The sequence below is a fragment of the Faecalibacillus faecis genome (genome assembly GCF_003024675.1).
Classification (GTDB): Bacteria; Bacillota_I; Bacilli_A; order Erysipelotrichales; family Coprobacillaceae; genus Faecalibacillus; species Faecalibacillus faecis.
This window is the reverse complement of sequence record NZ_PYLP01000006.1, coordinates 1-112,980: the sequence shown is the minus strand read 5'-3', so window position 1 is coordinate 112,980 and position 112,980 is coordinate 1. Positions and strand designations below refer to the sequence as shown.

132 protein-coding genes, 1 rRNA gene and 4 pseudogenes are annotated in these 112,980 nt (G+C 30.4%); 11 read left to right on the top strand and 126 right to left on the bottom strand.

All coding sequences use genetic code 11. The features are described from left to right. A pseudogene (locus C7U55_RS13675) lies at window positions 1-321 on the top strand (IS1634 family transposase); the annotation flags it as partial. Window positions 322-585: 264 nt separating this feature from the next. Here the strand turns inward: C7U55_RS13675 and C7U55_RS06905 are convergent. The 8 genes from C7U55_RS06905 to C7U55_RS06870 form a co-directional block, all read right to left on the bottom strand. Continuing rightward, window positions 586-2,040, bottom strand: a complete 1,455-nt coding sequence (locus tag C7U55_RS06905) for an LCP family protein (RefSeq protein ID WP_106987934.1) — start codon at window positions 2,038-2,040, stop codon at window positions 586-588. Window positions 2,041-2,146: 106 nt separating this feature from the next. After that, complete coding sequence (locus C7U55_RS06900) at window positions 2,147-2,932, bottom strand: hypothetical protein (protein WP_106987933.1); 786 nt, start codon at window positions 2,930-2,932, stop codon at window positions 2,147-2,149. Between the two features lie 31 nt (window positions 2,933-2,963). Further along, window positions 2,964-3,836 carry a toll/interleukin-1 receptor domain-containing protein gene (locus C7U55_RS06895; protein ID WP_106987932.1) on the bottom strand — a complete coding sequence of 291 codons (873 nt, stop codon included), beginning with the start codon at window positions 3,834-3,836 and terminating at the stop codon, window positions 2,964-2,966. Window positions 3,837-3,947: 111 nt separating this feature from the next. Continuing rightward, the gene (locus C7U55_RS06890; RefSeq protein WP_106987931.1) at window positions 3,948-4,643 is read right to left on the bottom strand and encodes a hypothetical protein; all 696 of its coding nucleotides are present in this window, start codon (window positions 4,641-4,643) and stop codon (window positions 3,948-3,950) included. A gap of 189 nt (window positions 4,644-4,832) precedes the next feature. Further along, window positions 4,833-5,504: a beta/alpha barrel domain-containing protein gene (locus C7U55_RS06885; RefSeq protein ID WP_106987930.1), complete on the bottom strand. Its 672-nt coding sequence runs from the start codon at window positions 5,502-5,504 to the stop codon at window positions 4,833-4,835. A gap of 9 nt (window positions 5,505-5,513) precedes the next feature. Further along, window positions 5,514-6,401 carry an ROK family protein gene (locus C7U55_RS06880; RefSeq protein ID WP_106987929.1) on the bottom strand — a complete coding sequence of 296 codons (888 nt, stop codon included), beginning with the start codon at window positions 6,399-6,401 and terminating at the stop codon, window positions 5,514-5,516. A 53-nt stretch (window positions 6,402-6,454) separates the two neighbouring features. Next, window positions 6,455-6,997: a type III toxin-antitoxin system ToxN/AbiQ family toxin gene (locus C7U55_RS06875; protein WP_106987928.1), complete on the bottom strand. Its 543-nt coding sequence runs from the start codon at window positions 6,995-6,997 to the stop codon at window positions 6,455-6,457. A gap of 327 nt (window positions 6,998-7,324) precedes the next feature. Next, a complete protein-coding gene (locus tag C7U55_RS06870) occupies window positions 7,325-7,822 on the bottom strand; it encodes a hypothetical protein (protein WP_106987927.1) in 498 nt (165 codons plus the stop codon). Window positions 7,823-8,021: 199 nt separating this feature from the next. Between C7U55_RS06870 and C7U55_RS06865 the strand changes: the two genes are divergently transcribed. Next, a complete protein-coding gene (locus C7U55_RS06865) occupies window positions 8,022-9,269 on the top strand; it encodes an ATP-binding protein (protein WP_106987926.1) in 1,248 nt (415 codons plus the stop codon). Between the two features lie 37 nt (window positions 9,270-9,306). Here the strand turns inward: C7U55_RS06865 and C7U55_RS06860 are convergent, their stop codons facing one another. The 8 genes from C7U55_RS06860 to C7U55_RS06825 form a co-directional block, all read right to left on the bottom strand. Further along, window positions 9,307-10,371 (bottom strand): GGDEF domain-containing protein, encoded by a 1,065-nt coding sequence (locus C7U55_RS06860; RefSeq protein ID WP_106987925.1) that lies wholly within the window; start codon window positions 10,369-10,371, stop codon window positions 9,307-9,309. A 551-nt stretch (window positions 10,372-10,922) separates the two neighbouring features. Continuing rightward, window positions 10,923-11,741, bottom strand: a complete 819-nt coding sequence (locus C7U55_RS06855; RefSeq protein WP_106987924.1) for an RluA family pseudouridine synthase — start codon at window positions 11,739-11,741, stop codon at window positions 10,923-10,925. Window positions 11,742-11,779: 38 nt separating this feature from the next. Further along, complete coding sequence (locus C7U55_RS06850; RefSeq protein ID WP_106987923.1) at window positions 11,780-13,717, bottom strand: P-type ATPase; 1,938 nt, start codon at window positions 13,715-13,717, stop codon at window positions 11,780-11,782. A 68-nt stretch (window positions 13,718-13,785) separates the two neighbouring features. After that, window positions 13,786-13,977 carry a hypothetical protein gene (locus tag C7U55_RS06845; RefSeq protein WP_239985180.1) on the bottom strand — a complete coding sequence of 64 codons (192 nt, stop codon included), beginning with the start codon at window positions 13,975-13,977 and terminating at the stop codon, window positions 13,786-13,788. Window positions 13,978-14,236: 259 nt separating this feature from the next. Further along, window positions 14,237-15,823 (bottom strand): peptide chain release factor 3, encoded by a 1,587-nt coding sequence (locus tag C7U55_RS06840; protein WP_106987921.1) that lies wholly within the window; start codon window positions 15,821-15,823, stop codon window positions 14,237-14,239. A 140-nt stretch (window positions 15,824-15,963) separates the two neighbouring features. Beyond that, entirely contained in the window at window positions 15,964-17,199 is a 1,236-nt protein-coding gene (locus tag C7U55_RS06835; RefSeq protein ID WP_106987920.1) for an aminopeptidase, read from the bottom strand. Continuing rightward, window positions 17,196-19,172 carry a tetratricopeptide repeat protein gene (locus C7U55_RS06830; protein WP_106987919.1) on the bottom strand — a complete coding sequence of 659 codons (1,977 nt, stop codon included), beginning with the start codon at window positions 19,170-19,172 and terminating at the stop codon, window positions 17,196-17,198. Before C7U55_RS06830 ends, C7U55_RS06835 begins: the two co-directional genes overlap by 4 nt. 21 nt (window positions 19,173-19,193) lie before the next feature. Then, window positions 19,194-19,541, bottom strand: a complete 348-nt coding sequence (locus C7U55_RS06825; RefSeq protein WP_106987918.1) for a hypothetical protein — start codon at window positions 19,539-19,541, stop codon at window positions 19,194-19,196. 74 nt (window positions 19,542-19,615) lie between these two features. Between C7U55_RS06825 and C7U55_RS06820 the strand changes: the two genes are divergently transcribed. After that, window positions 19,616-20,809 (top strand): FtsW/RodA/SpoVE family cell cycle protein, encoded by a 1,194-nt coding sequence (locus C7U55_RS06820; RefSeq protein WP_106987917.1) that lies wholly within the window; start codon window positions 19,616-19,618, stop codon window positions 20,807-20,809. 40 nt (window positions 20,810-20,849) lie between these two features. On the opposite strand, the gene C7U55_RS06815 is transcribed toward C7U55_RS06820, so the two are convergent. The 102 genes and pseudogenes from C7U55_RS06815 to C7U55_RS06305 form a co-directional block, all read right to left on the bottom strand. Beyond that, complete coding sequence (locus tag C7U55_RS06815; protein ID WP_106987916.1) at window positions 20,850-22,265, bottom strand: EAL domain-containing protein; 1,416 nt, start codon at window positions 22,263-22,265, stop codon at window positions 20,850-20,852. A gap of 1 nt (window position 22,266) precedes the next feature. Then, the gene (locus tag C7U55_RS06810) at window positions 22,267-22,527 is read right to left on the bottom strand and encodes a hypothetical protein (protein WP_106987915.1); all 261 of its coding nucleotides are present in this window, start codon (window positions 22,525-22,527) and stop codon (window positions 22,267-22,269) included. A 441-nt stretch (window positions 22,528-22,968) separates the two neighbouring features. Continuing rightward, window positions 22,969-23,403, bottom strand: a complete 435-nt coding sequence (locus C7U55_RS06805) for a hypothetical protein (protein ID WP_048925200.1) — start codon at window positions 23,401-23,403, stop codon at window positions 22,969-22,971. An 86-nt stretch (window positions 23,404-23,489) separates the two neighbouring features. Next, on the bottom strand, window positions 23,490-25,373 hold the full coding sequence (locus C7U55_RS06800; protein WP_106987914.1) for a PTS fructose transporter subunit IIABC: 1,884 nt from the start codon (window positions 25,371-25,373) through the stop codon (window positions 23,490-23,492). Beyond that, window positions 25,374-26,291, bottom strand: a complete 918-nt coding sequence (pfkB, locus tag C7U55_RS06795) for a 1-phosphofructokinase (protein ID WP_106987913.1) — start codon at window positions 26,289-26,291, stop codon at window positions 25,374-25,376. Continuing rightward, window positions 26,291-27,034: a DeoR/GlpR family DNA-binding transcription regulator gene (locus C7U55_RS06790; protein WP_106987912.1), complete on the bottom strand. Its 744-nt coding sequence runs from the start codon at window positions 27,032-27,034 to the stop codon at window positions 26,291-26,293. The genes pfkB and C7U55_RS06790 overlap by 1 nt, the downstream gene beginning before the upstream one ends. A 139-nt stretch (window positions 27,035-27,173) precedes the next feature. Continuing rightward, window positions 27,174-27,464 (bottom strand): Dabb family protein, encoded by a 291-nt coding sequence (locus tag C7U55_RS06785; RefSeq protein ID WP_162297426.1) that lies wholly within the window; start codon window positions 27,462-27,464, stop codon window positions 27,174-27,176. A gap of 13 nt (window positions 27,465-27,477) precedes the next feature. Next, window positions 27,478-28,248, bottom strand: coding sequence for an SDR family NAD(P)-dependent oxidoreductase (locus C7U55_RS06780; RefSeq protein WP_106987910.1), 771 nt, complete (start codon window positions 28,246-28,248; stop codon window positions 27,478-27,480). Continuing rightward, window positions 28,238-29,626 carry a DHA2 family efflux MFS transporter permease subunit gene (locus C7U55_RS06775; protein WP_106987909.1) on the bottom strand — a complete coding sequence of 463 codons (1,389 nt, stop codon included), beginning with the start codon at window positions 29,624-29,626 and terminating at the stop codon, window positions 28,238-28,240. Before C7U55_RS06775 ends, C7U55_RS06780 begins: the two co-directional genes overlap by 11 nt. 96 nt (window positions 29,627-29,722) lie before the next feature. Then, window positions 29,723-30,478: a MurR/RpiR family transcriptional regulator gene (locus C7U55_RS06770; RefSeq protein WP_106987908.1), complete on the bottom strand. Its 756-nt coding sequence runs from the start codon at window positions 30,476-30,478 to the stop codon at window positions 29,723-29,725. Between the two features lie 55 nt (window positions 30,479-30,533). Then, the gene (locus tag C7U55_RS06765) at window positions 30,534-30,818 is read right to left on the bottom strand and encodes a hypothetical protein (RefSeq protein ID WP_032090712.1); all 285 of its coding nucleotides are present in this window, start codon (window positions 30,816-30,818) and stop codon (window positions 30,534-30,536) included. Between the two features lie 14 nt (window positions 30,819-30,832). Then, the gene (locus C7U55_RS06760; protein ID WP_106987907.1) at window positions 30,833-31,669 is read right to left on the bottom strand and encodes a PTS system mannose/fructose/sorbose family transporter subunit IID; all 837 of its coding nucleotides are present in this window, start codon (window positions 31,667-31,669) and stop codon (window positions 30,833-30,835) included. Window position 31,670: 1 nt separating this feature from the next. After that, window positions 31,671-32,516, bottom strand: coding sequence for a PTS mannose/fructose/sorbose/N-acetylgalactosamine transporter subunit IIC (locus C7U55_RS06755; protein ID WP_106987906.1), 846 nt, complete (start codon window positions 32,514-32,516; stop codon window positions 31,671-31,673). 30 nt (window positions 32,517-32,546) lie between these two features. Next, window positions 32,547-33,038: a PTS system mannose/fructose/N-acetylgalactosamine-transporter subunit IIB gene (locus C7U55_RS06750; RefSeq protein ID WP_106987905.1), complete on the bottom strand. Its 492-nt coding sequence runs from the start codon at window positions 33,036-33,038 to the stop codon at window positions 32,547-32,549. Window positions 33,039-33,050: 12 nt separating this feature from the next. Next, the gene (locus C7U55_RS06745; protein ID WP_022001602.1) at window positions 33,051-33,473 is read right to left on the bottom strand and encodes a PTS sugar transporter subunit IIA; all 423 of its coding nucleotides are present in this window, start codon (window positions 33,471-33,473) and stop codon (window positions 33,051-33,053) included. Between the two features lie 156 nt (window positions 33,474-33,629). Next, window positions 33,630-34,916 carry an ABC transporter substrate-binding protein gene (locus tag C7U55_RS06740; protein ID WP_106987904.1) on the bottom strand — a complete coding sequence of 429 codons (1,287 nt, stop codon included), beginning with the start codon at window positions 34,914-34,916 and terminating at the stop codon, window positions 33,630-33,632. After that, window positions 34,909-35,589: a response regulator transcription factor gene (locus C7U55_RS06735; RefSeq protein ID WP_106987903.1), complete on the bottom strand. Its 681-nt coding sequence runs from the start codon at window positions 35,587-35,589 to the stop codon at window positions 34,909-34,911. The genes C7U55_RS06740 and C7U55_RS06735 overlap by 8 nt, the downstream gene beginning before the upstream one ends. Continuing rightward, on the bottom strand, window positions 35,582-36,883 hold the full coding sequence (locus C7U55_RS06730) for a sensor histidine kinase (RefSeq protein ID WP_106987902.1): 1,302 nt from the start codon (window positions 36,881-36,883) through the stop codon (window positions 35,582-35,584). Before C7U55_RS06730 ends, C7U55_RS06735 begins: the two co-directional genes overlap by 8 nt. Next, window positions 36,883-37,836, bottom strand: coding sequence for a sugar ABC transporter substrate-binding protein (locus C7U55_RS06725; protein WP_106987901.1), 954 nt, complete (start codon window positions 37,834-37,836; stop codon window positions 36,883-36,885). Before C7U55_RS06725 ends, C7U55_RS06730 begins: the two co-directional genes overlap by 1 nt. Window positions 37,837-38,034: 198 nt before the next feature. Next, entirely contained in the window at window positions 38,035-43,680 is a 5,646-nt protein-coding gene (locus tag C7U55_RS06720; RefSeq protein WP_106987900.1) for a beta-N-acetylglucosaminidase domain-containing protein, read from the bottom strand. A gap of 368 nt (window positions 43,681-44,048) precedes the next feature. Continuing rightward, the gene (locus C7U55_RS14115; protein WP_275666253.1) at window positions 44,049-44,171 is read right to left on the bottom strand and encodes a hypothetical protein; all 123 of its coding nucleotides are present in this window, start codon (window positions 44,169-44,171) and stop codon (window positions 44,049-44,051) included. A gap of 643 nt (window positions 44,172-44,814) precedes the next feature. Further along, on the bottom strand, window positions 44,815-45,027 hold the full coding sequence (locus tag C7U55_RS06710; RefSeq protein WP_106987898.1) for a hypothetical protein: 213 nt from the start codon (window positions 45,025-45,027) through the stop codon (window positions 44,815-44,817). After that, a complete protein-coding gene (locus C7U55_RS06705) occupies window positions 45,024-45,293 on the bottom strand; it encodes a hypothetical protein (RefSeq protein WP_106987897.1) in 270 nt (89 codons plus the stop codon). Before C7U55_RS06705 ends, C7U55_RS06710 begins: the two co-directional genes overlap by 4 nt. Before the next feature lie 9 nt (window positions 45,294-45,302). After that, complete coding sequence (locus C7U55_RS06700; RefSeq protein ID WP_106987896.1) at window positions 45,303-45,539, bottom strand: hypothetical protein; 237 nt, start codon at window positions 45,537-45,539, stop codon at window positions 45,303-45,305. Window positions 45,540-45,832: 293 nt separating this feature from the next. Beyond that, the gene (locus C7U55_RS06695) at window positions 45,833-46,663 is read right to left on the bottom strand and encodes a PRD domain-containing protein (protein WP_106987895.1); all 831 of its coding nucleotides are present in this window, start codon (window positions 46,661-46,663) and stop codon (window positions 45,833-45,835) included. Between the two features lie 12 nt (window positions 46,664-46,675). Beyond that, window positions 46,676-48,109 (bottom strand): N-acetylglucosamine-specific PTS transporter subunit IIBC, encoded by a 1,434-nt coding sequence (nagE, locus tag C7U55_RS06690; RefSeq protein WP_106987894.1) that lies wholly within the window; start codon window positions 48,107-48,109, stop codon window positions 46,676-46,678. 218 nt (window positions 48,110-48,327) lie between these two features. Continuing rightward, the gene (locus tag C7U55_RS06685; protein ID WP_106987893.1) at window positions 48,328-48,606 is read right to left on the bottom strand and encodes a PTS sugar transporter subunit IIB; all 279 of its coding nucleotides are present in this window, start codon (window positions 48,604-48,606) and stop codon (window positions 48,328-48,330) included. 597 nt (window positions 48,607-49,203) lie between these two features. Next, entirely contained in the window at window positions 49,204-49,377 is a 174-nt protein-coding gene (locus C7U55_RS13540; RefSeq protein ID WP_155522380.1) for a hypothetical protein, read from the bottom strand. 197 nt (window positions 49,378-49,574) lie between these two features. Beyond that, on the bottom strand, window positions 49,575-49,715 hold the full coding sequence (locus C7U55_RS06680; protein ID WP_162297425.1) for a DpnD/PcfM family protein: 141 nt from the start codon (window positions 49,713-49,715) through the stop codon (window positions 49,575-49,577). Window positions 49,716-49,736: 21 nt separating this feature from the next. Then, window positions 49,737-49,919 (bottom strand): hypothetical protein, encoded by a 183-nt coding sequence (locus C7U55_RS06675; RefSeq protein ID WP_227279425.1) that lies wholly within the window; start codon window positions 49,917-49,919, stop codon window positions 49,737-49,739. A 76-nt stretch (window positions 49,920-49,995) separates the two neighbouring features. After that, the gene (gene darG / locus C7U55_RS06670) at window positions 49,996-51,096 is read right to left on the bottom strand and encodes a type II toxin-antitoxin system antitoxin DNA ADP-ribosyl glycohydrolase DarG (protein ID WP_106987891.1); all 1,101 of its coding nucleotides are present in this window, start codon (window positions 51,094-51,096) and stop codon (window positions 49,996-49,998) included. 15 nt (window positions 51,097-51,111) lie between these two features. Next, the gene (locus C7U55_RS06665; RefSeq protein ID WP_106987890.1) at window positions 51,112-51,729 is read right to left on the bottom strand and encodes a DUF4433 domain-containing protein; all 618 of its coding nucleotides are present in this window, start codon (window positions 51,727-51,729) and stop codon (window positions 51,112-51,114) included. A 510-nt stretch (window positions 51,730-52,239) separates the two neighbouring features. Then, complete coding sequence (locus C7U55_RS06655; RefSeq protein ID WP_106987888.1) at window positions 52,240-52,530, bottom strand: transposase; 291 nt, start codon at window positions 52,528-52,530, stop codon at window positions 52,240-52,242. A gap of 290 nt (window positions 52,531-52,820) precedes the next feature. Beyond that, window positions 52,821-53,594 (bottom strand): sulfite exporter TauE/SafE family protein, encoded by a 774-nt coding sequence (locus C7U55_RS06650; protein WP_239985179.1) that lies wholly within the window; start codon window positions 53,592-53,594, stop codon window positions 52,821-52,823. A gap of 1 nt (window position 53,595) precedes the next feature. Next, entirely contained in the window at window positions 53,596-54,021 is a 426-nt protein-coding gene (locus C7U55_RS06645) for a MarR family winged helix-turn-helix transcriptional regulator (protein ID WP_106987887.1), read from the bottom strand. Window positions 54,022-54,135: 114 nt separating this feature from the next. Then, window positions 54,136-55,353, bottom strand: coding sequence for a ubiquitin-like protein (locus C7U55_RS13670; RefSeq protein WP_162297424.1), 1,218 nt, complete (start codon window positions 55,351-55,353; stop codon window positions 54,136-54,138). Window positions 55,354-55,454: 101 nt separating this feature from the next. After that, window positions 55,455-55,934, bottom strand: coding sequence for a response regulator transcription factor (locus C7U55_RS13790; RefSeq protein WP_204638408.1), 480 nt, complete (start codon window positions 55,932-55,934; stop codon window positions 55,455-55,457). Between the two features lie 122 nt (window positions 55,935-56,056). Further along, window positions 56,057-56,464, bottom strand: a complete 408-nt coding sequence (locus C7U55_RS13785) for a hypothetical protein (RefSeq protein WP_204638407.1) — start codon at window positions 56,462-56,464, stop codon at window positions 56,057-56,059. Window positions 56,465-56,553: 89 nt separating this feature from the next. Next, window positions 56,554-56,994 carry an Hsp20/alpha crystallin family protein gene (locus C7U55_RS06630; RefSeq protein WP_106987886.1) on the bottom strand — a complete coding sequence of 147 codons (441 nt, stop codon included), beginning with the start codon at window positions 56,992-56,994 and terminating at the stop codon, window positions 56,554-56,556. A 275-nt stretch (window positions 56,995-57,269) separates the two neighbouring features. Next, the gene (locus C7U55_RS06625; protein WP_275666255.1) at window positions 57,270-57,479 is read right to left on the bottom strand and encodes a tyrosine-type recombinase/integrase; all 210 of its coding nucleotides are present in this window, start codon (window positions 57,477-57,479) and stop codon (window positions 57,270-57,272) included. 134 nt (window positions 57,480-57,613) lie between these two features. Continuing rightward, window positions 57,614-57,877, bottom strand: a pseudogene (locus tag C7U55_RS06620) (antirestriction protein ArdA); the annotation flags it as partial. Continuing rightward, window positions 57,796-58,092 carry a conjugal transfer protein gene (locus C7U55_RS06615; RefSeq protein WP_106987885.1) on the bottom strand — a complete coding sequence of 99 codons (297 nt, stop codon included), beginning with the start codon at window positions 58,090-58,092 and terminating at the stop codon, window positions 57,796-57,798. The pseudogene C7U55_RS06620 and the gene C7U55_RS06615, both read right to left, overlap by 82 nt. 66 nt (window positions 58,093-58,158) lie before the next feature. Continuing rightward, window positions 58,159-58,701 (bottom strand): DUF6037 family protein, encoded by a 543-nt coding sequence (locus C7U55_RS06610; RefSeq protein ID WP_106987884.1) that lies wholly within the window; start codon window positions 58,699-58,701, stop codon window positions 58,159-58,161. A gap of 63 nt (window positions 58,702-58,764) precedes the next feature. Further along, window positions 58,765-58,986 carry a hypothetical protein gene (locus C7U55_RS06605; protein WP_106987883.1) on the bottom strand — a complete coding sequence of 74 codons (222 nt, stop codon included), beginning with the start codon at window positions 58,984-58,986 and terminating at the stop codon, window positions 58,765-58,767. 268 nt (window positions 58,987-59,254) lie between these two features. Beyond that, entirely contained in the window at window positions 59,255-59,560 is a 306-nt protein-coding gene (locus C7U55_RS06595; RefSeq protein ID WP_106987882.1) for an AzlD domain-containing protein, read from the bottom strand. Next, window positions 59,553-60,248 (bottom strand): AzlC family ABC transporter permease, encoded by a 696-nt coding sequence (locus tag C7U55_RS06590; RefSeq protein ID WP_106987881.1) that lies wholly within the window; start codon window positions 60,246-60,248, stop codon window positions 59,553-59,555. Before C7U55_RS06590 ends, C7U55_RS06595 begins: the two co-directional genes overlap by 8 nt. 56 nt (window positions 60,249-60,304) lie before the next feature. Continuing rightward, window positions 60,305-60,952, bottom strand: coding sequence for a YczE/YyaS/YitT family protein (locus C7U55_RS06585; protein ID WP_106987880.1), 648 nt, complete (start codon window positions 60,950-60,952; stop codon window positions 60,305-60,307). Between the two features lie 328 nt (window positions 60,953-61,280). Further along, on the bottom strand, window positions 61,281-62,267 hold the full coding sequence (locus C7U55_RS06580) for a peptidoglycan recognition protein family protein (RefSeq protein WP_106987879.1): 987 nt from the start codon (window positions 62,265-62,267) through the stop codon (window positions 61,281-61,283). Window positions 62,268-62,269: 2 nt separating this feature from the next. Beyond that, entirely contained in the window at window positions 62,270-62,536 is a 267-nt protein-coding gene (locus C7U55_RS06575; RefSeq protein WP_106987878.1) for a DUF6275 family protein, read from the bottom strand. Window positions 62,537-62,568: 32 nt separating this feature from the next. Further along, window positions 62,569-62,877, bottom strand: a complete 309-nt coding sequence (locus C7U55_RS06570) for a hypothetical protein (protein WP_106987877.1) — start codon at window positions 62,875-62,877, stop codon at window positions 62,569-62,571. Between the two features lie 10 nt (window positions 62,878-62,887). After that, the gene (locus tag C7U55_RS06565) at window positions 62,888-63,151 is read right to left on the bottom strand and encodes a phage holin family protein (protein WP_106987876.1); all 264 of its coding nucleotides are present in this window, start codon (window positions 63,149-63,151) and stop codon (window positions 62,888-62,890) included. A gap of 17 nt (window positions 63,152-63,168) precedes the next feature. Continuing rightward, entirely contained in the window at window positions 63,169-63,537 is a 369-nt protein-coding gene (locus tag C7U55_RS06560; protein ID WP_146139614.1) for a hypothetical protein, read from the bottom strand. Window positions 63,538-63,578: 41 nt separating this feature from the next. Beyond that, a complete protein-coding gene (locus tag C7U55_RS06555) occupies window positions 63,579-64,385 on the bottom strand; it encodes a hypothetical protein (RefSeq protein ID WP_106987874.1) in 807 nt (268 codons plus the stop codon). Between the two features lie 137 nt (window positions 64,386-64,522). Next, a complete protein-coding gene (locus tag C7U55_RS06550; protein ID WP_106987873.1) occupies window positions 64,523-64,972 on the bottom strand; it encodes a hypothetical protein in 450 nt (149 codons plus the stop codon). Next, window positions 64,973-65,323, bottom strand: coding sequence for a hypothetical protein (locus C7U55_RS06545; RefSeq protein ID WP_106987872.1), 351 nt, complete (start codon window positions 65,321-65,323; stop codon window positions 64,973-64,975). Then, window positions 65,307-65,603, bottom strand: a complete 297-nt coding sequence (locus tag C7U55_RS06540; RefSeq protein WP_106987871.1) for a hypothetical protein — start codon at window positions 65,601-65,603, stop codon at window positions 65,307-65,309. The genes C7U55_RS06545 and C7U55_RS06540 overlap by 17 nt, the downstream gene beginning before the upstream one ends. Window positions 65,604-65,623: 20 nt before the next feature. Next, window positions 65,624-67,936: a hypothetical protein gene (locus C7U55_RS06535; RefSeq protein ID WP_106987870.1), complete on the bottom strand. Its 2,313-nt coding sequence runs from the start codon at window positions 67,934-67,936 to the stop codon at window positions 65,624-65,626. An 8-nt stretch (window positions 67,937-67,944) separates the two neighbouring features. After that, on the bottom strand, window positions 67,945-68,322 hold the full coding sequence (locus C7U55_RS06530; protein WP_106987869.1) for a hypothetical protein: 378 nt from the start codon (window positions 68,320-68,322) through the stop codon (window positions 67,945-67,947). 11 nt (window positions 68,323-68,333) lie between these two features. Next, window positions 68,334-71,138: a hypothetical protein gene (locus C7U55_RS06525; RefSeq protein ID WP_106987868.1), complete on the bottom strand. Its 2,805-nt coding sequence runs from the start codon at window positions 71,136-71,138 to the stop codon at window positions 68,334-68,336. 23 nt (window positions 71,139-71,161) lie between these two features. Then, window positions 71,162-71,710, bottom strand: coding sequence for a Gp15 family bacteriophage protein (locus tag C7U55_RS06520; protein ID WP_239985178.1), 549 nt, complete (start codon window positions 71,708-71,710; stop codon window positions 71,162-71,164). Continuing rightward, complete coding sequence (locus C7U55_RS06515) at window positions 71,707-72,165, bottom strand: DUF6673 family protein (protein ID WP_106987867.1); 459 nt, start codon at window positions 72,163-72,165, stop codon at window positions 71,707-71,709. Before C7U55_RS06515 ends, C7U55_RS06520 begins: the two co-directional genes overlap by 4 nt. Window positions 72,166-72,269: 104 nt before the next feature. Further along, complete coding sequence (locus C7U55_RS06510) at window positions 72,270-72,773, bottom strand: phage tail tube protein (RefSeq protein ID WP_106987866.1); 504 nt, start codon at window positions 72,771-72,773, stop codon at window positions 72,270-72,272. A 1-nt stretch (window position 72,774) separates the two neighbouring features. After that, window positions 72,775-73,209, bottom strand: a complete 435-nt coding sequence (locus C7U55_RS06505) for a chloramphenicol resistance protein (protein WP_106987865.1) — start codon at window positions 73,207-73,209, stop codon at window positions 72,775-72,777. Continuing rightward, window positions 73,206-73,643 carry a minor capsid protein gene (locus C7U55_RS06500; protein ID WP_106987864.1) on the bottom strand — a complete coding sequence of 146 codons (438 nt, stop codon included), beginning with the start codon at window positions 73,641-73,643 and terminating at the stop codon, window positions 73,206-73,208. Before C7U55_RS06500 ends, C7U55_RS06505 begins: the two co-directional genes overlap by 4 nt. Beyond that, the gene (locus tag C7U55_RS06495; RefSeq protein ID WP_106987863.1) at window positions 73,640-74,020 is read right to left on the bottom strand and encodes a DUF6751 family protein; all 381 of its coding nucleotides are present in this window, start codon (window positions 74,018-74,020) and stop codon (window positions 73,640-73,642) included. The genes C7U55_RS06500 and C7U55_RS06495 overlap by 4 nt, the downstream gene beginning before the upstream one ends. Then, on the bottom strand, window positions 74,013-74,429 hold the full coding sequence (locus C7U55_RS06490; RefSeq protein WP_106987862.1) for a head-tail connector protein: 417 nt from the start codon (window positions 74,427-74,429) through the stop codon (window positions 74,013-74,015). Before C7U55_RS06490 ends, C7U55_RS06495 begins: the two co-directional genes overlap by 8 nt. Before the next feature lie 17 nt (window positions 74,430-74,446). Next, a complete protein-coding gene (locus C7U55_RS06485; RefSeq protein WP_106987861.1) occupies window positions 74,447-75,544 on the bottom strand; it encodes a major capsid protein in 1,098 nt (365 codons plus the stop codon). Between the two features lie 13 nt (window positions 75,545-75,557). After that, window positions 75,558-76,097 (bottom strand): phage scaffolding protein, encoded by a 540-nt coding sequence (locus C7U55_RS06480; protein ID WP_106987860.1) that lies wholly within the window; start codon window positions 76,095-76,097, stop codon window positions 75,558-75,560. An 89-nt stretch (window positions 76,098-76,186) separates the two neighbouring features. Continuing rightward, window positions 76,187-76,405 (bottom strand): hypothetical protein, encoded by a 219-nt coding sequence (locus tag C7U55_RS06475; protein WP_106987859.1) that lies wholly within the window; start codon window positions 76,403-76,405, stop codon window positions 76,187-76,189. Between the two features lie 16 nt (window positions 76,406-76,421). Continuing rightward, the gene (locus C7U55_RS06470; protein ID WP_106987858.1) at window positions 76,422-76,607 is read right to left on the bottom strand and encodes a hypothetical protein; all 186 of its coding nucleotides are present in this window, start codon (window positions 76,605-76,607) and stop codon (window positions 76,422-76,424) included. Window positions 76,608-76,696: 89 nt separating this feature from the next. Next, window positions 76,697-76,921 (bottom strand): hypothetical protein, encoded by a 225-nt coding sequence (locus C7U55_RS06465; protein WP_146139613.1) that lies wholly within the window; start codon window positions 76,919-76,921, stop codon window positions 76,697-76,699. Window positions 76,922-76,941: 20 nt separating this feature from the next. Further along, window positions 76,942-77,220: a hypothetical protein gene (locus tag C7U55_RS06460; RefSeq protein WP_106987856.1), complete on the bottom strand. Its 279-nt coding sequence runs from the start codon at window positions 77,218-77,220 to the stop codon at window positions 76,942-76,944. After that, a complete protein-coding gene (locus C7U55_RS06455) occupies window positions 77,220-78,329 on the bottom strand; it encodes a phage minor capsid protein (protein WP_106987855.1) in 1,110 nt (369 codons plus the stop codon). The genes C7U55_RS06460 and C7U55_RS06455 overlap by 1 nt, the downstream gene beginning before the upstream one ends. Before the next feature lie 4 nt (window positions 78,330-78,333). Further along, window positions 78,334-79,725: a phage portal protein gene (locus C7U55_RS06450; RefSeq protein WP_106987854.1), complete on the bottom strand. Its 1,392-nt coding sequence runs from the start codon at window positions 79,723-79,725 to the stop codon at window positions 78,334-78,336. Between the two features lies 1 nt (window position 79,726). After that, complete coding sequence (locus C7U55_RS06445) at window positions 79,727-81,067, bottom strand: PBSX family phage terminase large subunit (RefSeq protein WP_106987853.1); 1,341 nt, start codon at window positions 81,065-81,067, stop codon at window positions 79,727-79,729. Next, a complete protein-coding gene (locus tag C7U55_RS06440) occupies window positions 81,036-81,695 on the bottom strand; it encodes a terminase small subunit (protein WP_106987852.1) in 660 nt (219 codons plus the stop codon). The genes C7U55_RS06445 and C7U55_RS06440 overlap by 32 nt, the downstream gene beginning before the upstream one ends. A gap of 59 nt (window positions 81,696-81,754) precedes the next feature. Continuing rightward, entirely contained in the window at window positions 81,755-82,273 is a 519-nt protein-coding gene (locus C7U55_RS06435) for a DUF2335 domain-containing protein (RefSeq protein WP_106987851.1), read from the bottom strand. Continuing rightward, window positions 82,230-82,457, bottom strand: coding sequence for a hypothetical protein (locus C7U55_RS06430; RefSeq protein ID WP_106987850.1), 228 nt, complete (start codon window positions 82,455-82,457; stop codon window positions 82,230-82,232). The genes C7U55_RS06435 and C7U55_RS06430 overlap by 44 nt, the downstream gene beginning before the upstream one ends. Window positions 82,458-82,763: 306 nt before the next feature. Then, window positions 82,764-83,264, bottom strand: coding sequence for a hypothetical protein (locus C7U55_RS06425; RefSeq protein ID WP_106987849.1), 501 nt, complete (start codon window positions 83,262-83,264; stop codon window positions 82,764-82,766). 24 nt (window positions 83,265-83,288) lie between these two features. Continuing rightward, window positions 83,289-84,023: a hypothetical protein gene (locus C7U55_RS06420; RefSeq protein ID WP_106987848.1), complete on the bottom strand. Its 735-nt coding sequence runs from the start codon at window positions 84,021-84,023 to the stop codon at window positions 83,289-83,291. Between the two features lie 65 nt (window positions 84,024-84,088). Continuing rightward, window positions 84,089-84,637 (bottom strand): LemA family protein, encoded by a 549-nt coding sequence (locus tag C7U55_RS06415; RefSeq protein WP_106987847.1) that lies wholly within the window; start codon window positions 84,635-84,637, stop codon window positions 84,089-84,091. A 188-nt stretch (window positions 84,638-84,825) separates the two neighbouring features. Continuing rightward, the gene (locus tag C7U55_RS06405; RefSeq protein WP_106987845.1) at window positions 84,826-85,164 is read right to left on the bottom strand and encodes a hypothetical protein; all 339 of its coding nucleotides are present in this window, start codon (window positions 85,162-85,164) and stop codon (window positions 84,826-84,828) included. Continuing rightward, window positions 85,157-85,498, bottom strand: coding sequence for a hypothetical protein (locus C7U55_RS06400; protein ID WP_106987844.1), 342 nt, complete (start codon window positions 85,496-85,498; stop codon window positions 85,157-85,159). The genes C7U55_RS06405 and C7U55_RS06400 overlap by 8 nt, the downstream gene beginning before the upstream one ends. Window positions 85,499-85,724: 226 nt before the next feature. Then, window positions 85,725-85,994 carry a hypothetical protein gene (locus tag C7U55_RS06390; RefSeq protein WP_106987842.1) on the bottom strand — a complete coding sequence of 90 codons (270 nt, stop codon included), beginning with the start codon at window positions 85,992-85,994 and terminating at the stop codon, window positions 85,725-85,727. After that, entirely contained in the window at window positions 85,991-86,248 is a 258-nt protein-coding gene (locus C7U55_RS06385) for a hypothetical protein (RefSeq protein WP_106987841.1), read from the bottom strand. Before C7U55_RS06385 ends, C7U55_RS06390 begins: the two co-directional genes overlap by 4 nt. A gap of 16 nt (window positions 86,249-86,264) precedes the next feature. After that, the gene (locus tag C7U55_RS13665) at window positions 86,265-86,495 is read right to left on the bottom strand and encodes a hypothetical protein (protein ID WP_162297423.1); all 231 of its coding nucleotides are present in this window, start codon (window positions 86,493-86,495) and stop codon (window positions 86,265-86,267) included. 3 nt (window positions 86,496-86,498) lie between these two features. Beyond that, window positions 86,499-86,993 (bottom strand): HNH endonuclease, encoded by a 495-nt coding sequence (locus C7U55_RS06375; RefSeq protein WP_239985177.1) that lies wholly within the window; start codon window positions 86,991-86,993, stop codon window positions 86,499-86,501. 2 nt (window positions 86,994-86,995) lie between these two features. Then, window positions 86,996-87,139 carry a hypothetical protein gene (locus C7U55_RS13535; protein WP_155522379.1) on the bottom strand — a complete coding sequence of 48 codons (144 nt, stop codon included), beginning with the start codon at window positions 87,137-87,139 and terminating at the stop codon, window positions 86,996-86,998. Further along, window positions 87,136-87,558, bottom strand: a complete 423-nt coding sequence (locus C7U55_RS06370; protein ID WP_106987839.1) for a hypothetical protein — start codon at window positions 87,556-87,558, stop codon at window positions 87,136-87,138. Before C7U55_RS06370 ends, C7U55_RS13535 begins: the two co-directional genes overlap by 4 nt. Beyond that, window positions 87,545-87,967 (bottom strand): RusA family crossover junction endodeoxyribonuclease, encoded by a 423-nt coding sequence (locus C7U55_RS06365; RefSeq protein WP_106987838.1) that lies wholly within the window; start codon window positions 87,965-87,967, stop codon window positions 87,545-87,547. The genes C7U55_RS06370 and C7U55_RS06365 overlap by 14 nt, the downstream gene beginning before the upstream one ends. Before the next feature lie 189 nt (window positions 87,968-88,156). Continuing rightward, complete coding sequence (locus C7U55_RS06360) at window positions 88,157-90,415, bottom strand: AAA family ATPase (protein ID WP_106987837.1); 2,259 nt, start codon at window positions 90,413-90,415, stop codon at window positions 88,157-88,159. 2 nt (window positions 90,416-90,417) lie between these two features. Further along, window positions 90,418-92,028: a DEAD/DEAH box helicase gene (locus C7U55_RS06355; protein ID WP_106987836.1), complete on the bottom strand. Its 1,611-nt coding sequence runs from the start codon at window positions 92,026-92,028 to the stop codon at window positions 90,418-90,420. Beyond that, entirely contained in the window at window positions 92,028-92,510 is a 483-nt protein-coding gene (locus C7U55_RS06350) for a DUF669 domain-containing protein (protein ID WP_233543720.1), read from the bottom strand. The genes C7U55_RS06355 and C7U55_RS06350 overlap by 1 nt, the downstream gene beginning before the upstream one ends. A 12-nt stretch (window positions 92,511-92,522) precedes the next feature. Continuing rightward, window positions 92,523-93,644, bottom strand: coding sequence for an ATP-binding protein (locus C7U55_RS06345; RefSeq protein WP_106987835.1), 1,122 nt, complete (start codon window positions 93,642-93,644; stop codon window positions 92,523-92,525). Then, complete coding sequence (locus tag C7U55_RS06340) at window positions 93,644-94,948, bottom strand: AAA family ATPase (protein ID WP_106987834.1); 1,305 nt, start codon at window positions 94,946-94,948, stop codon at window positions 93,644-93,646. The genes C7U55_RS06345 and C7U55_RS06340 overlap by 1 nt, the downstream gene beginning before the upstream one ends. Further along, window positions 94,932-95,300: a hypothetical protein gene (locus tag C7U55_RS06335; protein WP_106987833.1), complete on the bottom strand. Its 369-nt coding sequence runs from the start codon at window positions 95,298-95,300 to the stop codon at window positions 94,932-94,934. Before C7U55_RS06335 ends, C7U55_RS06340 begins: the two co-directional genes overlap by 17 nt. Before the next feature lie 2 nt (window positions 95,301-95,302). Beyond that, window positions 95,303-95,476: a 3D domain-containing protein gene (locus C7U55_RS13955; protein ID WP_275666254.1), complete on the bottom strand. Its 174-nt coding sequence runs from the start codon at window positions 95,474-95,476 to the stop codon at window positions 95,303-95,305. A 99-nt stretch (window positions 95,477-95,575) separates the two neighbouring features. Next, complete coding sequence (locus C7U55_RS06325; RefSeq protein WP_106987831.1) at window positions 95,576-95,836, bottom strand: hypothetical protein; 261 nt, start codon at window positions 95,834-95,836, stop codon at window positions 95,576-95,578. A 24-nt stretch (window positions 95,837-95,860) separates the two neighbouring features. After that, a complete protein-coding gene (locus C7U55_RS06320; RefSeq protein WP_106987830.1) occupies window positions 95,861-96,136 on the bottom strand; it encodes a helix-turn-helix domain-containing protein in 276 nt (91 codons plus the stop codon). A 3-nt stretch (window positions 96,137-96,139) separates the two neighbouring features. Continuing rightward, entirely contained in the window at window positions 96,140-96,364 is a 225-nt protein-coding gene (locus C7U55_RS06315; RefSeq protein ID WP_106987829.1) for a helix-turn-helix transcriptional regulator, read from the bottom strand. A gap of 17 nt (window positions 96,365-96,381) precedes the next feature. Further along, entirely contained in the window at window positions 96,382-96,666 is a 285-nt protein-coding gene (locus tag C7U55_RS06310) for a hypothetical protein (protein WP_106987828.1), read from the bottom strand. 189 nt (window positions 96,667-96,855) lie between these two features. Further along, a complete protein-coding gene (locus C7U55_RS06305; protein ID WP_239985175.1) occupies window positions 96,856-97,074 on the bottom strand; it encodes a helix-turn-helix transcriptional regulator in 219 nt (72 codons plus the stop codon). Window positions 97,075-97,220: 146 nt separating this feature from the next. On the opposite strand from C7U55_RS06305, the gene C7U55_RS06300 reads away from it, so the two are divergent. From C7U55_RS06300 to C7U55_RS06280, 5 genes are all read left to right on the top strand, one after another. Further along, on the top strand, window positions 97,221-97,859 hold the full coding sequence (locus tag C7U55_RS06300; RefSeq protein ID WP_106987827.1) for a LexA family protein: 639 nt from the start codon (window positions 97,221-97,223) through the stop codon (window positions 97,857-97,859). 3 nt (window positions 97,860-97,862) lie between these two features. After that, window positions 97,863-98,696 (top strand): hypothetical protein, encoded by an 834-nt coding sequence (locus tag C7U55_RS06295; RefSeq protein WP_106987826.1) that lies wholly within the window; start codon window positions 97,863-97,865, stop codon window positions 98,694-98,696. An 89-nt stretch (window positions 98,697-98,785) separates the two neighbouring features. Next, a complete protein-coding gene (locus C7U55_RS06290) occupies window positions 98,786-99,709 on the top strand; it encodes a restriction endonuclease (RefSeq protein WP_106987825.1) in 924 nt (307 codons plus the stop codon). Between the two features lie 18 nt (window positions 99,710-99,727). Further along, a complete protein-coding gene (locus C7U55_RS06285) occupies window positions 99,728-100,519 on the top strand; it encodes a hypothetical protein (RefSeq protein ID WP_106987824.1) in 792 nt (263 codons plus the stop codon). 165 nt (window positions 100,520-100,684) lie between these two features. Beyond that, window positions 100,685-101,818 carry a tyrosine-type recombinase/integrase gene (locus tag C7U55_RS06280; protein ID WP_106987823.1) on the top strand — a complete coding sequence of 378 codons (1,134 nt, stop codon included), beginning with the start codon at window positions 100,685-100,687 and terminating at the stop codon, window positions 101,816-101,818. A gap of 207 nt (window positions 101,819-102,025) precedes the next feature. On the opposite strand, the gene C7U55_RS13950 is transcribed toward C7U55_RS06280, so the two are convergent. Beyond that, a complete protein-coding gene (locus tag C7U55_RS13950) occupies window positions 102,026-104,227 on the bottom strand; it encodes a sensor histidine kinase (protein ID WP_106987822.1) in 2,202 nt (733 codons plus the stop codon). Window positions 104,228-104,238: 11 nt separating this feature from the next. Beyond that, on the bottom strand, window positions 104,239-104,937 hold the full coding sequence (locus tag C7U55_RS06270; RefSeq protein WP_106987821.1) for a response regulator transcription factor: 699 nt from the start codon (window positions 104,935-104,937) through the stop codon (window positions 104,239-104,241). A 328-nt stretch (window positions 104,938-105,265) separates the two neighbouring features. On the opposite strand from C7U55_RS06270, the gene C7U55_RS06265 reads away from it, so the two are divergent. Together C7U55_RS06265 and C7U55_RS06260 are read left to right on the top strand one after the other, a co-directional pair. Then, window positions 105,266-106,105: a MerR family transcriptional regulator gene (locus tag C7U55_RS06265; RefSeq protein WP_106987820.1), complete on the top strand. Its 840-nt coding sequence runs from the start codon at window positions 105,266-105,268 to the stop codon at window positions 106,103-106,105. Between the two features lie 60 nt (window positions 106,106-106,165). Continuing rightward, a complete protein-coding gene (locus C7U55_RS06260) occupies window positions 106,166-107,191 on the top strand; it encodes an NAD(P)H-dependent amine dehydrogenase family protein (protein ID WP_106987819.1) in 1,026 nt (341 codons plus the stop codon). A gap of 14 nt (window positions 107,192-107,205) precedes the next feature. Here C7U55_RS06260 and C7U55_RS06255 read toward each other — a convergent pair. From C7U55_RS06255 to pdxS, 5 genes and pseudogenes are all read right to left on the bottom strand, one after another. Then, window positions 107,206-108,861 (bottom strand): annotated as a pseudogene (locus C7U55_RS06255) (glycoside hydrolase family 13 protein). A 71-nt stretch (window positions 108,862-108,932) separates the two neighbouring features. Continuing rightward, a pseudogene (locus C7U55_RS14235) lies at window positions 108,933-109,169 on the bottom strand (helix-turn-helix transcriptional regulator); the annotation flags it as partial. A 36-nt stretch (window positions 109,170-109,205) separates the two neighbouring features. Continuing rightward, window positions 109,206-109,712, bottom strand: coding sequence for a cupin domain-containing protein (locus C7U55_RS06245; RefSeq protein ID WP_106987817.1), 507 nt, complete (start codon window positions 109,710-109,712; stop codon window positions 109,206-109,208). Between the two features lie 39 nt (window positions 109,713-109,751). Then, on the bottom strand, window positions 109,752-110,327 hold the full coding sequence (gene pdxT, locus C7U55_RS06240) for a pyridoxal 5'-phosphate synthase glutaminase subunit PdxT (RefSeq protein ID WP_106987816.1): 576 nt from the start codon (window positions 110,325-110,327) through the stop codon (window positions 109,752-109,754). Further along, window positions 110,327-111,202 (bottom strand): pyridoxal 5'-phosphate synthase lyase subunit PdxS, encoded by an 876-nt coding sequence (gene pdxS / locus C7U55_RS06235; protein ID WP_106987815.1) that lies wholly within the window; start codon window positions 111,200-111,202, stop codon window positions 110,327-110,329. Before pdxS ends, pdxT begins: the two co-directional genes overlap by 1 nt. Window positions 111,203-111,315: 113 nt before the next feature. Here pdxS and pdxR point away from each other — a divergent pair, with 113 nt between their 5' ends. Next, window positions 111,316-112,704, top strand: a complete 1,389-nt coding sequence (pdxR, locus tag C7U55_RS06230) for a MocR-like pyridoxine biosynthesis transcription factor PdxR (RefSeq protein WP_106987814.1) — start codon at window positions 111,316-111,318, stop codon at window positions 112,702-112,704. A 56-nt stretch (window positions 112,705-112,760) separates the two neighbouring features. Here the strand turns inward: pdxR and rrf are convergent. Next, window positions 112,761-112,869, bottom strand: a 5S ribosomal RNA gene (gene rrf / locus C7U55_RS06225). Between the last annotated feature and the right edge of the window lie 111 nt (window positions 112,870-112,980).

Sequence of the window (112,980 nt, the reverse complement as noted above, 5' to 3'; positions counted from 1 at the left end):
AGAATAATGAAGTCTGATTTAGATGCACGCCCTGTATTTCTTCAAAAAGAAAACAGCATAAAGGGACACTTCCTGATCTGTTATCTTGCCGTACTGTTAGAAAGAATATTCCAGTTTAAGATATTGGATAATCAATACAGCACACATCAAATCATGAAATTCATTAGAAGCTTTAAGGTGGTCAAAGGTGAAAGTAAATATATCAATGTAACGGCATCAAGTGAATTTATAAAAGAATTCGAAAATATTACAAATCTTCCACTTACAAATTACTATTTGACAGAGCGGCAAATTAGACAGATATTCAATTATAAGATTTAAACGAAAAAGCAATAGAGATTCTATCTTGAATTCCTACTGCTTTTTTACTATCACTATATTTTAATGCTGGATACCAAAGTCAGGTACCATATTTGCCACTTTATGTCAAATTTTTACTACAAAAAAGCTATGAAACTTTTAAATAAATTTCATAGCTTTTTTGTGGAATATTGAAAGTCAAAAAGAGTGTAGAAAACTACGCTTGCTTACTTGCTATACGCATTTTCTGCAACTCTTTCTTTCATGTCAATACCTCTTTTAAATTTATTCTACTGTTTGTCCATTTAATACCGCTTTAATTGCAGCAATATTTTCAGATACACTACTGTCATCAGGAATCATATAATATAATTTAGTATTAGGCATATAAGCTCCACCTGTTTGCATTACTCCGTGTCCTGTAAATTGTTTTTGTGTAAATGTCCATTGTGCCATATCATTGACTTGCATTTGGATTAAATCAGTAATGTTATCTGATGACATATTTGTTTCAAAACATCCAGCAATCGAATTTAAAACACCTGTATAATTTGTAATAATAGCCGGTGACATCATTTTTTTCAACATAGACATTAATACATCTTGTTGATGTTTAACACGCATATTATCTCCTCCACCAAAGGCATGTCTTTCTCTGGCAAAAGCTAGTGCTTTTTTTCCATTTACATGTTGAACACCTTTTCTAAACGAATCACCACTTGCTGCCGTAAATGAACTATCAGAATCTAAATCAATTCCACCTAAAGCATCAACCATAGTAATTAATGAAGTAAAGTTAACACGTGCATAATAGTTAATATCAATACCTAAGAAATTATCCATTGTTTTAACTGTATTTTCAGGTCCAGCTAATCCTGAGTGCGTTAATTTATCTTTTTTACCTTTATTAGCTAATGTAACATAGTAATCTCTAGGAATTGATGACATTAAGATTTGTTTTGTTTTAGGATTTACTGTTACGATCATATTAACATCTGATCTTGAAACAGTAGATACTTTACCATATGTATCAATACCTGAAATATAGATTGTAAATGGTTTTGATGTTACATCTACATCTTTAGCAAAGCTTTTTACTTCTGTATCAACTTCATAACTCCAAATTTCTTTTGTTTCATTTGCAAAGTTTTCATGTGTTTCTTCAAACATACCGTTATATGCTGTATTTACTAAGATGGCATGTACGGTATTGTTATAAAGATCATCAGCAAGTTTAGAATAATCATCATTTGTTTCATCATATGAAATACTTGATTGTTCTTGTTTTGCTTTAGCGATGATTTGATTCATATCTTTTTTATCATCATATTGTAAGTTGTATTCGATAGATTCATTTTTGATATCTGATAAACTATTAATTTTACTATCTTTTAATACTAAAATAGCATAATGTACTGTTTTTGTATCAGCACCAGAAATTTTATTTAATGTAGAACTTCCTTTAGCTACATAAACAGAACCAATTAATAAAACAATACTTAATACTAATGAAATAATCTTTCCAATAGACTGTCTTGCATTGACTGCATGTTTTCCTTTTGCTGGTTTCATAAAGAAATACATGAGTAATGCAAGTACAGCTAATGCTGCAACTAAAATAATCATGTATTTAGTTGGGACTACTCCCAACTTAAATAATAAGAATAACAAAGCTACTGAAGATAAAACTTGAATAGTTAAAACTACAGGCCATGATATTACCTTTTTTAATACTTTCATATCAATTTCCCTCATTTCTTTCTTCAAAAGAATAGCACATTTAACATATTATTTCAATTTTTTACAAAATAATATCCTATATCCTATAACCTAAAATACTTATAATTTATTCTTTACAACTAGGAGGTAATTTATCTAAAGCAAACCTTAATGCATAAAAATATTTATCAATTATTTTATATTCTGTGTTTTCCTCAATTTGTTCTTCGCAAAAATTTATAAATTCTTTAATAAATTCTTCTCCTGAAGAATAGCAATTATTATAAAGCAAATTAAATTGCGGCATATGTAAATAATTAAAAATAAATTTATTATCAACATCCTGTTCTACTAGTCCATGTCCAAATAATGGAATCATTTCACTTAAGGGAATTTCACACGTGTTATTTTTTTCAATAGCTTGATTCATTTGAAAAGAAACATTTCTCAAAAGTTCTTCAGCCACATAGTTATCAACAACAATTCGAGGGTGAATTGCTACATTAGATTCTAACTGATATGCCCTTACTGCTTTCCCAAAAAACATACTTTTTGAAGGATCAACATAAGCATCACCGTAAGATATTCCACCCCTAAACATTATTTTTTCTTTAATAAAACGTAAAAATATTGGTTCACAATTGCATAATGCTGTTGTAAATAATTTTCCCTCGTCTCTTTTTTCTTCTGGAACATTTTCTTTAAAACCATAGAAAATATAAGAGCAATCAGAAAAAGTATATATTTTTCTAAAATATACCGTGTGTGGTAAATCGTTTTTGTTATTCTTTTCTAATTCTTCATGAAAAATAGAATTAATTTTATAAGCTTTCTCAAAATCATCTCTATTTTGGCTTCCTAATATGTCAATAAATATAACTAAATATTTTGAATAACTTTTATCATTTTCCATTCTTTTTACCTTTCATTTTCTAAATAATTTATTATTGATCACCGTTAATATTTTCTAAAAAATATTGCATTTTTTCTGCAATTTCTTTTGAAGTTAGTGAAGAAGTATTCATTGCAAGTTTTCCAGCAATTGTTGGACTAAAATCCATTACTTCTTTTTTTGTAAGCTTATGCCAAATAGGTAACAATTTCTTTCCATTAATACTTTCCAATTGAAATAATCCATCTAGTTCTGCCTTTGTCCAATACTTTCCTTCTGCAATATAATTCGGAGAAAGTATAACGATACCAAAACGAGATTTCTTAAGTCCTTCATCTATTTTCTTCCGCATTGAATCTCCCCATAGAATTTGACTTTTATCATACCATGTTGTTACACCTAAACTATTTAAATCTTTTACAAAATCATCCACAAAATCTTCCTTATCTTCCCATGCATGAGATATAAAAACATCATACTCTTGTTTTTCATTTTCTTCATTCATCGTATCTGTCACAGCTAGTTGCTTTTCATTAAAAGAAAGCACTTTAGAAGTAAGCTCTTCTATTTGTTTTTCATAGTCGCTTTGCATATTGACTATAAGATTATTTTGCCTTTTTATTTCAAGATGTTGTTTCTTTTGAAGCTTTGAATAAGCGTCATTTCGCTTTTTTCTCTTATCTGCGATTTTCTTCATTAAATTTGCACTTTGTTCTTTTGCCTTATTGCTTTCTTTACTATACCTTTCAATTTGTCTTTTCTTACTGTTTATCATAGAGGCAGAAGCATTTTTACTAATTGAAACACCTGCTGCCTTTTTTTCTTGATCTGCTGCCTTCTTATCGAATGAAGCCTTCTTTTGTTCCAAAGTGGCTATTTCTTTATCTAAATTATTTACTGTTCTTTGATATTGTTCAATACTCATATTACTTCCTCCAATTAGATATATTTATATCTTTATTGTAAAGTAAATATCATTTATTTTATAGTTAGAGATTTAATATAAAATAATAAATACATTTTAAATGATGATCAATTATTCTATTTTATGATATATTTTCTTCTCCAATTTCTTTTTTTTAAATAGTAAAAATAGAATGAATAATTCTCCAATACTACATCCATAAATAATAGCAACGATTTGAGTACTATAGTTGAAGTTTAGAAATACAAAAAGTATGAATATTATAATAGTAAGTATTGTGGATTTTACTCCTTTGATAATTGATGTAACATTTGGGATAAGTTGTTTGAGTGGAACATTATTTAATAAAGAATCTAACGATGTACAGTATCCTATTATAATCGAAAGTGAAATTGAAAAAATAGCATTTAATTCATACATTTTTCCAACTATGGATACTAAAATTAAAGTTTCAAAAGTAATACATTTTTTTAATTCTACAGATAATTCGTTTTTGGGAATCATTAAATTAAAAGATGTATTTATGATGTATGGGAAAATTAATAGCATTATTGAATCAAAAATAGCACTGTAATCAGAAAAACTTGTTGTTGAAATTGCAAAATTAATAATAATAAATAAAAAAAAACAAAGTGTAGAAATAAAATAGTAAACTATCATTTTGCAAGTTTCATTAAATTTTGTTTTTAGATTAGGGTTAATAGGTAGTTTTTTATTATTAAATTTAAATATATAAAAATACAAAAATATGACCGAAAAAATTGAGCTTATTATAAAAAACAACCAAAAAATAGAGTTTTTAAACATAATTTTAACCTACTGTATACATGAAATAATCATTACAATATACACATACCTTTCCCTAAATGTTTAAAATGATTAATTTTATTTTATACATATATTATATAGAAATAATTGTATAATAGGTGTAATTTTTTGAGAACATCTATTTTTAATAAACACTATACTATAAAAGTTCCTCAAGCGAGGAACTTTTTAATCATATCTATGTCTATATTCTTCCATCATACCTTTGAAGATTTCACCATTAGTAGGAGGTGTAAAGGTAACGGCATTAGCACCTGCTTGAATCACTTCTCTTACTGTTTCTTCAGTTGGTCCACCTGTAGCAATAATTGGGAAATCAGGACTGATTTCTCTTAATTTTTTAACAATCTTTACAGTATCTTTTCCTCCAGAAACGTTAATGATATTAGCTCCTGTATGTAACATTCTTTGTTCTAAATCTTCATTTAATGAAACAATCGTTAAAACAACTGGAATATCAATATCTTGTGCTAGATTTTGAACGAATTTTGTGGTCGTTGGCGCATTTAAAACCACGGCTGTAGCGCCATGAAGTTCAGCATCTAAGGCAATCGACTCTACTCGTTTACCTGCCGTTGTTCCGCCACCAACACCCACAAAGACAGGTCTTTGTGCGACTGAAATAATAGCTTGAGTAATTTGAATAGTTGGTGTAAAAGGATAAACAGCAATGACTGCATCAGCATTACAGTTGGCAATAACTGCCACATCTGTAGAAAACACCAATGATTTGATACGTTTTCCATTGATTAAAACACCTGTTGCTTCACGATAAACTTCTGGTACTAAAATAGTATGGCTTCTAAGTTGTGTATTTATTTTAGGTATTCCTTTATTCATAATAGCCTCCTATCCATGTCTTTGAATATAATGATAGGTTGCTCCTATAAGATTTGCATCGTTGCCAAACTTACATACTTTAATGTTTGGTCTTACATGAGCGTGTGTTAGTTGACCAAAGATGATATCTAATTGTTCATTGACTTTATCTAATAGTTCTTCTCTTGTTGAAATAGCTCCTCCAATAACGATCATACTTGGATCATAAGCGTATTGTAAGTTATAAATACCCATAGCAAGTGTACGATAATATTCATCAACATATTTTTTATACACTTCATTAACATTTGCATGATCAAAGATTTCTTTTCCATCTAGACCATGATAATCTTTTCCTAATTCTTTTGCTACTCTTTTAGTAACAGCTACGGTAGAACCATCATCAGACCATGTATAATATTTTCCTTCACTTGGTTCATAGCGCATGATCATATAACCAAATTCACCACCATGTAAAGCATTTCCATGATGAACATGTTTATCTTTAATAACAGCACCACCAATTCCTGTACCACTAACAATAAAGCAACAATCACTTTCTTCTTTAGCGACCCCTTTCCACACTTCTGCTAAGGCTGCACAGTTAGCATCATTTTCCAATTCTACAGGTTTATGAAAACGATTTTGTAAGTCTTCTTTGATATTTGGTCCATGGATATAATTAATTGCACTTGAACCATAAATAATGCCCCCATCACTATCAACTGCTCCTGGCATTGATAAAGCGATTCCTTCTACATTTGGACAATTATGAACGACTTTTTCCATTTCAAGATACATTTGATCCAATGTATCTGGTGTTTTAAATTTACTTGCTGAAGAAACTTCCCCTTCTTCATTACATAATGCATATTTGACAGATGTTCCTCCAACATCAAAAGCTAAATATTCTTTCATACGCTTCTCCTTTCATTCTTTTTCTATTATAATATATTTTTTTGAACAATTCATTAACATCCATATTTTTCAATGTATTTATCACATGCTTTTTCTAATAAAGAGAAATCTACGGTTGCATATTGGATATAACTATAAGAAGAATTCCTACTTTTAAGTTTATAAACAACTTGTGCTCTTTTTAAAATATCTTCTTGATTCTTCTTACTTCTTAAAACACGTACTTGATCAATAAGTAATCCTTTATACTTTTGATCTTTTTCTAAAAAAATATTAAATTCATAATAAGATCCTTTAGGAACAGGAATCATATTATTAAATAATAATTTTCCTAAATAAGATTCAACTGTAGGATTTCCATTAAAAATCCTCTTAATGGTAGGTACTCGAGTAAACTGTACTTTCTTGATACCATGATCATCATAATAATCTCTAAAATCAGGAGATGATAAGGGTACAAAATACTGATAACCATTTAGTTTAACTTTTATCGCTATAAACTTTCTTTGATGTTTATCTACATTATGTGTTAATACTTTTGAATCTATCTTATGAAGATAATCCATATAATCTCGATCAATTTCATACAATTTCATAAATTTTCTCCTTTAAATAAAAAATACGAAGATTTTACTCTTCGTATCCTTTTTAGCTCTCACTATTTGGTAGAGAATCACCTGATTTTTTAGCTCCCACTATTTGGTAGGGAATCACCTGATTTTTTAGCTCTCACTATTTGGTAGAGAATCACCTGATTGTTGAAGATAAACTTCTCCATTACAATAATATCAAGTTTTGTTTCAAAAAACAATCATTCTTGATTTTATTCATAATTTATTCATAACTTTGTTTCCAATCATCTGCTGAAAACTATTTTCTTCATCATTTGGTAAATTCCAAGTAACAACTGTTTTATTGGTATGTCAATTAATGACTTGCCATTTTATATGCCAATCTTTTCCATTTAATAAAATAGAATTTAAACTTGTAAAATTAATACTTACTGCTAACAATTGTTGATAAGTATCTTCTAGTATGTTTTCATCAAAATATAATTGAATAGATGAATAATCCTCTTTAATTTTATATTTATAAAGCTTGTTGCTTTTAATGAATTTCTTCATAGCAGTATCGATGATTTTTTTATTATCTTTAATATACTTTTCTATTTGTGAATCTGTAGAAATTAAGATCACATCTTTATTTTTCTTATAGGCTTTAGAACAGTAATTTTTATCTTTATTATATGTTTTAACCATTTTATTTAAATCTTTTTCACTCGTTTGTCCACAAAGAAGTGAAAAAGAATAAGGAATGACTACTTTTCTTGTATTCCCTTTGATCTTTGAAGTATTGTTGCAACCACAAAGTGATAAAACACAAACAACAACAAATATAAAATGATATAATTTTCTTTTCATCATAACCTCCTTTTTCTATTATATACTTTAGAATCTTCATTTTAAAAATGTATTGAGTTTATCTAAAAATGATTGTTTTTTATTTTATGGCCATTTCCGACCATAAAAAAAGCCATAAAATAAATATGGTTGAATTTATGGACTTTTTCGGTATAATTATTATATAATTGGTCATATTATAAAGAGGTGAATAAAATATATGAAAGAAACAAATATTTTAGAATTCAAAGAAGAAATTTCAAAGTCCTTTTTAAAAACAGTAAGTGCTTTTTCAAATTACAATGGTGGAACAATCCTATTTGGTATTGATGATGATGGAAAAATCAAAGGTATAGAAAATCCTAACAAACGTTGTCTTGATATAGAAAATAGAATTAATGATAATATCTTTCCACAACCAAATTATCGTTTAGAAGTAGATGATCTTAATAAAACAATATCACTTATCGTAAACCCTGGAGAAAATAAACCTTATCTATATAACTCTAAGGCATTTAAAAGAAATGATACTTCAACAATCGAAGTAGATTCTTTTGAATTAACTCGTCTTATTTTAGAAGGAAAAAAAATAAATTATGAAGACTTACCAACAAGTAATATTCGTTTAGATTTTAAGTATCTTGAACAAAAATTGAAAGAAGCTATTTCTATTAATACATTTAATAAAGATACATTAAAAACGCTTAATTTATTTAATAATAATCATTTTAATAATGCTGCTGAGCTTCTATCTGATAACAATTCCTTTCCAGGGATTGATATTGCGATATTTGGAAAAAGCATAAATATTATAAAAAAGAGACTTCTTCTAGAAAATATGTCTATTTTAAAAATGTATGATTTAGCAATTCAAACATATATCGATTATTATCAATATGAAGAAATTGATGGAAGTTATAGAAAAAAAATAGAACTTATTCCCGAAGAAGCTTTTCGTGAATCTATCGCTAATGCTCTCATTCATAGGGCATGGGATTTGAACGCAAAAATAAGAATTTCTATGTTTGAAGATCGAATTGAAATTGTATCACCTGGTGGTCTTATAAATGGAATCACAAAAGATGAATATATCTCTGGTATGATTTCTTCTTTAAGAAATCCAATTATCAGTAATGTATTTTTCCGTTTAGGTATTGTCGAAATCTTTGGAACTGGAATTCTTAGAATTATACATTCTTACAATGAAAGTATTAACAAACCTATTTTTAATACAAGTACTAATACAATTCAAATCACTTTACCTGTTACTCGTTCAAAATCAGATTTAAAAACAGACAATGAAATCATTTATAATCTATTTAAACAATATAATGAACTATCAATTAGTGAAATTCTATCATTAGTACCTTATAGTCGTTCAAAAGTAAAAGATATTTTAAATAAATTAAAAGAAGAAAATATTATAAGAAAAACAGGCCGTGGACGAGGTACAAAATATCATCTATAAAAAACAAGTCAGTTTAAAATGAACTGGCTTGTTTTTCTTATCCTTTTCTTGCTTGTTTCATACGTGTTTTACAGTCATACATATTTTTATCTGCTTGATTTAATAATACTTTTAAATTTGCTTCTTGATAGCTTGTAGAAAGATCATAACCATAAGCAAAATCAAGGTGTATTTGTTTGCTGAATTCATTATAACGTTTTGCTTCATTTTGAACACTAGTAATAATTTCTTCTACCTCATCCTTTGTTACATTTGTAAGTAAAGCAATGAATTCATCACCACCATATCTTCCTACAAAATGCTTATCTGGTATAGAAGTTCTAATAATATCAGCAAAGTTCATAATGAGCGTATCTCCTGCAACATGCCCTAACGAATCATTGACTTCTTTTAAATCATTTAAATCAAATACAATCATTGCAGATGGTTGATCAAAATGATTGTATTCACCAACTAATTCTTCAACACGGCTTCTATTTGGAAGTCCTGTATGTAAATCAATATAAGCAAGTTTATTTAATTCTTTATTCCTTTTCATCAAGACAATAGCTAAAATCGTTTCTCTAATAATGACACAAACAATAAGAGTACTTGTGACAATAAGACCTTTTTCAATGGAATTAAGTTGTGAAGCACAATGTTGAGAATAATTTTCAGCTGCTGTTACTGTTTCATCAGCAAGATAAAAATAGTCTTCACTCATATTAATAATATTGGTATTTTCATAACCATTTTCTCTTACTTTTTGAATTTCTTCTTTTAATGAAACCCATGCCTTATTAAGTTTTGCTAATTTATTTTGATATTTTTGATCATCTATTTTTGTAAGTTGATACTTCCCACCGCCATGCATCAACCCATCAAAAATATCATCTAAATAACGAATTAAGCTATTATTCGCATTTCCTGATATTTCTAATTTTATTTCACGTTGTGTTGCTCCACGTATAATCCCTGCATAATTAATAACTCTTGCATTTCCTTGTATTTTATTAACATCAATCATCATAAAAATCGTTAGAACGATTAAAACAATCATCAAGAGCCCTTGAATAAATCTTTCAATCATTCTATTTCTATTTTTTCTTTGTTCCGCTTTCATTTGGTTTCATCTCTTTTCCGATACAAATATATCAAAAAAAAAGATGAAATAGCAAAAACTCTATGAAAGGCCCTTAACTTTCATAGAGTTTGGGAAGAAGATATAAAAAATATCTAAAAGTTACAATATGGTTAACCCACGTCTATACTATATAAAAAACAAACCAAAATAAAAGCAAATATAATCAAATGGAAAACAAGATATAGAAATTATAATGAATTAGCTAAAAAATATAATTGTAAAATGGTACAAATGCCGCTTACTTGGCTATGGACAAAGGGTGTTTCTTCACCAATTTCGTTGCTATTAAAATGAAATATATTGATGTTGCATAGATGCTTTCAATATCAAACTTTCAAATGATGATATTACTTACCTTGAAGAAATGTATGTTCCTCATCCAATTATTGATGCAATTAACAAAAATCTTCCACAAAGTATTGTTCTTTTAAATAAAAAATAACTATATTAATAAAATAGTAGAAGAACAATTATTTTTCTTTCATTACCTACTGGATCAAAACAACATATTTTCTTGTACTGTCTAATATTTATCTTCCATAAAATTCTTTTGGACAATCTGTTTTAAATTCATATTTTTTCTTTGTTTTAGGATGAACAAAACCAAAAGCATGGGCATGTAAACCTAAACGTCTTATTGGATTCGATGTTGCTCCATATTTTTTATCGCCAACAATTGGATGATTAATATTAGAAAGTTGAACTCTAATTTGATTTTTTCTACCTGTATCTAAATTAATTTCCAAAAGTGTTTGATTCTTCATTTCTTTAATGACTTTATAGTGTGTAATCGCCAGTTTTCCTTTTTCTTTGTTCGAAATATAGACTTGTTGCGTTTTGCTTTCAGCTAGATAATTTTTTAAAGTTCCTTGTTTTTTTAGTCCTTTTCCTTCTACTAAAGCCATATAGCCTCTTAAATATACAATTTTATTCCAATCTTTTTGTAAAAGATCCCTTATTTTTTCATTTTTACAAAACATTAATACTCCTGATGTTTCTCGATCAAGTCGATGAACGATAAATACTTTTTGATTTTTGTTTTGTTTTTTTAAATATTCACTTACATAATGATAAGCTGTCTTTTCTTTTTCTTTTCCATCTGACATGCTTAACAAACCCGATGGTTTATTAATAACGACAAAATCTTGATCTTCATAAAGAATTTCAAGAAGCGAATTATTTTCTTTTTTTATTTCTACAAGATCATCTTCTTTTAATAAATGATCAAATTGGCTAACTTGTTTACCATTAACATATACTTCTTTATATTTTAATAGATTTTTAACATTCTTACGATTATACGATAATGATAAAAAATCAATTAATTTCATTTCTTTTTTTACTTTCATTTTTTTCTCCTAAAAAAATGCAAAGAAAACTTTGCATTTTACATTCTTATGATTAATTGTGAATTGAATAAAACCAAAACTGATTCTAAAATATAGATTATACAAGCAACCCACCAAGGCATGAGACCTAAAACACCTAATAAAACAACCAATAAACTAATTAAAATACCAATAAATGTATTTTGAATATTTACTGCTTTTTGTTTACGAGCAATTTTTAATAAATCAATAATTGTATCAAAGTTAGAATCCGTTAACATAATATCACTATTCTTTGTCACATTTTCGTTATGAACACCACCACGTGAAATCGCTACAGAAGCTTTTTGAAGTAAAGCAATATCCTTATCACAATCACCAATATAAGCAACTGGTCCCGCTACAAGAGCCTTATCCATAACTTCTAATTTTTGTTCAACAGAATAATTGTTGTAGATTGTATATTCATCATTTTCTAAATCTACTGGTCCATCATTAAAAATGACCAATGATTTATGCAATCCTTTGATTTTTTCAAATAAATCCATTTCATCTTCTGTTGTTTCAATCCCATCAAAACGATCATAAATAATTGTTGTACATGTATTTAAATCATCTAATCCACTATTTTCTTTGATTGCAATCTTTTTAGAAAAGGCTTTGGCAACACCCGCAAGCAAAGTAAATGATGCTCCTTGTACATAAGCAAAACTACCCGATACAGTCAACATAATAATTCCTAAATACATATATTTTAAATTATCATGCAAATTTAAAATTGGTAAAATCACACAACAAATCAAACCGACAATAATTAAAGCCTTTGTATAAATATCAGAAACTTTATTAATAATTTTTTCTGTACTTGAAGAAGATATTGGAGCATTTGTCGCAATATCAACAATTTTTGACATCGCTGAAACATCATATAAAGCTGTTGTTTTTATATGAAGATACCCTTCTGTAACGACAGTTCCACTGAATACTTCGTTACCAACTTTAGATGTTTGATATACATCACTTCCATCGATTGCATAAACATCTAATTTTGCTTTCCCTTTGATAATCTTTCCACCTAAAGGAATTGTTTCTCCTTCTTTAACAACAAGAACATCTCCAATATCAAATTCTGTTAAAGGAACCATTTCTTCATTTTCTTTAACTAAGCGTCTTTCTAAATTTTGATGAGAAACGAGCTCATCTAGTTTTTGCATTGACCATTGTGTTACCTGCATAATCAATTGTTTACCAAATTGATAAAGAACAGAGACAACAAGTGCCTCTATAAAGGCGCCATAAACCCATCCACCTAAACAGGCAAGTAAAAAGATTGCATTTTCACTTAAGTAATTCTTTAATTGTAAATCTCTTTTGGCATCTTGTAATACTTTTTCATTACATATAACTAAAGCAATAAACCAACCTACATAAGTTAAAAATGTTGTATCTCCAAAAGTAACGAGTCCTAAGGCAACACCTACACAAAACAAGGCAATGCGTGCATATTTTTGAAAATATTTTTCATTAAATAAATCTTGTGACTTAAATGGTTTTTTCCATTGTTCTACTTGAATATTTGGATTGACATTTTCAACAATACGCTTAATACGATTTAAAGCGTAAGCAGAAGATGTCAGTGTCAACATCTTATTTTGAAAATCAAGTTGTACATTTTCAAAAACACTGTATTTAGAAAGAATATCTTTGATTTCATTTGCTTCTTCTTCACTTTCTAAATTAGTAAACATAAATATTTTTTCAACTTTATTTTGATTAGAAATATATTCCCTTTTTTTTCGATTGACCATTTCTTTTAAAATATAATCCATATTTGATTCATCTAAATAGTTTTGAATATTATCAGGTCTTGCGCAATTAAAAGAAATCGAATCCTTATTTATTTTAATACGTGAAACCTCTTGCATACTGTTTAACTTTAAAGATAAAGCATTGATATCTTCGGTTTTAATATGATCTATATAATATATACGTTCCATCTGCTTTTCTCCTTTTTTTAACGCATTTCATTGTAACACATTTTCTTAAAAAATCAAAATAGCCTACTCTATCGGCTTGTTTTTTTATGTTGAATAAGAACAAAGTTTTGTTTAAACTCCTTATCCGTACATGACAAAGAAAATTCATCTCCATAAACCTTATAATGAAGAATTTCATTACCTCGATCCTTCATGACACAATCATAAACCGCTCCTTGTTCAAATAACGTATTCTTTTCTTTACCAATAATAACCTCCATAGACACAATACATCTACAAAGGCATCTTTTACCTGTATTAGCGATTATGATCACCCCATTTCCCTATTATTGTACAACACAAGATTATATATGACAAATTTCTATAATATAATAAAGATACGCAAAGGAGGGAAATATGAAAAAAAGAAATTTATTTACCATCCACATGCTCTTATTTTAATAAGAATTAATCTTTTTTATTTATTTAACAAAAAATGACAAATGTCATATATGAAATTTGTCATTTTTAACTATAATTTTAGTTTTTAGAAAATTCTAATAATTCAAGGTCTTTATTTTTATCTTGTGCCCAACGAACACCCCAATCATTTGTGAAAAGCAATAATGGTTGACCTTTTAAATCTTGAACTTTTCTTGTGTCTGAAGAAAGATTTAATGATTTTAAATTTGTACCTTCTTTTACCCAACGAATATATTGATAAGGGAGTGGTGATTTATGAATTTCTACATTATATTCATTTTTTAAACGATGTTCAAGAACTTCAAATTGAAGTACACCAACAACCCCAACAATAATTTCTTCCATACCGCCACCAAGCTCCGTAAAGATTTGGATAGCTCCTTCTTTAGCAATTTGTTCTACACCCTTTACAAATTGTTTTCTTTTCATGGTATCTTTATTACGAATCATCGCAAAATGTTCTGGCGCAAATGTAGGAATCCCTTCAAAAGCAAAATGTTTTTTACCTGTTGTAATGGTATCACCAATAGAGAAAATACCCGGATCAAAGACACCAATGACATCTCCTGCATAGGCTTCATTTACTTCACTACGTTCATCTGCCATTAATTGTTTTGATTGATTTAATTTAATTTTTTTCTTTCCTTGATAATGATAAACTTCCATTCCTTTTTCAAATTTACCTGAACAAATTCTAAAGAATGCCATTCTATCACGATGTCTTGAATTCATATTTGCTTGAATTTTGAAAACAAAGGCTGAGAAATTTTCTTGATAAGGATCAATGACTTCTCCATCTGCCATTCTTGGTGTTGGAGGTGTTGTCATATTTAAGAAATGTTTTAAGAATGGTTCAATTCCAAAGTTTGTAAGAGCTGAACCAAAACATACAGGTGATAACTTACCAGCACGTACTGCTTCCAAGCTAAATTCATTTCCTGCCATATCGAGCAATTCAATATCTTCTTGTAACTTATCATATAGTTCATCTTCAACGTATTCTTTTAATTTAGGATCATCCGCTTTTAAAATTTCTGTTTCAACTTCTTTTTTTCCACCATCTACAGGAATAAAGCGAATAACTTCTTTGTCATCTCTTTCATAAACCCCTGCAAAACGTTTTCCTGAACCAATTGGCCAGTTTACTGGACATGTTTCAATTCCTAATTCTTGTTCAATTTCTTCCATTAATTCATAAGGATCTCTTGCTTCTCTATCCATCTTATTAATAAAAGTGAAAATAGGAATATGACGCATTGTACAAACTTTAAATAATTTACGTGTTTGATCTTCGACCCCTTTACTTGCATCGATAACCATAACAGCACAATCTGCTGCCATTAAAGTACGATAAGTATCTTCCGAGAAGTCTTGATGTCCTGGAGTATCCAAAATATTGATACAATATCCTTGATAATTAAATTGTAATACAGAAGATGTTACTGAAATCCCTCTTTGTTTTTCAATTTCCATCCAGTCACTTGTCGCATGTTTACTGTTTTTCTTTCCTTTAACTGTTCCTGCTTGTTGGATTGCTCCTCCATAAAGTAAGAACTTTTCAGTTAATGTTGTTTTACCAGCATCTGGATGGGAAATAATCGCAAATGTTCTTCTTTTTTCAATTTGTTGTCTTAAATCTTCCATTGCGTCCTCCCTCAATCTATATACATTTTTATTCTTTAATTTCAACATTACAATTATTACCACAAAATAGGTAGAATTGCTACTTATTTATGAAAAAATTCTTCCTTTAAATCACAAAAAGTGGGTTTTACCCACTTTCGTTAAAATACAAAATTTCCATTCTCAAAGATTTTTACATGACTACCATCTTCTAAAATACCATCAATCATTAAATCTTCTGTTCCCATCATAAAATCAACATGAACTAAAGAATCATTAATACCCTTTTTAAATAATTCTTCTTTATTCATATCAATACCACCTTTAATACACTCTGAAAACCCAATACCAAGAGCCATATGACAAGAAGCATTTTCATCATAAAGCGTATTATAGAATAGCGTTTTTAATTCATTGATCGGTGAATGATAGGGAATTAAAGCAATTTCTCCTAAGCGTTTACTACCTTCATCACTATCAATAATTCCTTTTAAAACTTCATAACCATTTTTTGCACCAAAATCAATCACTTGTCCATCTTTAAAGCGTAAATAAAATTCATCAACAATATTTCCACCATAACTTAAAGGTAAAGAACTAAAGACAATTCCTTCTACATCATCTTTATTAGGTGATGTAAAGATTTCTTCGGTTGGAATATTTGGAAAATTATAAACACCATTTTTTAAATAACTTCCTCCACCAGCAAATAAATAATCCTCATTTAATCCAATCGTAATTTCTGTTCCTTTACTATTTTTATAATAAAGTTTCTTTAAATTAAGACTATTTAAATGATTTACTCTTTTTTCAAAAGATTGGCGATGTTGATTCCATAATTCAACGGGATCATGTTCTTCATCAATTTTAGCTGCTTTAAAAATTGCATTCCATAAACTATCAAGAGCTTCTTGATTTGACATGTCTGGATAAACTTTATTTGCCCATTTTTGGGTAGCACCACCAACAATACACCAAGCATTTGTCATATTATCTGACAAATCAAAATAAGTTTTACATGCTTTTTTAACCGCTCTTTGCCAATTTGAAATCTTTTTAGGATCAATCCCTGCAAGCATTTCTGGATTTTCATCATCAATGTATAAAAAACATGCATTCATTAAAGCATAATCATTTCTAAAAGTTGAAAACCATGTCGGTACTTGTAAGAAATCATCCTCTGCCATATTTTCATATTTCATACGTGTCACTTCTTCATCACTGTAATGAACAACAACTTCTTTAGCTCCCACAAGATAAGCTTGTCTTGTCACTTCGCGAACAAGTTGATAACTTTCAATAGACGCACTAATGACAACAGTTTGTTTTTCCTGTACATTTAATCCAGATTGAACTATTAATTTTGCGTATTTTTCTAATTTTGTTTTAAAACTCATTTTTCTACCTCTAATTTATCTAATTCCTTTTGTGCTTCAAGACAACCATCTTGAAGTGCAAGTTGATAATATTCTTTTGCTTTTTTTAAATCTTTAGATGTTCCATCACCATAATGATACATATAACCAAGCATAAAACTTGCTTTTGAATAATGATAATCACTGGCTTGTTTATAATATTGCATGGCTTTTTGTTTATCTTCTTTTTGACCTATTCCATAGAAAAACCATCTTCCTAAATGATAGAAACCTTCTCTATTTTGTTTTTGACAAGCAGACAAATAATATTCATAAGCCATTTGATAATCTTTTTCAACATAAATCCCATTTTCTAAATAATAAGCATATTTGACAAGTGCTGGTGAATATCCTTTTTTAGCACTTCTTAAAAGATAATCCATCATCTCATCTTCACTTATTTCAATACCTTGTTCACCATAGAGTGCAAGTTGATAAAGAGATTGTTCTTCATCTTCTTTTTGAATAGCGATTTTAAAATGATGAATTGCTTCATGAGTATCATGCCTTTCTTTAAAATATTGACCTATTAAATAAGCAGCCAAATTATATTGATCTTCAACAAGAGCAAGTAATGCAATTGCTTTGCCTTTATCTTGTTTGACTCCTTTTCCTTCTAAATAACAAATTCCAAGATGATAATAAGCTTCTTTTTCACCAAACTGTAAAGCCTTTTGGTAAAATTCAAAAGCCTTTTCTTCATTTTTTGTTGTTCCTAAACCATGGCCATAGTAATAAGCTACAGCCAACATCGCTTGGCTATCTCCTTGTTTACTTGCTTTTAAATACCAATAAAAACTTTCATTTAATGAATTTTCTATTTCACTATGCATTTCATAAAAATAGCCCAAACAATATTGAGCATTCACATAGCCCATATGCGCTGCTTTTAAATAATATTCCAAAGCTTTTTGACTATCTTTTTCAATACCACGACCAAATTCATAACACGTTGCAAGTGCAGTTATCGCAACATCTAAATCATCTTTAGCGGCTTCTTGATACCAATAAAAAGCTTTTTGATGATTTTCATTGCAACCTAAACCTAGATCATAAAAACGTCCTAACTTATACTTAGCGAGACTGCTTTCTTCATAAGAAGCTTTTTCATAATAATGAAAAGCTCTTTGATAATCTTGACTAACCCCTTGACCAAATTCATAACATTCACCAAGGGCACAAATGGCATCATTATGTCCTAAAGCCGCAGCTTCTTCAAAGCGATAAAATGCTTCTTCCAAATCTTGTTCCACACCTAAACCATGTTGCAAGAAAAAAGCAGTTGAAAACAATGAGCGAGGAAATTTTTCATCCAAGCCTAACGAATATAATTCATATGCTTTTTCATAATCTTGTTCAACATCAATACCGTATTCATAAAAATAAGCAAGATTGCATGAAGCAACAACACTTCCTAAATCACTCGCGAGTTTATAATAAGTCATTGCTACTTGATTATTTTGTTTAACACCTTGTCCTTTTTCATACATATAGCCTAAAACACATAAACAATCAACATCTTCACATTCTTCTCCTAAACGAAAACATTCAAGAGCTTCATCATATTTTCTTTGATCATAGTAATAAAGTCCTACTTGATAATATTGATCGGGTGTTAACTCCTCTAATTCCAACTCATCAAAATGATGATTATAAGTAAGCGCACATAAATCAATACCAATGACTTTATGATCTTCATTTTCAATAAGATATTGTTCAAACTCTTCATAATCTTCATAAGTTTCCATCATGAAGCGAATGGAGTCTACTTGTTGTTGTATTTCTTCAAGGTCTGCATGATGAGAATACACCGAAACAAGTTTAACATAAGCAATACTTTGTTCATAATCATCTTTTTTTACACGAATCAATGTCTCTAATTCATAATTATTCAAGACTTCGTCTATATAATAATGATGAAAAAAGGGTTCATACATCTGTATTCTCTCTTTCATGCTTATCCCTCCTTATATTTTCTATTTCTTATCATTTATAATTCCACTGATTTCACTTGAGAATTTACCGAGAATCACAGTTACTTTCCCCGTAGATTGAATGATTCCACTAGCCCCTAATTCTTTTAAAACATTCACTTTAACTAAATCATCATTTTCTACAAAGACTCGTATCTTGCTTCCTTGTGCTTCTGTTTCTCTAATATTATCTATTCCACCAAAAGCATTGATCAATGCTTCTAAATCGATAGGAATATCCTTTAAAGTCACTTCTTTTGGCTTTTTATTCTTTAACCCCTTCGCAAAAATAAACCATACTAAAACAATAAGCACTACGGCTATAAGAATATAAATAAAATAATCTGACATATTCATTTCCTTTCTAAAAAAAATTTCTTTTATGATATATTTATAGTATACTATAAAACACAAGGGGTGACAAAATGAAAAAATATTTTGATTCAACAATTTGTTGGCCATTGGCTACGATTTTATTTATACTTTGTTTAATCAGTTGTTATACAATTAAATGTGCTGCAGGATATATCACCTATCCAAATCCAACAGGATATTGGACAAAGCAGCTTCTTTATTATGGTATTGGTGTCGGTCTTATTTACCTTATTAGTCGTTTTGGAAATGATCGTATTTATTCAGGAATGTGGATTTTCTACGGCATCCTTATTGTTTTTCTCGTAGGACTTGTCATTCAAAGATTTGCGATCTATAAATTAGGAATGCATATCATTCCTTTTGCGAAAGATTTAAACGGAGCAACATCTTGGTATAACTTCCCAGGATTTTCTTTCCAGCCTTCTGAATTTATGAAAGTTGTCATGATTATATGTATGTCTAAAACCATCTCATTACATAATGAAAGATATCTTATTCATACTTTTGAATCAGATTTACAACTTATCTGGAAAGTTGCGAAAATTGCCTTACCACCAATGATTTTAACTTATCTTCAAAATGATGCCGGAGTTACTTTAATTATGGCTTTTGCCGTTGTCGTTATTTTATTTGCTTCTGGTATTAATAGAAAATGGTATATTGTTGGTTTTGCAGTTGTAGCGGTCGTCTTGATTATTTTCACATATCTCTTTATTTTTAGGCAAGATATCTTTTCTTCTATTATTACAGGACATAAACTTGATCGTTTCTATGGCTGGGTAGACCCTGAGGGAACCTATCAAAGTCAAGGTTATCAGCTTTACAACGCGATGATGGCTTATGGAACTGCTGGTTTATTTGGTCATGGCTTTGAGACAGTCATTATTTCCTTACAAGAAGCACATACAGACTTTATTTTCTCTGTTATAACTTTAGGATTTGGCTTTGTCGGAGCTGCTATTACGCTAGTTTCTGTTTTAGCACTTGATGTTATTATTCTTTATGTTGGGTTAAAAGCAACCCATCAAAGTGATAAATATTTTATTGCCGGTATTTTTGGCTGTATGATTTTCCAACAATTTTGGAATATCGCCATGATTTTAGGATTATTACCAATTACTGGTATCACCTTACCGTTTTTATCATATGGTGGATCTTCTTTACTTTCCTATATGATTGCCATGGGAATGTGCTTTGATATTCACCGTCAAACAAGTATCGCTAAATATAATCAAATCAGATAGAGCTTCAAACGAAGCTCTTTTTATATATAAAAAGAAGCCCTTAAGCTTCTTTAATAATCAAATGATTTTCAAGTTTATATTTTAATTCATCTAATGAACAAGGTCTACTATAATAATATCCTTGAATATAGTCTGTTTCCATATTCATTATTTTATGTAATTCTATTTCTGTTTCAACACCTTCTATACACATTTTAACCCCGACACTATGTGACATATCAATCATATGTTTTAATAAAAGATTTTCATAATCATTTGATAAAGCATTTTGCATTAATCCTCTATCGATCTTAATACAATTTGGTTTTAGATTATATAAATAATGAAAATTAGAATATCCTGTTCCAAAATCATCTAAGGCTAATTGAATATTATTTTCTTTTAAATTCTTACAGAAATTGGTAAAACTTGCATCTGATTCAATAAAGCCACTTTCTGTAAGTTCAACTACTAATTGATTTTTTTCAATATCGTAGCGATTTATAATATTTAAAATATCTTTTAATATAGGTGTTTTTAATACTTGTACATAAGAGATATTAACATGAACCTTTAAATCAGGAATAAATGGTTTTAACGAACAAACAGCCTGTATAGATTGTTCCAAAACCCATTTCCCTACTGGAATAATTAAATTACTTTCTTCTAATAAAGGAATAAATTCATAAGGTGTCACTTTTCCAAACGTATCACATTCAAATCTTAAAAGTGCCTCTAAACTTGTAATTCTATTTTTATCCACTTGGACAATCGGTTGGAAATGAACTTCAAATCCAACAAAATCATGATCAACAGCTTGATGTAAACATTTAATCAATTCACTCTTACGTTGGAATTTTCTATAATCCTCTGTTTTAAAAACATAACACATGTTTTTTCCATCTTTTTTAGCTTTACTTAAACCAAATTCCGTCCATTTCATGATTTCTGTATAACTTGCAGTTGGATTTTCTTCAAAGCATAAAGCACCCGCCGACAAAGTATGATAAACTTCATAGTTGATTGATTCAACATAAGCTGTAATACTATCACGAATACAATTATATAAGTTTTTAGCGTCTCTTTTATCTCCGAATAAATCTAAAATAATAAATTCATCTGAAACAATACGATAAAGCTTTTGATGATTTAATAGATGTTCTTTAATACAATTACCTGTTTGTTTTAAAATTTCATCACCATATTTTAATCCATAATTTTCATTAATATTTTTAAAATTATCAATTCCTAATCTTAAAACAAAACCTCTATGCATATCATCTTGAATAGGAATAATTAAGTTTTTAAAACTTGTTTCACCTAACAATCCACTCACATTATCCGCAATTTGTTTCTTTCCAATTTCGTTAATACATCCTACTAAATATTTAATCTGATGATTTTCATCATAAATAGCACTCCCACGACAATTGATCCAAATCGCTTTTCCTGCTTTACTCAACCAACGATATTGCAAATTATGAAATTTTTTTTCCAGTAAAAATCAAATCAAGATCTTCCATAACAAGATCATAATCCTTGTAATAAATAAATTCTTTAAATTTTTCTATAGGATTTTTAAATTCATGATTTTCCATTTTAAAACGTACTTCCGCATGAGGAGAAATATAACAAGAATCATTTTCAATATCGATAACAAAAAGATAATCATCAATGCATTGATCTAAAACATCAATCATTCTTCTATAGGATTGTATTTCATCGTTTAATTTATTCATAGCACTTCCTCCCCTACATTATATATTAGTACCCCCCCCCTCAATTTTCAACTCATTTTAAACAAAATAATAAGAATTACTCATTAAGGAAAGTCGCTTTAATTTATCAAAAATGCTATCTCGCATATTAGATTTCATTATATAATACTATGTATATATCTTGAATGCAATATTCTTTCAATTATAAAAAATAATACATTTTAGTTAATTTTATTTTAAAAATCTTAATTAATCATCTGTCAAATCTTATTAAATAAGATTTGAATTTATACAAAACTTGACGCTTAATCATTATTTATTTCAAATGGTCAATTAAGTTAAAGATTAAAATGTATTTACATCAATTGCATTTTTTAGAAATTTTATTTGATATACATTAAATTGTATTAAAATTATTCTATTTTGTAAATCTTTAATGTAAAAAGAAGCCTCTTTTGGGCTTCATAAATAGTTCTTTAATTGTTCACTATAATCTTCTTCAATTTTTATTAATTTTAAAGCAATATCTTTTATTTTAGAATGTGCTTCTTGATAAACATGAAGATAATGATACAAAGATTCTACACCCATAGCACATCCTTGAAAAAGCAAAGAGGCTACTGTTGAATCTTCATGATCCATTGCAATTTTAAAATTCATCTTCATCCAAGACATACTTTTAGCCATTAAAGAAGCTTCCTTTTCTTTTATTTCGTATTTTTTAAGTAAATAATCAACTTCTTCTTTTAGTTTTTGATGACGATTTTTAATATCAATGCTTAATTGTTTAAATTCTTGATTTTGAATCGTATCTAATACCTCATCAATTGAAGAAATGGCCATTTTTAAACCAGCATCACATTCTTGTAATAATAACATTGTTTCTTCTTTTTTCATAATATCTTCCTTTCTTTTAAAGTATTGATAAAAAAAGAAAAAACATACAAAAAGATTCTAGATAGAAATACCTAGAATCTCATATATTATTTTAATGGTTTCTTTAATAACGCTAAACCAAACTTTCCTACAACTGAACCAATAGCTAAGGCAAATAAATATCCTAAAGGATTTGAAATAACACCAATAACAAAGATACCACCATGAGGAGCCATCAATGTACAATTAAAGAACATTGATAAAGCACCCGCAACAGCTGACCCAGCAACACAAGCAGGTAAAATATGAAGTGGATCTGAGGCTGCAAATGGAATAGCACCTTCAGTAATGAACGACAATCCCATAATTACATTTGTGAGTGTTGTTTGTTGTTCTTTTTTAGTAAAACGATTTTTAAAGAAGAATGTTGCAAGAGCAATCGCAAGTGGTGGAACCATACCACCAATCATAACCGCAGCCATGATATCATAGTTTCCTGAAGCAATCGATGCAGTCCCAAAAACATAAGCTGCTTTATTGATTGGACCACCCATATCAATAGCCATCATACCACCAAGTAACATTCCTAAAATTACTTTACTTGAACCACCCATTGAATTTAAAGCATTTGTAAGAGCTGTGTTAATAGCAGCAACAGGTGGATTGATAATAAATGTCATTAGTAGTGCCATTAATAACAATCCAAAGAACGGATATAAAAGAACTGGTTTTAAACCTTCAAAAGCATCTGGTAAATAATCAAATAATTTACGTAACCCCTTCATTAAATATCCAGCTGCAAACCCAGCAACAAGTGCTCCTAAAAATCCTGAATTTCCTTGGTTAGCTAATGCTCCACCAACAAATCCGACAGCAAGACCTGGACGATCAGAAATTGACATCGAAATATATCCAGCAAGAATTGGTAACATGAAACCAAAAGCTGTATCTCCTGTTGTTTTAAAGAAAGCCGCTAATGGGGTATTTTTACCAAAGTTGCTTGGATCAATTGTATAATCATCAAATAAGAAAGCTAAAGCAATTAAAATACCTCCACCAATAACAAACGGTAACATATGACTAACACCATTCATTAAGTGTTTATAAATTTGACGACCAACACTTTCATCATTTTCACTTTCAACAGTTGTTGATATGTGATCTGCATGATAAATTGGGGCATTTCCACTTAAGGCTTCATTGATTAACTCTTCTGCTTTATTGATCCCATCTGCCACCTTAACTTGAATCACTGGTTTTCCATTAAAACGAGCCATTTCAACATTTTTATCCGCTGCAACAATAATCGCTTCACATTCTTCAATTTCTTTTGTAGTTGGGGCATTTTTCGTACCACCACTACCATCTGTTTCAACTTTAATGGTAATTCCCATTTGTTTTGCTTTTTCTTCTAAAGCTTCAGCCGCCATATACGTATGAGCAATACCTGTAGGACAAGCAGTTACTGCCAGCAAACGATAAGTTCCTGTAAATTCTTTTTGTGCTTCTTCTTTTTCTTCTTCTTTTGCTTTTTGTGCTGCTTCTTTTTGATTGATTAAATCCATAAATTCTTCTACACTTTGTGCGTTAATTAAAGAATCTTTAAAGTCTGTATCCATCAACATTTGTGATAGCATAGCAAGAATTTGTAGATGTTCGTTTCCACCTGTTTTAGGAACTGCAATCATAAAGAAAAGTTTTGCTGGTTGATTATCTAAAGATTGATAATCGACACCGTCTTTAACAACCATTGCTGCAAGTCCTGGGGCATTTACAGCTTCACTTTGAGCATGAGGAATAGCAATTCCTTCCCCAATTCCTGTTGTACTTAATTCTTCACGTGCATAAATTCCTTGTTTATAAACATCTTGATCATTTAAGTTTCCTTGCTTTGCCATTAATGAAACTAATGTATCAATGGCTTCATCTTTATTTGAACATGTAGCATTAACATCAATCGAAACATTTTTTAATAAATCTAAGATTTTCATTTATAGTTCCTCCACTTGTAATTGTTTATAGACTTCTTGAATCATGGAAACTTCGGCAAGATCTTCACTAAATGCTGTTGCTCCGCCACAAGCACTTCCTAATTTTAAAGCTTCATCATATTTTTTATCCTTTAAATATCCAGCAATGAATCCAGCAACCATACTATCTCCACTACCAACACTATTTAAAAGTTTTCCTTTAGCCCCTGCACAATAATAAACATGTGTGTCTTCACTTACTAAAATAGCACCATCTTTTCCAAGGGAAACAAGAACATTAATAGCTCCTTGTTCTTGAAGTTTTCGAGCATAGTGAATTAGATCTTCTTTATTTTCAATTTTAACATTGAATAATTCTTCTAATTCACGATGATTTGGTTTAATTAAGAAAGGATGATAAGGTAATACTTTCTTTAATAAATCATTAGTTGCGTCAACAATGATTTTAATTCCTTGTTGATCGAGTTTTTTCATAATTTGTTCATAAATATCATCAGGTAAAGAAGAAGGAATACTTCCTGCAAGAACTAATGTGTCGTTTTCTTTTAAATAATCTAATTTTTCAAATAACTCATCTAATTTTTCTTGAGGAATATCTGGACCACTTCCATTAATTTCAGTTTCTTTAGCCCCTTTCATCTTCACATTAATTCTTGAAAGACCACTTTCTAACTGACATAAATCGCAGTCAAATCCTCTTTCTTTTAATTCTTTAACAATTTCTTCACCTGTAAATCCTGCAACAAACCCTAAAGCTGTTGTTTCAAGATTCAAACGACTTAAAATTGTTGAAACATTAAATCCTTTTCCTCCAGGATAAATTTCTTCTTGCTTTGAACGGTTTGTTTCCCCTTCTTCAAAACAATCAACATGCATAATATAATCCAAAGATGGATTAAAAGTAATTGTATAAATCATTAATCTCTAACCTCCACAACTGTCGCTTGTTCTTTAATTTCTTTTTCACAATGATCTGTAATAATCACCGCATCATTTATTTGACCAAAGGTCACATGATACACCTTATTAAATTTACTATGATCCGATAAAACATAACTCATTTGACAACGTTCCATAGCCAATTCCTTAATAACAGCTTCTTCACTATCTGGTGTCGTAAAACCATTCATTAAATCAATTCCATTTGTTCCAAAGAAACCTTTAGAAAAATGATAACGACTTAATGACTTCATCGTACTAGCACCCACACATGCCCCTGTAATATTTCTCACTTCTCCACCAAGACATACTACATGAAATCCTTTAAGGGTCAATTGTTGAGCTTGCATTAAACCATTAGTAATATAGTGTGCTTCTTTTTGATCTAAATATTCAATCAACTCTAAAGTTGATGAACCTGCATCTAAATAAACCACATCATTGGCTTCAATCATTCCTGCTGCATACTTTGCAATTTTTTTCTTTTCATCAGCATTTAATAATTGTCTTTTTCCTAATGGATCTTCAATCGTATGTGTTACCTTAGGAATAAGGGTTGCACCCCCATGAACTCTTTTTAAGAATCCTTGATGATCAAGTTCTACTAAATCTCGTCGTATACTTGATTCACTCGCTCCTGTAAGTTCAACAAGGGAAGCTACAGTCACATTTCCTTTTTTATCTAATTCATTTAAAATAATTTGATGGCGTTGATTATCCATACTGATCACCTCTTACGCGTTTATTATATGACCGTTCAATCACAAAGTCAATTATATTTTGACTGTTTAATCATAAAAATAAATGTAAAATGAAAAAAAGAGCCCTATTTTGAATGAATGCTCTTTAATATATGAATGCTTAAATTATATAATCTATTGCGGTAACAGTTTCCATTTCTGGGCCATCCATTAACAGCTTTTGATGTTCCTTTGATTGAGGATATTTTTGTAAGTCTATCCTATTAGAAAATTCAACAATTTGAATCACATCACCGAAATGAGGTCCCACAGATTGTTGTTCACTCATATTTACTCCTATTTCACTTTTAATAATCAAAGGACATTTTTTACCAACTTCTTCTAACATTTCAACAAAATGTTTAATTTCATTTTTATCTTTTAAAGTAAATACCGATACATGTTTAATCATCTTTCTCTCCCTTCTATGCAATATGCATTCCACCATCTATAAATATTTTTTGTCCTGTTGTATGACTTGCTTCTTCACTACTTAACCATAAGACAGCGTTCACGACTTCTTGAGTTGTCGCTAGTTTTTTCATAGGAATCACATGTTCTTTCAACATTTCTTCTTCATGAGGATTAGTTGAAAGTGAATTTTTGGTCAGTTCTGTTCCCATGGTTGGACCTGGACAAATAGCATTGACACGAATACCAAGTGTTGCATTTTCTAAAGCCGCCATTTCTGTTAAAGCAATAACTGCTGCTTTCGCTGGACCATAAGCAGCAAATCCAGGTGCCATTTTATATCCACCAATAGAAGCCGTATTAACAATTGCGCCAAAACCTTGTTTTTGCATTTGTAATAATTCATATTTTAAACAAAGAAAAACACCTTTCATATCCACATCAACTACTAAATCCCATGTTTTTTCAGAAATTTCTGTTAAGGATTCATAAGGCATACGTACCCCATCTGGTCCAATACCCGCATTATTAAATGCACAATCAAGACGTCCATATTTTAAAACAACTTCTTCAATAGCTTTTTTTACATCTTCTTCTTTAGAAACATCACAGTGAATATAAAAAGCTTCATTTCCTATTTCTTTTATTGCTTGCTTGCACACTTCTTCTCGATCAACAGTTAAAGTCACAACTTTTGCACCTTGCTTTGAAAAAGCAATCGCTGCTTGCTTTCCAATACCACTTGTTCCTCCGGTAATTATAACCACTTTACCTTTAAAATTCATTTTTCTTTCCTCCTTTAAAAGCAAAATATTGACTTAAAATAACAATATTAATATTAAACATTAAAAAAATCAAAACAAACAATGCACCTCTATTTGTCCCATCATATAAGTTTGTTTCTTGTTGTACAAACGCTAAAATAGTTGCTGTAATGGACGTTCCTATTCCCCCTGAAAGTTGCATCAATGTTTGTAACGTAGCATTCCCATCTGCCTGTAGATTTTTTGGTAAATAAGACATCGCAGATGTCATGGTATTACCAACAATTAAACCAATGCCTAGACTATAAATAAAATAGAATAAGATACATGATTGATATGTAAGATTTTCAAAAAAGAATAAGAAACAAAATGTGGCAATAAAGCTACCGCATAACCCTAGAATAATTGGCTTTTTAGCACCAAGACGATCAAGTATCAATCCACCTATTGGTGCAAACACAGCACCAACAATGGCTCCTGGAAGTAAAACGACCCCTGCATCTGTTGCTGATTGTTTTAAAACAATTTGGACAAATGTCGGTAATAATAAACCATATCCAAGTGTTGTCATTTGTAGAAACATAATAGCTAAAGTATGAAACGTAAAACCTTTATGATTGAATATTTCTATACGAATTAAAGAATTTTTAATATGCAGTTGTCTTTTAGTAAAATAATATAAACTGATTATTCCAATAATAAAGCAACCCAAAACACATACTAAATCATCAACTATCTGATTTAAATTAGAAAACCCCATAATTAAAGAAACAAAAGCTAACGCTACCGCTATAAAACTTAAAAGATCAAATTTTTCATGTTTATTAATTATTTGTTCACTCATACAAAAATAACCTATAAAACTTGCCAGAATAATAACTGGTAAAACACAAATAAAAATATAGCGCCAAGTAAAATATTGTGTCATAATTCCCCCAAAAGTTGGTCCAATAGCGGGTGCTGCAGCCGTCACAAAAGAACCACATCCCATCATTAAGCCAAGAAATCTTTTCGGTGATTCTTCTAAAATGATGTTATACATCATAGGAAGTGCAATTCCTACCCCTGCTCCTTGTATAAATCTTCCTATAAGCAATAAAGTAAACTGTTGTGCAAAGACATCAACAATCAATCCTATTGAAAATAAGAACCCTGCTGTCAAAAATAATTTTTTTGTCTGAAATCTTCTTTTTAAATAAGATGAAATAGGAATCATAATACCCATCATCAATAAATTTCCTGTTGTCATCCATTGAACAAGTGATGTTGAAATATGAAACTCATTCATCAATGTAGGAAAAGTAATATTTGTCGCTGTTTCAATCAAAACACCACAAAAAGAAAACAAACCTGCGGCTAAAATAGCGAATAATTGTTTAATAGTTAATTTTTCTTCCATAAGCCCTCCTTATGGGTTACTTTACTTTAAAATAAATAAATTTCTTTTCTTTTTTATATTTCATAAACTTTCTTGACAAGATGAAAAAAATGTGCATTAAGCACATTCTAATTCAAAGTAGCGTGATACCAACATATCTATTAAATAACGAAAAAGAAGTCTTCTTTCTTTCATTTCTAAATGATCGATAGATACAAGCAAAGTCCCTTCAAAAGATTTCAACATTGTTTGATCGATCAATTGAGTTGAAAGCAAAAGTTTATTTCCTTGATTTCTTAAAAACTTTCGTAAACAACGTGAAGATTGTTTACTTAAGGCATCTTCTTCTACACCAATAACAATTAATAAATCATCCTCTTTTAACCGATCAATAGCTACCTCATTTTCATCTAAAACAAGAATATCTTTTTGAAAAAGATCTCCTTCGTATTGAACATATTGACAAAGTAAATGTGAATAAGCAATTCCATAAAGATAAATATGCTTAGCTTCTTTTATTTTTCTTACAAAGTAATCGATTTGACTTTGTTCAATTTTCATTAAATTCTTTTCAATCCAAGATAATGAATCATGAAGATGCTTCTTTGTAAGAAAATAGTTGGTATTTGTGACTTGTTTTCTAATTTCTAATTCTAATAAACAATCATCTTTAAAGGCAATATAATTATCATAACCTAATTTTTTGATAAATTTAGAGATCTTCGCTTTTGAAACATAGCTTTTTCTTGCAAGTTCTTCAATGGACATAAAAGCAACTTCTTTTAAATTCATTTTAATATAGTTACAGATCGCATAATCGATATCACCTTGTTGACTGTTATTTAAAATTGTATTGATTTTATTTGTTATCATAATATCACCAAATAAAGTATAACATAAAAACCGCCTAAGCGGTTTTTTGTATGAGTTATAGAGAGTTTTTATATTTGAAGGAAAACTGATCAACAATTTTATTTATGTTTTTCTTACCACTGTAAATAGCCTTTCCAACAAGGATAATCGCTAATATAGATATTATTATTAATATGATTGCAAAGATTTTTACAAATAGGATATTTGAAAAATAATACATCAATAAGACTCCCAGAGAGGAAAGGAAGAATAAATTGCGTAACCATTTTATAAGATTATGAATCATTTTCTTTTGATAATTAATTTCATCTATATATCCTTGTTTTTCTTGACTATTCATCTTTTTTTCTCCTTTTAATAAGATAATCCTGGATTGAAGAATCCAACAAATACACCAATAAAGGCAACAACAACTAATAATAACATTACTTTAATTGGTGACATTTTCTTTTTAGATAATAAATACCAACATCCAACAACAAAGACTGCTGTTAATAATCCTGGATAAACACCATCTAATGTTTTTTGTAAATCTATGAAAGGTTTTTTAGCTCCAGCTGCGGTCATCGTAAATGAAGTTGTTACTGAAATCCATGTTGCTGATACAGCACCGATAACAATACCACCTAACATCGTAACTGATTCTCTTAAAGCTTCTCCTTGAGGACCAACTAAGAAATCTACCGCTTTTCCACCTAATTCATATCCTTTGAAATATAAGAATTTCATTCCAAAGTAAGCAAATAAGTTCCATACAATGATGTACATGATAGCTCCAAGAGGAGAACCTCCTGTAGACATACCTAAAGCAATACCAAGTAAAATAGGAATAACTGTTCCTACAACTAGGGAATCCCCAATACCGGCGATTGGTCCCATTAAACCAGCTCTTAAACCATTGATTGTTTCATCATCAACATCTTCTGTTCCGTTTGCACGTGCTTCTTCTAACCCAGCTGTCATCCCAACAATAACAGTACCAAGTTGAGGTTCTGTATTAAAGAAAGCAGTGTATGTTTTCATTGATCTTGCTTGATCTTCTTTTTTATCATAAAGTTCTTCTACTACTGGTAACATAGAGCATAGATAACCAAAAGTTTGCATATGTTCTTGAGAGAAGCATGTTAAGTTTCCATAATACCAATTGTGGAAGGATTTAGTTAATGTTTTTTTAGATAGTTTCTTTTCCATCTTAAATATCCTCCTCATCTTCATCATCAAAGTCTCCTGCAGGTGCAGCTACTCTTTGATTTTGTAACATTTTTAATTTGTAGTTAATTAAAGCAAACATACCAGCAATCACTGTTGCCGCAACTAAATTGATTCCCATTGAAGCAGCAAGAGTAAATCCAAAGAAAAATGGAATGAAATCAACTGCTTTTGTAACAATTTGTTTTAATAAGATTGCAATTCCGACACATGGTAATAATGATCCAACTGTAAATAAAGTTTTCATAGCTAAACCATCCATAGGTAATGTTGTTTTAATAAGTTCAACAACATCTGCTCCTAATTTACACATAATTAAGGCTGGAATAAATGAACATAAAATATGTGAAATCCAAGGTAATACCATATCTACAAGATATAATTTATGATAATCCCCTTTTTCAACAGCTTTCCATCCAACATGTTGCCATGCTAAGTTGATTGTTGCTGTTCCGTAGAACAATACTGTACCTAAAGTACCAACCATTGTTCCAAATGAAGTTGCAAGAGCTGCTCCATCTTTTGTGGCAGCAGATAAACCATAACTATTTAACGCTACCATTGCAAGTGGAATCCCAATGTAACTTACAGCACGAACGTCTGCTGAAACGGTTCCACCTGGAGTAACTAATGCAATGTAGACAACTTGCATTGCTGCCCCTACTAAAATACCTGTTTTGATATCTCCTAAGATAATCCCACAAACAAGTCCCCCAATTAAAGGACGACCTAATGTGTAGTTACCAAAGGAAGTACCACCTAATCCTGGCATACTTGATAAACAAGCAAATAAACCAAGTAATGCCGCTTGTAACCAACTAATTGTCATAATTTTTCTTCCCCTTTATTTATATATTTGTTAAAAACCAAATTTTCCTTTAAAATCATCCCATGTTCCAATTGAAACATCTGGTAATAAAGCAAATTTGATTGTATAACCTGCTTTAGCTAAAGCTTCAAAAGCTTCGGCTTCTTCTTGTGTAATGGATTGATTGTTTCCTAGTTTTGTTGCTCCTTCACGATCATTACAAGGTCCAACAATAACTGTTTTAATACCACAATCAAATCCTTGATCAACAAGAATTTTTTTCATATCAATAGGATTTTTAGTAATTAAGAAATATTGATCTTGACTATCTAAAACCTTTTGACTTTTCTTTTGCCAAGCTTCCATTGTCCATACAAATGTTTTCTTTCCACTGGCTGATTTGTAAGCTGCTTTTAATACTGAATTATTTGCTGCTTTATCGTTTACAGCCACCAAACCATCGCATGGGTATTCTCTTGCCCAACGTGTACATGTTTGACCGTGAATCATACGATCATCAATTCTAATAAATGATACTGACATCTTTCTTCCTCCTTAAATATCATCTTCGTCGTCTTCTACGACTTTAAATTCTTGTAAAGCTGTTGTTGCTTCACTTAAGACAGCTTGTACAAAGGAATCCCCTTGTAAAGTATCTTTCATTAATACTGAAGTAAGGGCTAATGGTAAATTCATCCCACCAATTGTTGTTGTCTTTTCCATTAAACCTTTTTCAGCTAAAACATTTAAAGCAGTTGTAAGTGGTGATCCTCCTACAATATCCGCTAATAAAACAATTTCATCATCTTCATGAATGTCCTTAACACTTTCTTTAAAGATTTCCGCAAATTCATCTGCTGTCTTTCCATCAGGTAAACCTGAAGCAATCACATCATCCCTTTGTCCTGCCAACATCATTAATGATGTTTTTAAACCAGCTGCAAATTCACCATGACTTACTAATACTAAATATTTCATGTTCTTCCCTCCTTGCACCTATAGAATACCAAATATGAAAGCACTTGCAACGTGTCTTCAATCACGACTTTTAAGTGACAAAAATCATAAAAAAATTGACAAATATCATTCCTACTATGACATTTGTCATAAATAAAAAAGATAGCCAAAAGCTATCTATTTCAATTCATTTTCTAATTTCTTTTGTATCTTATTAAGATCATTATCAATTGTTCCTTGATCAATACTTTGATTAATCAAATAATCTGCTTTTTCTAGAATATTTTCATACTCTTTAAACTTTGGTTCTACTAACGTATTTTCTAAAATTCTATTTAAAACATCTGAATCTAAAGAAGCATAGGAGACTGTATCTTTTACTAAGATTTCCTTTGTTTTCTTTGATAACATGACCTTCTTTAAAGGAGAGGCTCCCTTCGAATTATCAAGTAGGGATTGTTGAATATCTCCATCCATCGTCAACATTTTTAAAAATTCCCACGCTATTTCTTGATGCTTTGTTTGTGAAGACATTCCTATTAACGAAGTGTCTAAATGTGTTGTAATCGTATTTGATTTTGTCCCCGGCATTGAAATACAGCTCCATTTAAAAGATGTATATTTACTAATACGATAAGGATAAGGTTGGTAGGTACGATATTGAGCAAAGGTCAAAGGACAAAAGGCAACTTTCCCTTGATCAAAATCTTCTGATGAAACTTGATAGTCATTTGATAAAGCTTTAAGTTTTGTCAAATATAAAAACGCTTCTTTGACTTCTTTTTTATCAAGATGACAATTATCTTCTTTAAAAACTTGTAACCCATAACAATCAAGAACATCTTGCCAATCAAAGCCATAATAGCCATATTGATCGATGACACCATCATTATTTGTATCCTTTGTAACTTGATTACTAATATTATAAAAATCATCAATGGTCCAATTACTTGAAGGAATAGCAATACCTTCTTTGGTAAGTAAATCATGATTGATACACATAATTGTTGGATTGATTTCATAAGGAAGTGCATATTGACTTCCATTATTTCCAGCAAATAAAGCACTTTGATAAAAAAGAGAAGTATCTATTCGTTCTTCTTTAATAAGTCGATCTAAATTCTTTAAAATACCAATAGAAGATAACGTATTAAAATCATCAGGAAGTACCATAAACACATCAGGTGTTGTTCCTTTGGTAATTTCATTAGCAAGCCATGAAGAATAATCATCTTTTATAATTCCACTTTTATATTCAAAATGAACATTGGGGTATTTCTTTTCAAATTTCTTGATTGCTTGATCAATAACTTGATAACTTTCCCCATTAGGCACATCCCAACTGCTTCCAACATAAAGTCCTAAAGTAAGAGTAATATCACGACTTGGATCATTGATCAAGCAATAAATAAGAACTAAAGAAAGACTTACTAATGTAAGAATACCCTTTTTTATTCTAGTCATTATCGTCACCAAATTCTTGCATTGTGACCCCTGTTTGAACAGCCCAAATGGCAAGTTGCGTACGATCACGTAATTCTAATTTTGACAAAACAATGCTAACATAATTACGCACAGTTCCTTCTGATAAATAAAGTTTTTGAGCAATTTCTTTATTAGATAAACCAAAACCAACTTGTTGAATGACTTTCAATTCAGCCTGTGTCAAATCTTTTGATAAAGAATCATCGACTTGGATAGCATAATTACTCATAGACATCTTGGAAAAAAGTTTAAATACTTTTGTCGCAATATCAGGATTGATCATCGCTCCACCATTATAAACTGTACAAATGGCATGATAAAGTTCATCCATGCTGACACCTTTTAATAAATAACCGCTTGCTCCATATTTTAAAGCACTAAAGACAAATTCATCATCATCAAAAGTGGTAAGAATAATGATTTTAATATCTGGATATTTTTCTTTGACCGTCTTTGTACAATAAACACCGTCCATTTCTGGCATACGAATATCCATTAAAATGACATCTGGCCTTTCTTTTTTTATACTCTCAAGAACTGCAAAACCGTTTTCAACAGCATCTACGACTTTCAAATCTTCATGTGTTGATAAAACAATTTGTAAAGACTGTCTAATAAGTTCTTGATCATCTGCAATCATCACTTTAATCATCTTTTTTTCCTCCTATTTTTGGTATTTCTACAACTGTTCTAAATCCTTCTTCACTATAAAAATGTATCGTTCCATTTAATATAGCAACACGTTCATGCATTTGTTTCAAGCCATATCCATAATGAATTTCCTTACAGCCACTTCCATTATCTTGCATAATAATCATATATTTTTCCTCTTCGTCAAAAAGATGAATTTCAATATGAGAAGCATGTCCATGTCTTAAAGCGTTTGTCATCGTTTCTTGAATAATTCTAAAAATAATATCTTCTTTTGTATTTTCAAAATCAACATTTTCCCATTCATAATACAAATCAACATTTAAATGAGAAACACTTTGAAATTCTTCAATCATTTTAATCAAACCATCTTTTAAAGTTCTTTGATCAAGTGCTCCCGGTCTTAACTTATATAAAGAACGTCGAACATCTTTAATACTTTCACGAACAACATTACTAATTACCAAAAGTTGTTCTTTTGACTTTTGTGGATCAATATCAATCAAAGTAATACAAGCATCAATTCCCGCCGAAATACCTGTTAAGGCATGTCCTAAAGTATCATGTATCTCTCTTGAAATTCTTTTTCTTTCTTTATCTTCTGCCATTTTTTCAGATAAAGCAGAATACGTTTTTAATTCATCATTGACTTTTGAAGCAAGTTGAAGTTCTTTACTGATTTTCTTTGTTTCTTCTTGTTGAACTAAAACTTGGCAAATAAGATAAAGAATAAAAACAACAACATTTAATGAAGCTAAAATATTTTTAGCAAATAACATAAATGTTCGACTTGAATTTGGATAAAATGATAAATAAGATTCAATACTTGGCATATGTATAATATTTGATAAAATATTAAAATCTGAAATCAATAATAAACCAAAGGCCATTAGTAAAAGTAAGGCCATATGTTTAATATTTCTCATATTATAAAGTAAATCAGCAAAAACAAAGAGTAAAATTCCATTATAAGAACCATTTAAACGAATAATTAATAAAAATGAAAGAATAATTTCGATATAAACAAGACCATTCGCCATTTTTAAATTATCTTTTTCTCTTAATTTCATTAATAAAACAATAATAATAAAAAGAAAAATCGATTCAAAAAAGATATTTTGTGGTGTTCTAGTAATATAAGATACTTTATTTAAGAAATCACGTGCATAATAATGCACTGAAATATATTTGGTAGAAAGTAAAAATAAAGAAGCATTATAGATAATAACAACCGCATTAATAAACAATAATGAATCTTTTAACTTTGTAACATATTCTTTTGTAAGATGATTCATTATTGCCACCCCGTTATATCATATTCTTCTATATTTTCTTTGGTAATCAATTTTGTTGGAACAATAATTGAGCGTTTATACTTTTTATGGTGTAACATCTTATAAGCCACCTTGATTGTTTCTTTTCCTAAAGAAGTAGGTGATTGTGAAGATGTCCCCACAATTGCTTTCGTTTCTGCCAACAATTTCTTTATATTTGGTGAACCATCAACTCCATAAATAAAAACATCATGCCCTAAATCATTTTCTTTTATAGAAGCTAGTGCTCCTAAAGCCGTTGGATCATTCAAACAAAAGACAACATCAAAATCAATTCCTTGTTGAATAATTTTATTTAAAGCAGGTAAAGCAAGTTCCGTTTGTCCTAAACAATCTTCACTTCCTACTATTTGATAATTCTCATTTAAAGCAACTGTATCTTTAAAGCCGTTGATACGATCAACCGCTGATAAGGCTTTAGAATGTTCAAGTAAAGCAATACGTGCATGATCAAAGCGTTGCATCATATCTTTAGCACACTGTACTCCTGCATCATAATTATCTGAAACAACTGTACAATCTGCAATTTGATCATCACTAATAGGAGCATCTACTACAATAATTTTAATTCCTGCTTTTTTGACTTCTTTTAATGTTTTATTAATACTCGAAGATTCAACAGGATTAATAATTAAAACATCGATTCCTAAAGAAACAAGGTCTTTGATTTGTTCATTTTGTTTTTTAGGATCCAAAGCTGGATCTCTAGTATATAAAACATCCCCATGATTATTAACAACATTTTCTATTTCATTATTTACAGCTTTATAGAAGGTATTATTCATTGTCATATAAGTTGCTCCAAATTTTATTTGTTTAGTATCAGTGTTTAAATAATGGTGATAGACAAAACAAATCATAATAAGGCTTACAATACATGTTATTTTTAAAGCTTTATTTTTATAAAAAGACATGTGTTTTCCTCCTATTCTCCCTTTATTTAATTTTAATGATTTTTGTCATCTATGTAAATATGACAAATGTCATAAAAGTATAATTAATTGATTTAAGACATTCTTGCCTTTTTGATTTTTATTCAAATAATATAAAACCATGAGTACTTATTTTGCATATTTCCCCATGGTTTTTTACTACTATTTTATAATAGTTATTTAATTATTTTCTTTTGTTTTTTTGTTTAATACAATATAGGCTATTACTGAAATAAATGCAATTGTCATAAATGTCCAAATTGATGTTTGGTCACCTGTTTTTACTTTATTTGTTTCTTTAGTAGTAATAACTTGTGGTTTTTGAATAGGTTCATTTTTTGTATCAGTTGATACTGTTGGTGCTTTTTCTAATGAATCTATTGCATTTTGTAATTCATTTACAAGAACATCTGCTTCTTCTTGTGTCATTTCTGAAGAATTTTCTAATTTCTTAGATATTTCTGTTACAGCATTTAATAATTTAGAATAAGATGCATCTGTATATTTTTTACTATCTAATTGTTTGATTTTATCTAATAAATCATGAATTCCATTTAAATCTCCACGTTTAACTAATTTTTGAGAAGCTTTTTCTAATGCAACAGTTAATAAATTAATGTCATCACTTGAGTTTTCATTCTCTAATGATTTTTTAATATCATTATATGCTTTTTCAAATTCTTTCCATGTTGATGCTGTATAATCTTTTTCTTGATATTGAGCCATTATAGTCTTCAATACATTGATTTCATTATCTGTTGCCTTTAAAACTAATTGTGCTCTTGCATTTTGTAGTTGTTTTAATGCTTCATCCAATTGTTCTTTAGTAGCTTCTTGAGCAAGTAATGCTTGTGCATTCTTTAATGCTTGTTTATATCTGCTTACTGTTGAAGTTAAATATTGATCTGTATCTAATTTGTCTAATTCATTTGATTCAATATAATTTTTTAAAACTTCTTTGCTTACTGTGACTTTTGTAACTAATTGTGCTTTCGCTTTTTGTAAAGCTTCAACCATATCTTCTACATCTTTTTCAGTAATATTCGCTTCACCCTTAGCAAGTGTATCATTTATTGTTTGAACTTGTTGTTGTAATGTTGCCCAAGTTTCACTCGTATAATCATTTTCTTTTAATTGATCAATTGCATCAAGTTCAGCCTTAACACTTTGAATATCTCCACGTTTAACTAAACTTGTATAAGCAATTTCTAATTCTGATTTGGCTTGAACTACCAAATCAAGTTCACCATAGTTTTCATTTAACACTTTATTTGCTTGTTTTAATTTTGTTTTAAATTCTTTGTATGAATTAGCTGTAAATTTTGATTCTTTCACATCTAAAGTATCAATATAATCTTGTAAATCTTTTGTTGCTGTTGATACATATTCATCTTCATTTAACATAATGGTTTCTGAAATTGTTGGAATATGATTTTCATCCCATTCAATTTTTAATTCATAGATATTACCATCTGGCATATAGAATTCATTAAGTGATTTTCTCAAAGTTCCTACTTGAACCCATTTTTTATGAGTTGTACGTGTTTTTGCATCTAAATCATCAACAAGAACAGATACTCTTGCATTTGAAATTTCACCTTTTTGAATAATATGCATTTTCTTGACATCTAGATTACTTGATAATGTATATGTAATACTTCCTGCTTCTTTTGTTCCTGGTTTATAAGCTGTTGATAAATCACCATCAAATAAATATTGTGGAATATATCCTTTTGCTTCTACAGTTGTAGAAGTATATGCTGGATCATTTGTTACTGGTACATATTCTCCATCATTTATATCGATTTCATTGAAGAGAACCGCTCTTTTATTATTTGAAGCTGTCATTAAAATTTTCAAATAACGTGCTTTAACTTGGTTTGCAGTTCCTTCTACATATACTTTATTTGGATAAGTACTTGAGGCTTTATAACCTGCATCTGAATCAATGCATTTAACGTCTCCATCATTTGTATTTTCATTACCATCTCCAATAGTTACTACTTTTGTCCAATTTTTTAAATCATCCGATACTAAAATATCAGCATCCCTAATATAATTGACCGCACTATCTTGGCAATACATTTGAATTTTAGAAATTATTCTTTCTTGTCCTAAATCATAAATAATATATTGTCCTTTTTGTGGGAAGTCTCCGAATTCTGTTGTTGTATCAATATTACCATCAAAAGCAGCACCATTATTTCTAGTATCTTCTGCAACACCCCATGATGAATTAATATTCATAGTTGTTTCATATAAATATGGAGCTGTAACTTCATTTGAATGCACTTTAAAATGATTGATTGTTAATTTGATTGCATGATCTGTTTTATTTATCAATCTTACATATCTTCCATCTGGAAGCTCACCATCTTGATTAGTAATTGTTGTCCATTCAACACCATTTTTAGAAACTTGTAAAGTTAATCCTTCGCCATTTTCATAATCAATATTGAAAGTACTTAAATCTTTAATTCTTAATAAATCAACACCAACGTATTGACCTTTTTCTAAACTAATTTCTTGATTATAAATTAATTCTGTAAGAGCTTCTTCACTTTGTGAAGCTAATTTATAATCCGTATTTGTATAAACATTTGTATTATCAAAATTTTCATCTGGATTATAAGGTTTTACAGAGAATTCGGAGAAAATAACCCATACAGGTTTTTCTTCTTCATTAACTAAACGTACATAACGTGCTTTTAAACCATTGAAATTTTCATCTATTGTATCTTTTCCGCTAGAAACACCTTGATAAGTTTTGTATGTTGTCCAATTTTTATTGTCATTAGAATATTGTAAGCTATATTTTTTCCACTTATTTCCTGCTTCACGTTTTCCACCAATTGCTGCATGAATTTTACCAATAGCCGTTTCTTTACCTAAATCCCAACCAATATAATCACCTTTTCTTGTTATATCTCCTGATGTCCGAAATTCCACATCTGTTGAATCATCATCATCTGTTAAGTTAGCAACTGTTCCTTGATAAATTCCCCATACATCTGTATACATAAATGTTGCATTGATTTGTCCTGAATCATCCATTTTAAATGTTTTAACTTTCCACCAATATCCAGATGCACTATCTTGTAAATGTAATTCTAAGTTTCTAATACGAATTGCTTTCGCTTTAATATTTTGGCTTGTTACATCTAATTCAACAGATGCATCTCCATTATATTCTTGTATAGCTGTCCAGTTTTGTCCATCTGTTGTATATTCAATCACATATTTTGTTGATTTATCATTTCCTGCATCTTGTGCAAAATGAATTGTTCTTAATGTTTTTTCTTTGTTGAAAGTTAATGTGATACTTGCATCAATTGGTAAATAGTCTTTAATTTCTCCACCTTTATAAGGACTTTCTGCAAAATGTGCGTATGTATCTTCACTATCATCTAATAAATCATTTAATGACCCTGATTTAAGTGTTAATTTATCAGTTGATAATGTACCTGCATCTTTTTCTTGGGCATTAATTACAATATCTCTAACACCCAACCATGTATTAGATTTATCTTCAGTAGCAATCATTCTTATTCCTCTAACTGATTTTAATCTCAAATCAGTTAATACAACATCTTTTGGTAAAGTATATTCTTGATCATTTAAATCAACCCATTTTTTACCATCTGTTGTATATTGCACTTTAGCTTTAGAAAAAGTATCATTAGGATTCGCGTTTGTCCCTAATTTAAATGTTACTTTATCAATATCAATTGCTTTTGTATAAGTAACTCCTACATAAGTTCCTTTACTAATCGAATTTGGCGTTTTATAAACAATTTCCGTATTCACTTTATTATCAAATACATAATCTGTATTACCTGTTGGCATATCGTTACGATTTGTAATGAATTTAATTACTTGTTTATTTGGATCAACAATTGTTGAAGCAATATCACCTAAATAAGAATCCATTGTTTTAATAAATGGTACAATGTGTTGAACACCTACTTCGGCATATTCTAAATGATCAACATAATTAAATCCATAAGTTTTTGATTTTTCAAAAGCAGCTTGTCCTGCTGCATAAAGATCCCAAATTTTATCATTTGCATCACCATCTTGCGCTGCTTTAATGGCTTTAATATAATTAATTGCTGCATCTGTTGTATCATCCCAACAATTTAACCAATAGACAATTTGATCTTTTACTCTTGTATCACCTGCTTGTGCTCTATAAGTAGCACTCGCATTTTTTAAAATTGTAAATTCATTGAGTAAATCTTCAAATTGTTCATCACTGATTGTTGTCCCATTAGAGATAGCTTCTTTAAAACTAGCTAAACGATCTTTTAAGTCAACTGATTCTTGTAAGGCTGTAACACGACCATCCATATTTTGATTGATCATATGTTTTGAAAGTTCTCTTAAAGCAGCTGATGCTTTCGTTTCAAGAGCACTATTATGATCAACATATTTAAAGGAAGCGTTCCAACATCTTTGTGCTTCTTCTTCACTTTGCCAGATATTCCATGAATAACATGCATTACCAAAAATTGCAACTTTGCTTGGTTCAGATTGTTGCATTGGATTTAAAACAATTCCTTGAATCTTGTTTGGATCTACACCTGGATGTAAGAATGTTGTATAACCACCCATGATCAAATGTTTTTTAGAGTTATCTGTACATGGCCAGTTGATCCACATATAAGGTCCACGTCCCACATTATTAGTAAATGTCGTTGTGAAATCATTTGTTACTTCTCCCCAAACTCTACCACCTGTCATGACAATTTGAATATTTTCCGGGAAATTTCGATAATAACCTTGTCCATTATACATATATTCTTGTGTGCAGAATGGTAATGTTAATTTTAAATCTGGATATGTTTTTTGCATTTCTTTTAACCATGCTGTCATATCTGTTAATGTTCTTGTATAATTTTCACCACCGACATTACCTGCATCATCAGCTAAAATAGCAATTTGACGTACTCCTGCTTGTATTACTTGTTCAAATTTAGCTTGTAAAACTTTTAAATCATTTTGATAGTTTTCTTCACTATTATATCTAATTGCATCATACATATAAGGATGTAAAGCGAAGACAAAACGACATTTTGATTTATTTCCTGCTTCTGCAAGAGGTTTGATTTTTGTTTCAATTTCTTCGTTTGTATAAAGTTCTCGCCATTTAGAATTATGTTTTGGATCATCTTTAGGAGCATAGAAATAAGAATTCAACTTGTAGTATCCTCCCCATTCCATTAATTTTATACGATCCGTTGTAGACCATGGATTCCCATAGTAACCTTCAATAAATCCACGACTTGCAACATTAGCATAATCTTCCATTGTAAAGTTGCGGATATTTGTTCCGTCTAATTGTTTAAAAATATGATACAAACTTGTAAGACCATAAAAAGCTGCATCTGTATCTTTACCTAAAACAGTAATTTTTCCATTATCAACTTTTAATAAGTAAGAATCTAATTGATCAAATAAATTACTTGTTTTTACTGTATAATGTTCACCAGCATATTGATCAACATATTGATTAGAGCCTTTTATACCTACTAAAATATTTGTTTGATCTTCTTTAACTTCTGTTGAAGTTGTAGCATTAATCTTTTTAATAGCTAGCACTTCATTGAGTCTATCCCTTGTATATTCATCAATACCATCTTCATAGACTATATTGACATTTGATGTTATATCAAATGAACCATCTTGATATTCCATCATATGAGGATTAGGATAAACCTCATAATCACTTTCCAAGGCACTTACCATTGGATAAGATTGAACACATCCAATAGACATTAAAAATGTAAGTACCACTGCAATGATTTTTTTTACCTTCTCTTTCATATTCTTCTTCCTTCCTTATTTACATTACTGCTCCCTTAAATGAATAATGTAATTTTAATTTGCAAATACAAGAGCAAAAAATAAAGACCAAATAAACCACGCTAAAAAAGTGTAAGTTATTTGGTCTTGCCTACTTAAAGTAACAATCCGTATTTACGTCTTGTATTGTAACATGTCTTGTTTGTCTATGCAAGCGGTTACAATAATTTTGTCTAGACAAATTAAATACCACTACTTACTTGTAGTGGTATTTATTGACTATAAATCTTCTTTTTTTAATACCCAACCATGATATAAATGCCATCCATACAAATAAAATAACATTTGCTTCATCACCCGTTTTAGCAGTTGATGTATTCTTTTGTTTTCTATTGTCTTTGTTTGTAGATACTATAATTTGATTCTTCGTCTTTTTTAGATGATGAATCATCATTTTTAGTAGAAGTTTCTACTTTCTTTAGATTATTCATTGCTTTTTCTAAATTTATCACAGCTTCATCTATTTTTTCTTTTGAAGCATCATGATTATCTACAACATTTTGGGCTTCTTTAATAATATCTTATAATTGTTTATTTTCTGATTCTTAAGCAATAATACTTGCACTTGTTACTAAATAGTCTAATTCCATTGTTGAAACAAATGTTTTTGTGAACCTAATCGAATATCATCTACATATCCTACAAAAGCATGTTCTTTACTTCCAATTCTTTCAAAAGGAATCATCATTGTTGCTTTTAATAATTTACCATTTACTTGTTCATCATCAAGTATATCTACTAATTGCCCATTTACATATAATTCAATGACTTCTTTTCTATTTTTAAATTCTAATTCAACCCATTGATTAACTGGTAATTCATAATCAAATGAATAATCATGATTTTCTCTACTTAATCCTGCTTTACCAGTCTCTTTTTGAACAGCTTTAATGGCTCCATAACTACTTTCAAATAAAATCTGTTCATCTTTGCTTGAAGAATCATGTTTAACTTTAACATGTAAATCATTATTTAAACCAACTATATTAAATGATGTAGAAACATAACTCTTATCACCTAATAAATGTAAAGTATCATGACTATCTAATAAAGCAAGTTCAATATTTTCATAATCTTTTAATTAACCTAAATTACCTAAATCATAATGAGCAATATCGTTTTCATCTTTATCGTTTCATAACCAAAATTTGTACCTGAAGCATCTCCAAGTGTAACTCTTAAATTATTCTCTTGGCTTAAAGTTTTATCATCTTTACCCCATAATTTAGCACCAAATAATGGAATTAAATTTTGTAAACGATCATAAACATCATATTCACCAATACCATTTTCTAAATAATCTGTCATGCCGTTCCATACAGCAATAGCCCTCCAAGCATTTGTTCATTCCCAACAAGAATTGTTACATTCCCAATAGAATTAATTTCTTGATTATATAAAATACCATCTTTTAAATAATCATAATAATATCCGGCATTAGGAACAATGTAGTAATGACCATCATTACAATCGATTAAATCATAATCTTGTTCATACATTTGTTCCATAGTTGCATAACCAAAGTTCCATAAGTTCATTTGAACATCTTTGCTTCTTACCGCTGTATTCCCCAAACATTGTGTTTAACTTCCCAAAATACGCGCTGTTCTTCCCGTATCTTGTACATATTTCAACTTATCATCAGAGAATCGACGATAAGCTTCTTTATCTGCATTGTATTCATCTGCGCCAACATGTACTGTTGTTTGTTCATCAAAAACAAGATCATTTGAAGTATATAAGTCAATATATAAGCGTACATATCTTGCGTTATAAATCTGATTTAAAATAATTTTATCTGTTAAATTTTTTCTTGGCATACTTTCATATTCATTTGAAACATAAGCCGTTTTGTTTAACGCTAAATTTTGTTGGCCACCTCTGCATAAACTGGCACAATCGCTAGAACTGAACTCATCGACATAGATAATGTAAGGACAGCGTAATACTTTTCTTTTTCAATTTCATATTCTTATTCCCTTTCTTTTAAAAAAAACCAAACATAAAAACAACATAAAAAATGTCGTCTATATATTTGGTCTTGCCTAATTAAAGTAACAATCATTGTCTATACAATAACGAGAATATACAGTTGTTGTCGAGCGCTTACATTTTAAATGTGACAATTCTTTTTTATATGAATACATAAATAAGTTTGTTCATCTGGCGCAAGTGTATAATTATATTTACTTTTAATCATTTTTTTTATTCGATTAATGCATAATGATAATCGAATATTTTCTTTTAACATATCTCTTATATTTTCTGTTGTATCCATCGTATTTTCAATATCATTACGAAAAACTCTTTCCGCTAAAAATTTAAGATGTGTTGATAACCTTGCATAATTGATTGAATCTAATTCTAATTTTATATTCATAGTTTGCTCAATTACTTCAAAAACATCTTTTACAAAATTTACTATTTTAGATGTATTTTGTGAACTATTTTTTGTTGAAAAATTTACTAAATGCAAAGCAATATATCCTGCTTCTGCTTCTTCTAATTGAATTCCAATCTTTTCTTTAATAAGTTTTATAGCCCATAATCCCAGTTGGTATTCCTTTTTATATATCGCTTTCGTCTCTGATAAAACAACATTAGGTAAATCTATCTTTTCTTTTTTACGTTTAATAGCAAAGGCAATGTGATCACTAATTGCTAAAAAGATTTCTCCATAAAATTGTGTACTTAATTCATTTGTTGCTTTATTAACTAACAAGCTTGTAATTTCATAGTAAATAGGTTCAATATCATCAATTGCTCTACGTAACCGTTTTTCGCTTTTATCTTTAAAAATATATGTTTTTTCAATATGTGACTCATCTACTAAATCACCTATTTTCTTTTGAAAGCCAATACCTGACCCTGTCAAAATAATATCTCCTAATTCATCAGATAATGCTGCAATACTATTATTATTAAATATTTTTATAATTTTCAATTTTATTTCTCCCTACATTAATATTTCATTTAATATCTCAGCAATAAATTGAACTTCAGTTCCTATAATAATTTGTATTTCGTGCTCGCTTGTTTCAACAATGTGAGAGAAATTCATATTTGATAGAGCCTGTTTATCTATTATTGATATATTTTTTACTTCCACACGTAATCGTGTAATACAGTGGTCAACACATAAAACATTAGTTTTTCCACCTAGTGCATCTAATAATTCAATTGACATATCATCATAAGTAAATGCTTTTGTTTTTTCTTCTTTTGGTTGTATTTTTTCTCTTCCAGGTGTCATAAGATCATATCGTAAAATCAACATTCTAAAAATAACATAATAAATGACACCGCAAATAACTCCTAAAGGGATTAAAAATAATATGTTATTCGCAAACGGCGATTTAAAACTCAATATATAATCAATTAATCCAGCTGAAAAACCAAAACCAGCCATCCATTTAAGACTTGCAGCAATAAAAAGCATCATTCCTGTAAGGAAGGCATGAATTAAATAAAGAATAGGTGCAACAAACATAAAAGCAAACTCTAAAGGTTCCGTAACACCTGTAAAAAACGAAGCCAACGCTGCTGAAAATAAAATGGAACCTACTTTTTTTTTATTTTCTTTTTTAGAACAATGATACATTGCTAAAGCAGCTCCAGGTAAACCAAACATCATTACTGGGAAAAATCCAGCTTGATACATTCCTGTCGTACCTTTAACCCCACCTGAAATCGTTCCCCAAAACTTTCCAATATCATTAATACCTGCAACGTCAAACCAGAATACAGAATTTAAAGCATGATGCAAACCGGTAGGAATCAATAAACGATTTAACACACCATAAATTCCTGCACTTAATGGTCCTAATTTTGATATTTCTCTTCCAAAATAAATAAAGAAATGATAACAAGTAGGCCAAATATAAATAAAAAGCAAAGAAGTAATGAGCGTGATACCTATTGCGATAATTGACGCAAATCTTTTGCCATCAAAAAAAGATAAAAATTGCGGTAAACGCTTTTGATCAAATTTTTGAAAAGAAATAAAAACAATAAGTCCTATCAATATTCCTATAAAAGCACTTTGGATATTATGAAATGCCAAATCCACATCATATTCTGGAATTTGCATCATTAAAGAAATACATTTAGGTGATAAAATAGTTGTCATTGTCATATAGCAAGCAAGTGTACTCAATGCAATAAATGTATCTCTTTTTTTAGACATTTCCATAGCAACAGCTAATGCAAATAGAATAGGAAGATTATCAATAATTGTCCCACCAGAAGTAATTAATAAAGCCGCTAGCGGACTATGTACACCCCATCCAGTAGGATCAATCCAATATCCTATTCCTTTAAGAAGTGCTGCAATGGGCATAATTGAAACAGGTAGCATTAATGATTTACCTAATCGCTGTATATATTTCATAGCTACCTCCTTTTTAAGTACTTTTTATATCACTAAAAAATACAAACAAACATATATTCATAGGATTTATTATACTCTTGTCTAGTCAAAATAGCTAATAGAAAATATTTTATTTTAACTTAAAAATATATCTGTTTTATATTTATTTGATTTTACAAAATAAAGACCATGAGATTTCTTCTAAAAAAAACATCTCATGGTCCTTTAATACATTATCATTATTTTTGAATCAACTGTTTTGCATATTTTATAATACTACTTCCATCTAACAAACCATAATCTTTTAAAGAAATTACGGCTACTGGCACTTTAACCACCTTTTTAATTTCCTTTAAATCTTCACTTCTTTGTGGCGTAAGTAAAACCACATCAGCCTCTTGTAAATGTTCATTTAAAAACACTTCAATATCCATTAATTGACTTTTAGCTACTTCTTCTATTTTACGAACCAGCATATTTCCTGAAAAACCTGGTTTTGACAGTAATGTTATCTTCATATAAGACCTCCAAATACATAGTAATAATATAATAAATGAAATAGCTAAAATGTACAATATCTATTTTAGCTGTTTATTCTCGGATTTCTTCTTTCTCTATTTTTTCTTAAGGCTTTGAAGTTAATAGTATGAAATATGTATAATCTTCTCTTCCCACAATAATTTATACAAGTCTTCTACCCGATTTTAAATTCACTCTAAAATCATAATAAAATAAATACTGTCTATAATTCTTTCTATATTATATAAAATAATTTTATTATCTTTTAAATGTATTTTCATATTTTCTCCCTAGGAAGAAAAACGAAGAACGCATAGACTAGAATCCCTCTATTTATCCAACTTTTAAATCCACTTCTTGAAACACCAAGTATTTGAGTTACAGCTCTTAAAGAAACAGTTTTAATACCAGTACTTTCTTCTATATATTCTTTAATAGCTTCATAGAGGACATTTACTGGCTGCTTACTATGCTCATTGCTTTTTTTAATATTTCAACGGCATCTTTTAAATCTATATTTTCTTTATCGTTCTTTGTATCATCAAATTATTTACATCATCCTTTTTAGAAATATTTCTGTTTAACTGGTACTAAATTTATACTAGCACTATAGGATTAGAAGCATAATCAAGAACATCTTTTAAACTGTACTTAACTGCCCATATAGAAGTTGTTGCCATTATATATCGACCACCTTGTAGCATACACATGATAACAGCACCACATAAGGCACCTAATTCAAATACAACAAATAGTTTTATATACTCCATAATTCATTTCTCCTTCATGGGGTATTAGGGGGATTTCCCCTAACAGGCTGACTTTTGACGGCAAAAGTCCTTGCTTGCTACAATTCAGGACATAGAAATAAATCTCTTTTATAAAGAATTTTAATTGACCATACGAAAGATCATTATCTAACATATTCATCTTTCTTTTTCATTTTTTCTATGGCCTTAAAATCGGTTTATACATAATTTTCTTCATTAAGAATGATTCCCTGATCATGATATTTCTCTTTTAATTTCTGTAAAGCTTTCTGTTCATCTTTGTCTTCAATCACTTCCTGATATTGCAATATTTCTATAATTTCAACTTTAAATTTCATCTTTTTATTATCCTCCATTATTTAAACCATCAAAAAAATAATCAGTATTTTTTCAAGTTTTTCATACTGATTCTTCAAATTATTTAAATCTTTGAGGTGTAAATTAATGAGATTAATTTCTTCATCTAACTGATTTCTTTTATTGAGTTTTATTTGTTTTTGCGATTTTAACTTTTGAATTTCTTTTATATTTTTCTTTATCAATTGATTCAACTCCATTCTTTATTCATAAAAAAAGAACAACTCTCTACAAAGCTGTTCTTATAATTCCAAACTTATTTTAAAAAAGCATATCGTCTACATAATCTTTAGTATAATCAGTAGCAATTAAATTCATTCCAGTCAGTGACTTAATAAGTTCTCTAATTTTTAATTCACTTTGATAACCACTAAATCTTTTTTTCCATTCAAGAATATATTGATATATCATATTTTCAGTCACCTCATGATAAGTTTCTTTTAAACTATCAAATGAAAATAAAATAGTCGTAATCAATTCTGCTTGATTTGTATCCTTCACCCTTTTAAATAATTGAAACGTTTTATTTACATTTTCTATATCTTTTTGTGAATATAATGATTTATCTATCTTAAAATCCTTACTCACTGTTATAAGCATCATTTTTCCATATTCTTTTTCATAAATTAAATTATTGTTTGAAAGAATTGTAATTATTTTCTTTATATCTGCACTGTATGGACCATATGTTCCTTTTGAAAATTCCACACCTATATCAGTCCCATATCTTGATAAAACATAACATATTTTTTGAAAAATTGTTCTTCCTACTTTAATGTTATATTCAGATTCTTCTAATTTCTTTATAAGCTGTAATACCAGTAGCCAGTTATTATTTATTTTCTCATAAATAACACCTGTTTTATTCACCTTATTTTCATTAACCAATAAAAACTCAACCTGTAATTTACTTTTTTCTGTTCCAAAAGGTGCATAGATTTCAATATCTATTGGCAGATCTTTTAAAGATTGATACATGAGTGGTCCAACAGTTTCCCAATCAAGTCCACCATTACCACAACCTAAAGGAGGAAATGCAATAGATGTGATTTTTAATCTTTCATAATTTTGAATAAACCAATTTAATCCTTCTTGAATATATTCAAGCTTAGAAGGAGAACGCCAATGTTGTTTTGTTGGAAAGTTTAAAATTTTTACAGAATTATCTTCATAATAAGGATATAAATAACCTGTATGAATTAACTTTTTAGTACACATATCCTTATATTCTTCAAACATTTTTGGATATCTGTCTTTATAAATTTTAGCAATTCCTTTACCCATGACACCAACACAGTTAATAGTATTAACTAGGGTTTTCATCTCTGATTCAAAAATATCTCCTAGTTTAATTCTAATCATATGACTGCCTCCTTTCTATTGAAAAAATAATTCTTTACGAATAATCACTTGAATATTTAAATTCAAATCCTCTACTTTTTGTTTTGCATTTTCATTACAAACAATAACACCTATCAAATATTCTACGGGCACTTTATTGAGAACCAAAACCTCTGCACATTGTATTTGTTTATTTTCATACTGTTCTAATGGGTTATCACTCGTCCAATATTTTGCAAAAACTTTAGAAAATTTAATATATCTTTTGCCTTTATCAGCTGATTCAAAAGCTGCCAATTCTGATGCAGCATTACGATCTGATACAACAGTTCCTTCTAAATCAAGAACTCTTTTATCAACACAAACAATACATAAATCATCTATTTTTTTATGATTTATTAAGTAATACATCATTGGATTTCTAGGATTAAAATATAAATTAGCATAATCATGGAGCATTCCATGATTTGGAATTCTTTTATCATCACGTCTTTTTTGAACATCTGGATTTGATAAATCCGTTGAAGAAATATCACGTATTAATTTTTCATTTTTAGATAATATTCCATGTTGAAATATACTTTTGAGATTTCTTAAGTCATTAATATTAAATAAAAATTTAACAATACTATAACTTTCCGAAATTAAATTCATGATATTTATCCTCCCATTGATATTTCTTTCCAATGAATATTATCTCATGTTATATCTTTCTATTCAAGCAATAAAAAATGATAATATCAGAAAAAACATTGTTATGCTTGACCTCTATTTTATCTTAAGTAACTCTTTTTGACTTATCAATTTTTATATGAATTTTTAACTATTTCATCAAATATTTTTTCATTTCTCTTTAATAATTCTAAATTTCTTTGTGATAAACAATATATTTTTTCTGACAGTTGTTCTTTACACAAATATCTTTCAAGAATATGTGCAAATGCATAAATTGCATGATAATCCTCATATTTTTCAGATAACAATGGATTTTCTTGATTTCTTTTGTAATTCTTTCTTTTCTTAATTTGGTTTTACTTGGAACTCTTTTCAAATAATCATAGAATCCTGATCTGCTTACATCTAATTTTTTCAGCACACTAGAAACAGAAACAGTAGAATCTTTTTGCTTTTCTTCCTTAACTGCTTTATAAATATCTGTTTTATTTATTTTCCCAGTATGCCAATGGCCTTTTTTAACACTTCTAACGCATCCTGTGTATCTTTTAATTCTTTTCTTAATCTTGCAATTTCTTTAGCCTCATCACTAGAAAAATTACCGGATCCTCGAGATTCAATTTTATTGCCATTGTTGTTTGCATCTTTTATCCATTTATGAATTGTACTGTCTGCAATACCAAATCTTTTAGCAATAGAAACTTTGGATTCTTCAGGATGTTGGTTAGCATAATCTACAACACCTTGTTTAAATTCATCATCAAATACTGGTTTTGTCATAGTCTTTCTCCATTTCTTTTTTTACTTATGACATTGTACCAAATGATGTTTAATTCTTCCATTTAACTTGTACAGTTTTTATACTAACATCAGCCGCACCTTCAGTTCATATTTTGTTTCGGCCTGATATTTCGTCTACAGGATTTCTAGCTTCCATGACGCATTTCAAGTTTATAGTTAACTATCTTGAACAATCATTTGTAAATAGAAAATTTCATGTTCCTGTAAACATGACATATAAGCGACTGCCTGTCGCATAAAAAATTGAGGATTCATTCCTCAATTTTATATTATGAAAATAAAAAGATAACAATTCCTAGAACAACAAGAACAATTCCTGTTGCTCTATTTAAGGTTTTAGGAGTTGCTTTATTCGCAAATAAAGCAGCAATTCTTGCCCAAATAAGAGTAAAGATAATACATAAAATCCATACTGTTAAATTAGGAAGCCCACCAATCATAAAATGTGAAATAGCTCCGGTAAGGGCTGTAAAGGTCATAATAAAAACACTCGTACCTACTGCTGTTTTAAGTTCATATCCCATGACTGTTGTTAAGATAAGAAGCATCATCATGCCTCCACCTGCTCCAACAAAACCGCAAATAAAACCTATACAAGTTCCACAAATTATAGATTGGATTGCTCTTTTTTTAGAAGAAACATTATTCATCGCCTCTTTCGTTGTCATTACTGGTCTAACAATAAATTTAACTCCTAAAATAAAAGTCATAAAAACTGAAAAACTTCCCATTGTTGAAGATGGTAAAAGACTTGCCGCATAACTACCTACTACCGTAAAAATAAGTACACTTACCATCATCAATAAACCATTTCTAATATCTAAATTTTTATTTTTTCCATAAGTATAAGCTGAAACCGCACTGGCAAGGACATCTGATGACAAAGCAATACCTACTGCCATATAAGGGTCCATTTTCAAAAAAGCAATGAGCATTGGGCTAATAACAGCAGCCGCTGACATTCCTGCAAAACCTGTTCCTAGACCTGCTCCCATTCCAGCAAAAAAGGTTACAAGAATAATAAATAAAATATTTGTTTCCAATTTATTTTTCCTCCAATAAACAATCTATATTTTTTTCCATAAGTTCTAATGTTTCTTTAAATATCTTTTGATGCTTTTCATCAATATCTGAAAAAAGTGAAGAAAAGAAATGGTTTTGAAACGCTTTTCCTTTTTTTATAACATCATTCGCTTTTTTATTCAAAACTAATTCAACTTTTCTTCGATCTCCTGGAACATCTATCCTAGATAAATATCCTTGATCAACTAACTGATCCACATGAATTGAAACAAGGTTTGCTTTGATTTTTCTTATTTCCACAATATCTTTAGCATGTTTATATTGAGGGTTATTTCCCAAAAACATCAAAATATCAAACCCTGTTTGCTTTAGATGAAATTCATTACAAAGATCTTTACATTGTTGATGATAAGCAAGTTCTAATTTTCTAGCAAAATCAATATTCATATTATCACTTCCTTCATTTTTAGATAGTTCATTTTTGAACTATTTTAATAGATAACTTTATAAATGTCAAATATTTATATAAAAAGCAACTCATTCGAGTTGCCATCATTTATTTTATTCAATTCTCTTTTTTTTAATATAAGTTAAAACAACTAAACTTCCTATCAATAATAAAACAACACCTATAATATTTTCATCATCCCCTGTTTTTACTTTTTTTACTTCTTCTTTATTTTCAGCTTTTACCATTGGTTTTACTGTTTCTTGATTATTTGATGTTGAATCTTTCCTATTATTATCATCTTTTGTTTGTTCTTTGATGAGTAAAGTTGTTGTAGCTATACCATCTTCAAATGTTACTTTTACATGATGTATTCCTACAGCAAGCGTATTTAAATACATATCACCAAAAGTAAAAATTGTAGAACCTTTTGTTACTTTATAATGTACTTTATCAACTTCTTGATTATCTACTTCTACTTTTACATTTTCTGTATATTCATGATCTATTCTTATTGAAATATCTTTTCCACTTTCTTTAACAAAAGCTTCGCCTTCAGTAACTTTATAATCTTTGTTTTTCTTTACAAGTCCTTCAATCGCTTTATTAATAGTATCTGCATAGCTATCTACTATTGCTTGTTCTTGTTTACTTTTGTTCCAATCAATTTGATAAAGCGCTTTTTCTACTTTATTATAATTTTCATATAATTCTTTATCTATAGAATTTACCCTAGAAATAGCTTCATTAACTCGACTATAATCAGCAGCAGGAATACTTATTGTATAAACAAATGTACTTACTTGACTCTTTTGCATTCCTTCTTTAGTAGCTATAGCTTTAATTGTAATAGATGTATTTTTGCCTACTCCTCCTATAAGATTTATTGGCTCTGTGTATTTTATACCGGTTGTTTTACTTGGCATGCTTCCATCCATCGTATAATAGATTGTTGCCCCTATTGTTTTAGAAGCAAGTTGAATTGTTTTATTTTCTTCATATTTACCTTCTTTTAAATTAGAAATTGGTTCTTTTACCATCCTTAATAATAAACACAGTTTACTTTCTTTTTGGATATTATAATCAGCTAATGTTCTTCCATCTTCTAGAAGTTGATCATTAAAATAGAGATATTGTTGATCAGGAGGAAAACCTTTTTTATCTTGAATTTTTTGTTTAACATTATCAATACTATCCCCTGATTCAACCTCAAGTGTTAAATCTGTTTCACCTATAATTTTTAAATCAATAAAAATATTCATTGCATTAATTGGTATCATAAATATAAATAACACACTTAAAGAAAGTAAAAAACTCAGCAATTTTTTCATAATTCTTTCTCCCTTCCTTTTCTTAAATTTTATCATTAGAATTATTTTATTGATAGGCACTTAAGAAAATGAAAAAGTGCCTATTTTTTTATGGACACTTTTTATTGATTAACAAAATCTTTAATTTTATCACGTTTATCAATATTTAATTTTTCTAAAATTCCCGAAACATAGTGTTTTACTGTGTTAACCGATAATCCTAAATGTTCAGCAATCTCTTGATTTGTCCAATCGCGACAAGCTAACATGGCAATTGAAAATTCCAAAGGCGTTAAAAGATCTGTTACTTCTTTTTGCATCTTAGGATTATGAATTTTCATCCAACCTCGACTAAAAGCGATTACTCCATCCATGAGTTTTTTATAAACATCAGGTTCCTTTTTTCGAATACATACTTCCAAAACCCCTTGAAGTAATCCATGATATTCAATAAAAGGTTCCATAAATCCATCAAGTTTAGCTCTTTGCCATGCATAATCAACTGATTGAATAGCTTCTTCTTGTTCTTTTAAATTGATTTGACACATTGCTTGTACACAATTTAAATAAGTCATCGCAATGGGATAAATACCATCTGCCATAAAAAACGCTCCTTGAACAATTCCTTTTGCTTTTGCATATTCTTGTTTTAAATAGGTTTGATGAGCTAGTAAACTGATTGCGAATAAACGTTGCCCTATAGGTAAATAGGAAATATATTGTTCTAAAGGTGGTATTTCTTCTTGAGGGGAATATGTATAAAAATACTAATAACATAATAAGCAAATACACAAGAAGCTTTTTCTTCTATAGGGGTATTTTCTTTCATTATTTTTTCGAAACATCGATAAACGTCTTCTCTGGCACATTGTGCAGCAAAGGCATCTCCTAAAGTTAAATTAGAAAATGTATAGAGCATGTCTGCCGATAAGCGTAATATAACATCTTCATGATTTAAGTATTTTTCTACGATTTCTACACATTCTTTGGCTTTTGCAGAAAAGAAATAATACTCAGCCCAAGCAATTTGTGCAAGTTCTTGATCTTCTATTTCTTCAATTGTTTCTTTTGCTTTTCCTGGCAAAAAGAAACTTCCCACTAAGGGAAGGACGACTCTTTTTGACGATAACATTTTCGTCACCTCTTAAAATTTATTTTCTTTAGTATATCCTATAAACAAAAAAAAGATGAAATCTTTTGAAGATTTCACCCTTACATCTTTTATTCAATCATAATTGTACTTGTGTTTTCAATTTGTTTCATATCTGATTTAGGTACTGATAAACGAAGTACTCCTCCTTCATATTTAGCTTTGATATCTTCTTTTGGGATATCTCCTAAATAGAAGCTTCGTGTCATATTTCCAACATATCTTTCTTGTCGGATATAATGTCCATCTTTGTCTTTTTCATCTTTATCCAAGCCTTTACTTGTTGATATTGTCAAATATCCATTTTCATAGTTGACATTGATATCTTCTTTCTTGAAGCCTGGTAAGTCAACATCTACTTCATAAGTCGTATCAGTTTCCCTGACATCTGTCTTCATCATATTTCTTGCATGTTTTCCATATAATGGATTTTTCTTTCCAAAGAAATCTTCATCGAAATCATTAAAGAAATCATCAAATAAGTTTTCTGTAAATAAGCTAGGCATCATCATAAGTCATTTCCCCTTTCAATATAAATGCTTAGTCATTAGCATCGTTACTTCAAGCGGTGTTAACTCTTGAAACTAGGTTCTTTATTAATACCTTTCCTAATTTCTAAATACATTATAGCTCTTGGTTTTAGCACTGTCAAGAGGTGAGTGCTAATATTTTTTATATTTTTTTGCAAACCCTTTAAAATCAATGGTTTGCAGTATCTTATTTCTTTTGAAATTGTGATTTTTTCGATTTTGACACCAATTTGACACCAGTTTTTGTTTTTCTGGTGTCAAGCGTTTAACGCCATGCTATCCAGTCTTGCAACCTCTTTTTCAATCCTTGTCAGCTCTCCGATATGGTTATACACTTCCTTTGTTACATCTATATGAGCGTGTCCCATAATATATTGAAGAACCTTTACATCCATACGGCACCCTGCCATTCTGGTGCAGGCGGTATGTCGCATGACATGAGCTGAAAACTTCGGTAACAGCTCCACATACAAGTTGATTCGTTTCTTGATCAATCAATCCATAGAGATGTCCTTTTTGCTTTCTTTTTCATAATATTCTAATGGATAAATAATTTCATAATCCTCTTTTTTCCATTGTTGTATTCTTTTTTGTTCGAACCAAGTGCTGTATATTCCTCCTGCATATCGCTCGAAAGCTGGAGGTACATAAAATCTAATTCGTTGAGCTTGTACACTCTTGTATGTTCGTGGACTTCATCAGCAAAGGGCAGTACCTTTTCGATAATGTGGTACTCTTGACTTTCTGCACCGATACCTAACTTTTCTTCAAACTCTGCAACATCTATCGGCAGGTCGAACCAATATGATGTTGTTTCTTCGTCAGTTGTTCCTCTCGTTTCCACCAGCACCCTTGTTTCTTGCATTGTTCTTCACGTCCTTTCTGTTGTTTCATCACATCCTTTATGGTCTGGTACGACATACCAAACACATACTTTGAAAAATCTTCTAACTGTTTTTCTTCATAATCAGCAGGGTTCAATCGTTTCATTTCCTGCCACACCTTACGCTTGTAAGAGGGCAGGTCAGATATGTATTCACAGCCGACTTTTGCCTGCATATCTTTAAAAATATCGTTCATGTAATCACTCCAATCTGAAATTTTGGTAAGAGAAAAGCAGTCAATCCTAAGACCAACTGCTTTTCTCTATTTTTCTTTATCAGTATAAAACACACTAATATTTTTATCCTTTATTTCTTCATAAATATCTGGATATAATAATCTTGTTTTTTCCTTGTTTTCTTTTGTAGCGTGTTTTCCTAATTCTGGATATTTATCCCAATTACGCAATTCACGAATATAAATTTTTTCATTTTCTTCACAATGATATACATGACTAATTGTTGCTTTAGACAATTTCTTATTCTGAATAGTATGAGGTATCTTTTTGTTAAATTCTTCAAAAAATTGGTTTGTGGAAAACTTACTCTTTCCATTTTTTAATTCCAACATATCTTTTAAGATTTTTAATTTCTCGCCTAAATAAGTATTTAGTTGATAACCAGCCAAAACATCTAAAATTAGATATTGTCCACTGTTCTTCTTTATAAAAATTAATTTGAAAGGAATACAGTTTACATCAAACAAAATGTTAAATTGTATACCATTATGAGAATAATCAAATACATCATAAGTCGTTTTATGTTTTAAAATATCTATATGTAAATCACGTAAATCTAATCTCATCATAAAAAACGCCTCCACTCTTTTTTCTTAATTATATCAAGTAGCTTACAGCGTTTCAATATGCCCCTATGCTCCAATAATCTTATTGAACAGCTCTAACAGTACATCTTTCACACCACCAGCATTGAATACCAATCCGACAGCAATTAAAGCAACTACCAAGAAAACGATAAGTTTGGAAAACTCACGCTTGAAACCTGAGTAGATACCGATAACCACAATCGCCATAAGCACTAAGCTCTGTGCGTTTGATAAAAACCATTGATATAAATTTTGTCCGAAATTCATTTAATTGTCCTCACTTTCTTTTAATTGTTTCATTTCACAGTCAGCTTCTTTGCCGACATTCAAAATACACATCAAGGTTATTTGACGCCAATTTTGACCCCAAATTTCTGAAAAATGACGATTTTTGATGAACAGCTACAAATTTTCAAAATCCGTGAATCCCTTGTAAATAGGGCGTTACGGGACTATATGAAACTAGACAAAACCAACGTCACAATAACAAGATGCGAGTGCTAAAAACATAAAAAATAAAATGTGATACATTGTATCACAAAATAAGTTCAATCATTACTACAACAAAACATCCAATACAAGCGACTTGAATGAGACTTAATTCTTTATAAGACGCATAAATAATAATGATTGTCGCAACGATTCCAGAAAGCAAATGACCTGTTGAATAAAAAATATCTGGGAAGGTCATCGCTGCAAGAACCGTATAAGGAATATAATCCAAAAAGGATTGAATGGTTGGGTTCGTAATTTTTTTATTAATAAAGACAAGTGGTATCGCACGAATAGCATAAGTAATAAACGACATGATTGCTAAATAAATATAAAACTGTTTATCCATGTGCTTCCCCCTTATTAAATAACACAGCGCCTATAAAAGCACTTGTAAGAGCTGAAATCGTCATCGCAAAACCACTTGATAATTGATTGATGATGGGTAAGTAGTAAAAACCTGAACGGATAATAATTGCAAGAGCTACTACTTTTATTATATTTTTATCTTTTTTCATTCCTGGAATAATAATTGCGATAAACATTGCGTATAAAGCAATTGATAAAGCATTACTAATGACCGTAGGTACAATAGAGCCAAGCATTGCCCCTAAGGTTGTTCCAAGCATCCATCCTGCCGTAGAAATCGAAGCAAGCCCAAAGAAGTAAGTACGACTCACATTTTCTTCAAGCATCGATAAGGCAAAGATTTCATCGGTAATAAAAAAGCTTAAGAGCCATTTATAAATTCCTTTAAACTTTTCATCTACTTTTTGGGAAAGTGAAAGTGACATAAACGCATAACGAATATTCACGGTCAATTCCACAATAGCCATTTCTAAATACGTTCCTTGTCCGGCAATAATTCCTAGTGAAGCAAATTGCCCTGCTGAAGTAAGATTCAATAGCGAGATCAAAACTGCTTGTATCACACTAAATCCCATTGATACAGCAATCGCTCCAAAAGAAAAGGACACAGATAAATAGCCTAAAGCAATTGGTATTCCATTTTTCATTCCTCTTTTTATTTCTTTCATAACGTGTCCATTATACAAAAAAATACTAGATAACTCTACAATTACCGAGGAATATTTTAGGCAAATTTTTCAACAATTGGTTTTGATACCAATTTATTCCATGTACTAATTAATGGACCTGTCCCAAACATCAATATAATTGTCGCAATTCCTAATGGCCCACCTGTAATAAACCCAATTAAAACACAAACAACATCTGTCATAATACGACATACTGAATAAGATGGTGACATCACATCTGCCATATAAATAGATAAAGCATCATAACATCCTGTTCCCAGATCTGAGGTGATATATAAAGAACATCCAAGTGTAACAAATAAAATACCAATCGCTAAAACCACGAATTTCATTGGTAATGAAAATGGTATAACATCTGGTGAAGAAACATTAAATAATTGACAATAAACATTATTAAAGAATTGTACAAAGAACCCGAGTAAAAACATATTAATAATGGCACCAATATTTAAATATTTTAAATTACTTCTACTTAATAAAATTAAAACTAAAAATAAGACCGCATTAATACTTCCTTGAAAAACACCTAAAGGTATATTTAATAAACCACTGATCCCTGTTGTCATTGAGGTAAATGGGTCAATTCCCATTTGTGATATACGGCATGTTGAAACACCTATAGCGATAATAATGTTTCCAATTAAAGAAATAATTGCTAGTTTGATTGAAAACTTAAATTTCATACTTTCACCCTTTCAAAAGTATTATACTTATTTTTTAATCTTTGAATTTTATTTTCAAAATATGAAAATTTAACCACGATATTATGCAGTATTTGAGCGATTTGTTACTAATTTGTTACTAATTAAGTACAATTTTTTAATGAAATTTATTGAAAAAATAAGATTTTCTATACTTATTATATATAAAAGTATAGCAAAAAAATCGCCTATCCAAATCTATGGAATGGATAGGCTTTTTTGCGTAATATTCAATTGTTGTAACGTCGAATTATTTACTAAAATAAATTAGTTATAATACATATACAAATGCATTATACACTATTTTCAGTTAACATCCAATTAATTTTAAAATTGTATTTCTTCCTGCAATACCATCAACGGTTAAACCTCTGTCTTCTTGGAATTGTTTTACAGCTTTTTCAAGTCCATCTCCAAATTTACCAGGGCACTCAACTCCGTTTGGATCATATCCTCTACACATCAATGCAATTTCAACAGCAGTAACTAAATATTGTTTTTCTCCATTTTTAACATAATGTTTTCCTAACGCTTCTTTTGATTTAGTACCAAAAGCACCATCTACAGCTAATGATTCTTTGTAATCTAAATTAATCGCATGTTGGAAACAACGAGCAATGTTTGCCAATGTTTTTGTTCCGCAAATACCATCAGTTGAAATTGTATGACCTGTAAAATTAATAGAATGTTGTTGTCCTCTTGAAACAATTGAATCTTTATTTGGATTGACTGCAGGAGTAGGAACAGTAGTTGCTGTTGAAGTCCCTAGATTTCCAACTGTTGAATTAACGATATTGTTTTTGAAGTTTTGCCAAAGTGCATCTTCTAACAATCCATTAGTATTAGGACATAATTTACCATTAACATCAAAGTGTCGATAAACACGATCAATAGTAATATTGTATTTACTCATAAGTGCTCTTGCTAATGCATAGGTATTTGCTAATGTTTCATCACAAATATGAACTGTGCCATCCTTATGATTGTCGCACATTTCAATTGAAATTGAGTTTGTATTTGTGATTACTTTATACATTGGATGATGATTTGATTGACACTTACCGCCAACAGCATAAGCAACATAATCATCTGGAACTGATTGAGTTACTGAATTATCATCTACAAAATAATGACTGGATGCTTTAACTACGTTGTTAGCAAAGTATTTTCCATTTGCTTCGTCACTATCTCCATCATTGCTTGTATAATGAATAATTAAATATTTGATTTTTGATAAATCTCTTTGTGCTCCATAATTCGCACGATTTGCTAAATTTTGTTTTAATTCATATGACATTTTTATTCTCCTCCTAATTTAATACATTTATTTTCAATTTTCTTATAAGCATCTAAATAAAGTTCTTTCTTATCTCCGTTGTACGTACATTCGTAGTACATTCCATCTGGAAGAGATGTTGATGCTAAAGCTTTACTATTTTGCAATGCTTTGCAACTCCAAACAGCATAGACATCAAAATCAACTTTGCCATCCGTTTTATCAAGATGTTCTTCTGTGTATTCTCTAACTGTTTTTTTACATAAATCTAAAAATTCATCTGAACCCATTTATTTTATCCTCCTTGTAATATAAAAGAGAGCTATTCGCTCTCTTCATTCTTATTAAAATGTAACTGATCTATTTCTTCTTTCATGTGAGTTACCATTCCATTACCGCCTAAATCATGATAAGCATTATACATCTCATTAAAATTCTCATATGCATAGCTTGGGATATTTCCTCTTTTGGTATATTTGGAATGATATTCAATTAATTGTACTCTTAAAAGAAGCATAGTCCCACGTGAATTTGCATCACGTGATTTCTTTTGATTTTGTAATAACCATACGATATAACCTAATATAATAGGTAAAGCAATAGTATATGTTTGCATCAAAATTTCTTGCATACACACACCTCTAATTTTCTTTATTTTCAATCAAACGTGTAAAAGCTTGATGAAGTCCTGTTGATGCTAAACCACAAATAGCACCACCCACGATACTTTCTACAGTAACATTATTCATAACGATGCAGTTTAAAATTGCACCTTCAATAAATACGATCGTTGGAATGTATTTGTTATCTACATCCTTAATCCATTTTTTTACAACATATCCTGTTGCAAGACATCCAGCCATAACGACTGGAACAAAATAACTAGTAATAAAACTTAGATCCATTTTCTTTCATCCCTTCTTTATATAATTTTGCTTTTATCTAATAAACTGCTATTCATATCAACTTCTCCGCTAATTAGTTTCCAACCGCTCCAAGTTTGATTAAAAACATTTCTCCACTTTGTGTATGGGAACGGATAAACCATGTCTATATCAACAATTGCGTGACCTTGTGATATGACATATTGTCTTTTTAAAGCTACAACAACCCCGCTTTTTACAAAAAAATTGTCTATTGTAGAAACATCAGGTGTTCTAATAGCTTCAATTTTACCGTTTGTTTCCCCAGTATCTTTATTTATTTGCAGAGCATTCGTTGTAAGTGGAGCAAACTGATGCAGTCCTAAAACATCTTTAAAATTTTTATTTAAAAAATGATAATATTTCATATGCATTGTTTAAATGTATATGGTGTCATTTAATTTATTAATTATAACAGTTCACAACTGGCTATGAAATCAACTATTAACGGATATCTAATGTAATCATTAGAAGATGCTAACGAAACACCTAGATCCGCTATACTTATTTTGCCGATATATTTATTAGTTACTCGTAAATTTACTTTATCAGCGCTTAAAAAACCAACATTAGGTACTTCGATGGATGTAAATGTAATTGCTGGTACATCAACCATTTCTATTGGAAAATTTGTAACTCCTTGATAGTAATACTTGGTTCCACCAACAGAGCCATACATAACTCCGCAAAATGTTCCTTTGTATAACCATCTTTGACATCTTAATAATGCAATTGAATAATCTTCTTTTTGATGTTTATATACGACTTCACCCTCAAACAAATCAACATAATTAATTGTTTGAGTACCATTTGGTGTAATTAATATACGTTCAACATTATTAAAAGTTAGATACATAATTGTTTGACTTGTATCAGTATCATAAGTTCCACCAGTAATTGATTTTGTATGAATAACATTATCAATACTACATACAACAGTATATTTCACACCTGATTTTAATTTATTAAACATTTGACTTATAGGAGCATTTGTTTCAATTCCGTTTTCTGTAACCTTCATAAATGTATTCGACTTTGAAAACGACCACATATCTACACCATAAACTCTTTTCGTTCCATCACATGTATAACTACTTTGACCTCGTTGATTTACTTGGAAATCCCCATTAATTAATAAATTATGAGCTGTTACTCCTTTTAGATTTAAGAAATGATATTTTTTCATAACCGCTAGATAGTTATTGTAATAGATCATTGCTAACTATCTAGTTTGACACCACCCTTCTCAATTGAAGGACTACATTTGTCCTCCAATCTTTTGAAGATTGTAAGTGGTACTTTTTCGTACCCCCCCCGCAAGATTTTTGCGGACGTGGGTGCTATTTAGATTGATCATAATATTTCGTCCTCACTTTCTTCGTTCGTACTTTGATGTTTATCTAGATAATCAATATACGCTTCATAGTCTCCGCAGATTGTTTCTCCACCGTTTTCTTCTAAAACAAACAAACAAGCATCTAAATTGATAGTTCCTTGCACAATCCCGTTGATAAATACTGAACTTTGCGCAGGTAATTCGATACCTTCACCGAAAGAACCATTGATTTGCTCAAAATAGATTTTTCCATCTTCGATTTTGTAATGTCCTGTTCTGTTGATTGCATCATCAAGTTTTACTTGTAACCGCTCGGTTTCTTCAACATTCCTTTCAATTGCTTCTGCACTATTATTGAATGTCTTTTTGATTTCATTCATATCTTTTGCAGTTACTTTGTATCTATCATCTTGCCCTTGCTTTTGATAATCTATTTTATCCTCATAAGTAATTCTTCCAATTGCCATTTAATCATCACCTTCTTTAATAATTGGTTCTAAAGCAACAAGCTCTTGAACAGTTGGAGAATATTCTTCTAATTGTTCGATTGTGAAATAAGAACATTCAATATCAATGTCTAAATCCATTAGTTTTAAGTAATCTTTATTGAATGGAGATAAACTCTTTTGACCGTTCTCGTCCTCTTTTCCTTGTTCTTCAACCAATTTGTTGATTTGATTAGATAGAAGCTCATTTGCATCATTGAATTTTCTTGCCAGTTTAGCAATAGCCCATCTTTTAGAAATATCGCCTTGATGATTACCTAAACTAAAAAGAGCCGAATTAATAGCTCCTAAATCTTTATTCTTCACTTTCATTTTTTTCTACATCCTCCGTAGTATTTGTTGAGTCCTCAACTGTATCTTTTGAAATAACCGATTGATCTTCAATTTTTCTCATTTCCGCTTTGAATTCATCTTCTTTAGCACGACATTCTTGAAGATTAGCATAATACTTATCTTTATTTTGGATGTACAAAGCAGTTCCACCATTCATATGCCCGTCCTCATCAAACGACTGTGAAAGTGTTTCTACAATCTCATTATCAATCATAATCGTTCCTGTATATTGAGATGTGTGTTTAATTGTTAGTTTCATAATAATAGTTCCTTTCCTTTTTATCCTGATTGACATTCAACATAAAATCTTCCAAATAAGGTTGTGAAATAAATTCTATGATCCATTACTGTTCCAAATTCTATTTTAGAAACATTGTTAGCAAGTGGTATTGTCCACAATTTTCCACTCGAATTACCTTCTTGATAAGTAATAGGAGAAAACATACTATCTAAGATTGATTTTTTAGTTCCTATAGTTAAGATACCTCCTTGATATCCAAAAATGTTTGATGTAGCTTTAGCATTCAGTACTAAACCATTAGAATCAATAGATAACGTGCAGCCATCACTAGATGTAATTGAAAAAGTTGAACCTGTAATTACCGAAGCTGTAATACTTCCGCTGAAGCTTCCATTAACAGCTTTTAAATTGTTAATGATGAGATTTCCATTTGCATCAGCATAAAATACCTTTGTACCACTATTATTTACAATATCTAACCCCCCACCTGAAATATGAACACCACTTTTATCTAATACAAACTTAGTAGTATAGAGTTGGCCATTTGCACCAATCTGTTCATTAACAGCAAGCAAGATATTTGTTGGCTGCAACTTGATTTCAGCACTTTGGATTCTTGTGGTAACTTCTGACACATTACCTTTAATAGTTGTTATCTCTTTTTCTTGACTAACTGCTTTTAAACTTAAATCATTAACTGTCTGATTGATTTGAGTGTAATTTTCTTCAATCGTTGTGATGTTGTCACGTACATATCCTAAATCAAAATCAAAACCTGTAGGTCTCGTTCCAAATTCTACCTTTGGATTTGCGACAACTGCCCTTTCAGCATTTAGATCAATAATCATTTTAAGATTAGATACTGATGAAATTTCTTTATCATCTAATTTAAAATGTGCCCAAATTCTTTCTTCATGATCAGCGGTTGATGTTTGAAGTAAATACTGTAAGTCGAATTGGCCAAGATACCAATAAACTGAATATGTTTTCTTGGTTTCATCAGCATACCCCACATCAAATTCAACACCTATTCTATTAGAAAGTTGGCCGACAATTGCATTTTCAACTTTTATATAGCACGAAATACATATATCTTTACCTTTTAGTTCTGCTTTGTTTATTCCTAAAAGAATATTGGAATAGACTTTTCTTTGTAATTCATTAGCATTCTTTTCTAATGTATATCTGCAGTTATCAAAGATATTTCCACTACCTGTTTCAAATTTGTAAATAGATTGTGTTGTTTCTTCTACATAAGATTTGATTTCTCCAAGCTCTTTATTTACCTGAAGTCTTGTATTTAAATCTTTTCTTTCATCTTTCGTAGCTGAAGCATAATCAGTTTGAGAAACAGTTGGCAAATCCAAATACATCTTCTCGGTGATTCCAGAATTAATAGTGATTGTACTATTAAAAGCAATCGTTTGATAAACATCACCTTTTAAATCTTTAAGATTAAATAGATCTCCTGGTTCAAATACACAACATCCAAATCCCTCTAAATCGTATATTTTGTATTTTAAGCCGTTTAAAGCATTAAAGGTGTTATCTATATAATCATTTCTATTTAACGCATCTAGAATTAAATTATCACTGAATTTGATATCACATAAACCATTTTCAACAACACTGCTTTCATCATTTCTATAAATGTTATCTGATTCAGCTGAGCGTGAAAATACAAGTGAATTTATCGGCCCATATTGTTCTTTTAAAGTCAATGTTTTTAAAACTACTTCATCAATAGTAATTCCTGTATTTTTATATTCTCTAAACACAAGCTTATTTTTACTGATCAATACATTTAAACCAGTTACTTGTGCCAACATATCAAATACATCTCTATAAGTCAAAGCACTGTTTAAAAAGACATTGCTTTCAATAACCTTATCTGAATTGTTAAATTCTTCCTGTTCAAATGGAATTTCTAACAAATCGCAAATATTTCTAACAAATTCATATACAGTACAAGGAAATGCAAAGGCGTTTGGATCATAATCCACATGAGCTTTATACATGTTGTCATAAGCTGTAAATTTGGTTGATTCAGTATCAACAACAAATTCCCTATCCGTAATAATAAAATCACCAAAATTTATTTGTTCAATATCCGTACCTTGTAAGGATACACCAAGCTTCACATTTACAGTTTCGTCAAGTGAAACATCACCTTCTATTTCAATATTAAGTTGCTGCATTGTTGATTTACACAAATCAGTTTTAAACGTCTTGGTAACCGAAACAACTTCATTATTTGAATAAGTCTTTCCTGCATGATCTTCAACAACAACATTTAACTGTCTTCCATAGGTGTTTAAATATTCTCTAAACAATTCATTATGTTCTAGCATTCAATCACCTACCTTTTCTTAAGTGGAATAAGATTCCATTCAAATGAACTGTACGCCATTCTTTTTTTACTTTTCAAACTGGCTTTTAAATTATTTGAATAGCACTGTGCTGTTCTAGTTCCTTTGATTTCAGCGTCATACCATTCAACAGTTATAAAAGCTTTATTTGCTTTAGATAAAAACCACGACATGTCATCTTCTGTCGTGGCTCCTATTTTCAAACATATTTTAGGAAATATTCCAACCAGTGTAGCTTTCATATCTCCTGCAAGATTTCTTCCGCTATCACTCCCCCATAGCTTATCGTATTCAACATCATAATTAATGATTTTAGGTACTTTTTGTCCGTCAATTCTCAATAAATCTCCACTGTATGTTACTTTCATTTCAGCACCTCCTATCCATTAGTTTGAAGTTGCCATTGCTTATATTTTTTAATAAACCATCTAAAGAAACGTTCTCCATCAATATAAAGATTGATTTCTTTTTCACCGTCATCATCACGTTGAGAGTTGATAAAGTCGGCTAGATCTTGCATCCATTGTGTGTTGTTTTGTAATGGCAATACTGCTTCTTTTCCTGCTTCACCTGCCTGGAACATTGTAGGATTGTTAACAATACCACCTTTTGCAAGCTTAGGAATTGATGGAACTGTTATTGTGCCAATCCAACTGAAAGGCTTAAATCCTAAGATATTAGTTGACTTGATTGTTTTTAAAGCACTGTTGATGCCATCAAATGGAATTTTAATAACACGGTTAATACCTTTGATAAGCGCATTGATTACCGCTTTTAAGCCATTTAGAATCCCATCTTTGATACCATTAAAAATAGCACCACCACTACTAAATACATTCTTTACGGCTTGCCATGCATCAGCAAATGTTCCTCTAAACCAATCACTTACACTTCCAAATGCTCCCTTGATATTGTTCCAAGCCCCAGCAAAGAATCTTGTTACTGCATCTGATGAGAAAATACCTTTGATAGCATTCCATGCACCCGTAAATTTTTCAGAGAACCATGAACCAATCGAGCTGAACGCATTATTGATATCGTTTCTTCTATCAGTAAACCATTTTCCAATGCTTGAGAATGCATCTTTGACACCTTTTACAGCACTATCAAATTTATCTTTAAACCAAGTACCTGCACTATCAAAAGCATTACAAATATCGTTGTATCTTTCTTTGAACCAATCTCCAATTTTACCAAAGACATCATAAATTGCTTGCCTTGCTTCCATGAATTTATTATTGATCCATGTGTTGATATCAGCGATACCATCCTGGATAGATTTGACAACACCTTCAATCCATTTTAAGAAATCATTATAATTGAATGATTTAGTAATTGCATTCCAAATTGAATCTAAAACTGCTTGGATAAAGCCAACAACAAAGTCAATGATTCCTAATGTTGCCGAACCAATAATACCTGCAATATTTACAACAACTGAAACCCAATCGGTATTTAAAATCACATCAATTAGTTGGCCAACTATTTGTGAAACATATTCTCCCAATGATTTTCCTAATGAATTCCAATCTATACTGGAAATCCATTCAAAAATACTTGATGTAATATTAGGGAGTTGAGCAATAAGTTCCGTTAATCCACCAACAACTAGATCAACAAAACCTTTTAATAAAAGAGCTGCAGCTTCAGCTAATGCTGAAATCATTCCAACCCAGTCTATTGACAATATGAAATCAACAAGTGTCTTTCCTATATTTTGCCAATCAACCGCACTTAAAAATCCACTGATAGAATTAAAAATGCCGATAAATCCTTTACTGATTGTTTCGGCCAACATATTCCAATCTATTGTTTTAAAGCATGAATCAAATGCTGTCCCTAATGCCTCGCCAAAACCTCTAAAATTGAATGTGCTGACAAAACCATAAGCAAAATTTAAAACAGTATTCAATCCCTCACCGATTGTACTTCCTAAAAGTTTCCAATCGATTCCATCAATAGCACCATTTAAAAATAATGCAATGTTTCTACCGATATCTTGAGCGGTGGATTTGATTTTATCCCAATCTATTTGTCTTAAAGCATCGTTTAAAGACTCACCAAGATATTTTCCTAACTCATAAGCTCCTTTGTTAAAAGCATCTTTTAAACCATCAATCCAAGAAGTATCTACAGATGTTGGTGTGAACAGTCCTGTACCACTTCCTGAACTATCTTTCGATTTATCTTCCAACTTACTCATTTCATCAAAATCAGCAAGCTGAGCATTTGCTTCTTTTGTTGCTTTTGCAACTCCTTTTGTGGCTTTTGTTTGTTTCTTTAAAGCACTTGCATTAGCCTTGGCCACAAAATCAATTCCTGTAAGTGCCTTTATTAAAGCATTGATGTAACTTAAAGCAGTTACTACACCACTGATAACCATATCAACTATAGGACCTATCATTGCACCTAACGTATTCCAAATCGCACTTATTTGGTTAGATGCACTTTGATTGGACTCTAAATACTGGTCCGCTGCTTTCCTAACCAAACTATAGGCGGCTCGAATACCTAAAATAGCAAGTCCCATACGTTTTATGTTTTTAATACTGTTTGTTGTAGATTTTCCTATACCTTTAAAGAAATTACCTGCAACACTTCCTGCTTTACCAAAACCTGCAGTAAAAACATCTTTTATTTTAGATCCAATACCTTTTAAACCTGAAAAAACTCTAGACATTCTAGAGGTACTTTTAGTCGCTGAGTCCACTTTATTTTTTAAACGGTCCATTCTAGACTCTAATGCTTCAACATTTGAGTTGGCCTGATTCATTTTTTCATTCTGTGCATACCAGGATTCTTCTAGTTTTGCGGACTGTTCAATAAGCTTATTGTAATCTTTATCATTTGATAATAAGCTATCTGCCCTGTTTTGCATTTTTTCAGGTGTATCATTGGAAAAACCTATATTTGCATTTTTTAGAGCAGTACTTTCTTTTTCTTTCAATTGAGCATTTACTTGTTCAATTTGTTTTTCATATTCAGAGGCTTTTTCTTTTGCTTTTTGATAAGCGTTGACTTGTCTTTGAATTGCCTTTTCACAACCCTTGACACTATCAATGCTTTCAAAAGCATCTTTCATGTGCCTAGAACACGCATCAACAACTTTCTCTAAATCTTTTAGATCTTTTTCAGCATGAGAATTGTCAATACGTGTATCAATACGAATTTTTCCATCCGCCATTGGTTTCACCTCCTTCAGTTGGACTATTTAAATAAAAATTCAAATTCATCCAACGCTTCTTGTTCTTCAGGAGTCAATTCTTCTTTTAAGGCAACATTTTGTTGAAGCTTAATTATTTTTTTTCGAGTCTTTTGGTCTTTAACCTCACTCAAATCATAATTTCTTAATTCTCTTACTTTGCTCATAACACTGTCTTCAGTTAAGCCTTGAATTAGATCAATAAACTGATACCAGTGCATTTCTTCATCATTAAGATTAATTTTGTAATCACTCATAAAACTAGCAATCAAACATGGCCAGTCCTGTTTGAAATCCATGTCTTTCTTTCTTGACTGATGTTCTTCTTGAGATTTACCACAACCAAGATATTGTTCAGCAATCCTTACAAAATCTTTCATATCTTTATCTTCAGGAATAAAACCAAACAATTTATAGACAATTGCATAGGTTCTTTCTAAATCGCTAATAGATGAATCATTAATGATTTCAAAGCATTTTAAAGCAACCCTAAAACTAGTATTTATTGGATATTTTTTACCGTTGACTTTTGCATATTTAGGATATTTCATCATGATAAAACATCTTCATCTTCATCATCTTTGTATTTCTCTTCTACAGCTTTTTTGTAATGTTCAGCATCCAATTTCATAATTGCAAAATAAGGCTCCAACTGTTCCATTAAGTCTTGGAACATACCTAAATAATTTGCATCACCAAAAATCTTTTTACATGCACCTTCTCCTAAAAATTCATCAAAAACACCCCTTAAATCTTTACAGGCTTTAACTTCGGCTTCTAATAATTTTCTAGTATTTTGAGAAAGAATGCCTTTTGTTTCCTTATCTTCTTTTTTCTTAATAATTTGTTCTTCAGCTTTCAAATTTTGTTGAACAGCATCTAAGCGCATCATTGCATTATCAAATTTAAGTGGAAGTGTAGGATCATCAACATTGAAAGAAATAGTATCTCCATCATCATTTACTTCAATAATATATTGGTGTTTATTTTGAACTCTAATTTTATTCATAAATTTCCTCCTGAAATAAAAAAAAGAAAGCCCCTATTTCATGACTTTCTTAGATTTAGTTGTATCTTGCCCTTCAGCATCTAAACTTTGTGTTGAAGGGTTTTCTACTTTTTTGTAAAAGTAACTACTTTATCAGCAATAGTTGCTGTTCCTTTTTGTGATTCCCCACAGAATCCAACATCATAGGAAATGGTATTTGCACTACCAGCATCCCCACCAAACTCATTGATTGAGATAGCTACATCTTGAAGTTCAGCTTTATATTTTCCAGTTTCTTCTTTATCATAGATATAAACCATTAACATTTGAGTTTTAGCATCTTCTCCCGTTGCACGGCTTTGTCTTAAACCATCAACAAAATCAAATACTGCATCACCTTTATAAGCAGTTTGTTCACCACTCATTGTTGGTGCATAAGAATCTACTTCTTTATTTCCACTATCTTCATCAATGAATTGTTCATCATTGACAGTTGGATTGTAAGAAACTGAAGCACTTGTGATACCTTTACCCATTCTTGCCCAAGTTGGTGAATCACCACTTGGTGTAGTATTCAAGAAAGTAGCAAACTGACTTCTTTTTACTCTTTTTACTGTTGTTTCAGCCATTTTAATTCTCCTTTGCATATAATAATTTGAGTTGTATTTGATAGATTGCTCTATCCATTTTTTCAGGCACATAATATAAATAGCCCGATGTTGTAACAGCAATAGACAGTGGTTCTAATCCATCTTTCAATTGAGGATAGATTTCATTTAGATCATTATCTTCTATCCACTCCTGAAAGTTTTCAAAAAACTCACTACTATCAATGTTTGTTTGTGAATCTTCACTATAATCAAAAACACATGCCAAAACAAAATTGAATTCTCTTTCGCTCGATCCATCAAGAAACTTTTTGGTTAACGAACCATTTTGATTAGGGACTTCTTCTATTGAACAGTTATCTGTATTTTCAGGAAGAAAGTTGACATTTACTTTTTGAAGATCCTCTAAATAAGGACACTTTAAAATATAATTTCTTACACTTTCAATAATTGTCATTTGTTTAATTTCCTTTCTAGATTTGAAATTACTTGATTTTGATTATCTGCCCATGCTCTCATTGTCCATTTAGGACCTCTCATTGGTGCTCCACGATAATTCATATCTTTATTGGTTAATTCTTTAGGGACTCCTGGTCTTGACCAAAAACCATAATTAGGATTGAAAAAGGCTCCTTTTTTAGTTACGGGGTCAACCATTAATTTCCCATACCAATGATAACAAGCATATGGAGAAATATAATCGTAATAAGTACCATCCATTGCTACTGCTATTTGATTTTTTAAAGGTTCGTTGTCAAAAGGAACATAAGGGTCACTAATCCTAATAATTTCATTTGTGAGGTACTTTTGAATAGTGCCTCCAGGTAACAATCCTCTTTCCTTTAAAATCTCATCAACGCTCTTAAAATCAACTTTATAAGTAGTAATCATGATGCATACACCTCAATGTGATTTAAACCTTTTGAATAATCAATAACTTCAACTGAATTAACTGTATAGATATCATCCATATCTTTTAGGTCCTTTAAAGATTCAATATCTTTTTCTACAATATCAACAACGATAACATCTCTATTTTGTATAGTATAACCTTCTTTTGTCTCTTGAAATTTTTTAGGACTTGTATATTCATCTGAAAAAGGTATAGAAACAAATAACGAGTCATTAACAATAACTTTTGAATCATCCTTTTGAATAGTGTGTGTTTTTTCAACATGAACACCCTTCAATACTTTTCTTACGTATTTATCACTTCTCGTCTTTGGATCATATACCTTATTGAAAATTGTAATATTAGCATTAAACATACGATAACCCACTATATAAAAGCCCTGTCATGAACAAATTTTTATGAATAAGCTCTTTAATCTTTTTGGAGCGTTCTTTTTCAACATCCGCTTTACTTCTTAAAGATGCTTTTTGATAAGAGATAGAGTGTTTTCCAACAGTTTCGCTGGAAACAACTCCTTCTACCGTCTTATCTTCATATTCTTTTATCTTGGCAAGTTCTTGATCATAATTAAAAAGCAAGTCAATAAGCTTACATTCACACATCTTTACACGTTCGATTTTGTTTTCATCTTTTAAAAATGAAATACGCATCCTTGTGTAATAATCAATCTCATCTCTTGCTTTCATTTCATATTTAGGATAATCATCTTCACTTACGAGTTCTCCTAAATATTTTGCACTATAAAACTCGTAATCAGCATACATTTAGATCACTCCTACGCTTATTGAACTTTGATGTTTTTAAATACACCAGCTTTTAATGTATTTTTTAATACTACAGCACTGACCATTTCAACATCACCTTTTTTGATAACTCCTGGTTGTTTTAAATCAGGTAAAGCAGTTGAAATGACATTGTTTCCAGTTGGTGATACACCATGGAACCCATCTTTTGCAATTTGTACAGCATAGATAGAAGTATATCCATCTTCATCAATAGGAACACATGCTTTAGTTGTTTCACCGTCAAAATATTCTTCTAAATCAACGATTGGAATTCCATCCCACATATCAACAGAACGACCAAATGCATCTTCTTGACGTGAGAAGTAACCAGCTCTACGAGCAACACCTTTCATCTTAGTTGCCATTTTAGAGTTAACTAAGAACATATGAGGTTTCCCTTGCATTGTTGCAATGAAATCATTCATCATATCTAAGAATTCATTATAGTTATCATCCATTGCTTTTGAAGTAGATAAATCAACATAAGATACTTCATAATATGTTGCAATATTAGTTTTGTTTGGTTCATCAACTTTTTCATATACATATGGTGATTCTTTTGTGCCTTCACCTGTTCTTGTAAAGTACTTTTTACCTGCAACAACATCTTTATCTACAGTTTTTGAATAAGTATCATCAAATTCAGTAGTAGATCCTTTTAATAATTTTGCTAAACCGTCAAATTCATCTTCATTTGTTGTTGAATTACCATTGATAACTGTGTAATGGAATAAGTTAATAGCAGCTTTGATTTTTTCTTGCATTTGGAAATCTAATTCATCAACAGCTCCTGAAGTATTGATGATGACTCTATCCAATGCAAATTCCCCACCAAAGATTTTTAAATCCGCTGAGGCTTTTTCTCTAGTTGCTTCATTTGCTGTGTATTCTTCATTTAATTTACGAAATTTAGCAGTAGCTGGTTTCAATAATTTAACATATCCATAAGTTAATGTAGATCCTGCTGTTCCTGGAGAAACCGCATTATCAAAAATTAATCTATCTAATAATAATGAGCCTCTTCTAAATTCATCAATGACCGCTTGGTCTACTTTATCGGCCATACCGACTTTTGCTTGTTCTAATGTAATCATTAGTTAATCCTCCTTATTTATTGTAATTTTCATTTAATGCTTCACTTAAAGATAAAGTTCCAGTTGTTTCTTTAATTCCTCCGTGAGCACCACCTGTTGTTTGGTTTTTAAATAAATAACCATGATCTTTTTTTATTGTTTCTAATTGTTCATCAAATCCAGTTAAAGCACCATTTTCATCCAATTTGATTTCTTTCATATTTAAATGAGCTTTTAAAGCAATACTATCAACTGTATGAGATCCATAAATTGCTTTATCCAATGCACCATTTAGTTTCATACCATTGATTTCATCGGTATGTTTTGTAACTAAATCAGCTTTTTCAGTTTCTAGTGTTTGCTTTTCTTTTTCTAGATTTGTAATTTTTGTTTGCAAATCATCAACATTGACGTCTTTATATTGATTTAATTGCGTTTCTAAATTGGTTTTATCATTTTGTAAACCTGTAATCTTTGTTTGCCAGCTAGTAACATCTGTTTGATGAAGGTTCATGATTGAATCAATTTGTTCCTTTGTTAAACCTTCAATTTTTTCTAAATCTTGTCTTTTCATTTCATATCCTCCTACGCTTTATTAACGTGAGTTGCTCTCACTTGGGCGAACGCCTTTTAACGCCTTGCTCGTGGCAAAATAAAAAACAATCACTTTAGATTGCCATATTTCTTCTTATTTCGTTCTAATGATTTGTTTTTTGATTTTGGTGGTGGTACATAACAATCGTACTTTTCATATCTTATTCTTCCACAAATCATACACATATATTGAATTTTCTTAACTAAACAACTTCTCTTGTTATCAAAATATTGTTCAATACGATATTCAAATTCTTGGTGATGATGTGGTCTTAACCCTTCTGCCATAAGATACCTCCTCTCCTTAAAGTTCCTTTTTAAGCTTCTTAAAAAGGCTCATAATTCTAAAATTAGCTACACCATAAAATACTAAACTTAATAAACCAATTGATACTTGAATCAATAATGGACTTAATACAATCCACCACGACCAAGTTATAAAGCCTAATATTTTTGCTATAACAAAAATAATTAATAACGCATTTAACATTGTCATTCTCCTTTCTTTAAAATTGAGCAAAAGAAAAGCAAGTCATTTAAACTTGCTCATCATATTTATTACAATACTCTTACTTTTTATTAATTTCTTGCAGTAACACCATTTACATTCAACTTTTTACCATGTCTTATTTCCATTGATTTTACAGTAACTTCATCAGTATTTAGATTACTGTTAGTATGTTTTTCTAACCATTCCAACATCTCATTAACTTGGTTATCTGTTTTAAGGTCAGCATTCACACCTACAATAAAATCATTTTCATAAGATGGAACATCACATATTTGCTTTAACAGAGAATTCATTTTTTTTCTATTTTCCTTCATCATTCATCATCCTCATCTATTTTCACTTTATCAACAATTCTATAATTATTATATCCGTGATTTTCAAAGGTGTAAACATAATCTCCTATTGCTTTGCGGAGTACTTTTTTATTATCGTACTCCTTTTTGTAATAAGTATTAATTTCACTAATGACAGTCGCATACTCTTTCTTTTCTAAATAAACAGTAGGCATTTTACCATCATCATAATGTTCTGATAAAGCACTATGTAAGTCCTCTATAAATACTCTATGACCATCTTTTGTTATCCATCCCATCAATACACCCTCTCTCTTGAATAATCACGTTTTAGTTCTTCGTGTTCATCAATGAATTTTTGCAAATTATTTTGCCATTCTTTTACTTTCTTTTTGCAAACAGCAATATTTACATCATCTTCAAGACCTTCATAGATTGCTAACTGCTTTTTCCATTTACGAATACCTCTTTCGAAATATCTTTGTTTTTGAGTTAGATCATAAAGTTTGGGGTTATATGATGGACTTTCAGGTATAACGCTAAATCCAGGAAAGAATGCATAATGACTATGACGACAATTGACACCTGCTAAACCATCAACTTTTCCATAACCAGTAGTTGCTACAAAGTTTTTATACTTATCATCACTGCCTTCAATCAAATAAACTTTTCCTTGCCAGCTTTCATGATTTTGCCAACCAACACCTTTATTCCTTGCTCCTGCATGTTCAGTAACATAAACATGTTTAGCTTTTAATTCTTCAATAAATTTATCATTTGCTTTGTTTGCTGTTTGATTGATAGATGTAAGTGTGTCCCTTCTAACAACTGATTCAATAGACATTTGAACCGTCTTACCGTTGCTTCTTTGATAAGTGGCACATGAAATACCTTTATTGGCCATCTTCTTACAAGCCTTTTGAATAGAAGTATTGTAGTCATAATAACCACCACTTACCTCTAAATAAGCTTGATTGAGAATATCCATATAGGCTTTCTTTGTTCCTTCAACCGCCTTTGTATTAATCAATTTAAAAAGTTCTTTAGATTCAACAAATGAATTTTCAAGAACTCTTGTAATTGTAATAGTTGAAGGATCTATTGAAATTCCTTCTACATCATATATTCTTTTGTATTCTTGTAATGGTATAGCATCATAACCAGCCTTTTCTAAAACTCGTTTAACTTCTTTTTCAGTTTTATTTGAGTATTTAGCTATAATTCTAACTGCTTCTTGATTCAAGCCACCTAATTCATCAAGCTTTTTAGTGTACCACTCAAGACTTCCCGACAAACTGTCATAATTCTTAAATCTTGAGGCAATCTCCATTAAAAGTTCATATTCAATATCACTATAAATGTTAGAAATAGGTCTAATTAAATCTTCAAACTGTTTATCATCTAACATTTAATTATTCCTCTTCAGGTGGTTCTTCTTCAACTGGAGAACGTTCTTTGATTTTTTTATCAAACTCAATAGCCTGTTCTTCAGTCATTTTATAGACATCAATGTAATATTGGATATTGTCAATCAATCCTGCATTTAATTCTAAAAGAGCTTGCCTTTTGATTTCGGCAGTATCTTCAACAATACTGTCATCATAATCAATAGAAATATCTCCTTCATATTCATGATCAGTAACTGCATATAAAACTGCCTGTACTAATTCACTTAATGAGGAAGTTAGAAGCTTTTCATGATTTTTGATATTCTTATACAATTTTGAATTAGTTGAAATGACCTGTGTTTCATTTGTATAAACTTTTCCATCCTTGAATGAATATCTATCAGGACCTAATCCACATGCACTAGAAAGCAGATTAAGCTTTGTTTGTAAAGCATCTATATGTTCTGTTACTCTTAAAGTAGGATTGATTTCAGTTATTCCATTGTTACTACCATCATCATTGATTGGCAATGCATAAAACTCTGTTTGTCCTCTATCAAAAATAGGAACCTCCATGTCTTTTCCATCTTCACCTACCACAGTTCTATAGGTCAACGCTTCAGTTGGCAACATTAATCTTTTTCTTCCTAAATCAAATTCATCTTTAAATGAATCATAACAAATATCTACATCCTTATTTTCACAAATAGCATTTCCAAAACAACTGATTCCAAATGGACTGAAGATATCTATGTTATTTGTAATGTTAGGCTTATAGATTTGAAACATTTTAACCGTTTCTGTAGTTTCTTCTTCAGCTTGACCACCTTCAACTTCAACAAAACTATTTCCGCTTTTTTTGATGTATTTGTTGATAATTTTATAATGATCATCTTCTTTTATATGAATATTGACATAGTAATAATCGTTGACAACACTAGCAAATGCACATGAAATAATTTCATCATTTTCTACATGAATAGGAAAAATCATCAAAGCATTGATGTAATCGATTTTTACATCACCATCTTTTTTATAAACAACAGTAGCACCAGTACCTAACGCAAAGGTTAATTCCATCAGCTTTGCAAACTTTTGAGAAAACTTATTATCAAATAATGCTATATCTAAATCAGTTTGTTGTTCATCGTCAACAGTTATTGAAGTATTGTCATTGTAAAGCAATGATGCCCAGTCTTCTGAAACTTGTTTCGGCATTCCTAAAGTAAATCTTTCTTTTTCTACAAATTGATAACCGTTATAGATATTGTACTTTCTAAAACTGTCAACTTTATTGCGATACCAGTTATACCATTCATTAATGTGGTTATAATATTCACTGTCAATGACATCATATCCCAACTGTTTCAAATAGCCTTTGATATTCGTTACTAATGTAGCATTTTCATTAACCATCCTATTCCTCCTTTTCCAGCAACGGTAGAAGTTGCTTAATATATTTCCATAATCCCATGACTGCATATCTTTTAGCATCCATACAGTGGTCATGGTCTTTTATTACTTCTTCTTTTCCTTTGTCTAAAAGGTCTTTGTCATAACTGTATAAATACTCTTCTTCTATCAAATGTCGTTGCTTAGGCGAAAAAAATAGGTGTCCTAGAGCCATTAACTTCTGTACTCTTGTGATACCTAATTTGACCGTGTTATTTGCATCAATAATATTTATACCAGGGCAAGTTCTTTTGATTTCTTCAGCAAGTCCTTTTGCTGATGGATCAATATAAACATATAAGACTTTTTTCTTTGTATATGCTTCAATTTCTTCTTTCTTTTTCTTGAATTCTAAAGCATATTCACTTGGAGATTTTTGTTTTCCGCTTTCTCGTCCTGAATGATAAAACTCATCAATTCCACGAATACATTTATTTTTGAAATCCATACCAAAGAATTGATAGGTCGTGGCATTCATCTGACCATAATCCACACCACAAACAATAAAACGAATATTTTTGATATCTTCTTTTGTCGGTTCTTTTACATGAACATCTTCATTGAACATATAATAAACAAGTTCATCAAGACCAGTACATAAACCTAACCAAAGCCACTCATACATTTTTTCATCTGCAGCTTTCATATTTTCAGCTTCTTGAATAAGCTTTTTACCCAACCATTCAATAGGTACATCCCTATAATCGTTATGTACCCTGATACAATCAGGTCTTTGCTCCATTTTATGGACCCATTGCATAACTGGAGATTTATCGTTCTTTGGTGGGTTGAAATAATACTCCATACAGAACTCATCATCATTACCACGAACAAATGTGGCCATGATATTTACAAGTTCATCTTCACCGTCTCCCTTGTCGAAAAACTCAGTCAATTCATCTACTTCAACGAGTTTGATAGGTTTTTCTTCATCTATCATTCCTTTAGTGTCGTCGATTGAATCGTTCCCAGTAAAATAAATAGTGTTTCCATTGGGCTTATACTTAATCTCCATTGGAGATACCGTAATCTTGAAATCTTTCTTATCTAGTCCTAAACGAGTTATAGCCCTAAGTGTTTCTTTAAACACCGTTTTCTTTAATTTATTGTGGAACTTACGCATAATCACAACAGAGCAAGAAGAATCACTTACAATCTTGTATACCGCTCTAATAGCCCCACGTGATGATTTAGTACCAGCACGGCCACTTGTAAATATCTTATGAAGATAACTAATATCATTGAATGTATCATAATATTTAGGAATTAATATGTCACTCAGTTTTACCGTTTTTTGGCAAGTCATTTACAATCACAACCTTATTTGTTTCTTCATTATTTGTAACATTCATTTGAGCTACTTGAGCTTTAAGAAGATTGATTTTAGCTTTTTGTTCTTCATTGGCCATGTTCATATGTTTAGACAGCCATTCAAGAGCCTTTAATGAATCAGCCATTTTAACAGCTTTTCCATCCATTTCACATTCATCTAAAAAAGCAATATCAATGTATCTTTGAACAATATCCTGTGGATCAAGAAGAATATCCTGATACATAATCTCTTTTAATCGTTTTATTTCTTCTTGAATTTTTGGATCCTTTCTTAAATTACAAGCCATAACCATAGCACTTGTGTATTTGGCACCATAAGCTAGTTGATATGCCTTAGTTGCATTATGATATTTAACAAAGTAAACACAAAACTTTTGTTGCTGATCGTCCAGCTCATCATTTTCAACTATTTTCTTTGCTATCTTTTTAGCGACCTTTTTGGTTGCAACCTTTGGTTTTTTTGGTTGCAACTTTTTATCCTTCCAGTAGCGACTTTTCCATGACTTGACAGCACTAACTGACACACCATATTTAGCAGCTATATCTTTGTATTTCATCCCATCCAAATAATCCTGGTATGCTAACTCGTATTTCTCTTTCAAGCCATATCACCACCTCCGTATTTTTTGTAAAATAAAAACCGCATAAATTGCGGTTTATTTTAATCATTCTCATCACTATTTTTATTATTGTTAACAGCCTTACCATAAAGAAAAGCTAAAATCAAAGTCGCAAGACTACCTATTAATACGCTTAATCCAATCACATCTTTGTCGCTCAGTACTAATACAAAACCACCAATTATCCCAGCGAATGCCAAGATGAAACCAAAAATTTGTCCTCTTCCTCTAAACTTAATTTCAAAATCAACTATCTTAGTTTGATTATCTTGCCTATGCATCGACTGTCTCTCAGCCATTTTTAAAATTCTATCCGCTGATCCAGGTAAAATTTTCTCATAATTACCTAAATGACTAGGATGTGGGATAGGTCCTGAATATTCTTCTTTTCTTGCAACAAGCTGTAATACTTTTATTTTTTGAGTTTTAGATAAATCTGATTTATCTAAAATATCATTAACTTCTCTAATATCTGCTATTTCTTGTTTTTCATTATCAATTTCAGTTTCAGTTTCACTATCTAAAACTTCTGATTGATTTTCCTTTAATGCTGTCCCCATAATTTCTCAAACTATCGCTTAAATCCTTTCCAATATTTTTCCAATCTTCACTTACTGCTTCCACATCACTTTCTAAGCTTATTTTCTTTATAACCCTATTTAATTGTAAAGGACTCACATCAAGCAATGAACCCATACCATTTATAAAAGACGAAATAGCAATATATGTTTTTCTATCTTTCATAAAATATCCTCCTTTTATATAAGTAAACTTATACACTTGTATTATATCATATTAAAATAAAAATAATACTTTTTTTATAAATATAAATTCTATGCATATTGCTACTAGATTTCAAATTGAATGTATTCTATTTTACTAAACTAATTTTTTTAATTTCACTTAAAGTACTTTAAAAAGGATTCCAAACTAAAAAGCCCCTGAAACAAGAGCTTTTCAAAATAGTTCATCATAGGGAAAAGTAACGTCTCTCTTTTGCCGAAACCTTACAATAACATAATAGCACCAAATCAAATGTAAATCTTATACCTAGAGTAATTTTTTTAGTAAATTTTTAAGAATTTTATCAGCTTTTCGATACAAACTATTTACATTATTAATATTGTATCTATCCATACATTGAGTCTTTGTAAGATTATAATAGAAGTCTTCTATGAATTTTCTATCGAGTGCATCCATTTTGTTGAGGTAATATTCAACACTAGCAATACGCACATTCCAATGTTCTAAATCTTCTAAATATTCTTTTTCATTTAATTGAACGTAATCAACGATTGACTTTCTCAATTCATCTTTTTTATCAATCAAGTAGTTGTACTTATCAGCGCTATCTTGAACAAATCCACCTAAGCCATCACCCTTTCCAGGAGACTTGATAAGTTTCAGCTTTTCTTCAACCTCTAAAAGGTCGTTTTCAAGCTTTTTAAGAGGTGTTTGATAATCTTTGATTAATTTGTCACGTTCCTTGATTAAACTCTTATATACGCGAATTTCGTTACGCATGATTGATAATGTGTGTATTGTTATCATCTAGTATTGTCCTCCTTTTAAATTTTAATCATCTAAATAATCATTATCTTGCGCTACGTATTCATATATCATGAACACAATTAACGCAACCCAAAATATTTTAAAAGCTATACCGCCAAAATTAATACTTTCTTTTTCTTCTTCAACCAACTCTTTTATTGTTGCTCTTTCAAGAGAATAATTTTTGAATGATTTATCCTTCTTTGCAAAATTAGTATAGATAACACCTTTGAATAATCTAGGTATGTATTTATAGTAATATCTAACATATCCACTTTCATAAATACAGTTACCATCTCTCTTTTGTTTGTATTGATCATTGATATTTTTAGATAAATTAAGTCTTGAAGAACCTATTTCTTTCAAAGCATAACGTGTATCTAATTTATGATCATAAATACTGATTTCTTTAGCATATTTTGGTTCACTTCCTGCATAGTCCCACGTCCAATATGTTTCTAAATGGCAAACTTCATGTTGATTTTCACCACTACCAACCGTTTCACATACAGTTCTTGTATGCATTGTATAAACTTCTTTGATTTTTTCTATATATGAATACTCACCGTTTATTTCTTTAAAAGATACTGTTCCACTTGCTTTTACTTTTCCTTCAACAAGAGAATTACCCGCTTTCGTTGAAATCAAATAATCAAGTGTATCTTTGTCTCTTATTTTGACAGCCTTTTGATATTTACTGTTGTTTTCAATGAAATGATCAGTAATTCTAGTATCTATCGAAATTCCAATAGCTCCCATTACTAGAAATATTATGATAGATACCAGAGCTTCTCTAAAGGTTATCTCTATTCCACCTACATACATTATTTAAATAAATTTGTAGGAGCGTCCGCTGAAGTGTCATATTTAAGATATTTGAAATCTTTAGTTTCATATCCCATTAAATTCAATACGATATTTGTAGGGAATGAACGTGTTTTCTTGATATAAGATTTAACTTGCTTGTTATAATCTTCTCTATAATCTTTAATCATGTTTTCAGTTGTTGATAATTCAATTTGTAAGTTCTTATATAATTCAGAAGCTTTCAATTCTGGATATTGTTCAACTACAACGGATAGTGTTTTTTGAGCTTGTTCTACATTTCCACTTTCAGCTTGTGAGCGTGCTTCAATTACTTGTGTCAGTGTTTCTTGCTCAAAGTTCTTGTAATCTTTGATACTGTCTACATAATTCGGAATTAAATCAGCACGTCTTTTTTCTTGAATTTCAATATTTGAATAACTTTCATTAACTTGTTCTTCTAATGAAACAACAGTATTGTATTTTCCCATAAACAATGATGTTCCAAAAACAATACATCCAATTACAATCCCAACTACAATTAAAATAATCTTATAATCTTTTTTCATTTAATTTCTCCTCTTGTATATTTCATTCCACAACTCGTGGTTTTCTTTTTGTAAAATATTATTTCTTTCTTTTAGAGTTTTAATATATAAAGCAAAATCCATTCTTTCGCTCTTATATTCACTGATTACTATTGCTAACAACGCTATGATAAAAAGCAATATCCAAACGAAGATAGCCATAAAAGCAATCATTCTTCCATTACCTTTGGAATAGTAATTGGATAAAACCTGCCATTTTGAAAATATGTAATTGCTTCTTCCATATCATGATCTATAAAATCAATCCTAGTTGTACTTTTGTCTGTGCCCTTTATCTGAATAATTGTTCTAAATGCAACATCAATTACAAACATATCTTCTTTCAAATCTTCAAACTTAAGGGGTTGAGGAGTGAAGTGCTCCTCAATCAACTTTTTTAACTCATTGTAATCTTCATTTATTTCATTAATACCATTAGGACCAATGTTAGCTCTATGAGCATATCCAGCGATATCATCCAATAAACTCATGCATCTTGTTTTAGTCAACGTTTTCATACCTCCAAATCAATTCATCAACTGTTATACCATCATCAATCCCTTTGTAGTAGCCTTTCATTCGCATGTCAATTAATACATCAACGTCTTCAAAGCATTCATCACCATCACCATTATTAGACACTACTTTTAATAGATCCAATTCAAATTTAGTCATCTTCATCAACTCTCCTTTAATTTGCCCTTTATCTTTTGGCACTTTATTTTTAGCTTTTGAAATTTTTTCTTTAATCTCTTCTACAACTATAGCTATAGAAAAAATAATAGCCCCACTCAATATATATCCAACTATGTATGCTAATACATATATGATAATTGATTTCATCATAGCCACCTAAACTTTCAATAAAATTTATTCAACAGATATAAAACTACATCTACGATCAATATTCTTTCTGCATAATCGCTGAATGACATACGATTGCGTATTTTTTCAAATCTATCAATATCTTTTTTCTTATTTTTAAAATATAGAATACACATACGAATAAATTGATAAGTGTTTAATACAATCAAAATACTAGATATTAGAGTTTTTGCATCTGCATTCATTATTCTTCAACTCTCCAATCTAGCGTTTGACCGCATTCGCAACAAAATTTTTTTAGATAACCATCATAATACGTTTCATATGTTTTACCACAACAAGGACATTCATATGTATCTTCATCATGGTTAAAATCAGGTTGCATCGGTGCTACTCTTTCTTTTATTTTTTTATAGTCAATGAGCCACTGTGCTAACTGTTCATGCTCTTTAGCGCACTCACAATCACCTTTTGATTTTTCTTTACAATGTTCAATCGCTTCCTCTAACGTCATTCTAACCACCCCATTTCCTCGGCTTTCTTTTTTACTGCAGTAATAAATTTATCAAAATCAATACATTCATCAGGAAAGAAAAATATTTCAATTTCATTTCTTGGTTTTTGTCTATCATCTCTAAAAGATCGTGATTTATTAAACGAAACATATGTATTTAATAAGTCATTTTCTTCATCATCATACATCATTTCTTCGGAATTAAACTTTAATTCTTGTAATCCAATTTCTTCAAACATTTCTTTTGCTGTCATAATTCCTTAACCTTTCTTAATCATAAAGTTTTCTTAAAACCGCCTCATATTCAAAAGGTATACTTTTTCCTAACTTTTTGGATATAAGATACACCTTTTGATATTCAGCTTTTAAAGTATCAAAGCGATCATATATGAACGTACACTCTGATACTGTTAAATCATTATCTTTGCATTGTGCAGGAGTTAAATGCATTGTTGCTTTGCAATTTGTCATCCTGCAGTAGCGCATAAACAAATCAAACATTAATCACAATCTTTCCCACGATAAGTCAAACATGGGATTCTTTCTTTTTCTGTTACAGTAATCACTTACTGTCTGTCTAGAAATGAATAACTTCTTTGCTGCTTCTCTTGTTGATTTGTAATAACAGTCATTTATCGTATCATAGATAATCACCTTTCGGTTCCTGTTTCCATAGTGAAGTCCTGTTTCTCTTCGGGTAGCCAATCGAAGATTTGCTAAACTATTGTCACTTCTAATCTTGTTTTTATGGATAATGTTATATCCATCAGGAATAGGTCCAACAAATAATTCATAAATGATTTTTGAAACCGTATGAGCTTGGCCATGTATTTTTAAAACTGTTTTTCCTGAAGTTTTGTGCACGTATGGACACAACAAATATTCGCTGCCATTTTTATAAACATGCTTTGCTCTTCCAAAGTTTGAAAAGAAATATCCATTTTTGTATTCTTTCCAGTATTCTCCTTTTTTCTCATCAACCAATCTTTTGACTGTCATAATTAAAACCTATTCCCAATATAATCAAACAAGCTCGGTTGATCTTTACACATTCTCAATGAACAACGTTTCTTGTTTTGGTTGTAGTATTTACAGGTTGGACATTTCTTACAATCTACTGGTTTTGCGATATCTTCTTTTCTCATTTGGAATCAACTCCAAAGATATATTTCTTGATGTTGTCTTCTCCTGCTTCTTCAATGGCTTGTTTGCAAAGATCATAGTTATCGAAATAAATAGTTCCTTGGTTTTGATAAATACTTTCATTTGCTATAGCAACCTCTTGTTCCTCATGTTTATAAAACATACAAACATTATTTTCATCATACTTAAACTCTCTTCTACCATACTTCAAAAGAATTCCTTCTATTTTTTCTTTTATTTCATTATTTTCTTCGTTTTCATCTTTTTCACCTTCAAATACCAAAGACCAGCTTTCAGGTGAAGAAGCCATACAATCGCATAAATCTCTTAATTTGCATTCTTCACAATTACCACCATGCATTGAACAATAATTTTGTAAAACGTTTAATGAAACATATTCATTAATATCATTCACTATCATTTTGAATTTCCTCCAATCGAATATATATACCTGGTATTTCCGCCCAGAACTTTTCAATCAGCTCACTGGCCACTCTGGAATCATTTACATAGAACCCTAATCTCTCCATGATGTCTTTCAATGCCTTGTTTAAATCATCAGTATCAGGCTTGGTATATTTGTACTCTCCATCATGATGTTTACCAACTACAGGAAAGCACCACCTTACGATTAATCTTAAAGGCCCATCAAAAGGCTTATCAGGAATATGCGGTATCAAATGAGCTTTGAGTTTTTCCTTTGCCGTTTTAAGTTCTGGTGGATCATAAAACTTTTTAGTACCCATGTTTACCTTATGCTGTTGAGCAGTTGTTGTAGGTGGAATCATAGGCATAAAAAATTCAATTTTTCTTTTTTTATTTTTCTCCATTTTTTTACTAGGGTGCTCTAGGTTTGGTGCCCTCTAGCGTGCGGGGTGAGTGGTCGTCGTGCGTAAGCTGTCGCACGACACTTACCTCCGCGTTAGAGGGGGTGCGCCAAAATATTTATATATATTTATATATATAGGTCGAGCGCACCCCTGCGCGGAACCTGCGACGCACCATGGTCGAGCGCACCCCTATTTATCCTTTCTTTTAATGCATCTTTTACCATCTCCACCATAATAAGCTTCAAAATTTTCAGCTAAATCTTCATTGCGCTTTTTACTTTTTCCAAGCCATGCAAGTAACGTTTTAGGAGTTGTATTTAACTTATTTGCAAGCTCTTCTGCAGGTACCTCTCTACCTTCTATTTCAATGTTTGAGAACTCAATTTCAAACTGATTTACTTTCTTGTTTTTATTTTTTTCAGCCTGTTCCTGTCTCTTTTCTTTTGCCTTTTGCCATTGAGGTTTGACATCATCAGGATCAATATCTTGAAGAACTCCGTCTTGATCAACGACATGTACTGGATATTCAAAATAAAGATTTACTGGTGGAAACTTAGAGAACTCTCTCAACGTTCCTTCAATTCTCCATGCAGTAATTGATGTAGCTTTGTCCCTTGCTTCATTTACAAGCGTATCCAGTTCTTTATAGTAATCATGGCCAAGTTTGCTTTTGCAGAAATCAATCATGATACTTTGAGAAAGAACATCATCTTGTGAAAGTTCATTTAACAATTCAGGTCTGTTTGCTCTTAGATAGTCAACACAGCATTTACAAGCACTCATGTTTCTTAACTGTTTGTAATGTGCTTCATTTAGATCCAGTTCAATCAAGTCAAGCAATGCATCAGGATCACGTGCAAATACTCCTGAACCACTGGCACGGTCCATACTTCTTTTCCCACCTTGTGAACCTTTTGAATGGTGGTGGCAGTAAATAACGGATGTACCTAATTCATTACAGATCTTGTCAAACTGGTTACAGAAGTTGGCCATCTGGTCCGCACTGTTTTCATCACCAGTAATAACTTTATAGATTGGATCTATAACTACAGCTATGTAGTCTTTCTTAGATGCCCTTCTAATCAATTTAGGAGCGAGTTTATCCATAGGAATAGATTTACCCCTTAAATTCCAAATATCGATATTAGAAAGGTTATTTGGTTTAATACCGAGTGCATTATAAACATCTTTGAACCTGTGCAAGCATGATGGTCTATCCAACTCCAAATTGACATATAATGTTTTTCCTTGTGCACATTGCCAGTTCAACCACTTCTTTCCTTCAGCAATGGCAATACATAATTCTATAAGTGTAAATGATTTACCTGCTTTAGATGGTCCAGCAACCAGCATCTTATGACCTTGCCTCAATATTCCTTCAATAAGAGGTGGAGCTAACTGTGGAAGATTATTCCAAAATTCAACTAAAGATTCAGGTTCAGGCAAATCATCATTGATGCTTTCAATCCATTCGTACCATTCATCCCATGACTCTTTACCAATATTGGTATCAACAAGAAACTGCTTATGGCCATTTCTAATAACTCCTGGCATTCTTGATAGACGTGAAGGATTACGGTTTTGTGTATCTACATCAAGACCATTCTTTTTACAGATGTTGTAAAGATAATCAACACGCTTACGATATTCTCTCATATCATTTGCTTCAATTCTTACGATTGCATGAAGGCTTTTACCTCCTGAATGAACCAAACATGCTATCGGCAATTCCAATTCTCTCAATACTGTATTCTGTTCAGCTATTGGCATTGAGTCACTTTCTACAAGAGCATACTTAAAATCCGTTACATTTGAGTTCTTACAGCCTTTTCCGTCTAATGGGTTAAATCGTATCCATGCACCCGCTTCTTTGTTGTAATCGCCTAAAACAGCCCCAATATCGCCATCACACTTATTTAACTGTTGTATGAGCTTTCCTGCAGTCCTGTCCCAACATCCCTGAGTAGGTAAATGCTTTTCATCTTTAAGCCATGTCTTTGTAACATAACCAACATTTTCAGTAGAGTCAAACAGGATTTCCAAATAAGTAATAAGTTCATTGACTGGATTCCAATTAGTAGGCTCTCTTACTTCTCTGCCTTCTATCCAGTTCTTATCGATAATGACCTGTTCGTCTTTTTCAATAACATCATCCCAATCAAGTTCATGGCCACTTTCTTGGTTTATCATTGGTGGAACCCATCCCTGATTTCTAGCATACTGAACTATGGTTCCACCCGTTACACCAGAACCAGTAAAAGAATCCCATTTTCTGTAACATTCGTTTTTATGGTATCTTTTGGAATCACGCTGACTCCATGAATCCCAGTCACTAGCGGTATATCCTTCAAATTTAAGTGCCATTCCAACACAGCACCATTCCTGATAATCAAGAAGAGAAGGATCAATATTATTCAGTATTTCTAATAAATCAGTTGTATACTCCACTTTTAATCTCCTTCTTTATATGTTGCAGGATCTATTCCATTAGGAACTCTCCACCCTGAAGCAGCTATTCTATTAATTAATTTTCTAGCCGATTCAAAAGACCATGTTCCAACTTGTTTGAATCCTTTGTTTTCTAACAGCCTAATTTGTTTAGGTGTAGCCAATCCTTCTTCTTGTCTTTTATGCAATCTGTCTAACAGCAAAGTTGCTTTTCCAGCATTGTCGACACTGTCAGGATAGATTCCATATTTTTCCAATGCCTTTATTTGTTTTTCACTTGCTGGTGCCATTTCCCATCCAAATGATGGTGTATAACTTTGTAAGTCTTGGTCCATGATGCTCATTTCAAACTGTAATGGATCAACAAGTTTTCTCTTTCTTTTACGCATTTCAGCAAGCTGTTTTGCAAGTGATTCTTCTCTTTGAGCAATGACATCACTTTGAGCTTCTTTTTCAGCATCTTCTATATCTATTGCTTCAAGTACATCTTCAGGAAGTGATGCACTTGCTTTATCTTCTAAATTCTTTGTCATCTGTTTGGCCACTTCATCGTTTTCACAAATCAAGTTGGCTGGATGACATAATTCATGGCGTTCCGTATGCCATAAAAAATCAAGTAGTAACAGGTGGTCCTTGCCTTCACATAGACGAGTACCACGACCGACCATTTGTGAGTATAAACTTCTCACTTTCGTTGGTCGCAAAACGATAATGCAGTCAACACTAGGGCAATCCCATCCTTCAGTTAACAGCATTGAATTACATAAGACGTTGTATTTGTCATTTTCAAAATCTTTTAATATTTCCGCACGATCCTTACTGTCTCCATTGACTTCTGTAGCCTTAAATCCATTAGAATTTAAAATATCTCTGAACTTTTGAGAAGTTTTGACTAAAGGAAGAAAAACAACTGTCTTTCTATCTTTACAATACTTTTTCATTTCCTTTGCTATCTGTTCAAGATAAGGATCCAACGCAGTTCCTATATCACTTACCTTGAAGTCACCAGACTGAACTCCGACCCCGGACAAATCCATCTTTAGCGGTAACGTAAGTGCCTTTATAGGTGTTAGATACCCTTCTTTGATAGCTTTTGGAAGTGTGTACTGATAAGCTAGACTTTCAAAGAAGCTTCCTAGATTTCTCATATCTCCTCTATCAGGTGTAGCCGTTACACCTAATACTTTAGCGCTGTCAAAATATTCCAATACTCTTTGATAACCATCACTTAAACAATGATGTGCTTCATCAATAATGATCGTGTCAAAATAATCTTTTGGAAACTGTTCTAATCTCTTGGTTCTTTGTAGTGTCTGTACTGAACCAACAACAATCCTGAACCAGCTTCCAATACATGTTTCTTTTGCTTTTTCCATAGCACATTTAAGTCCTGTTGACTTAGCAATCTTGTCACTTGCCTGTTCAAGCAGTTCCCCTCTATGTGCCATAATAAGAACTCTATCCCCAATTTTTACGCAGTCTTTGGCAACCTCAGCAAAGACGATTGTTTTTCCACAACCAGTAGGCAAAACAAGGAGAGTCTTTTGAACTCCCTTGTTCCATTCTTCAAATATAGAATCATGTGCCTCTTGTTGATAAGATCTTAACTGCATTAGAATTGTCCTGGATTATAGTTAGGTGTTGCTTGTGGTGTAACTGGCATTTCATCTTTTGGATAGAATTTTTTGATTTCATTGTATTCATTGCCATTGTAAGTTCTTGTACCAATCTTACAGCGTCCTGTTGAACCAGGAACCATTGTCCAGTTCATCTTTAATGGTTCATCTTTTTTCTTTTGTCCAATCCCTCTAAAGAATTCACTTAAGATTCTTTCAACTTTTGTATGAAGTAATAATCTATGTTTAATGATGACTTCTTTACCGTTATAGTTGATAGCAATACTTACGATTGCTTGATTACAGGCCGACATCTTTTCAGAGCCGTTGAATCTTCCTCTTTCATAACTTTTTACAGTAAAGTCATAATCACCTGCAGGTAAGATAATGAACTCACTTTCTTCTTGGATGGTATCATCCCATCCTAATTCATGACCTTCCATCATTCCGTTATTCATCCCGTTGTTATATGCATCCATTTAATCATCCTCCTAAAACGCTCTGATATTTTCGTTAATAATTTTTAATACTTGTGGCCAAGCACCTATTAATACTCCATTGATAAAGTTTGGATCATAATTATCAATTGGTGTGTCTTCAGGATAATATCCTTTGAAGCTGACCGCTTTTCTAACTTCTTCTTCAGTTACAAGATTTTGATCCATTAAATCCCTCAATGGTTTTGGAATCATACTTTGTACAGTTTGTTGTACTGAAGCTGCATTTACAGTAGGTGCTGCTTCTTGAATTCCACCTGTTTGTAATTCCTTATCTACTTTGATTTCCTCAACTTTTGGTTCTTCTCGAGAAACTGGAGGAACAGTATTCATAACAGGTGTAGTGTTTACTACTGGTGCAGGTGCAACATTCTCATTTAATTGGTGAGCAAATAAATGAGCGATTGCTCCAAAATCAAGTGGCAGTTCTTCAGGTAATCCATCCCTATTCTTTGCGTCCCAGCAAGGGTGATGTGATGTATACATGACACGTTGACCACCTTGTGCCTTATGTTTTTTACCTTTATCATCTACAGCCACGCTGAATGTTTTGTAGTTTGCAAATAAGACCATGTCTGCCCACTCTTTTGTAAGAGGTGCAGTTTGTGCTGTTGTTTTCTTTCCAAGCTTTAATTCATAACGATCGTAAGCACCCATTTCATTAGGCTGTTCAAATTTACGAATAGTTGAATGTGCTGTTAAAAGAACATTTATGTTGGCCACATCTACTACATCCTGAAGAAGATTAAGAAATCTTCCCCATTCTTCAGCAACATAGGTATAGCCATTTCCATATCCAAAGTCTTCAATACCTTTTTTACCATGATTGGCACAGATGGCTTCCGTACATAATCTTTCAGCCCAGTCGGCAGTATCGATAACTAGTGTTTTACAGTTTCTTTTTTGAATGACCGATTGAACTTCCGCAATCAGCATTTGCCAGCTCGTTGGCTTTGGTAATCTTCTTACATCATATTTTTTAGTAGATCCTTCAGTATCAATAAATAAAGGATCTGGAAATTTCATTGCAAAAGTTGTTTTACCAATTCCTTCAGGACCATAGAAAACAACTTTTTGTGCTCCGTTTATTACTCCTTCAGTAATTTCAAAATCCATTAGAATTCACCTGCTTTCCATGTTGGTTGAGTATTTACTGGTTGAGCGGATTGAGAAGAGACATTTTCTTTTACATAGCCATCTTCAATGATTACTGAACATTCATCACCAGTAGATACTCTTGTTGCAATAGCTTGCAGTCCTTCTTGTTCAAGCCATGTATTGAACTCTGTTAGAGTTCTTAGATCCATTTGTTCTAGCTTGTCTAATAAGACAAAACCGCAATCAGGATTTAATTTACGAACGATAGCAGTAGAAACTCTTAATTGGTCACTTCCGCTCATGCTGTCCCATTTCTTTCCTTTGTAAGTCAATTCATTATCTTCAATACTTAATTCAGGCAATGGTAAATCCGCATTGTTCAATAAGTCATATTTTTGTTTACGTACATCTTCAATTTGATTTGTAAGGTTGTCATATTGTGACTTATAGCCTTTTGCTTCTTCTTCAGCTTTTTCCTTATCAAGATTTGCTCTAACCTTGCGGTTTGTTTCTTCAATTTCAGCTAGGTTCTTTTCTAGTTCATCAGTTGATTGATCCAATAAATCTAAAGCATCTGTTTTGGCCACGCTTAAATCATATGTAGCCTTGTTCAATTCTTCTTTCTTTTGATTTAGCATTTGTTCATAGCGTGCTACTTCATCCGTTAAGGTTTTGACCTGATACTCATATTGAGTGACCTTTTCTCTTTTTCTTTGGTTCTCACCATTTTGAGCAAGAATAGCCTGTTGCTGATTGATTAAATCTTGAGGACTTACCAAATCCTTAGGTGCATCTTCAAAGAACGGTTGTTCCTTAGCAAACTTAGCTTTTTGATCAGCAATGCGACCTACTGTCAATCTTTCCTGATAAAGTTCATTTTCTTGTTTTTGATAAACAGCTAATTGTTCTCCAACTCCAATAATATTTAAAAGGACTTCCGCCTTTTCCTTGTTTGTCTTGTTCATGAATTTTGGTAAATCCAACGCAAGCTGTTCAATAAAAGAATTCAACAAGTTTTGTCCTGCTTTCTTACCGCTAGGATCAGTAACTTTTAAAGAACTATTCTTTCCCTTTCTTTCAACGATAATTCCATTGCTTAATGTAACTTTTAATACTGGTGGAATAGTTGAGCCTTCTCTTGCAGCGTTGCTAGGCTTATTTTTGTCTCCACCTAAAGCCCATGCGATACTATCAAGTACCGAAGTCTTACCTTGATTGTTATCACCACCAACAATAGTCAATCCATTTTGTTTTGGATCAATCTTAACTGCTTTGATTCGTTTAACGTTTTCTAACTCTAATGCATTAATCTTCACCGACATCTTTACTTTCCCCTTCCATTTCGTGAATCTTGCTTTTAATTAACTCTTGCAATTGATGTGTACATTTTGTAAATTCAAGAACCGCTGGATTATATATATCCATTACTTCTTTTTTTGAAATACCAAATGAATCCTTTAAAAATCCAAACCCGAATTTATTTGCTGCTACAATGCCATCAACAACCAAATTATCATTTTCAAAATAAATTCTTGATTCTAAATTAACTGCTGGTAATTTATCTATTTCATCAATTTTCTTTATCAAATCATCTAAACAGATTTTGGTAATATCTATATCTTTTGCACCCGCATCTTTAGCAGCTTGAATAATTTTTTCTAATAACTTATCCATTTTCATTTTCCCCTTTTGATGTATATTTCCACCTGATATCTTTCTTGTTTTGGATATTCACTAAAGATATCAATTTTGTTTCCTTTGATAGCTCCTCCGCAGTCTTGAGCTAAATATTCTTTTCCATCTATCAAAACTGTAGAACCATAAGGAATGATTGAAGGATCTACCGCAATGGTTTTACCTTCTTGTGCAATTGCACCTGTAGAAGTTAAACTTCCGTAGATGTCTTCTCCTGGCCAATAGTACGTTATGGTAAACTGGCCAAGTGCTTTTCATTTAGAAAGTTCATCAACTTGTTCTTGTAGTTGATTTCTTTCTACCTGGATACATTCGTACATGGCTTTGTACTGAACATATTCATTGAGTTGGTTTTGAGTTTCTTTCAACTCTTGCTTGTATAATTCTATTTGTTTGCTTTGTTCTTCATAAGCTGCTTGTGTTGATTTTGCTTGAGCATAACCAGTACCACTAAGAACCAAACCGAAGACACAAAGTCCAAACAATGTGACCTGAGCTTTTTTAGTCAATCTCATATTTGCAATTCCTCCCGAATTTGTTTATAATTTATGTGCTATGTTGTGTGTCCTTTTTTCAAGGGCACTTTTTTCATTTAAAGAATTAAGCAATGCAATGATCAATTGCTCACTAGGACTTCTGCTGAACTTATTCATGTAGTCCTCAAATGCTTTTCTTGGAATGTGTACGTTTCTTCTTTTGTTAGCTATTGCAACACTTCCTGGAAAGCATCCTTGTTGAATTGCATTGATGATGAATTCTCTACTCTTATGAGTAATCTTCATAACTTCTTCAACTGAAATGTTGTTTTCATCCATGGATTATCCCTCCTTTAATAAAAGATCTTCAACTTCTAAATTTAAACCTTTTGCAATTTTATAAGCTGTTAAGAATCTGCAGCTAACCCCTCTATTGATGATTTCAGCAATAGTTTGACGGTGTACTCCACATTTCTTTGAAAAAGCTGCAACTGAGCAGTTACTTTTTGCTATCTCCAATGAAAGTTTCTTACTATCCAATAGTACTAGTTGTAGTTGGTACGCCATGCTATTCCCCTCCTTTCTTAGAAAACCAATCCACTTATTTCGCTTGATAACTTTGCAAACTCAATACTTGAAATTAAATCTAATGCACAGGCAACTTCTATAATTGTGCTTAATCTTAAATATTGTCTTGAAACATTTAAGATTGCTGATTTATATACAGTTAATTTTGAAGAATAGTTTTCTGCTAGACATTCTTCAAATTCCTTTCTAGCTTTTTCCTTAAGCTCAATAAGTTCTTTTAAATGCTTTCTTTCATTTTTAATTTTGAATTTGATAATAGCCATTTGGTCTTTTTGTTCCATTTCTTTTTCTCCTTTCTACTACTGACCATCAAGGAACCAACCTCTATTACAAAATGAAAGTTTCACGTATTGTATTAAAAAAGAAATTTGTTTTAAGTTAGTGTTTCTATGATCAATTAATTTTAGGAATCTAATAAAATAGGCTTTATTAGAGATTGATTCCTGGATGATCAGTAATTTTGTTTTAAATTATTCTACGTTTTGTAGATTAGATTCTAAAAAAATAATATCATTTACAGATACATTTAAAATTGTTGCTAATTTATCAGCTTCTTCCATTGTGATATTTTGAGGCTTTTCTTCCATTTTTGCATACGTATTTCTATGACACCCTAATTTGTTGGCCATATATTCTTGAGAATAACCTCTAGCTCTTCTGATTTCATCAAGTTTCATTCGTGTACTCATACTGTCACCTCCTCTTTACGCATTTCATTCTATCCTACATTTTGTAGATTGTCAATAAAAATATGCAATTTGTAGAATATTTTTTGTGATTTGCTTTATTTATTCTACATTTTGCATTATAATAGTAGCGAAAAGAGGTGTCATAAATGAAAACACAATTTGGTACGATAGTTAAACAATTACGTGAAAAAAAAGGAATGGACCAAAAACAACTTGGAGAAATCGTTGGTGTAAGTGATAAAACTGTTTCATCTTGGGAAATAAATAGAACTGAACCAAAAATGGGAATCGTTCAACAACTTGCTGATTATTTTGGTGTTTCTACAGATTATTTAATAAAGGGTAATCAAGATGATGCTATATATAAAACAGTTAATATTGAATACACTAGTGTACCACTATACGATTCTATTTGTTGTGGCAACGGTGGATTTGTTGATGAAAATATAATTGATATGATTCCAGTACCCAGCAAAGGATTGAATCCCCGTGCTGAATATTTTGCACAATATGCTAAAGGTGAAAGCATGAAGGATGCTGGTATAAATGATGGAGATCTTCTTATTTTTGAAAGAACAGATAAAGTTGATGATGGAGTTATTGGATGTTTTTGTGATGAAGATAATGTTGCTACATGCAAAAAATACAAAGAACTTAATGGAATAGTAATGTTACAACCAATGAATATTGAATTTGAACCAATTATCATTGATCCATTAAAAGATAACTTTAGATGTTTAGGTAGATTAAAGAAAGTTATAAAAGATTTTGATTGGGAGGATTAAACATTGGTAAAAAGTATTTTTGAATTAGAAAAAAGAACAGATATAAAAAAAGAATGTTTACGAATGGAAAAATATCTAAATAAACCACAATTTAGAAGTCTTGATGGATACTCTAATAACAGTACATTTTGGCGTATGGTTAATAGTTGCTTTAAATTATGGCCTCATAGATATACTGCAACAAACGCTTCTGATTTCTTTGATTTATTAGAGTTACATACAAAAGTCGAAGAAATGAACAATACAGAATATTTTTATTATTTACAATTTATTTTTGATTTTATAATGTGGATATCATCCTACTGTGATGACGATATTTATGATATAGATTTCAATGCAGATCTTTATAATCTATTCATTGACAATGAAGATGAATTTAATTTAATTACCACAAACATCAAGATTATAATGGATTTTTCAAATTATTCTATAGAAAAAATCAACGATCACTACACATTCATAAAACATGATGCTGATACTGATAGCATATTATCAATTATCGAAAATGAAAATGATTTAAGATTAGCATTGCTAGAATACAATGATTTTAGAATTGAAAATGATATAAATGAAAAAAGAATTATTTTGAAAAAATTAGGTGATTATTTAGAACCGAAAAGAAAAGAATTTAACTCTATTAATAAATCATTAACTGACGATATATTCTACATGCTAAACAAATTCTACATAAGGCATAATAATGATGGAAATATTAAATTTGATTCTAATGCTGACTATATCAAGTGGTATGATAGGCTTTTTAAAATGATTATTCATTTAATTAGAAGTAAATATATTCTTGATGTTCAAAAGGAATTGAAAGATTATAAAAAATAACTATCAAAGGAGGGAATAAAAATGTCATTTAGAAGCAATTTAAATATATTATCTTTTTTAAAAAATAGGAAATCAAATAAAATAATACTATGATTTATTTTATTTTGACTTTACCTTTAAAAATGATGTTTTATCCCTTAAAGTATTCATTTAAATTTCTTAAATTTTTAATAGATATATTCAAAGAACTGTTTCCTAAAAACTACTATCTTGAACAATTAGATAATATGTCTGGTTTGCAATTTGAACAAGCTAGTAAAAATATTTTAACAAACAATGGCTTTTATGATGTAAAAGTTACTAAAGGTAGTGGTGATTTTGGAGTAGATATTCTAGCAAAAAACAGACATAAAAAATATGCTATTCAATGTAAAAATTATTCTGGTAATGTTGGTGTATCTGCTATACAAGAAGCTTTTTCTGGTTGCAGACATTATTCATGTGATGTGCCTGTAGTTTTTACAAATTCTTATTTCACTAAGCAAGCTATTGAACTTGCCGAGTCCATAGGCGTTGAGCTTTGGGATAGAAATACTTTAAAAAAAATGTGTAAAAAGAGAAGAACAAGAACGTCTTCCTATAATATAAATAAAAAAAACATATCAAATGAGCAATTGACAGTGGCAGATGCCAAAGATATTTTAAACAAAATCGATTATTATAATAATCTAATCAGTAATGAAAAATCATTATATAAAACAGTTGAATGCCAAATGAAAATTTATGAACTTTGCAAACAACTTGAAAAGTTTGACAAAGCAACTAATGGAGAGATTGGTTTGTCAACTTCACCCGATCAAGTATTATTTTTAATAAAAAGCTATATAAAAGATTATGTTAATGAATTCGAAACAAAAACTCTTTATATAAACAACGACATACAAGAAATAGAAGAATTTAAAAAATTATCTCTTGAATTAACGTCTATAAAAAATACATTTCCTATTTTAAAAGAATATGTAACCAAATTTATTAAACGATTAAATTTATATTCTGATAATTTAAATAATTAACCAGCAAAGGAGCTTTCAATGAAAAAGATAAAAGATTTTATAAAACATAATTATCTAATGATTATAGCAGCTATTTGTTTCTTTGCATTTGTTCCGCCTTTCATTAATCTATTGGTCACAACGCCTTCTCCAATTGGCTTTATTACTCCTGATAATCAAGAAACATGGATTGGATTCTTTGGCTCTATCATAGGTGGTGGTACTACTTTATTTGGTGTTTGGTGGACCATTAAAAAACAAGAAGAACAAAGGAGAAAAGATTTAGCAATTCAGTATATGCCTTTTTTAACAGTATCATTAGATGAAAAAAATGAATATAATTTTCCAATAGTACACAAAATAGATTTTGATAAAGAAAAGTGTGATGGATTATATAAATTTAAAATAGGAAACAGCAATAAAGATTCATCAAATATAAAACGTTTTCCTATTGTAATTGATAATTTAGGTAATGGAGAGTGTTACATAAAATTAGCAACTCGTCCCTTTTATGATGATGCTAACGGTGTCAAATTCAAAGAAATTTCCGGTAAAACAATTCATCAATTTGATGAAAATTGGTCTTCTGTTATAGGAAGGAAGAAATCAATTACAATCAATTTATATGTTTATTATAATGTATACGAACAAATAGGCGGTGAACTCTCTTTAGATTTTAGATTAGAATCATACGACATGTTTGAAGAAATTCATTATGATAATACACTCCACGTTAATTTACTAGTTAAAAATGTTGAAAATTCTAATAATATCGAAGTATTTATAAATTCATTACCAATTGAAAATAAGATTATTGAAGATGATGAATAAATCATTAGAAAAATAAAAAACTCCCCTGCTACCAACAGGAGAGTAAAAATAAGGTACTACCAATACCTTAAATAAAAAGAAACTCGCTAAAGTCCTTTTACGTACTCAATTTTACCATATAGAGCACGTTCAAGGCAAATATAATTGAAAGGACGTGTTTTTATTATGGCTAGAAAAGTCACATATAAGCGTAGACCAAATAATAGTGGTACTGTAGTAAAACTATCAGGAAAACGTAGAAAGCCCTACTGCGCCAAAATTACAAGTGAAGAATATGATCTTGTTACAGGTAAGAAGAAACAAGTACCTATTGGCACTTTTGAAACTGAACTTGAAGCTTTAAATGCCCTATCACTTTATCATTTAACTGTTAATAAACAAATAAACGATAAAGAAGCAAAAGAATTATCTCCTGATATATTTAACAAAGTTAAAGAAAGACATGATAGTAAAGTTCCAACATTCAAAGAAATCTTTGACATTTTAGACAAAGAAGAACTTAGCTCATTATCTAAATCCGCTCTTTATGGCTATAGGTCATGGATCAAACATTTTGAACAAGTATATAATAGAAAGATCACTAATATTTCTTTACAAGATTTGCAATTCATCTTTGACAATGATAAATGTGGCCAAGGTACAAAAATACACATGAAGGTACTTTGTACAAAAATTTTCAAATATGCAGTTATTCATAAATATATCAATCGTGATGATGATTATACTGAATATATCAGTTGTGGAAAAGACGAAGATAGCAAAAAACATTATGCTTTCTCATATGATGAAATTCAATGTTTAAGAGAAGAAAACACTGATATGGCTAAGATTGTGCTTATTTATATTTATAGCGGTTTACGTGCAAACGAATTACTCAATATCGATAGAAATGATATACATATAGATGAAATTTGTAACGATGATGGAATCGAAAGAAAAGTTTCGTATTTCTATACAGGATCAAAAACGCAAGCAGGTAAAAATAGAATTGTTCCAATACATGATTCCATAAAAGATTATGTAATAGAATTACTATTATGTGAAAATAAAAGACTGATAGACCGCAGCTATGTAAGCTTCAATAATATTTGCTTTTTAGAATACTTAACAAACTTAAATATGAAACATACTATACATGATACAAGAGTTACTTTCACTACTCTTTGTCAATTGAATAATGTTGATGTTTTTAGTAGAAAAAGAGTGCTAGGACACAAAATGAAAGATATTACTTTTGATACTTATACTGATACAGTTATTAACAAATTATTCGTAGAAATTAATAAAATAAAAGCTTAATTTTTTGTTACTAATTTGTTACTAATTGTGTACATTTAGTAACATTTAATCGCCCAAACCCCTTGATTTTACGTCATTTTTAAATCATATTTTTTTCAAAATATGAAAAACTATCTCAAAAATGAGATAGTTTCATAAATCATAAAAATCATTTCTGTATTGATCATAAGAAGAAGGAGAAAGAGTAAGATCCAGGGAATAACCTTTTTAATCATTTTCTATTTTCTTAGGAAAGATAATTGTTGTCTTAAAGAGATCACCATCTACATTCACTTCAAAAGTTCCACCTTGAACCTCCACAAAGCTTTTACAGATAGCAAGTCCTAAACCAGAACCTTCACTTTTACGTGAAGCATCTCCTTGTACAAATCTTTCTGTTAAATCACCTGGATTAGATATTTCATGTGCTGAAATATTTTTGAAAACGACAATAACTTGTTGATTCGTTTCAACGATTTGTAAATAAACTCGTGTATGTTCTAAAGCGTATTTACAGATATTTTGACATAAATTTTCTAAAACACGATAAGTTTTTTCACTGTCTAAATGACAAATGATTTTTTTATTTTCATAATCATTTTTTAGATTTAAATGATGATGTTCGAATTGTTCTTGATATTCAAAGAGAACTTGTTGTAATAAGGCATGAATATCTAAATCTATAGGATTTAATTGGATATTACCACTATTGACTTTAGATACTTCAAATAGATCTTCAATAAGTGTTTTTAATCTTTTAGTATTACGATCTAAAATATCAATATATTCATCTTGTTGTTCTTTTGATAAATCTTCATTTTTTAATAAATCAATATAAGAAATAATAGATGTTAAAGGTGTTTTTAAATCATGAGAAACATTACTAATCAATTCTGTTTTCATCTTTTGTGATGCGACTTCTTTACTTACCGCATCTTTAAAACCATCATTGATACAATTAAGTTCATCTTTAAGTGAATTAAATAAACCAAGATCTTGATTGATTTTATCATTAAATTCACCTTGAGCTGAATGATTGGCTGATTGTAAAAGAACTTGATAATCATTGCTTACTTTTGAAAGTAGCTTTTTAGAAATCAACATAGTAATGATGGCACAAACCAAAGAAACAAAACATGTAAAAATAAGATAAATACGTGGACTAATATAATAAAGATTTCCTATAATTCCCATAAAAAAATAAACAAATAATAAAATTCCTTCAATATAAATACCACTGATTAAACCTATTTTAAGAATGATATTTCCTTTTTGATTCTTTAAATCAAATTGTGTTAAGCTTTTAATTTCATCTTTAAAATAGTGATAAGCACTACAAACAAGCGTATGTTCTTTAATAAAGTCTTTACCAAAAACAAGAATAGATTTGATATAAAAGATAAAATACATAATCATGGCATAGAAAACAAACCAACCACCTACATTGATAATCGGTTCAATCGCAACACCGGCACCAGCCATTCCTCTTTCTCTTAGCATCCAAGCAAAAGTTCCTTGCCAAGAGGCCCTTAATACTTCTGTCATGACAGCAAGCCACATTGCAATTAAAATAATATAAATAAAGAACATAAAGAATAATTTAACTTTAACAACTGTTTTAAAAGGCTCAATGTCAATCAGTTTTCTTACTGGCACAAATAACATAAAAATGACAAGAGCTGCAACAATGATAAAGACATAGGTTATTAAAACATCAGAAATGGATCCTTGTTTAGAACATAATTGTTCTAAATAACAATTTGTTGGTAATTTTTTAGGTATCGCAATTAATACTTTAATGTTTGTTGGATTATTGATGGTTATTTGATTAATAATATCACTATTACCTTCATCTAAATAATTATTTTTAAAAAGTTGATCAAAGGAAGTATTGTAGAAGGATCCTTCCCAATCGCTGGTTTGATTTCCTTCAAGAGAAACATTTCCATTTTCATCATAATCAATGGTTGTATACCATTGATAGTCATTTAATACTTTTTTATCCTGAGTTTCAAATGCTTTTTTTAAATTCTTTTTAGAATTTGTGAAAAAGATTTTTTCGTCTGTTTTATCATAAACATAATATTTGATTCCTTTTGTATCACGATTATTTTCATCATCTAACTCATAAATATAGTCATTAAAAACATCTTTTAAAGAATAATCACCATAAACATTTAGTTGATCAATATCATCACCTTTAACATAATAATGAAGTAAATCATAATTTCCTTTTCTTCTTTGAATTCTCATATCTAATAAAATACTTTTACTTGTAAGTATTTCGGTAATTCTACTTCGATTATTATCAAAATCAAGTTTAGTCGAAGTCGTTTTTTCTTTTACCCCATAACTTAAATAAGTGACTAATGAGGCAATAATCAATACAGAAAATAAAAGTATTTTAAGTAATCTGTTTTTATTTTTCATGTTTCCTCCTATTATTTATCAATTTTATATCCAACACCCCAAACAACTTTTAAATATTGTGGTTTTTTAGGATTAATTTCTATTTTTTCTCTTAAATTACGAACATGAACCATCACTGTTTCACTATTAATGGCTTCTTCATTCCAAACACGTTCATAAATATCATCGGCAGAAAAAACCTTTCCCGCATTTTTCATTAATAATTCTAATATTTTAAATTCGATTGGTGTTACTTTTACCTTTTTGCCATCAACTAAAACAGTTTTAGTATCTACATTCAGTTCAAGACCACCACAAAGATAAATAGAATCACTTTCTTTAGGTGCTGTCGCATCTAAGTAACGTCCATAACGTCTTAGATGGGAACGAACACGTGCCATTAATTCCATCGGTACAAATGGTTTGGTAACATAATCATCACCACCTAAATTAAGTCCCATGATTTTATCAATATCTTCTGATTTTGCTGAAAGAAAAATAACTGGAAAATCATATTTTTCCCTTAATTTTGCGACCATTGTTAGACCATCCATACGTGGCATCATAATATCAACAATAGCAAGATGAATTGTTTCTTTTTCCACAATTTCTAAACCTGCAATTCCATCATTTCCAACATACACATCGTATCCTTGATTTTGTAAATAAATTTTAATTGCATTGGCAATTTCTATGTCAGCTTCGATAACTAATACATGATATTTTTCCATTCCCTTTTTAACTCCTTATCTAAGCATTGAAAACAATGCAAAACTAATACATATATAACCTGCATATACACAGCTTATTAAAATGATTTTGTTTATTCTTTCCATCTTCCTCACCTCTTGCCTTAAAGTATAGAGATGATTTATAAATATTTTCTTTTTATATTTCTAAAGATTTTCTTAAGATTAAAACTATCTCTATTGTACATAATCTTTTGTAAAAAAGGAAATCTCTTATAAATATAAGATTATTTGTCTATTTTTACCTAAATTATTAAAATAACTCTTATGTAACATGAGAGTTTGATATAATGAATTTGAGGTGAATACTATGAATAATGATTATTTAAGTATTGGTGAAATGGCCAAAATGAATCATATCACGGTAACAACATTAAGGTTGTATGATGAACTTGATTTATTGAAGCCTGTATATGTTAATCCTGAGACAAATTATCGCTATTATGATATTAAACAAAATGCACGTTTGGATTTGATTCAATATATGAAAGAACTGCAAATGAATCTTAAAGAAATTAAGGAACTTCTTGATAAAGAAGATATTAATTTAATTGAAGCAATTTTAATTAAAAAGAAGCAACAACTTTCTATACAAATCAATGATTTACAAAGAACTAAAGATGCTATTTCCAGAACGATTTATAGTTTGGAAAGATATCGTAAATCACCCCCAAGCGGGACAATTACTTTAGAATATATTGATCGAAGAAGGATCTATGTCATGCATACCAATATTAATTTCTATGAACACGATTTAAATGTTTATGAACATCTTTTAACCCAATTAAAGAATGATTTGATTATGCATCATTATCCCCAAATTTATTATTGTAATGCGGGAACTTTTCTTAATAAAGAACGATTTTTAAAACAAGAATTTATTTCAGATCGTATTTTTGTTTTTGTGGATAATCATTTTCCTGAAAAAGAAATACAAGTGATTGAAAATGGAATGTATGCTTGTATTTATCTTGATGATTTTCATCAAGAAATAGATTATGCAAAACGTCTTCTTGATTATTGTAAGATGAATCATCTTACAATATGTGGTGATTATATTTGTGAAGTTTTAAGTGAACTCAGTATGTTTGATCATCATGAACGTTCTATGTTTTTAAGATTACAAGTTCCTGTTTCTTTTAAAAAGTAGTTGACTCTCTTCTTAGATAAGAGTCTATGATGTAATTGAAAGAAATAGGAGGCATGAATTATGGAAAAGATTAAAGTTGTACAATATGGTTGCGGAAAGATGGCAAAATACATTATCCGTTATCTTTATGAAAATGGAGCAATGATTGTTGGGGCCATTGATACAAATCCCGCAATTGTAGGAATGGATATTGGTGATTTTGCAGAACTTGGTGTTAAAACAGGCGTATGTATTAGTGATCAAGCAGATAAAGTTTTAGATGAAACAGATCCTGATATCGCTGTTGTCACTTTATTTAGTTTAGTCAGTGATTGCTTCGATCATTATGTAAAATGTTTATCAAGAGGAATTAGTGTTATTTCTACATGTGAAGAAGCAACATATAGTTGGACAACAGATCCAGTTCGTACAAATCAATTAGATGTTATTGCAAAAGAAAATGGATGTACTTTTGTTGGTAGTGGTATGGAAGATATCTTCTGGGTAAATATGGTTGGTTTAGTAGCCGGTGGATGTCATTCTATTAAAAAGATTGAAGGTGCTGTAAGTTATAATGTCGAAGATTATGGATTAGCTCTTGCAAAAGCTCATGGTGTTGGTTTAACTCCTGAAGAATTTGAAGCATGTATTGCCCATCCTGAAGTATTAGAACCTTCATATGTATGGAATTCAAATGAAGCCTTAGCAGCACGCATGGGATGGACAATTAAATCTCAAACACAAAAATGTGTTCCTTATTTCCATGAAACAGACTTATATTCATCAACTTTAGGTGAAACAATTCCAAAAGGAAACTGTATTGGAATGGCTGCTGTTGTAACAACAGAAACTTTCCAAGGTCCTGTTATTGAAACACAATGTATTGGTAAAGTCTATGGTGAAGATGATGGTGATATGTGTGATTGGAAAATTACAGGTGAACCAGATACAGAGTTTCATGTTGTAAAACCTGCAACGGTTGAACATACGTGTGCAACAATTGTCAATCGTATTCCAACTGTTTTGGTTGCACCTGCTGGTGTAGTTACAGTTGATGAATTAGATCGTTTAGATTATTTAACTTATCCTATGGAATATCATATTTAATGTAAAAGCAGAGCCTAAGCTCTGCTTTTTTGATAGAAAACAATACTTTCATAAGGTTTAAGAGTTCCCTTTTGATGCTTTTCATAGTTTTTAATTAATATTTTTTCATCATTTAGAATAGAGGTATCATAACCAACTTCTTGATTACTAAAATTACAATAAACTATCATTTCTTCATCTTTATAAAGACGTTTGTATGCAAAGATATTTTCATCATCCTTCATTATTAATTCATATTTTCCTAAAATTATAATTTCATATGTCTTCCTTAATTGTATAAGTTTTTGATAAGTATAAAAAATTGAATTTGAATTATTGATTTCATCTTCTGCATTGATTGTTAGATAATTTGGATTGACCATGATCCATGATGTTTGATTACTAAATCCCGTATTTTTACCTTTGTTCCATTGCATTGGTGTTCTTGCATGATCACGGCTTGATTTTAGCATGTAGCGTAACATATCTTCATGAGCTACCTTCTTTTCTATTTCAACAAGTTGTTTGTAGCTATTATAAGTTTCAATATCACGATAATCATTCAATGATTTAAATGGAACATTCGTCATTCCCAATTCTTCCCCTTGATAAATATAAGGTGTTCCTTGCATCATATGAAGACAAATTGCTAACATTTTTGCTGATTTTTCATGATAAAGAGCTGTCGAAGTATCACCAAATCTTGAAACACAACGAGGTTGGTCATGATTATTCCAAAATAATGAGTTCCAAGCTTTTTGATACATTCCCTCTTGCCATCTTGACATGATTTGTTTTAAATCTTTTAAAACAAATCGTTGATCAGACCACTTATTTGTTTCACCACCATCGACATCCATCAATTCAAATTGAAAAATCATACATAATTCACTATTATCTAATGGTGCATATTTTTTACCATCTTCTATAGTAACAGATGGGGGTTCTCCTACTGTTAATAATTCTTTTCTTGAAAATACCTTTTGATTCATCTCTTGGATATATTCATGTACATGTGGACCATTAGCACAGACCTTATGTCCTTTAATTGATCTATCTACATAATATTGATTCTCATCTTTACTAATAACATTAATAACATCTAAGCGAAAGCCATCTACACCCTTATCTACCCAATAATTCATAATATCATAACATTCTTGTCTTACTTTAGGATTTTGCCAATTTAGATCAGGTTGTTTTTTAGAAAATAAATGGAGATAATATTCTTTTGTATTTTCATCAAACTCCCATGCTGAACCTTGAAAACAACTTGTCCAATTATTAGGAACATCTCCTTCTTTAGGTTCTTTCCAAATATAATAATCTCAATAGGGATTTTCTTTTGATGATTGACTTTCTTTAAACCAATGATGCTCATCACTTGTATGATTAAAAACAACATCCAAGATAATTTTAATTTGTTTTTCATGCGCTTTTTCTAATAATTCTTCAAAATCTTCCATCGTTCCAAATTCTGGCTGAATTTGATAATAATCTGAAATGTCATAACCATTATCATCATCAGGAGACTTATAAATAGGTGTTAACCATAGTACATCAACTCCTAATTTTTCCAAGTAATCTAAACGAGAAACAATTCCTTGAAGATCACCTATACCATCATTATTACTATCTTGAAAACTTTTTACATAAATTTGATAAACAACACTCTTTTTCCACCATTCCATTTTTTGATCCTCCTCTTTTATATTCTAACTATTCTTAAAATATATTCATTGCTTTTTTAAACAATTAATAGTCAATTATAAACCTTTTCTATAATTTGTAGGTGTTTTTTATATTCATTTTGAAAGACTTTTTCAAAGGATTTCACATTTTTAAATCCATTATTTAAAGCAATATCAATAATTTTCATATCCGTATGCATTAAATCATAATAAGCATGCTTTAATCGAATTTTTTGTAGATATTGATAAAAAGTTGTTCCTGTTTGTTTTTTAAAATAGCGTGTCAATGAATTAGGATGAAAATGAAACTTTTTTGCAAGAAATTCAAGTGAAAGATTTTGTGCTTACTTTTTCTCTATCTCATCTAATATAAAGGAAATATCATTTAATTTTGTTTCTTTTTTTATTTCAATTAAACAGTCCTGAATTATTTTTTGATAAAGTTGATACATTAAAATATGTTTGTCTAAAGAGGCTAGTTCTTGGCAATTTTTCATTTCTAACCAAGGTTTCATCCATTCTACATCTAATGGTGTTCTTAACTTAAATGTATTGTATTTGATATTAAACTCATTAAATACATCTATTGAAAGAAGATAAGTATAAATATGCGTTTCTTCCAAAAATATAAATTGATGAATAACATGACTATTAACGATAAACATTTCTCCTTGATGAAATATTTCATTTTTTCCATCAATATATGCCTCTAATTTTCCTGAGACGATATAAACGACTTCAACATCCTTGTGAAAATGTGATGTTACAGGTCGATTTTGATTAAAAAAATGATTATAAAAAATAATTGGATATTTTATATTAGAATTCACTACTTCTATATGATGATTCATCTTAACACTTCCTTTATTTCTATTATATAAGAAAAAAGCCTACCTCGTAGACTTTTTAATCATATTTATAAAATATTGATGAATAGAATGATTTTCATCAAGTTCAGGATGAAAAGCAAGTGCTAGTTGATTTTTATATTGAACAGCGATAATATGGTCATTTACTTCAGAAAGAATATCAACGCCTTCTTGTACACTTTCAATATAAGGTGCGCGAATAAAAGTCATAGGTACTTTTCCTAATCCTTTCATTTCTTCAATGGTATGAAAACTTCCTAGTTGTCTACCATAAGCATTTCTTTTAACCGTCATAGGTATTGTTGAAAAGTAAGTTTGATCCTGATTGACAATTCTATCAGCTAATAAAATGAGTCCTGCACATGTAGCAAGTGTTGGTAAACCATCTTGAATACGTTTTTGTAAATCATCAAACATCTCTAATTCTTTTAAAAGCTTTCCTTGAACCGTACTTTCGCCTCCAGGTAATACGAGTCCATCAAAATCTTGATCAAGATCACTTTTTTGTCTTAATTCGATACAAGTCGCTCCTAATTGTTCTAACTTTTTTTCATGTTCAATAAAGGCTCCTTGTAAAGCGAGAACCGCAATTTTCATTATTTACCTCTTTCAGCCATTAAGATTTCAATTTCTTGTTCATTAATACCAACCATTGCTTCCCCTAAATCTTCAGATAATTTTGCAATCAATTTAGCATCTGTATAATTTGTAACAGCTTTAACAATCGCAGCAGCACGTTTTTTAGGATTTCCTGATTTAAAGATTCCTGAACCAACAAAGACTCCTTCTGCCCCTAATTGCATCATTAATGCTGCATCTGCAGGTGTAGCGACTCCGCCAGCAGCAAAGTTAACAACTGGTAATTTTTTATGATCGTGAACATATTCTACAAGTTCATATGGTACTTGTAATTGTTTTGCAACTTCGAAAAGTTCATCTTTTCTAAGAGCCGAAATTTGGGCAATTTGTTTATTCATCATTCTCATATGACGAACGGCTTGAACGATATCTCCTGTTCCTGGTTCTCCTTTTGTACGAATCATGCTTGCCCCTTCATTGATACGACGAAGCGCTTCCCCTAAATCTTTGGCACCACATACAAATGGTACTTCAAATTCTCTTTTATTGACATGATAAACATCATCTGCTGGTGATAAAACTTCACTTTCATCAATATAATCAATTTCAATTGCTTGTAAAAGCTGTGCTTCTACAAAGTGTCCAATACGACATTTTGCCATAACTGGAATGCTTACTGCTGCTTGAATTTCTTGAATCATTTTTGGATCAGACATTCTTGCAACTCCCCCTGCTGCACGAATATCTGCAGGAATTCTTTCAAGCGCCATAACTGCACATGCTCCAGCTTCTTCTGCAATTTTTGCTTGTTCAGGTGTTGTTACATCCATAATAACACCACCTTTTAACATTTGTGCTAATTGTTTATTTAATGCATATCTTTCATTTAACATTTTTTAATCCCCCTGTTTACTTTTGTTATGGCTTTTATTATACTTAAATGTGAACATATTAAAATATTCAAATTAAATATATCCATTAAGGTCAGTTTGAGGAGGAATCATTTATGTTAACATATAATCTTACAAATATAGGGTCAGATTCCCTTTATGAATATATTTATAAATGTATAAAAAAAGACATTATTTTAGGAAACATAAAACCGGGAGAAAGATTACCATCAAAGAGACCTTTTTCAAAAAATCTTGGAGTAAGTATTATTACTGTTGAAAATGCTTATAGTTTACTTATGTCTGAAGGTTTTATTTATTCATTACCAAAGAAAGGATTTTATGTCGCTGATTTAAAAAATATTCCTTCTAAAAAACAAATGAATAAAGAGAAAGTGGTTTTAACAAGTGGACATAATCACTACTTAGCTGATTTTTCTAGTAATCAAACAGAAAGTGATATCTTTCCCTTTACTACATGGATCAAAACAATGAAAGAAGTACTAAGAGATAATCAAAAAGAACTAATGATCAACTCACCTTGTGGTGGTATTCTTGAATTAAGAAAAAATATTGCGAATTTCTTAAAAGATTTTAGAGATATGAATATTAAACCTGAACAAATCATTATTGGTGCAGGTACAGAATATCTATATAGCTTGATTATTCAACTTTTAGGAAATGATGTTAAATATGGCTTAGAAAATCCTGGTTATCCAAAAACTGCCCAAATTTATAAAAGTATGAATGTTGATTTTGAATATGTGGATATAGATGATTATGGAATAGATCCAAATGAATTAGAAGAAAAGAAAATTGATGTAATACACATCTCTCCATCTCATCATTTTCCTACAGGTATTGTTATGCCAATTTCAAGAAGGTATGAACTTCTAGGATGGGCAAATAAAGTTGAAAAACATTATATCATTGAAGATGATTATGATAGTGAATTAAGATTAGGTGGAAAACCCATTCCAACTTTACAAAGCATAGATGTTTCCGATAAAGTCATCTACATGAATACCTTTACTAAAACTTTATCATCAACTATCCGTATGTCTTATATGGTATTACCAGAGTCATTAGCTGATGAATATTATAGACGTCTTTCATTTTATTCATGTACAGTTTCAAATTTTGAACAATATACTCTTTCAAGATTTATTGAAAACGGACATTTTGAAAGACATATTAATCGTTTGAGAAATTATTATTTAAAAAAACAAAATACAATCTTAAATGCCTTTCAAACGAGTAGTCTAAATAATAAAATTGAAATTTATAATGAAACTGCTGGCGTTCATTTTTTAATGAAAATAAAAAGTACAAAAGAAGAAAAAGACATTATAAATAATGCTTATAGTAAAGGAATAAGATTAAGTCCACTTTCGCAATATTATAAAAATAATAAGGAAAACAAGAATATTTATGTTATGAACTACTCATCATTAGATAGTGAAAAAATAGGTCTAATTGTAGAAAAGCTGAAACAGTGTATCTAAAAACCACCTGGCAAGAAAGTCAGGTGGTTTTAATAAAGTAAAGATATAAAAAAAAGAACTGGCAACGAGCTATTTTCGCACCGAAGTACTATCTTCGCCGTGATGATGCTTAACTTCTGTGTTCGGAATGGGAACAGGTGTGTCCATCATGCTATCATTACCAGATCTTCTCTTAAAGTATCCTTCAGGACACTCAAAACCAGATAGTAGTCTCTTTCTTTCAAGCTCGCTTGCCTTTTCGGTCAAGCCCTCGACCTATTAGTATCAGTCCGCTTA

Bases quoted from the DNA above. Each gene is read 5' to 3' on its own strand.
- C7U55_RS06855 (WP_106987924.1), bottom strand. From the start codon at position 11,741: ATGAAAGTAAAAAAAGAAATGAAATTAATTGATTTTTTATCATTATCG.
- pdxR (WP_106987814.1), top strand. From the start codon at position 111,316: ATGTTAACATATAATCTTACAAATATAGGGTCAGATTCCCTTTATGAA.
- C7U55_RS06465 (WP_146139613.1), bottom strand. From the start codon at position 76,921: ATGAATTCTCTGTTAAAGCAAATATGTGATGTTCCATCTTATGAAAAT.
- C7U55_RS06350 (WP_233543720.1), bottom strand. From the start codon at position 92,510: ATGGATGCATATAACAACGGGATGAATAACGGAATGATGGAAGGTCAT.
- C7U55_RS06775 (WP_106987909.1), bottom strand. From the start codon at position 29,626: ATGGAAGAAAAATTAACTATTAAACAATTATTCGCTATTTTAGCCGCA.
- C7U55_RS06765 (WP_032090712.1), bottom strand. From the start codon at position 30,818: ATGAATAGTCAAGAAAAACAAGGATATATAGATGAAATTAATTATCAA.
- C7U55_RS06550 (WP_106987873.1), bottom strand. From the start codon at position 64,972: ATGGCAATTGGAAGAATTACTTATGAGGATAAAATAGATTATCAAAAG.
- C7U55_RS06870 (WP_106987927.1), bottom strand. From the start codon at position 7,822: ATGAAAAGAAAATTATATCATTTTATATTTGTTGTTGTTTGTGTTTTA.
- C7U55_RS06830 (WP_106987919.1), bottom strand. From the start codon at position 19,172: ATGAAAGAGAGAATACAGATGTATGAACCCTTTTTTCATCATTATTAT.
- C7U55_RS06270 (WP_106987821.1), bottom strand. From the start codon at position 104,937: ATGGAAAAATATCATGTATTAGTTATCGAAGCTGACATAGAAATTGCC.
- C7U55_RS06300 (WP_106987827.1), top strand. From the start codon at position 97,221: ATGAAAACACAATTTGGTACGATAGTTAAACAATTACGTGAAAAAAAA.
- C7U55_RS06745 (WP_022001602.1), bottom strand. From the start codon at position 33,473: ATGAAATATTTAGTATTAGTAAGTCATGGTGAATTTGCAGCTGGTTTA.
- C7U55_RS06810 (WP_106987915.1), bottom strand. From the start codon at position 22,527: ATGAATAAATTAAACGATGAAATACAATCCTATAGAAGAATGATTGAT.
- C7U55_RS06565 (WP_106987876.1), bottom strand. From the start codon at position 63,151: ATGGATCTAAGTTTTATTACTAGTTATTTTGTTCCAGTCGTTATGGCT.
- C7U55_RS06590 (WP_106987881.1), bottom strand. From the start codon at position 60,248: ATGAAAGAAATAAAAAGAGGAATGAAAAATGGAATACCAATTGCTTTA.
- C7U55_RS06460 (WP_106987856.1), bottom strand. From the start codon at position 77,220: ATGGGATGGATAACAAAAGATGGTCATAGAGTATTTATAGAGGACTTA.
- C7U55_RS06845 (WP_239985180.1), bottom strand. From the start codon at position 13,977: ATGGAGGTTATTATTGGTAAAGAAAAGAATACGTTATTTGAACAAGGA.
- C7U55_RS06555 (WP_106987874.1), bottom strand. From the start codon at position 64,385: ATGATCTATTACAATAACTATCTAGCGGTTATGAAAAAATATCATTTC.
- C7U55_RS06260 (WP_106987819.1), top strand. From the start codon at position 106,166: ATGGAAAAGATTAAAGTTGTACAATATGGTTGCGGAAAGATGGCAAAA.
- C7U55_RS06430 (WP_106987850.1), bottom strand. From the start codon at position 82,457: ATGAAAGATAGAAAAACATATATTGCTATTTCGTCTTTTATAAATGGT.
- C7U55_RS06495 (WP_106987863.1), bottom strand. From the start codon at position 74,020: ATGTTTAATGCTAATATTACAATTTTCAATAAGGTATATGATCCAAAG.
- C7U55_RS06525 (WP_106987868.1), bottom strand. From the start codon at position 71,138: ATGGCGGATGGAAAAATTCGTATTGATACACGTATTGACAATTCTCAT.
- C7U55_RS06820 (WP_106987917.1), top strand. From the start codon at position 19,616: ATGAAAAAATATTTTGATTCAACAATTTGTTGGCCATTGGCTACGATT.
- C7U55_RS06835 (WP_106987920.1), bottom strand. From the start codon at position 17,199: ATGAGTTTTAAAACAAAATTAGAAAAATACGCAAAATTAATAGTTCAA.
- C7U55_RS06305 (WP_239985175.1), bottom strand. From the start codon at position 97,074: ATGAGTACACGAATGAAACTTGATGAAATCAGAAGAGCTAGAGGTTAT.
- C7U55_RS13665 (WP_162297423.1), bottom strand. From the start codon at position 86,495: ATGTTTGATTTGTTTATGCGCTACTGCAGGATGACAAATTGCAAAGCA.
- C7U55_RS06505 (WP_106987865.1), bottom strand. From the start codon at position 73,209: ATGACAATTATTGAAAGTGTAAGAAATTATATTTTAAAGTGTCCTTAT.
- C7U55_RS06315 (WP_106987829.1), bottom strand. From the start codon at position 96,364: ATGGCGTACCAACTACAACTAGTACTATTGGATAGTAAGAAACTTTCA.
- C7U55_RS06610 (WP_106987884.1), bottom strand. From the start codon at position 58,701: ATGATGAGATTAGATTTACGTGATTTACATATAGATATTTTAAAACAT.
- C7U55_RS06655 (WP_106987888.1), bottom strand. From the start codon at position 52,530: ATGACAAAACCAGTATTTGATGATGAATTTAAACAAGGTGTTGTAGAT.
- C7U55_RS06500 (WP_106987864.1), bottom strand. From the start codon at position 73,643: ATGATTACTACTTATAAAGTTGATTTTAAGAGCGTTGATGAGATTTTA.
- C7U55_RS06345 (WP_106987835.1), bottom strand. From the start codon at position 93,644: ATGGATTTTGAAATTACTGAAGGAGTAATAAACGGAGCACAAAAAGTT.
- C7U55_RS06730 (WP_106987902.1), bottom strand. From the start codon at position 36,883: ATGAATCATCTTACAAAAGAATATGTTACAAAGTTAAAAGATTCATTA.
- C7U55_RS06840 (WP_106987921.1), bottom strand. From the start codon at position 15,823: ATGGAAGATTTAAGACAACAAATTGAAAAAAGAAGAACATTTGCGATT.
- C7U55_RS06530 (WP_106987869.1), bottom strand. From the start codon at position 68,322: ATGAAAGTAACATACAGTGGAGATTTATTGAGAATTGACGGACAAAAA.
- C7U55_RS06580 (WP_106987879.1), bottom strand. From the start codon at position 62,267: ATGTCATATGAATTAAAACAAAATTTAGCAAATCGTGCGAATTATGGA.
- C7U55_RS06335 (WP_106987833.1), bottom strand. From the start codon at position 95,300: ATGGATAAGTTATTAGAAAAAATTATTCAAGCTGCTAAAGATGCGGGT.
- C7U55_RS06570 (WP_106987877.1), bottom strand. From the start codon at position 62,877: ATGCAAGAAATTTTGATGCAAACATATACTATTGCTTTACCTATTATA.
- C7U55_RS06905 (WP_106987934.1), bottom strand. From the start codon at position 2,040: ATGAAAGTATTAAAAAAGGTAATATCATGGCCTGTAGTTTTAACTATT.
- C7U55_RS06645 (WP_106987887.1), bottom strand. From the start codon at position 54,021: ATGAATATTGATTTTGCTAGAAAATTAGAACTTGCTTATCATCAACAA.
- C7U55_RS06510 (WP_106987866.1), bottom strand. From the start codon at position 72,773: ATGGCTGAAACAACAGTAAAAAGAGTAAAAAGAAGTCAGTTTGCTACT.
- C7U55_RS13950 (WP_106987822.1), bottom strand. From the start codon at position 104,227: ATGAAAAATAAAAACAGATTACTTAAAATACTTTTATTTTCTGTATTG.
- C7U55_RS06455 (WP_106987855.1), bottom strand. From the start codon at position 78,329: ATGTTAGATGATAAACAGTTTGAAGATTTAATTAGACCTATTTCTAAC.
- C7U55_RS06725 (WP_106987901.1), bottom strand. From the start codon at position 37,836: ATGTCTTTTTATAAAAATAAAGCTTTAAAAATAACATGTATTGTAAGC.
- C7U55_RS13670 (WP_162297424.1), bottom strand. From the start codon at position 55,353: ATGAAAAAATTGCTGAGTTTTTTACTTTCTTTAAGTGTGTTATTTATA.
- pdxT (WP_106987816.1), bottom strand. From the start codon at position 110,327: ATGAAAATTGCGGTTCTCGCTTTACAAGGAGCCTTTATTGAACATGAA.
- C7U55_RS06575 (WP_106987878.1), bottom strand. From the start codon at position 62,536: ATGGGTTCAGATGAATTTTTAGATTTATGTAAAAAAACAGTTAGAGAA.
- C7U55_RS06290 (WP_106987825.1), top strand. From the start codon at position 98,786: ATGATTTATTTTATTTTGACTTTACCTTTAAAAATGATGTTTTATCCC.
- C7U55_RS06755 (WP_106987906.1), bottom strand. From the start codon at position 32,516: ATGACAATTAGTTGGTTACAAGCGGCATTACTTGGTTTATTTGCTTGT.
- C7U55_RS06880 (WP_106987929.1), bottom strand. From the start codon at position 6,401: ATGAAAGAATATTTAGCTTTTGATGTTGGAGGAACATCTGTCAAATAT.
- C7U55_RS06785 (WP_162297426.1), bottom strand. From the start codon at position 27,464: ATGATTAAACATGTATCGGTATTTACTTTAAAAGATAAAAATGAAATT.
- C7U55_RS06280 (WP_106987823.1), top strand. From the start codon at position 100,685: ATGGCTAGAAAAGTCACATATAAGCGTAGACCAAATAATAGTGGTACT.
- C7U55_RS06750 (WP_106987905.1), bottom strand. From the start codon at position 33,038: ATGTCAGTATCATTTATTAGAATTGATGATCGTATGATTCACGGTCAA.
- C7U55_RS06735 (WP_106987903.1), bottom strand. From the start codon at position 35,589: ATGATTAAAGTGATGATTGCAGATGATCAAGAACTTATTAGACAGTCT.
- C7U55_RS06850 (WP_106987923.1), bottom strand. From the start codon at position 13,717: ATGGAACGTATATATTATATAGATCATATTAAAACCGAAGATATCAAT.
- C7U55_RS06875 (WP_106987928.1), bottom strand. From the start codon at position 6,997: ATGAAATTGTATGAAATTGATCGAGATTATATGGATTATCTTCATAAG.
- C7U55_RS06470 (WP_106987858.1), bottom strand. From the start codon at position 76,607: ATGTTAAATGCGTTATTAATTATTTTTGTTATAGCAAAAATATTAGGC.
- C7U55_RS06680 (WP_162297425.1), bottom strand. From the start codon at position 49,715: ATGAAATTTAAAGTTGAAATTATAGAAATATTGCAATATCAGGAAGTG.
- C7U55_RS06700 (WP_106987896.1), bottom strand. From the start codon at position 45,539: ATGCCAAGAAAAAATTTAACAGATAAAATTATTTTAAATCAGATTTAT.
- C7U55_RS06615 (WP_106987885.1), bottom strand. From the start codon at position 58,092: ATGAACGATATTTTTAAAGATATGCAGGCAAAAGTCGGCTGTGAATAC.
- C7U55_RS06540 (WP_106987871.1), bottom strand. From the start codon at position 65,603: ATGAAACTAACAATTAAACACACATCTCAATATACAGGAACGATTATG.
- C7U55_RS06760 (WP_106987907.1), bottom strand. From the start codon at position 31,669: ATGGAAAAGAAACTATCTAAAAAAACATTAACTAAATCCTTCCACAAT.
- C7U55_RS06595 (WP_106987882.1), bottom strand. From the start codon at position 59,560: ATGGATAAACAGTTTTATATTTATTTAGCAATCATGTCGTTTATTACT.
- C7U55_RS13540 (WP_155522380.1), bottom strand. From the start codon at position 49,377: ATGGAGTATATAAAACTATTTGTTGTATTTGAATTAGGTGCCTTATGT.
- C7U55_RS06485 (WP_106987861.1), bottom strand. From the start codon at position 75,544: ATGATTACATTAGAACAAGCAAAAGTCGGTATGGCCGATAAAGTAGAC.
- C7U55_RS06490 (WP_106987862.1), bottom strand. From the start codon at position 74,429: ATGTATGCTGATTACGAGTTTTATAGTGCAAAATATTTAGGAGAACTC.
- C7U55_RS06515 (WP_106987867.1), bottom strand. From the start codon at position 72,165: ATGAATAAAATTAGAGTTCAAAATAAACACCAATATATTATTGAAGTA.
- C7U55_RS06415 (WP_106987847.1), bottom strand. From the start codon at position 84,637: ATGAAAAAAGATTATAAGATTATTTTAATTGTAGTTGGGATTGTAATT.
- C7U55_RS06665 (WP_106987890.1), bottom strand. From the start codon at position 51,729: ATGAATTTAATTTCGGAAAGTTATAGTATTGTTAAATTTTTATTTAAT.
- C7U55_RS06265 (WP_106987820.1), top strand. From the start codon at position 105,266: ATGAATAATGATTATTTAAGTATTGGTGAAATGGCCAAAATGAATCAT.
- C7U55_RS06535 (WP_106987870.1), bottom strand. From the start codon at position 67,936: ATGCTAGAACATAATGAATTGTTTAGAGAATATTTAAACACCTATGGA.
- C7U55_RS13535 (WP_155522379.1), bottom strand. From the start codon at position 87,139: ATGAGAAAAGAAGATATCGCAAAACCAGTAGATTGTAAGAAATGTCCA.
- C7U55_RS06245 (WP_106987817.1), bottom strand. From the start codon at position 109,712: ATGAATCATCATATAGAAGTAGTGAATTCTAATATAAAATATCCAATT.
- nagE (WP_106987894.1), bottom strand. From the start codon at position 48,109: ATGAAATATATACAGCGATTAGGTAAATCATTAATGCTACCTGTTTCA.
- C7U55_RS06885 (WP_106987930.1), bottom strand. From the start codon at position 5,504: ATGAATAAAGGAATACCTAAAATAAATACACAACTTAGAAGCCATACT.
- C7U55_RS06450 (WP_106987854.1), bottom strand. From the start codon at position 79,725: ATGGTTAATGAAAATGCTACATTAGTAACGAATATCAAAGGCTATTTG.
- C7U55_RS06895 (WP_106987932.1), bottom strand. From the start codon at position 3,836: ATGAGTATTGAACAATATCAAAGAACAGTAAATAATTTAGATAAAGAA.
- C7U55_RS06860 (WP_106987925.1), bottom strand. From the start codon at position 10,371: ATGAAAGCGGAACAAAGAAAAAATAGAAATAGAATGATTGAAAGATTT.
- C7U55_RS06480 (WP_106987860.1), bottom strand. From the start codon at position 76,097: ATGAAAAGACAAGATTTAGAAAAAATTGAAGGTTTAACAAAGGAACAA.
- pfkB (WP_106987913.1), bottom strand. From the start codon at position 26,291: ATGATTTATACAATTACTTTTAATCCATCTTTGGATTATATTATGCAT.
- C7U55_RS06770 (WP_106987908.1), bottom strand. From the start codon at position 30,478: ATGATAACAAATAAAATCAATACAATTTTAAATAACAGTCAACAAGGT.
- C7U55_RS06710 (WP_106987898.1), bottom strand. From the start codon at position 45,027: ATGACAGATTATTTAGAAAATGGTATTGGTGAATATGATGTTTATGAT.
- C7U55_RS06445 (WP_106987853.1), bottom strand. From the start codon at position 81,067: ATGACTTGCCAAAAAACGGTAAAACTGAGTGACATATTAATTCCTAAA.
- C7U55_RS06310 (WP_106987828.1), bottom strand. From the start codon at position 96,666: ATGGAACAAAAAGACCAAATGGCTATTATCAAATTCAAAATTAAAAAT.
- C7U55_RS06780 (WP_106987910.1), bottom strand. From the start codon at position 28,248: ATGAATTTTAAAGGTAAAGTGGTTATAATTACCGGAGGAACAAGTGGT.
- C7U55_RS06900 (WP_106987933.1), bottom strand. From the start codon at position 2,932: ATGGAAAATGATAAAAGTTATTCAAAATATTTAGTTATATTTATTGAC.
- C7U55_RS06720 (WP_106987900.1), bottom strand. From the start codon at position 43,680: ATGAAAGAGAAGGTAAAAAAAATCATTGCAGTGGTACTTACATTTTTA.
- pdxS (WP_106987815.1), bottom strand. From the start codon at position 111,202: ATGTTAAATGAAAGATATGCATTAAATAAACAATTAGCACAAATGTTA.
- C7U55_RS06385 (WP_106987841.1), bottom strand. From the start codon at position 86,248: ATGACAGCAAAAGAAATGTTTGAAGAAATTGGATTACAAGAATTAAAG.
- C7U55_RS06740 (WP_106987904.1), bottom strand. From the start codon at position 34,916: ATGACTAGAATAAAAAAGGGTATTCTTACATTAGTAAGTCTTTCTTTA.
- C7U55_RS06325 (WP_106987831.1), bottom strand. From the start codon at position 95,836: ATGAGATTGACTAAAAAAGCTCAGGTCACATTGTTTGGACTTTGTGTC.
- C7U55_RS06805 (WP_048925200.1), bottom strand. From the start codon at position 23,403: ATGAAAAAAGAAGAAACAATGTTATTATTACAAGAATGTGATGCTGGT.
- C7U55_RS06800 (WP_106987914.1), bottom strand. From the start codon at position 25,373: ATGAAAATCTTAGATTTATTAAAAAATGTTTCGATTGATGTTAATGCT.
- C7U55_RS06420 (WP_106987848.1), bottom strand. From the start codon at position 84,023: ATGGGAGCTATTGGAATTTCGATAGATACTAGAATTACTGATCATTTC.
- C7U55_RS06890 (WP_106987931.1), bottom strand. From the start codon at position 4,643: ATGTTTAAAAACTCTATTTTTTGGTTGTTTTTTATAATAAGCTCAATT.
- C7U55_RS06435 (WP_106987851.1), bottom strand. From the start codon at position 82,273: ATGGGGACAGCATTAAAGGAAAATCAATCAGAAGTTTTAGATAGTGAA.
- C7U55_RS06545 (WP_106987872.1), bottom strand. From the start codon at position 65,323: ATGAAAGTGAAGAATAAAGATTTAGGAGCTATTAATTCGGCTCTTTTT.
- C7U55_RS06585 (WP_106987880.1), bottom strand. From the start codon at position 60,952: ATGAAATTTAAGTTTTCAATCAAACTAGCAATTATTTCTTTAATTGGA.
- C7U55_RS06370 (WP_106987839.1), bottom strand. From the start codon at position 87,558: ATGATAGTGAATGATATTAATGAATATGTTTCATTAAACGTTTTACAA.
- C7U55_RS06390 (WP_106987842.1), bottom strand. From the start codon at position 85,994: ATGACGTTAGAGGAAGCGATTGAACATTGTAAAGAAAAATCAAAAGGT.
- C7U55_RS06605 (WP_106987883.1), bottom strand. From the start codon at position 58,986: ATGAATTTCGGACAAAATTTATATCAATGGTTTTTATCAAACGCACAG.
- C7U55_RS06365 (WP_106987838.1), bottom strand. From the start codon at position 87,967: ATGGAGAAAAATAAAAAAAGAAAAATTGAATTTTTTATGCCTATGATT.
- C7U55_RS06630 (WP_106987886.1), bottom strand. From the start codon at position 56,994: ATGATGATGCCTAGCTTATTTACAGAAAACTTATTTGATGATTTCTTT.
- C7U55_RS06375 (WP_239985177.1), bottom strand. From the start codon at position 86,993: ATGACAGTCAAAAGATTGGTTGATGAGAAAAAAGGAGAATACTGGAAA.
- C7U55_RS06355 (WP_106987836.1), bottom strand. From the start codon at position 92,028: ATGCAGTTAAGATCTTATCAACAAGAGGCACATGATTCTATATTTGAA.
- darG (WP_106987891.1), bottom strand. From the start codon at position 51,096: ATGATTAGAATTAAACTAGGAGATATTTTTGAATCAGAGATGAAAACC.
- C7U55_RS06285 (WP_106987824.1), top strand. From the start codon at position 99,728: ATGAAAAAGATAAAAGATTTTATAAAACATAATTATCTAATGATTATA.
- C7U55_RS13790 (WP_204638408.1), bottom strand. From the start codon at position 55,934: ATGGCAGATGGTATTTATCCCATTGCGATGACTTATTTAAATTGTGTA.
- C7U55_RS06865 (WP_106987926.1), top strand. From the start codon at position 8,022: ATGAAAGAAACAAATATTTTAGAATTCAAAGAAGAAATTTCAAAGTCC.
- C7U55_RS13785 (WP_204638407.1), bottom strand. From the start codon at position 56,464: ATGTTATCGTCAAAAAGAGTCGTCCTTCCCTTAGTGGGAAGTTTCTTT.
- C7U55_RS06685 (WP_106987893.1), bottom strand. From the start codon at position 48,606: ATGAAGATAACATTACTGTCAAAACCAGGTTTTTCAGGAAATATGCTG.
- C7U55_RS06825 (WP_106987918.1), bottom strand. From the start codon at position 19,541: ATGTCAGATTATTTTATTTATATTCTTATAGCCGTAGTGCTTATTGTT.
- C7U55_RS06790 (WP_106987912.1), bottom strand. From the start codon at position 27,034: ATGGATAATCAACGCCATCAAATTATTTTAAATGAATTAGATAAAAAA.
- C7U55_RS06560 (WP_146139614.1), bottom strand. From the start codon at position 63,537: ATGAAATATTATCATTTTTTAAATAAAAATTTTAAAGATGTTTTAGGA.
- C7U55_RS06520 (WP_239985178.1), bottom strand. From the start codon at position 71,710: ATGATGAAATATCCTAAATATGCAAAAGTCAACGGTAAAAAATATCCA.
- C7U55_RS06400 (WP_106987844.1), bottom strand. From the start codon at position 85,498: ATGAAATCAATTATCATATATGTATTAGCATACATAGTTGGATATATA.
- C7U55_RS06320 (WP_106987830.1), bottom strand. From the start codon at position 96,136: ATGGATGAAAACAACATTTCAGTTGAAGAAGTTATGAAGATTACTCAT.
- C7U55_RS06340 (WP_106987834.1), bottom strand. From the start codon at position 94,948: ATGTCGGTGAAGATTAATGCATTAGAGTTAGAAAACGTTAAACGAATC.
- C7U55_RS06425 (WP_106987849.1), bottom strand. From the start codon at position 83,264: ATGATAACAATACACACATTATCAATCATGCGTAACGAAATTCGCGTA.
- C7U55_RS06475 (WP_106987859.1), bottom strand. From the start codon at position 76,405: ATGGCAGAAGGGTTAAGACCACATCATCACCAAGAATTTGAATATCGT.